The 112,081-nt window shown below is 70.8% G+C and carries 96 protein-coding genes, 5 tRNA genes and 8 pseudogenes (1 of these 109 cut by a window edge); 55 read left to right on the top strand and 54 right to left on the bottom strand.

What is annotated here, in order from left to right; all coding sequences use genetic code 11:
- From pheA to ABZS71_RS10470, 7 genes are all read right to left on the bottom strand, one after another.
- Positions 1 to 782: the 5' portion of a prephenate dehydratase gene (gene pheA / locus ABZS71_RS10500; protein WP_355849469.1), read on the bottom strand. Its footprint begins 154 nt before the window's first position; only the first 782 of its 936 coding nucleotides appear in the window; its start codon is at positions 780 to 782; the stop codon falls past the left edge of the window.
- A 107-nt stretch (positions 783 to 889) separates the two neighbouring features.
- Complete coding sequence (gene efeB, locus ABZS71_RS10495; protein WP_356208817.1) at positions 890 to 2,140, bottom strand: iron uptake transporter deferrochelatase/peroxidase subunit; 1,251 nt, start codon at positions 2,138 to 2,140, stop codon at positions 890 to 892.
- Positions 2,137 to 4,236 carry a copper resistance protein CopC gene (locus tag ABZS71_RS10490; RefSeq protein WP_356208815.1) on the bottom strand — a complete coding sequence of 700 codons (2,100 nt, stop codon included), beginning with the start codon at positions 4,234 to 4,236 and terminating at the stop codon, positions 2,137 to 2,139. Before ABZS71_RS10490 ends, efeB begins: the two co-directional genes overlap by 4 nt.
- Before the next feature lie 6 nt (positions 4,237 to 4,242).
- Positions 4,243 to 4,707: a copper chaperone PCu(A)C gene (locus tag ABZS71_RS10485; protein ID WP_355849460.1), complete on the bottom strand. Its 465-nt coding sequence runs from the start codon at positions 4,705 to 4,707 to the stop codon at positions 4,243 to 4,245.
- Entirely contained in the window at positions 4,704 to 5,372 is a 669-nt protein-coding gene (locus tag ABZS71_RS10480; protein ID WP_356208814.1) for an SCO family protein, read from the bottom strand. Before ABZS71_RS10480 ends, ABZS71_RS10485 begins: the two co-directional genes overlap by 4 nt.
- Positions 5,373 to 5,532: 160 nt before the next feature.
- Positions 5,533 to 6,285 (bottom strand): YcnI family protein, encoded by a 753-nt coding sequence (locus tag ABZS71_RS10475; RefSeq protein ID WP_356208812.1) that lies wholly within the window; start codon positions 6,283 to 6,285, stop codon positions 5,533 to 5,535.
- Between the two features lie 104 nt (positions 6,286 to 6,389).
- Positions 6,390 to 7,220 (bottom strand): hypothetical protein, encoded by an 831-nt coding sequence (locus tag ABZS71_RS10470; protein ID WP_356208811.1) that lies wholly within the window; start codon positions 7,218 to 7,220, stop codon positions 6,390 to 6,392.
- A gap of 202 nt (positions 7,221 to 7,422) precedes the next feature.
- On the opposite strand from ABZS71_RS10470, the gene ABZS71_RS10465 reads away from it, so the two are divergent.
- On the top strand, positions 7,423 to 7,929 hold the full coding sequence (locus ABZS71_RS10465) for an ATP-binding protein (RefSeq protein WP_356208810.1): 507 nt from the start codon (positions 7,423 to 7,425) through the stop codon (positions 7,927 to 7,929).
- On the opposite strand, the pseudogene ABZS71_RS10460 reads toward ABZS71_RS10465, so the two are convergent.
- Positions 7,929 to 8,174 (bottom strand): annotated as a pseudogene (locus ABZS71_RS10460) (winged helix-turn-helix domain-containing protein); the annotation flags it as partial. The gene ABZS71_RS10465 and the pseudogene ABZS71_RS10460 overlap by 1 nt on opposite strands.
- Positions 8,175 to 8,221: 47 nt before the next feature.
- Between ABZS71_RS10460 and ABZS71_RS10455 the strand changes: the two are divergent.
- Positions 8,222 to 8,691: pseudogene (locus ABZS71_RS10455) on the top strand (carboxymuconolactone decarboxylase family protein).
- Positions 8,692 to 8,756: 65 nt separating this feature from the next.
- Here the strand turns inward: ABZS71_RS10455 and ABZS71_RS10450 are convergent.
- Entirely contained in the window at positions 8,757 to 10,262 is a 1,506-nt protein-coding gene (locus tag ABZS71_RS10450) for an aminopeptidase P family protein (protein ID WP_356208808.1), read from the bottom strand.
- A gap of 84 nt (positions 10,263 to 10,346) precedes the next feature.
- On the bottom strand, positions 10,347 to 12,005 hold the full coding sequence (locus tag ABZS71_RS10445; RefSeq protein ID WP_356208806.1) for a PP2C family protein-serine/threonine phosphatase: 1,659 nt from the start codon (positions 12,003 to 12,005) through the stop codon (positions 10,347 to 10,349).
- A gap of 571 nt (positions 12,006 to 12,576) precedes the next feature.
- On the opposite strand from ABZS71_RS10445, the gene ABZS71_RS10440 reads away from it, so the two are divergent.
- The gene (locus ABZS71_RS10440) at positions 12,577 to 13,251 is read left to right on the top strand and encodes a bifunctional DNA primase/polymerase (protein WP_355849440.1); all 675 of its coding nucleotides are present in this window, start codon (positions 12,577 to 12,579) and stop codon (positions 13,249 to 13,251) included.
- Between the two features lie 419 nt (positions 13,252 to 13,670).
- Here ABZS71_RS10440 and ABZS71_RS10435 read toward each other — a convergent pair whose 3' ends face one another.
- The 3 genes from ABZS71_RS10435 to ABZS71_RS10425 form a co-directional block, all read right to left on the bottom strand.
- Entirely contained in the window at positions 13,671 to 14,639 is a 969-nt protein-coding gene (locus tag ABZS71_RS10435) for a DUF5926 family protein (protein WP_355849437.1), read from the bottom strand.
- A gap of 156 nt (positions 14,640 to 14,795) precedes the next feature.
- Positions 14,796 to 15,488 carry an ATP-binding protein gene (locus ABZS71_RS10430; RefSeq protein ID WP_356208859.1) on the bottom strand — a complete coding sequence of 231 codons (693 nt, stop codon included), beginning with the start codon at positions 15,486 to 15,488 and terminating at the stop codon, positions 14,796 to 14,798.
- 65 nt (positions 15,489 to 15,553) lie between these two features.
- Positions 15,554 to 16,387 (bottom strand): glycerophosphodiester phosphodiesterase, encoded by an 834-nt coding sequence (locus ABZS71_RS10425; RefSeq protein ID WP_355849434.1) that lies wholly within the window; start codon positions 16,385 to 16,387, stop codon positions 15,554 to 15,556.
- A 217-nt stretch (positions 16,388 to 16,604) separates the two neighbouring features.
- Here ABZS71_RS10425 and ABZS71_RS10420 point away from each other — a divergent pair, with 217 nt between their 5' ends.
- On the top strand, positions 16,605 to 18,173 hold the full coding sequence (locus tag ABZS71_RS10420) for a trypsin-like peptidase domain-containing protein (RefSeq protein WP_356208804.1): 1,569 nt from the start codon (positions 16,605 to 16,607) through the stop codon (positions 18,171 to 18,173).
- A gap of 39 nt (positions 18,174 to 18,212) precedes the next feature.
- Positions 18,213 to 18,299 (top strand) — tRNA-Ser (locus tag ABZS71_RS10415).
- Positions 18,300 to 18,467: 168 nt separating this feature from the next.
- On the opposite strand, the gene ABZS71_RS10410 is transcribed toward ABZS71_RS10415, so the two are convergent.
- Together ABZS71_RS10410 and ABZS71_RS10405 are read right to left on the bottom strand one after the other, a co-directional pair.
- Positions 18,468 to 19,118, bottom strand: coding sequence for a hypothetical protein (locus ABZS71_RS10410; RefSeq protein ID WP_356208802.1), 651 nt, complete (start codon positions 19,116 to 19,118; stop codon positions 18,468 to 18,470).
- A gap of 769 nt (positions 19,119 to 19,887) precedes the next feature.
- Positions 19,888 to 20,355, bottom strand: coding sequence for an ArsI/CadI family heavy metal resistance metalloenzyme (locus tag ABZS71_RS10405; RefSeq protein WP_356208800.1), 468 nt, complete (start codon positions 20,353 to 20,355; stop codon positions 19,888 to 19,890).
- A 78-nt stretch (positions 20,356 to 20,433) separates the two neighbouring features.
- Here ABZS71_RS10405 and ABZS71_RS10400 point away from each other — a divergent pair, with 78 nt between their 5' ends.
- The 3 genes and pseudogenes from ABZS71_RS10400 to ABZS71_RS10390 form a co-directional block, all read left to right on the top strand.
- Positions 20,434 to 20,847: a metalloregulator ArsR/SmtB family transcription factor gene (locus ABZS71_RS10400; RefSeq protein WP_356208799.1), complete on the top strand. Its 414-nt coding sequence runs from the start codon at positions 20,434 to 20,436 to the stop codon at positions 20,845 to 20,847.
- A gap of 8 nt (positions 20,848 to 20,855) precedes the next feature.
- A pseudogene (locus ABZS71_RS10395) lies at positions 20,856 to 21,112 on the top strand (arsenical-resistance protein); the annotation flags it as partial.
- Positions 21,108 to 21,254, top strand: a pseudogene (locus ABZS71_RS10390) (phosphotyrosine protein phosphatase); the annotation flags it as partial. The pseudogenes ABZS71_RS10395 and ABZS71_RS10390, both read left to right, overlap by 5 nt.
- Before the next feature lie 122 nt (positions 21,255 to 21,376).
- On the opposite strand, the gene ABZS71_RS10385 reads toward ABZS71_RS10390, so the two are convergent.
- The gene (locus ABZS71_RS10385) at positions 21,377 to 22,270 is read right to left on the bottom strand and encodes a bifunctional DNA primase/polymerase (protein ID WP_355849889.1); all 894 of its coding nucleotides are present in this window, start codon (positions 22,268 to 22,270) and stop codon (positions 21,377 to 21,379) included.
- Positions 22,271 to 23,003: 733 nt separating this feature from the next.
- On the opposite strand from ABZS71_RS10385, the pseudogene ABZS71_RS10380 reads away from it, so the two are divergent.
- The 6 genes and pseudogenes from ABZS71_RS10380 to ABZS71_RS10355 form a co-directional block, all read left to right on the top strand.
- Positions 23,004 to 23,450 (top strand): annotated as a pseudogene (locus tag ABZS71_RS10380) (hypothetical protein); the annotation flags it as partial.
- Between the two features lie 119 nt (positions 23,451 to 23,569).
- Entirely contained in the window at positions 23,570 to 24,421 is an 852-nt protein-coding gene (locus ABZS71_RS10375; RefSeq protein WP_356208797.1) for a DUF1906 domain-containing protein, read from the top strand.
- Positions 24,422 to 24,667: 246 nt separating this feature from the next.
- Positions 24,668 to 25,198: a SigE family RNA polymerase sigma factor gene (locus ABZS71_RS10370; protein ID WP_356208796.1), complete on the top strand. Its 531-nt coding sequence runs from the start codon at positions 24,668 to 24,670 to the stop codon at positions 25,196 to 25,198.
- Between the two features lie 115 nt (positions 25,199 to 25,313).
- The gene (locus tag ABZS71_RS10365) at positions 25,314 to 26,966 is read left to right on the top strand and encodes a long-chain fatty acid--CoA ligase (RefSeq protein WP_356208795.1); all 1,653 of its coding nucleotides are present in this window, start codon (positions 25,314 to 25,316) and stop codon (positions 26,964 to 26,966) included.
- Positions 26,967 to 28,036: 1,070 nt separating this feature from the next.
- On the top strand, positions 28,037 to 28,423 hold the full coding sequence (locus ABZS71_RS10360) for a peptidase inhibitor family I36 protein (RefSeq protein WP_356208794.1): 387 nt from the start codon (positions 28,037 to 28,039) through the stop codon (positions 28,421 to 28,423).
- Positions 28,424 to 28,550: 127 nt separating this feature from the next.
- Positions 28,551 to 28,877, top strand: a complete 327-nt coding sequence (locus ABZS71_RS10355; protein ID WP_356208793.1) for a hypothetical protein — start codon at positions 28,551 to 28,553, stop codon at positions 28,875 to 28,877.
- Here ABZS71_RS10355 and ABZS71_RS10350 read toward each other — a convergent pair.
- The 3 genes from ABZS71_RS10350 to ABZS71_RS10340 form a co-directional block, all read right to left on the bottom strand.
- Positions 28,874 to 29,122 carry a BlaI/MecI/CopY family transcriptional regulator gene (locus ABZS71_RS10350; protein ID WP_356208792.1) on the bottom strand — a complete coding sequence of 83 codons (249 nt, stop codon included), beginning with the start codon at positions 29,120 to 29,122 and terminating at the stop codon, positions 28,874 to 28,876. The genes ABZS71_RS10355 and ABZS71_RS10350 overlap by 4 nt on opposite strands.
- Positions 29,123 to 29,446: 324 nt before the next feature.
- Positions 29,447 to 33,949: a PAS domain-containing protein gene (locus ABZS71_RS10345; protein ID WP_356208790.1), complete on the bottom strand. Its 4,503-nt coding sequence runs from the start codon at positions 33,947 to 33,949 to the stop codon at positions 29,447 to 29,449.
- 213 nt (positions 33,950 to 34,162) lie between these two features.
- Positions 34,163 to 34,612 (bottom strand): SSI family serine proteinase inhibitor, encoded by a 450-nt coding sequence (locus tag ABZS71_RS10340; RefSeq protein WP_355849874.1) that lies wholly within the window; start codon positions 34,610 to 34,612, stop codon positions 34,163 to 34,165.
- 205 nt (positions 34,613 to 34,817) lie between these two features.
- Here ABZS71_RS10340 and ABZS71_RS10335 point away from each other — a divergent pair.
- Both ABZS71_RS10335 and ABZS71_RS10330 read left to right on the top strand, forming a co-directional pair.
- Positions 34,818 to 34,907, top strand: a tRNA-Ser gene (locus tag ABZS71_RS10335).
- A 339-nt stretch (positions 34,908 to 35,246) separates the two neighbouring features.
- Positions 35,247 to 35,319, top strand: a tRNA-Arg gene (locus tag ABZS71_RS10330).
- A 148-nt stretch (positions 35,320 to 35,467) separates the two neighbouring features.
- Here the strand turns inward: ABZS71_RS10330 and ABZS71_RS10325 are convergent.
- On the bottom strand, positions 35,468 to 36,010 hold the full coding sequence (locus ABZS71_RS10325) for a site-specific integrase (RefSeq protein ID WP_356208788.1): 543 nt from the start codon (positions 36,008 to 36,010) through the stop codon (positions 35,468 to 35,470).
- Between the two features lie 310 nt (positions 36,011 to 36,320).
- Here ABZS71_RS10325 and ABZS71_RS10320 point away from each other — a divergent pair, with 310 nt between their 5' ends.
- Entirely contained in the window at positions 36,321 to 36,725 is a 405-nt protein-coding gene (locus ABZS71_RS10320) for a hypothetical protein (protein WP_356208786.1), read from the top strand.
- A gap of 449 nt (positions 36,726 to 37,174) precedes the next feature.
- On the opposite strand, the gene ABZS71_RS10315 is transcribed toward ABZS71_RS10320, so the two are convergent.
- Entirely contained in the window at positions 37,175 to 38,341 is a 1,167-nt protein-coding gene (locus ABZS71_RS10315; RefSeq protein ID WP_356208784.1) for a helix-turn-helix transcriptional regulator, read from the bottom strand.
- An 836-nt stretch (positions 38,342 to 39,177) separates the two neighbouring features.
- Between ABZS71_RS10315 and ABZS71_RS10310 the strand changes: the two genes are divergently transcribed.
- The 4 genes from ABZS71_RS10310 (at position 39,178) to ABZS71_RS10295 (ending at position 42,904) form a co-directional block, all read left to right on the top strand.
- Positions 39,178 to 39,378: a hypothetical protein gene (locus ABZS71_RS10310; protein ID WP_356208782.1), complete on the top strand. Its 201-nt coding sequence runs from the start codon at positions 39,178 to 39,180 to the stop codon at positions 39,376 to 39,378.
- Positions 39,379 to 40,041: 663 nt separating this feature from the next.
- The gene (locus ABZS71_RS10305; protein ID WP_356208781.1) at positions 40,042 to 40,956 is read left to right on the top strand and encodes a radical SAM/SPASM domain-containing protein; all 915 of its coding nucleotides are present in this window, start codon (positions 40,042 to 40,044) and stop codon (positions 40,954 to 40,956) included.
- Positions 40,914 to 41,927 carry a methyltransferase domain-containing protein gene (locus ABZS71_RS10300; RefSeq protein WP_356208780.1) on the top strand — a complete coding sequence of 338 codons (1,014 nt, stop codon included), beginning with the start codon at positions 40,914 to 40,916 and terminating at the stop codon, positions 41,925 to 41,927. Before ABZS71_RS10305 ends, ABZS71_RS10300 begins: the two co-directional genes overlap by 43 nt.
- A gap of 903 nt (positions 41,928 to 42,830) precedes the next feature.
- A tRNA-Met gene (locus ABZS71_RS10295) sits at positions 42,831 to 42,904 on the top strand.
- A gap of 65 nt (positions 42,905 to 42,969) precedes the next feature.
- Here the strand turns inward: ABZS71_RS10295 and ABZS71_RS10290 are convergent.
- Complete coding sequence (locus ABZS71_RS10290; RefSeq protein WP_356208779.1) at positions 42,970 to 43,596, bottom strand: hypothetical protein; 627 nt, start codon at positions 43,594 to 43,596, stop codon at positions 42,970 to 42,972.
- Positions 43,597 to 43,777: 181 nt separating this feature from the next.
- Between ABZS71_RS10290 and ABZS71_RS10285 the strand changes: the two genes are divergently transcribed.
- On the top strand, positions 43,778 to 44,656 hold the full coding sequence (locus ABZS71_RS10285) for an amidohydrolase family protein (protein WP_355849865.1): 879 nt from the start codon (positions 43,778 to 43,780) through the stop codon (positions 44,654 to 44,656).
- Positions 44,657 to 44,703: 47 nt separating this feature from the next.
- Here the strand turns inward: ABZS71_RS10285 and ABZS71_RS10280 are convergent, their stop codons facing one another.
- Positions 44,704 to 45,582: an LLM class F420-dependent oxidoreductase gene (locus ABZS71_RS10280; RefSeq protein ID WP_356208777.1), complete on the bottom strand. Its 879-nt coding sequence runs from the start codon at positions 45,580 to 45,582 to the stop codon at positions 44,704 to 44,706.
- Positions 45,583 to 45,803: 221 nt separating this feature from the next.
- Between ABZS71_RS10280 and ABZS71_RS10275 the strand changes: the two genes are divergently transcribed.
- The 6 genes from ABZS71_RS10275 (at position 45,804) to ABZS71_RS10250 (ending at position 54,490) form a co-directional block, all read left to right on the top strand.
- Positions 45,804 to 46,541, top strand: coding sequence for a response regulator transcription factor (locus ABZS71_RS10275; protein WP_356208775.1), 738 nt, complete (start codon positions 45,804 to 45,806; stop codon positions 46,539 to 46,541).
- A 92-nt stretch (positions 46,542 to 46,633) separates the two neighbouring features.
- Entirely contained in the window at positions 46,634 to 48,370 is a 1,737-nt protein-coding gene (locus ABZS71_RS10270; protein WP_356208858.1) for a HAMP domain-containing sensor histidine kinase, read from the top strand.
- 26 nt (positions 48,371 to 48,396) lie between these two features.
- Positions 48,397 to 49,695 (top strand): bifunctional glycosyltransferase family 2/GtrA family protein, encoded by a 1,299-nt coding sequence (locus ABZS71_RS10265; RefSeq protein ID WP_356208773.1) that lies wholly within the window; start codon positions 48,397 to 48,399, stop codon positions 49,693 to 49,695.
- A 53-nt stretch (positions 49,696 to 49,748) separates the two neighbouring features.
- Positions 49,749 to 52,007: a glycosyltransferase family 39 protein gene (locus ABZS71_RS10260; protein ID WP_356208857.1), complete on the top strand. Its 2,259-nt coding sequence runs from the start codon at positions 49,749 to 49,751 to the stop codon at positions 52,005 to 52,007.
- An 84-nt stretch (positions 52,008 to 52,091) separates the two neighbouring features.
- Positions 52,092 to 53,618, top strand: a complete 1,527-nt coding sequence (locus ABZS71_RS10255) for an MFS transporter (protein ID WP_356208772.1) — start codon at positions 52,092 to 52,094, stop codon at positions 53,616 to 53,618.
- A 77-nt stretch (positions 53,619 to 53,695) separates the two neighbouring features.
- On the top strand, positions 53,696 to 54,490 hold the full coding sequence (locus tag ABZS71_RS10250; RefSeq protein ID WP_356208770.1) for a TetR/AcrR family transcriptional regulator: 795 nt from the start codon (positions 53,696 to 53,698) through the stop codon (positions 54,488 to 54,490).
- Between the two features lie 88 nt (positions 54,491 to 54,578).
- Here ABZS71_RS10250 and ABZS71_RS10245 read toward each other — a convergent pair whose 3' ends face one another.
- From ABZS71_RS10245 to ABZS71_RS10235, 3 genes are all read right to left on the bottom strand, one after another.
- Positions 54,579 to 55,448, bottom strand: a complete 870-nt coding sequence (locus tag ABZS71_RS10245) for a YceI family protein (protein WP_356208768.1) — start codon at positions 55,446 to 55,448, stop codon at positions 54,579 to 54,581.
- Between the two features lie 184 nt (positions 55,449 to 55,632).
- Positions 55,633 to 58,251 carry an MFS transporter gene (locus tag ABZS71_RS10240; protein ID WP_356208767.1) on the bottom strand — a complete coding sequence of 873 codons (2,619 nt, stop codon included), beginning with the start codon at positions 58,249 to 58,251 and terminating at the stop codon, positions 55,633 to 55,635.
- 11 nt (positions 58,252 to 58,262) lie between these two features.
- Positions 58,263 to 58,745, bottom strand: coding sequence for a MarR family transcriptional regulator (locus ABZS71_RS10235; protein WP_356208766.1), 483 nt, complete (start codon positions 58,743 to 58,745; stop codon positions 58,263 to 58,265).
- Between the two features lie 204 nt (positions 58,746 to 58,949).
- Here ABZS71_RS10235 and ABZS71_RS10230 point away from each other — a divergent pair, with 204 nt between their 5' ends.
- The gene (locus ABZS71_RS10230) at positions 58,950 to 59,150 is read left to right on the top strand and encodes a hypothetical protein (RefSeq protein WP_355849838.1); all 201 of its coding nucleotides are present in this window, start codon (positions 58,950 to 58,952) and stop codon (positions 59,148 to 59,150) included.
- A gap of 187 nt (positions 59,151 to 59,337) precedes the next feature.
- Positions 59,338 to 59,856 carry a hypothetical protein gene (locus ABZS71_RS10225; RefSeq protein ID WP_356208764.1) on the top strand — a complete coding sequence of 173 codons (519 nt, stop codon included), beginning with the start codon at positions 59,338 to 59,340 and terminating at the stop codon, positions 59,854 to 59,856.
- Positions 59,857 to 60,023: 167 nt separating this feature from the next.
- Here the strand turns inward: ABZS71_RS10225 and ABZS71_RS10220 are convergent, their stop codons facing one another.
- The 3 genes from ABZS71_RS10220 to ABZS71_RS10210 all read right to left on the bottom strand — a co-directional run bounded on the left by ABZS71_RS10220 (position 60,024) and on the right by ABZS71_RS10210 (position 62,267).
- Entirely contained in the window at positions 60,024 to 60,854 is an 831-nt protein-coding gene (locus tag ABZS71_RS10220; protein WP_355849833.1) for an RNA polymerase sigma factor SigF, read from the bottom strand.
- A gap of 188 nt (positions 60,855 to 61,042) precedes the next feature.
- The gene (locus ABZS71_RS10215; protein WP_355849830.1) at positions 61,043 to 61,876 is read right to left on the bottom strand and encodes an RNA polymerase sigma factor SigF; all 834 of its coding nucleotides are present in this window, start codon (positions 61,874 to 61,876) and stop codon (positions 61,043 to 61,045) included.
- A 226-nt stretch (positions 61,877 to 62,102) separates the two neighbouring features.
- Positions 62,103 to 62,267 (bottom strand): hypothetical protein, encoded by a 165-nt coding sequence (locus ABZS71_RS10210; RefSeq protein WP_356208763.1) that lies wholly within the window; start codon positions 62,265 to 62,267, stop codon positions 62,103 to 62,105.
- A gap of 174 nt (positions 62,268 to 62,441) precedes the next feature.
- Here ABZS71_RS10210 and ABZS71_RS10205 point away from each other — a divergent pair, with 174 nt between their 5' ends.
- Positions 62,442 to 63,467, top strand: a complete 1,026-nt coding sequence (locus tag ABZS71_RS10205) for a 6-phosphofructokinase (RefSeq protein WP_355849827.1) — start codon at positions 62,442 to 62,444, stop codon at positions 63,465 to 63,467.
- 22 nt (positions 63,468 to 63,489) lie between these two features.
- On the opposite strand, the gene ABZS71_RS10200 is transcribed toward ABZS71_RS10205, so the two are convergent.
- The gene (locus ABZS71_RS10200; RefSeq protein ID WP_356208761.1) at positions 63,490 to 64,371 is read right to left on the bottom strand and encodes a universal stress protein; all 882 of its coding nucleotides are present in this window, start codon (positions 64,369 to 64,371) and stop codon (positions 63,490 to 63,492) included.
- A gap of 317 nt (positions 64,372 to 64,688) precedes the next feature.
- Between ABZS71_RS10200 and ABZS71_RS10195 the strand changes: the two genes are divergently transcribed.
- The 5 genes from ABZS71_RS10195 (at position 64,689) to ABZS71_RS10175 (ending at position 68,282) form a co-directional block, all read left to right on the top strand.
- The gene (locus tag ABZS71_RS10195; RefSeq protein ID WP_356208759.1) at positions 64,689 to 66,065 is read left to right on the top strand and encodes a DUF6777 domain-containing protein; all 1,377 of its coding nucleotides are present in this window, start codon (positions 64,689 to 64,691) and stop codon (positions 66,063 to 66,065) included.
- A gap of 85 nt (positions 66,066 to 66,150) precedes the next feature.
- A complete protein-coding gene (locus tag ABZS71_RS10190) occupies positions 66,151 to 66,708 on the top strand; it encodes an ion channel (RefSeq protein ID WP_356208757.1) in 558 nt (185 codons plus the stop codon).
- A gap of 282 nt (positions 66,709 to 66,990) precedes the next feature.
- Positions 66,991 to 67,458: a helix-turn-helix transcriptional regulator gene (locus ABZS71_RS10185; protein ID WP_355849815.1), complete on the top strand. Its 468-nt coding sequence runs from the start codon at positions 66,991 to 66,993 to the stop codon at positions 67,456 to 67,458.
- Positions 67,459 to 67,515: 57 nt separating this feature from the next.
- Entirely contained in the window at positions 67,516 to 67,935 is a 420-nt protein-coding gene (locus tag ABZS71_RS10180) for a hypothetical protein (RefSeq protein WP_356208755.1), read from the top strand.
- 77 nt (positions 67,936 to 68,012) lie between these two features.
- Entirely contained in the window at positions 68,013 to 68,282 is a 270-nt protein-coding gene (locus tag ABZS71_RS10175; RefSeq protein ID WP_356208754.1) for a hypothetical protein, read from the top strand.
- 227 nt (positions 68,283 to 68,509) lie between these two features.
- Here ABZS71_RS10175 and ABZS71_RS10170 read toward each other — a convergent pair.
- The 4 genes from ABZS71_RS10170 to ABZS71_RS10155 form a co-directional block, all read right to left on the bottom strand.
- Positions 68,510 to 68,596 (bottom strand) — tRNA-Ser (locus tag ABZS71_RS10170).
- Between the two features lie 48 nt (positions 68,597 to 68,644).
- Positions 68,645 to 69,145, bottom strand: coding sequence for a tRNA adenosine(34) deaminase TadA (tadA, locus tag ABZS71_RS10165; RefSeq protein WP_356208753.1), 501 nt, complete (start codon positions 69,143 to 69,145; stop codon positions 68,645 to 68,647).
- Positions 69,146 to 69,189: 44 nt separating this feature from the next.
- Positions 69,190 to 69,729: a hypothetical protein gene (locus tag ABZS71_RS10160; RefSeq protein ID WP_355849803.1), complete on the bottom strand. Its 540-nt coding sequence runs from the start codon at positions 69,727 to 69,729 to the stop codon at positions 69,190 to 69,192.
- A 171-nt stretch (positions 69,730 to 69,900) separates the two neighbouring features.
- On the bottom strand, positions 69,901 to 70,068 hold the full coding sequence (locus ABZS71_RS10155; protein ID WP_356208864.1) for a hypothetical protein: 168 nt from the start codon (positions 70,066 to 70,068) through the stop codon (positions 69,901 to 69,903).
- A 174-nt stretch (positions 70,069 to 70,242) separates the two neighbouring features.
- Here ABZS71_RS10155 and upp point away from each other — a divergent pair, with 174 nt between their 5' ends.
- Positions 70,243 to 70,878: a uracil phosphoribosyltransferase gene (upp, locus tag ABZS71_RS10150; protein WP_355849797.1), complete on the top strand. Its 636-nt coding sequence runs from the start codon at positions 70,243 to 70,245 to the stop codon at positions 70,876 to 70,878.
- 103 nt (positions 70,879 to 70,981) lie between these two features.
- Here the strand turns inward: upp and ABZS71_RS10145 are convergent, their stop codons facing one another.
- Both ABZS71_RS10145 and ABZS71_RS10140 read right to left on the bottom strand, forming a co-directional pair.
- On the bottom strand, positions 70,982 to 71,644 hold the full coding sequence (locus tag ABZS71_RS10145) for a LytR C-terminal domain-containing protein (protein WP_356208751.1): 663 nt from the start codon (positions 71,642 to 71,644) through the stop codon (positions 70,982 to 70,984).
- A gap of 114 nt (positions 71,645 to 71,758) precedes the next feature.
- On the bottom strand, positions 71,759 to 72,055 hold the full coding sequence (locus ABZS71_RS10140) for a type II toxin-antitoxin system VapB family antitoxin (RefSeq protein ID WP_202275276.1): 297 nt from the start codon (positions 72,053 to 72,055) through the stop codon (positions 71,759 to 71,761).
- 398 nt (positions 72,056 to 72,453) lie between these two features.
- Here ABZS71_RS10140 and ABZS71_RS10135 point away from each other — a divergent pair, with 398 nt between their 5' ends.
- Positions 72,454 to 73,950: an SDR family oxidoreductase gene (locus ABZS71_RS10135; RefSeq protein WP_356208750.1), complete on the top strand. Its 1,497-nt coding sequence runs from the start codon at positions 72,454 to 72,456 to the stop codon at positions 73,948 to 73,950.
- A gap of 26 nt (positions 73,951 to 73,976) precedes the next feature.
- On the opposite strand, the gene ABZS71_RS10130 is transcribed toward ABZS71_RS10135, so the two are convergent.
- From ABZS71_RS10130 to ABZS71_RS10120, 3 genes are read right to left on the bottom strand one after another with little or no spacing between them, the layout of a single operon-like run.
- On the bottom strand, positions 73,977 to 75,224 hold the full coding sequence (locus tag ABZS71_RS10130; protein ID WP_356208748.1) for a cytochrome P450: 1,248 nt from the start codon (positions 75,222 to 75,224) through the stop codon (positions 73,977 to 73,979).
- A gap of 29 nt (positions 75,225 to 75,253) precedes the next feature.
- Entirely contained in the window at positions 75,254 to 76,651 is a 1,398-nt protein-coding gene (locus tag ABZS71_RS10125; RefSeq protein ID WP_355849784.1) for an FAD-dependent oxidoreductase, read from the bottom strand.
- Positions 76,641 to 76,850: a ferredoxin gene (locus ABZS71_RS10120; RefSeq protein ID WP_356208747.1), complete on the bottom strand. Its 210-nt coding sequence runs from the start codon at positions 76,848 to 76,850 to the stop codon at positions 76,641 to 76,643. The genes ABZS71_RS10125 and ABZS71_RS10120 overlap by 11 nt, the downstream gene beginning before the upstream one ends.
- 259 nt (positions 76,851 to 77,109) lie before the next feature.
- Between ABZS71_RS10120 and ABZS71_RS10115 the strand changes: the two genes are divergently transcribed.
- Positions 77,110 to 77,526 carry a BlaI/MecI/CopY family transcriptional regulator gene (locus ABZS71_RS10115; RefSeq protein ID WP_355849778.1) on the top strand — a complete coding sequence of 139 codons (417 nt, stop codon included), beginning with the start codon at positions 77,110 to 77,112 and terminating at the stop codon, positions 77,524 to 77,526.
- A gap of 3 nt (positions 77,527 to 77,529) precedes the next feature.
- Positions 77,530 to 77,733: pseudogene (locus tag ABZS71_RS10110) on the top strand (M56 family peptidase); the annotation flags it as partial.
- A gap of 5 nt (positions 77,734 to 77,738) precedes the next feature.
- Here ABZS71_RS10110 and ABZS71_RS10105 read toward each other — a convergent pair.
- The 3 genes from ABZS71_RS10105 to ABZS71_RS10095 all read right to left on the bottom strand — a co-directional run bounded on the left by ABZS71_RS10105 (position 77,739) and on the right by ABZS71_RS10095 (position 79,722).
- The gene (locus ABZS71_RS10105; RefSeq protein WP_355849775.1) at positions 77,739 to 78,194 is read right to left on the bottom strand and encodes a TerB family tellurite resistance protein; all 456 of its coding nucleotides are present in this window, start codon (positions 78,192 to 78,194) and stop codon (positions 77,739 to 77,741) included.
- 122 nt (positions 78,195 to 78,316) lie between these two features.
- On the bottom strand, positions 78,317 to 79,237 hold the full coding sequence (locus ABZS71_RS10100; RefSeq protein ID WP_356208745.1) for a M56 family metallopeptidase: 921 nt from the start codon (positions 79,235 to 79,237) through the stop codon (positions 78,317 to 78,319).
- Between the two features lie 26 nt (positions 79,238 to 79,263).
- Positions 79,264 to 79,722 (bottom strand): BlaI/MecI/CopY family transcriptional regulator, encoded by a 459-nt coding sequence (locus ABZS71_RS10095; RefSeq protein WP_356208743.1) that lies wholly within the window; start codon positions 79,720 to 79,722, stop codon positions 79,264 to 79,266.
- 299 nt (positions 79,723 to 80,021) lie between these two features.
- On the opposite strand from ABZS71_RS10095, the gene ABZS71_RS10090 reads away from it, so the two are divergent.
- From ABZS71_RS10090 to ABZS71_RS10075, 4 genes are all read left to right on the top strand, one after another.
- Positions 80,022 to 82,298 (top strand): family 2 encapsulin nanocompartment cargo protein terpene cyclase, encoded by a 2,277-nt coding sequence (locus ABZS71_RS10090; protein WP_356208742.1) that lies wholly within the window; start codon positions 80,022 to 80,024, stop codon positions 82,296 to 82,298.
- Between the two features lie 132 nt (positions 82,299 to 82,430).
- Complete coding sequence (locus ABZS71_RS10085; protein ID WP_355849763.1) at positions 82,431 to 82,889, top strand: SRPBCC family protein; 459 nt, start codon at positions 82,431 to 82,433, stop codon at positions 82,887 to 82,889.
- Positions 82,890 to 83,098: 209 nt separating this feature from the next.
- Positions 83,099 to 83,869 carry an IclR family transcriptional regulator gene (locus ABZS71_RS10080; RefSeq protein WP_355849760.1) on the top strand — a complete coding sequence of 257 codons (771 nt, stop codon included), beginning with the start codon at positions 83,099 to 83,101 and terminating at the stop codon, positions 83,867 to 83,869.
- A 133-nt stretch (positions 83,870 to 84,002) separates the two neighbouring features.
- Positions 84,003 to 85,118, top strand: a complete 1,116-nt coding sequence (locus ABZS71_RS10075; protein ID WP_356208740.1) for a PP2C family protein-serine/threonine phosphatase — start codon at positions 84,003 to 84,005, stop codon at positions 85,116 to 85,118.
- A gap of 364 nt (positions 85,119 to 85,482) precedes the next feature.
- Here the strand turns inward: ABZS71_RS10075 and gdhA are convergent, their stop codons facing one another.
- On the bottom strand, positions 85,483 to 86,826 hold the full coding sequence (gene gdhA, locus ABZS71_RS10070; protein WP_356208738.1) for an NADP-specific glutamate dehydrogenase: 1,344 nt from the start codon (positions 86,824 to 86,826) through the stop codon (positions 85,483 to 85,485).
- A gap of 230 nt (positions 86,827 to 87,056) precedes the next feature.
- Here gdhA and ABZS71_RS10065 point away from each other — a divergent pair, with 230 nt between their 5' ends.
- Positions 87,057 to 87,731: a hypothetical protein gene (locus ABZS71_RS10065; RefSeq protein ID WP_356208736.1), complete on the top strand. Its 675-nt coding sequence runs from the start codon at positions 87,057 to 87,059 to the stop codon at positions 87,729 to 87,731.
- On the opposite strand, the gene ABZS71_RS10060 is transcribed toward ABZS71_RS10065, so the two are convergent.
- The gene (locus ABZS71_RS10060; RefSeq protein ID WP_356208856.1) at positions 87,652 to 89,034 is read right to left on the bottom strand and encodes a hypothetical protein; all 1,383 of its coding nucleotides are present in this window, start codon (positions 89,032 to 89,034) and stop codon (positions 87,652 to 87,654) included. The genes ABZS71_RS10065 and ABZS71_RS10060 overlap by 80 nt on opposite strands.
- Before the next feature lie 123 nt (positions 89,035 to 89,157).
- Between ABZS71_RS10060 and ABZS71_RS10055 the strand changes: the two genes are divergently transcribed.
- From ABZS71_RS10055 to ABZS71_RS10040, 4 genes are all read left to right on the top strand, one after another.
- Positions 89,158 to 91,293, top strand: coding sequence for a hypothetical protein (locus tag ABZS71_RS10055; RefSeq protein ID WP_356208735.1), 2,136 nt, complete (start codon positions 89,158 to 89,160; stop codon positions 91,291 to 91,293).
- Positions 91,290 to 93,614 carry a benzoate transporter gene (locus ABZS71_RS10050; RefSeq protein ID WP_356208733.1) on the top strand — a complete coding sequence of 775 codons (2,325 nt, stop codon included), beginning with the start codon at positions 91,290 to 91,292 and terminating at the stop codon, positions 93,612 to 93,614. The genes ABZS71_RS10055 and ABZS71_RS10050 overlap by 4 nt, the downstream gene beginning before the upstream one ends.
- Positions 93,615 to 93,978: 364 nt before the next feature.
- Positions 93,979 to 94,671, top strand: a complete 693-nt coding sequence (locus ABZS71_RS10045; protein WP_356208854.1) for an RES domain-containing protein — start codon at positions 93,979 to 93,981, stop codon at positions 94,669 to 94,671.
- Between the two features lie 631 nt (positions 94,672 to 95,302).
- Positions 95,303 to 95,686 carry an XRE family transcriptional regulator gene (locus ABZS71_RS10040; RefSeq protein ID WP_355849736.1) on the top strand — a complete coding sequence of 128 codons (384 nt, stop codon included), beginning with the start codon at positions 95,303 to 95,305 and terminating at the stop codon, positions 95,684 to 95,686.
- Positions 95,687 to 95,829: 143 nt separating this feature from the next.
- On the opposite strand, the gene ABZS71_RS10035 is transcribed toward ABZS71_RS10040, so the two are convergent.
- From ABZS71_RS10035 to ABZS71_RS10000, 8 genes are all read right to left on the bottom strand, one after another.
- Positions 95,830 to 96,282, bottom strand: a complete 453-nt coding sequence (locus tag ABZS71_RS10035; RefSeq protein ID WP_356208732.1) for a hypothetical protein — start codon at positions 96,280 to 96,282, stop codon at positions 95,830 to 95,832.
- 46 nt (positions 96,283 to 96,328) lie between these two features.
- Entirely contained in the window at positions 96,329 to 96,673 is a 345-nt protein-coding gene (locus ABZS71_RS10030; protein ID WP_356208731.1) for a MerR family transcriptional regulator, read from the bottom strand.
- Between the two features lie 218 nt (positions 96,674 to 96,891).
- Positions 96,892 to 97,200, bottom strand: a complete 309-nt coding sequence (locus tag ABZS71_RS10025; RefSeq protein ID WP_356208730.1) for an SCO5918 family protein — start codon at positions 97,198 to 97,200, stop codon at positions 96,892 to 96,894.
- 153 nt (positions 97,201 to 97,353) lie between these two features.
- Entirely contained in the window at positions 97,354 to 97,629 is a 276-nt protein-coding gene (locus ABZS71_RS10020) for a CBS domain-containing protein (protein WP_356208729.1), read from the bottom strand.
- A 61-nt stretch (positions 97,630 to 97,690) separates the two neighbouring features.
- Positions 97,691 to 99,211: a DEAD/DEAH box helicase gene (locus tag ABZS71_RS10015; RefSeq protein WP_356208728.1), complete on the bottom strand. Its 1,521-nt coding sequence runs from the start codon at positions 99,209 to 99,211 to the stop codon at positions 97,691 to 97,693.
- Between the two features lie 377 nt (positions 99,212 to 99,588).
- Positions 99,589 to 99,792: a cold-shock protein gene (locus ABZS71_RS10010; RefSeq protein WP_023586116.1), complete on the bottom strand. Its 204-nt coding sequence runs from the start codon at positions 99,790 to 99,792 to the stop codon at positions 99,589 to 99,591.
- Between the two features lie 705 nt (positions 99,793 to 100,497).
- The gene (locus tag ABZS71_RS10005) at positions 100,498 to 102,813 is read right to left on the bottom strand and encodes a helicase C-terminal domain-containing protein (RefSeq protein ID WP_356208727.1); all 2,316 of its coding nucleotides are present in this window, start codon (positions 102,811 to 102,813) and stop codon (positions 100,498 to 100,500) included.
- Positions 102,814 to 103,285: 472 nt separating this feature from the next.
- A complete protein-coding gene (locus tag ABZS71_RS10000) occupies positions 103,286 to 104,530 on the bottom strand; it encodes a plasmid pRiA4b ORF-3 family protein (RefSeq protein ID WP_356208725.1) in 1,245 nt (414 codons plus the stop codon).
- A gap of 112 nt (positions 104,531 to 104,642) precedes the next feature.
- Here ABZS71_RS10000 and ABZS71_RS09995 point away from each other — a divergent pair, with 112 nt between their 5' ends.
- Together ABZS71_RS09995 and ABZS71_RS09990 are read left to right on the top strand one after the other, a co-directional pair.
- Positions 104,643 to 105,365: a hypothetical protein gene (locus tag ABZS71_RS09995; protein ID WP_356208724.1), complete on the top strand. Its 723-nt coding sequence runs from the start codon at positions 104,643 to 104,645 to the stop codon at positions 105,363 to 105,365.
- Positions 105,366 to 105,413: 48 nt separating this feature from the next.
- Positions 105,414 to 106,880, top strand: coding sequence for a helicase-associated domain-containing protein (locus ABZS71_RS09990; protein ID WP_356208723.1), 1,467 nt, complete (start codon positions 105,414 to 105,416; stop codon positions 106,878 to 106,880).
- A 598-nt stretch (positions 106,881 to 107,478) separates the two neighbouring features.
- Here ABZS71_RS09990 and ABZS71_RS09985 read toward each other — a convergent pair.
- Positions 107,479 to 108,282 (bottom strand): methyltransferase domain-containing protein, encoded by an 804-nt coding sequence (locus tag ABZS71_RS09985; protein WP_356208721.1) that lies wholly within the window; start codon positions 108,280 to 108,282, stop codon positions 107,479 to 107,481.
- Positions 108,283 to 108,611: 329 nt separating this feature from the next.
- Between ABZS71_RS09985 and ABZS71_RS09980 the strand changes: the two genes are divergently transcribed.
- The gene (locus ABZS71_RS09980) at positions 108,612 to 109,085 is read left to right on the top strand and encodes a carboxymuconolactone decarboxylase family protein (protein ID WP_355849705.1); all 474 of its coding nucleotides are present in this window, start codon (positions 108,612 to 108,614) and stop codon (positions 109,083 to 109,085) included.
- 208 nt (positions 109,086 to 109,293) lie between these two features.
- On the opposite strand, the gene ABZS71_RS09975 is transcribed toward ABZS71_RS09980, so the two are convergent.
- Complete coding sequence (locus tag ABZS71_RS09975; RefSeq protein ID WP_356208720.1) at positions 109,294 to 109,812, bottom strand: proline dehydrogenase; 519 nt, start codon at positions 109,810 to 109,812, stop codon at positions 109,294 to 109,296.
- Positions 109,813 to 110,026: 214 nt separating this feature from the next.
- Between ABZS71_RS09975 and ABZS71_RS09970 the strand changes: the two are divergent.
- The 3 genes and pseudogenes from ABZS71_RS09970 to ABZS71_RS09960 form a co-directional block, all read left to right on the top strand.
- Positions 110,027 to 110,183, top strand: a pseudogene (locus ABZS71_RS09970) (conjugal transfer protein TraS); the annotation flags it as partial.
- Positions 110,183 to 110,293 (top strand): annotated as a pseudogene (locus ABZS71_RS09965) (SpdD protein); the annotation flags it as partial. The pseudogenes ABZS71_RS09970 and ABZS71_RS09965, both read left to right, overlap by 1 nt.
- A gap of 310 nt (positions 110,294 to 110,603) precedes the next feature.
- Complete coding sequence (locus ABZS71_RS09960; RefSeq protein ID WP_356208719.1) at positions 110,604 to 111,704, top strand: tyrosine-type recombinase/integrase; 1,101 nt, start codon at positions 110,604 to 110,606, stop codon at positions 111,702 to 111,704.
- Positions 111,705 to 112,081 lie beyond the last annotated feature (377 nt).

Genomic DNA, 112,081 nt, shown 5'->3' with positions numbered 1-112,081 from the left:
AGCCCCATCAGGGCCGAGCCCACCCGCCGGTCCGTGATGTGCCCCTCGCAGTCGACCGAGAAGCAGTAACGGCCGATGCCCTCGCCGGTCGGGCGCGACTCGATCCGCACCAGGTTGACCCCGCGCGCCGCGAACTCCTGTAGCAGTTCGAGCAGCGCGCCCGGGTGGTCGTCACCCAGCCAGATCACCACGGACGTCTTGTCCACGCCCGTCCGCGCGGCGGGCCGCGCCGGGCGGCCGGCCAGGACGAAGCGGGTCATCGCGTTCTGCGCGTCGTGGATGTCGGTGACCAGCGGCTCCAGACCGTACTTCGGCGCCGCGAACTCGCCCGCGAACGCCGCGTCGTACCGGCCCTCCTGCACCAGCCGCGCCCCGTCCGCGTTCGAGGCGGCGGACTCCCACTGCGCGTCCGGCAGATTGCCCGCGAGCCAGTTGCGGACCTGCGGCTGCGCGACCGGATGCCCGGTCACCGTCTTGACGTCCGCGAGCGAGGTGCCCGGCCGGACGAGCAGCGCGAAGCTGATCGAGAGCAGCACCTCGCGGTAGATCATCAGCGGCTCGCCGGTGGCGAGCTCGTCGAGAGTCGCGGTGACGCCGCCCTCGACCGAGTTCTCGATGGGCACCAGGGCGGCCGCCGCCGCGCTGGTCCGCACGGCGTCCAGCGCCGCCGGCACGGAGACCATGGGGACCAGTTCGCGCGTGGCGGCCTCCGGCATGGTCCGCAGCGCGGCCTCGGTGAAGGTGCCCTCGGGGCCGAGGTAGGCATAGCGACTGGCCGACATCACGGTGGCTCCCTGCGATCAGACGAGAACCGCCACGATACCCAGCGACCGCTGGGCACGCGGACCACTGACCGAACGCCCGCGGCCGCGGCGACTCATCCTTGCCGTCATCCCTCCAAGAGTGCCTGACCGACGTACTCTCCCGGAGCACAGCCGCCGGGCACCGCGAACAGCGCGCTCGCCTCGTGCCGCAGGAACCGCGAGAGATCGTCGCCCAGGTCCAGCTTGCGCTGCACCGGGACGAACCCCTTCATCGGATCCGCCTGCCAGGCGATGAACAGCAGTCCGGCGTCCGGCGCCCCGTCGTCGCGGAAGCCGTCGTGGTACGAGAAGGGCCGCCGCAGCATCGCCGCGCCCTGGTTCGATGCGGGCGCCGCGACCCTGACATGCGCGGCGCCGCCGATGGCCAGCGCCCCGTCCTTGTTCACCTTGTCGAGCCGGACCGGGGTGGTCTCCGTGCCGCCGGACAGCGGGGCGCCGTCCGACTTACGGCGCCCGATCACCTTCTCCTGGCGCTCCAGGGAGAGGTGGTCCCAGGAGTCCAGCAGCATCCGGATCCGCCGTACTACGGCGTACGAGCCGCCCGCCATCCACGCGGGCTGCCCAGTGGCGGGCCGGTCCGGAACGAAGATCCGCCGCTCGAAGTCCTCGTCCGCCGGTTTGGGGTTGTTGGTGCCGTCGAGCTGGCCCATCAGATTGCGGGTCGTCATGGGGCGGTCGGTGGCGCCCGGCGTGCGGTTGAAGCCGTTCATCTGCCAGCGCAGCCGGACCGTGCCACCGGTCTCGCGCTGCAGCGCGCGCAGCGCGTGGAAGGCGACGAGCGCGTCATTGGCCCCGATCTGGATCCACAGATCGCCGTTGCTGCGCTTGGCGTCGAGCGCGTCCGAGGAGAAGTCGGGAAGCGGAGCCAGCGCCTCCGGCAGCTGGTCCGCCAGCCCCGCCTTGCCGAAGAAGGTCCGGCCGAAGCCGAAGGTGACGGTGAGGGACGAGGGGCCCGCGTCGAGCGCGATACCCGTGTCGTCCGGCGGGGCCTCGCCCGCCGTCAGCTGCTGGGCCGTCCGCGACCAGCGGCGCAGCAGCGCGGCGGCCGCCTTACGGTCCGCACCGGGCGCCAGATCGAAGGCGACGAGATGGCAGTGGGCCTGCGGGGGCGTGGTGATGCCCGCCTGGCGCTTGCCGTGGAAGGGCACGGCGGTCGCGCCGACGGCGGTGAGGGGCTTCGGCTGCTCCCGTGCCGCCTCGGCGGCGTAGGCCCCGGCGGCCCCGCCGGCGACGAGCCCGGCCGCGCCCGCGGCGCCCGCCGAGCCCAGCAGCCGGCGCCGGGAGATCCACGAAGAGGGGTCCTGCTCTGACGTCATTGAGCGACTTTCACGTTCCTGGTCTCCGTCACCTGGTCGATGTCGGAGGTGCGTACGGTCAGGGAGAGCTGCCAGGTGCCGGCCATGGGGAGCTGGACGGTCTTGGCGCCCCAGTGCCCGGTCGAGAGGCGCTCGAGGGGGATCCGGAGCGGGCCGATGGCCTTCTCCTTGAGGGTCAGGGACACCTTGAGCTCGGCCACGTCCACGGGGCGGTCGGCCCGGTCGGTGAGGAAGACGTGGAGCGCGTTGTCCCCGGGCAGGGCCGGGTCGATCATGACCACGGCGTTGCCGCGGCCGCTCTTGCTGCCGGTGTCGTACGGGATCTCCACGCTCACCGGGTCGACGTTCAGCACGCCGGGGTTCGTGGCCGCCGCGGCGGACTGCTTGGTCTCGGCCCGGCCGGGCTGGGTCCCGCTCAGCACGGTGGCCACCGCGAGCAGTACGACGGCCACGACGGTCTCGGCGATCACCGAGCGGCGCAGTCCGCTGCGCTCGGGGTCGCCGTCGCGCCGCCGCTGGGTGGCGGTCTTGTCCTTGGCGGCCTGTTGACGGGCGAGCTGGGCGGTGCGTACGGGGTCCTCGGCCGGGGAGCCGGCACCCGACTCGGCACCGCCCTCGGTAGCTCCTCCGGTAGCGCCTTCGGCGTCGGATCCGCCACCGGATGCGGCCTCGGCCGTGGCAGCCGCGCCCGTACGGACCGGCTGCGCGGCCTTCACCGCCGCCTTGCCCTCCGCCTTGCCCTCCGCCTTGCCCTCCGCCTTGGCCTCGGACTCGGCCTCCGCCTCGCTCTTTGCCGTCGCCGTGCCGTCCGTAAGGCGGCCGGTCCAGCGGCGCGAGACGGCGGCGATCCCGACGAGCACCGCCACCAGACCCACCTTGACCAGCAGCCATCGCCCGTACTCGGTGTCGGTCAAGGCGCCCCAGGAGCCGACCTGCCGCCAGGACTGGTACAGCCCGGTGACGGCCAGGGCGACGACCGAGCCGAAGGCCAGCCGCGAGAAGCGGCGCACCGCCGCCCGCTCGATCGGCTCGCCCGCGCGGAGCGTCACCGCGAGCGAGGCCAGTCCGCCCAGCCACACCCCGACCGCGATCAGATGGATCACGTCCACCGGCATGGCCAGCTGCCGCTGGATGCCGACCGAGGCGTGCTCGGCCATCGCCCACGTCGCGGCGAGTCCCACGGCCACGACCGTGCCTCCGAAGCCGAGCCCGAAGGCGAGGTCCCGACGGCGCCGCGCGTCGGTCTCCGGATCCTCGGAGCGGCGGGTGTACGAGCCGAAGAGGACGGCCAGGAAGGCCGCCGCCGCGCCGAGCAGCACCAGCCGGGACAACAGTGCCGCGCCCGGCTTGGTGGACAGCACATCACCCAGCCTGCCGAGGTCGGCGATCCCGCCGAGTCCCTCGCCGTCGGTGTACGGGCCGCGCAGCAGCAACAGCATCAGGGTGGCGGCGAAGACCGTCACCCAGCCGCCGACGGCGATCTTGCGCACCGGGCGCGAGGACCGGCAGACCCCGGCGAACACACAGCCCCCGACCAGCGCCGCGAACCCGGCGTAGGCGGCGTACCGGCCGATCCCGTACAGCGTTCCGACCGCCGTGTTCGAATCCCCGCCCGACGACACCTTGACCGTGGTCTTGGACGGGGCGCCGATGGAGAAGGTGAACGCGCCGCTCACCGGGTGACTGTCCTCCGAGACCGCTTTCCACGCCACCGTGAACGTGCCGTCCGGCAGCCCGGAGTGCAGTCCCACGGCGGCGGTCGACGCCTTGCCGCCCGCATGGCCGGTCTTCCCGGTGTCCACGCGCTTGCCCTTGGGGTCGAGGACGCGCACCGAGTCCTTGGAGAGCAGTACGCCCTCCGAGAAGTTCAGCGTGACCTCCGTGGGCGCGGTCTTCACCACCGAACCGTCACCCGGGTCGGTCGAGGTGAGCGCGGCGTGCGCGGAGGCGGAGCTCGCGCCCACGCTGAGCGCGCACAGGAGGACGGCCAGCAGGGTGCCGCAGATCGCCGACAGCCGCCGTGCGGTCGCGGGGTGCCTGGCGGTCCTGGCGGTCCTGGCGGTCCTGGCGGAGGACAGTGAGGTCAGCGAGGGCATCGGGCGTCAGTCCTTGGGGCGGTATGTCGTCGGCTCGACCGGGACTTTGATCACGATGGGGTCGGACGTGGCGAAGTGAAGGGTGAAGCTGACCTTCTCACCGACCTTCGGCCTGTGGGTCAGATTTGTCAGCATCAGATGATCTCCACCGCTGGTCAGCTTCAGCAAGCCGTCGGACGGCACATCCAGCGAGCTCACCTGCTTCATCCGGCCGCCCGTCGTGCTGTGCAGGGTGACGTCGGAGGCGAGCGGGGTGGTGATGGACGTCAGCCTGTCGGCGCCGCCCCCGGTGTTCCGTACGGTCAGGAAGCCCGCCGCCATGTCGGTCATCGGGGGCTGCGGGAGGTACGCGCCGCTGACGGACAGCTTGGGGCTGCCGCCGCCGTCGCCCGAGCAGGCGGCGAGCCCGGCGGACAGGCCGAGGGCGAGCGCCACGGCGGCCGTCTTACGGACGATCGGACCGGCCGTCACGGGTTCTCGCCCTTGATGATCTTCGGCAGGTCCTTGGCGTACTGGTCGGCCGTGGCATCGGTCGTGTAGATCCAGTGGCCCTTGTCGTCCTTGGGCGAGTAGCCGACCACCTCGGCGCCGTGGCTGACGGTGACGCTGCCGTCCTTCTCCTTCTTCGGCTTCTCGACGTAGATGCCCAGCGGCCGCGCGGCGGCCTGGACGGTGTCGAAGTCACCGGTGAGGCCGACGAAGTCCGTGCCGCCCTGGGCGTTCAGCCAGGACCGGATCCGCCCCGGGGTGTCGCGGGCGGGGTCGGTGGTGACGAAGACGACCCGCAGCCTGTCCCGTTCGGCCTTGGAGAGCTTCTTCTCGGCGATGCCCAGGTTGCTCATGGTCAGCGGGCAGACGTCCGGGCAGTGGGTGTACCCGAAGAAGAGCAGGGTGGGCCGGTCCTTGGTCTCCTTGAGCAGGTCGTACTTCTTGCCCTCGGTGTCGGTGAGGACGAGGTCCGGCTTGGCCTTGGCCGTGCCCTTGTCGAGGACGATCGCCTGCCCCGACTTCTGGCCGCCCTTGACCTCGGCGGCGGCCTTGTCGGCCTTGTCGCCGCCGCCGTCGGAGCCGCCGCAGGCGCCGAGGGTGAGCGCGGCGGTGGCGACGAGCGCGGCGGCCAGGATTTTGGTGCGCATGGAGCTGTTCTCCAAAGAGAGGTGTGAATCGGTGGTGCGTGGGGGCGGCGGGCGCATGGCCCCCGCCGCCCCGGCGGATCACACGGCCGGGTCAAGGACCCGGGGTCATCCCGAAGGCAACCGGACGGGCGCCCCGAAGGGCACGCGTACGGTCACGCGGTCACGCGGAGCGGCGGCGGCTCGCGACCACGCCGAAGGCGACACCGGCGGCGCCGATGACGATGCCCGCGATGCCCAGCACCCGGGCGGTGGTGTCGCTGCTGTCGCCGTCGTCGTCCGCCCCGGCGGCCGTCTCGGAGTTGCCGGACGTGGCGTTCTTGGCGTTCTTGCCCTTGTCGTCGGCCGCGGGCGCGCCGTGTCCGTCCGAGCCCGCGGCCGGGGCGACGAGCTTGAGCACGGGCGCCGGGTTCTCGGGCTCGGCCGCGCCCTCCTTGGGCTCCTCGATCCAGCGCACGACCTCCTTGTTGTCGTACGTCTGGAGCGCCTTGAAGACGAGCTGGTCCGCGTTCTCGGGCAGCTGGCCGACCGACAGCGGGAACTGCTGGAAGGTGCCCGGCTCGATCTTGCCGCCCGTCCAGGTGACCTTGCTGACCGCCTCGTTGATCTTCTCGCCGTCCATCTCGATGGGCTTGGCGAGCTTGGTCTTGGTGACCTTGACGTCCCAGCCCGGCACCGGCTGTGGCATCACCGAGGCGAGCGGATGGTCGGTCGGGACGGTGACCTCGAGCTTGACGGTCGAAGCCTTGTCGCGCTCGTTGGGCACCTTGAAGTTGATGGTGCTGTAGCCACCCTTCTCGGCCTGGCCGGGCTGCACGCTGACGTGCGCGAAGGCGGGTCCGGCGGCGAGCAGCACCAGGCCGCCCGCGGTGAGACCTGCGAGGACCGGGAGACGACGAAGACGCATGGCGTTCATGTGAACACTCCGGGTATGCGAGTACGGGATGATCAGAGGGGTGGGCGCGCGTGCGGCGACGTCGCGGCCGCCCTCCGGTCCCGCTGGAGGAGCGTCGCGTCCGGTCAGGCCGCGAGGTCGTAGCGCGGCGGACCCCGCCTGATCACGCTGTGCTGAAGCGCGAGGGCCGTCGTTCCGCCCTCGTCCCGCTCGGCCGTGCGCGGACGGCACGGCCCGCCCGAGGTCGCCGCGGCCAGACCGGCCGACAGCGTCCGTACGAGCCCCATGGCGGTGCGCAGCGCCCGTACGAGCGCGGCCTCCGTGACCCCGCGCGCCCCGTCCACCGACAGCCGTACCGCCCGCCACACGGCCACCTCGCCGCGCCGCAGGAGCCAGCCGACGGTGAGCGCGGCCAGCAGATGGCCCAGGGCCATCGGCAGCGACGGCAGCAGGCCCACAAGCCCCGGCGCGTGCTCCGGCGCACGCGCGGCGGGTGACGGCACGGTGTGCATGGAGTGCATGGACCCCACGGCCGACGGATCCAGCCCCGCGCGGGCGAGGATCCGGTGCGCCGTCGCGGCGTCGGGCCGGCCGGGGCCCGTGGTGCACAGCAGCTTCGCGGCCAGCCCGATGACGCGGCCGTGGGCGGCGTCGGCCCGCTGGGCGGCGTCCAGGGCGGCGCTCGCCTGCTGCTGGCCGAGCCCGAAGAGCGTGTGCAGCGCGAGCTGGCCACCTGCCAGGACGGCCGCGATCCCGGGCAGCGACCGCTCCCGTCCGGCCAGCGGCAGCGCCACCGTGAACACGGCCGCGCACCCCACGCCCACCGTCCACAGCGGTACGGTCGCGCAGGAGGCCAGCACATGCCCCGCCGCGGACAGCACGACACAGACCGCGGTGAACACCGCGGCCCGCAGCATTCGCAGATCGGCGCCGGCACGGGCGACAGGGGAAGCCATGGCCGCGCCATCATCCCACTGGATGGACGCGTTCCCTACGGCGGGTAGGGCGTACCGGCGCACACCGGGACAGGCCCCATACACCGGTGCGCCCATCGCGCGCGTCCGCCGAATGAGCGGAGTCACGTCAATCGCACGCTTACGGACCATGGACCCAGGCAATACGTAACGGTATGTCGAGCCGCGGCCGGGAGGCTGGAGCATGAGCATCTGGTGGTCACTCCATTTGCCCCGCGAGGCGGCGAGCGTTGCGCTCGCACGACGACTGCTCCTCGGCACCATGGAGACGGCCGGAGTCGATCCGGAGATCTCCTACGACCTGTCGGTCGCCCTCTCCGAGGCGTGTGCGAACGCGGTGGAGCACGGCGGCGGCGACGGCACGGGCGGGGACTACAGAGTCACGGCCTTCATCGACGGCGACACCTGCCGTATCGAGGTCACCGACTCGGGCCCCGGCTTCGCCCACCGCAGCAGTACCGTCCGCCGCGAATCCCGCACACGTGGCGAGCGGCGCCCGCCGGGCGCGCCGAGGCAGCAGCACCCGCACGGTCCGGCTCCCGCCCAGGCGGAGCACGGGCGGGGGCTTTTTCTCATCGAGGCCCTCACCGACCATGTCCGCTACCGCGACCGGCCGGGTCGCGGCGGGGTGGTGGTGAGTTTCGACAAGATCCTCAAATGGCGCGAGGGCGCCCTGCTCAAGGCGTCGTAGCGGGCGGTGAGCCAGCCCTCGGCGACGAGCTCCGCGTACGCGTCGGCGACCGTATTACGGGCGATGCCGAGGTCGGCGGCCAGCGAGCGGTAGGGCGGCAGCCGGGTGCCGGGGGCGAGCCGTCCGGCGCGGATGGCATTGCCCTGCGCGGTCATCAGGGCGGCCCGGCGGCCGCCCGCGCGGGACAGCTCCAGATGGAGGTCACTGCCGAGGATCTCCGCCGGATTGACCCATGATTCCGCCACGGAAATGCACCATACAGCCGGTCGCATCGGGGCCTGGATTCGTGGCCATGACGACAACGACAGCGACACAGCGGCAGACCGGACGAGTCGACTTCGCGAAGGCCGCCCCCAAGGCGTTCAAGGCCGTGATCGGCCCGGACGCGGCCGCGCGCGAGGGGCTGGACCCGGCCCTCGTCGAGCTGGTGCAGATCCGCTCGTCCAGCTCAACAACTGCGCGTACTGCCTCCATATGCACACCACCGACGCCCATAAGGCGGGCGAGAGCAAGGAGCGGATCGCTCTGGTGGGCGTCTGGGGGGAGGCCGGCGAGGCGGGGTTCTACACCGAGAAGGAGCAGGCCGCCCTCGCGCTCACCGAGGCCGTCACCCTGCTGCCGGGCGGTGTCCCCGACGAGGTGTACGAGCGGGCCGCCCGCCACTTCGAGGACCAGGAGCTGGCCCGGCTCGCCCTCATCTTCACGATCAACTCCTGGAACCGGATCGCCGTGACCACCCGCAAGGTGCCGGGGCAGCGGTGACAGCGCGAAGGGGAGCGGCGCGCCGCCGCTCCCCTTGAAGCCGCCTCAGGCGGTGAGCCGCCGCGTCACGCGGTGAGCCGGGCCATCCACGCCTCGACGTCGTCGGCGGTCCGCGGCAGCCCCGCCGACAGATTGCGGTTGCCGTCCTCCGTCACCAGGATGTCGTCCTCGATCCGGACGCCGATGCCCCGGTACTCCTCGGGCACGGTCAGATCGTCGGCCTGGAAGTAGAGGCCGGGCTCGACGGTGAGGCACATGCCGGGCTCCAGAGTGCCCTCCACATAGGTCTCGGTCCGGGCCACGGCGCAGTCGTGCACATCCAGGCCGAGCATGTGGCCGGTGCCGTGCAGCGTCCAGCGGCGCTGGAGGCCGAGCTCCAGGACGCGCTCGACCGGGCCCTCGACCAGACCCCATTCGACGAGCTTGGTGGCGAGGACGCGCTGGGCGGCGTCGTGGAAGTCGCGGTACTTCGCACCCGGCTTGACCGCCGCGATGCCCGCCTCCTGCGCCTCGTACACCGCCTCGTAGATCGTGCGCTGGATGGGGCTGAAGGTGCCGTTCACCGGCAGCGTGCGGGTGACGTCGGCGGTGTAGAGGGTGGTGGTCTCCACGCCCGCGTCCAGCAGCAGCAGATCGCCGGAGCGGACCGGGCCGTCGTTGCGCACCCAGTGGAGGGTGGTGGCATGCGGACCGGAGGCGCAGATGGAGCCGTAGCCGACATCGTTGCCCTCGACCCGGGCCCGCAGGAAGAACGTTCCCTCGATGTAGCGCTCGGAGGTGGCCTCCGCCTTGTCCAGCACCTTGACGACGTCCTCGAAGCCGCGGACGGTCGAGTCGACGGCCGCCTGCAGCTGCCCGATCTCGAAGGCGTCCTTGACCAGGCGCTGCTCGCTCAGGAAGACCCGCAGCTCCTCGTCGCGCTCGCCGGTGACCTTGTCGGTCAGGGCCGCCTCCAGCGCGGCGTCATGGCCGCGCACGATACGGACCGGGCCGGTCGCGGCCTTCAGCTCGTCGGCCAGCTTGCGCACGTCCCTGGCGGGCAGGCCCAGCAGCCGCTCCGCCTCGCTGAGGCTGTGCCGGCGGCCGACCCACAGCTCGCCATGGCTGCCGTCCAGCCAGAACTCGCCGTTCTCACGGTTGGAGCGCGGCAGGAGGTACAGCGTCGCCGTATGGCCGTCGCCGCCCGGGGCCGGCTCCAGCACCAGGACGCCGTTCTCGGTCTGGTCGCCGGTCAGGTACGCGTACTCGGTCGAGGCGCGGAACCTGTACTCGGTGTCGTTGGAGCGGGTGCGGAGATTGCCCGCGGGAATGACCAGGCGCTCGCCGGGGAAGCGCGCGGAGAGCGCGGCGCGGCGGCGGGCGGCGTGCGCGGCCTGTGCGATCGGCTCCAGGTCGTGCAGCTCGGTGTCGGCCCAGCCGGACTGCATGTTGTCGGCGAGCTCGGCGGAAACGTCCGGGTAGAGGCCGTTCTTCCGCTGCTTGATGGGCTGCTCCTCCGCCTCCGGGGTCTCCAGGGCGTCAGGAGTGGGCTCCTCGGTCACGTCATCCTCCTCGAACTGGACCTCTCCCATGGTAGGTGCGGGGATACGGCGGCCGGGAGAGTGTGAGGCACTCGTCGATCACGGTTCGAGCGGGCCTCGTGCGGGGCGCGGACATCAGTCGAAGCGGGCGACGAGCAGGACGAGGTCCTCGGTGCCGTCCTCCGCGTCCTGGCCGCCCGGTCCGCCCGGTCCGCCCGGTCCGTCGGGGAGGACCGTACGGAGCACATGGTCCGCGAAGCCGTCCGGATCGCGGCGTACGGCCCTGGGGGCGTTCGCCGCGGCCGCGTGCAACCGGGCGAAGGCCCGGTCCATCGGCTCCCCCGTCCGGTGGAGCAGCCCGTCGCTGTAGAAGAGGAGCGTTTCCCCGGAGCCGGGCTCGACCTCGACGCTGGGCGCCTCCCAGCAGGAGAGCATGCCCAGCGGCGCGGACAAGGTGGTCTCCACGAACTCGGTGCGCCGCTCGCCGGTGATCAGCGGCGGGCAGTGCCCGGCCCCGGCCAGCACCACCCTGCGCGGCCCCGGCTCGCAGTAGGCGAAGAGGGCGGTGGCGGAGCGGGCGGGCTCGGTGAGCCGCAGCAGCAGTTCGAGATCGGAGAGGACGGCGACCGGATCCTCGCCCTCCATCACCGCGTACGCACGCAGGGAGGCCCGCAGCCGCCCCATCGCGACGACGGCACTCGGCCCGGAACCTGTGACTCCGCCGACCGAGAGCCCAAGCGCGCCGTCGGGCAGCGGCAGCGCGTCGTACCAGTCCCCGCCGCCGTGCGGGCCGGGGTGGTGGCGGACGGCGAGACGCACCCCGGGGACCCGGGGCAGCCGCGTGGGCAGCAGCTCCTCCTGAATGGTCGCGACCGTCGTACGGGCGCGGGAGAGCTCGATGAGCCGGGCGATATGCGCGGCGGCGTAGCGGCAGTAGAGGCCCACGAGGTGGCGCTGGCGCTCCGCGGGCTCGGCGGGCTCGTCGTAGAGCCAGGCGGCCCCGCCGAGCCGCCCGGCGGCGCGGGTGGCGCCCGCGGCGGCGACCGTGCCCGGGTGGTCCGAGGCCGGGGCGGTGGCGCTTACGGCGCCGCTCGCCATGCCGCTCGCGCAGCTGCTCGCGGAGCCGTGCACCGGCCCGTTTCCGGCGCCGGGGACCGTAGTACGGCCGTTCGCGCCCGCCGGGGAGCCGGTCCCGGCCGCTCCCGGGTCGGAGGCGGGGGAGGGCACGGAGACGAGCCCGGGGACGGCGAAGGGACCGGGACCGGCGGGGAACGGGTCCAGCGACACGGCGTAGCTCGCGGAGAAGCCGAGCCGGGCGGCCACCTCGCGGTGGCGGGGGTCGAGATCGGCCTCGCTCGCGATATCGGGGTGGGTGACATCGGCGCGCCGCTCGCCGTCCGGCTCGGGCAGCCCGTCGAGCAGATGACCGGCGGAGGCGGAGCCGCGCGGGATGGTCTCGATCTGGCCGAGGTCGGCGCGGCCGAGGCCGAGGCCGACGGTGGTCACCGGCCCGAGCCCGTCGACCGGTTCGAGCGCCACGAGCCCGCGCTGGGCGCCCACCAGCGCGGCACCCGCGCGCAGGAGTTCATGCAGCGCGTCGTCGAGCGTATGGGTGTGGACCAGTCGCTCGGTGAGCTCATGAAGGGTGGTGAGGTCCGACACCCAGCCGGCGAGGTGGTCCTGAACCCCGGCGTTCGGCGTGGTCAGGGGCGGGGTAACGGGGTCGGCAGTTTGCGTGGGCGCCGGGAGGGAAGAATCGATTCCAGCCACTTTCGGCGGATGGGGCGAGCTCATGGCCCGCTGCCTTCACCCGCTGCGTCCGGCTTGCTCAATAGCATCGCAAACCCCCTGTCGTGCTGCGCCGCTACTGTGCCGCTACTGTCTCCAGATGTACACGCACCGGAGAGGCGATGTCCAGCATTGGCCCGGTGGGTTTGTTGGTGTCCGTGGGGAATTGAACTTGGCCGAAAAAAAGTCGTTAGGCTGTCAATTTAAGGTCGACTGACGTCATTCGACAGCGCGTCGTCAACACTGCGGCGGGTACACATCGGAGAGGGGCGGGGCAGTTCGGATCTCCCCGGAACCCCGCGGGCGGTCCAGGCGTCATAGACGACAACGGCCGCGCCCATCCCCGAGTGGCGGGGATACGCACCACCCAGGACGGCAAGCGCCATGCGCGCGCCACCCCTCGCCACGTTCCACGCTCGGCCTACGGCGTGATGCGCTGCCTTGTACGCGCAGTGACTCGTGATCCACGTGCTGTGACAGGCCGAACGATGCCGGACAGCGCCACGTATTGCCTTGCGAAGTGCCATGTAGTGCGACGGATACAGCCCTCGGCGTTAACGGAAAGGAACGAGCGCTCATGCGCGAGATCCTCGGAAGGCGACGCAAGTTCTCGCTGCGGCGTGGCGCGCGGTCGCCGCTGCTCCGCGCGGCGCTCACCTGCGCCACCGAGTGGCAGTGGCCCGTACTCCCGGGCGTTGGCCTCCAGCCCGGTGGCGGACGGACACGGGTGTGCGGCTGCCCCGACCCGGACTGCGCGGTGCCCGGCGGTCACCCCTTCGACCCCGTTCTCCTCGCCGCCACCACCGACCCGCACATGGTGCGCTGGTGGTGGACGAACCGCCCCACGGCGCCCCTCCTCCTCGCCACCGGCGGCCCCGCCCCCTGCGCCGTGAGCCTGCCCGCGGTCGCCGCGGCGCGGGCGCTGGCCGCCTTCGACCGGTCGGGGGTGCGGCTCGGCCCGGTGGTCGCCACCCCCACCCGCTGGTCGCTGCTGGTGGCCCCGTACTCCCTCGAAGAGCTGGGCGAGCTGCTGCACCGCCAGGACTGGGTGCCCAGCTCGCTGCGGTTCCACGGCGAGGGCGGCTATCTGGTGCTTCCGCCGTCGCAGACGGGTCTCGGGCGGGTGCGCTGGGAGCGCGCGCCGCTGCGCCGCGGCGGACGGCCGTGGCTGCCCCAGGTGGCCACGGTGGTGGACGCTCTGGTCGAGGCCAGCAGCAGCGCGCCCGACGGGGGCAGCCGGCTCGCCTACTGACGGCGGGCCTTCACCGACGCGCATCGCGATACGAACATACGGACGCGGCGGGGCTCACGGCTCCGCCGCGTCGCTGTCGTCTCCGCCTGATGCCGTGGGTTCCCGGGCGCTCGATGGCGCGGGGTCCAACTCCTGTGGCGCCGACGCCGGTTGGTCCTCACGGGACCGGTCCGCTCAGCGCCGTCCGCCCCTCGTCCGGCCGCTGCCGGCCCCTCGTGGGGTGCCCGGCCCCGGACATGGAAGCACCCGGTCGCTGGCGACGGGGGATGCACCAGCGACCGGGCTTTTAGAACCGTAACAAGAGATCGGCGGTAAGCAAATTCGATCGCGGATTTCCGGACGCGTACTTGCTGGCCGTAACAGTGGGTTGTGAGCAGCGTCACGCCCGCCGGCGGCCTCCGCCGACCCCGTCGTCGAGGTCAGCTGAGCGTCACCTGACGGTTGGTGAGACCACTGCGGGCGCGCCGCTGCTCGGCCGTCAGCGGGGCGTCGGAGGCGAGCGCCTCGGCGAGCCGCTCGGCGAGGGCCGCGGCCGGCTTCTCGGTGTCCTCCGCGCCCATCCCGCGGGGCAGGTCCCACACGGGCACCGTGAGCCCGTGGGCCCGGAAGGAGCCCACCAGCCGGGTGTTTTCGCCGAGTGAGGAGGCACCCGCCGCATGCAGCCGGGCAAGCGCGTCGAGCAGCTTCTCCTCCGGGTGGGACATCACCCAGCGCAGGTGGTTCTTCTCCGGCGTCTCGCACCAGTAGGCGGCGTCCACACCCGAGAGCCGGGCGGTCGGGATCGCGGCCGCGTTGGCCCGTTCCAGGGACGCGGCGACCTCCCCGGTCGCACTCGCGGCGTCCTCGAGCCAGAACTCGAACCCCTCGTGCAGGGTCGGCGTGAAAGCGCCCTTCGGGTCGAGCAGATCCTGCAGCCGCGGACCGTCGCCGGGGGCCCGCTGGGCGGCCACCGGGGTGCCCGGCTCGGCGGTCAGCGCACGGCGCAGGGTGTCGGCCAGGTCGCGGCTGAGGTCGCCGGAGGCCGTGTCGTTCTGCAGACCGATCAGCACCGCGCCGTTGTCGCGGCGCAGCGCGGGCCACGCCATGGGCAGTACGGTCGCCAGGGTGACCGAGGGAACCCCCTCGGGCAGCCCCTCGGCGAGGGTCAGCTCGACGGTCGCGGCGGGCACCAGCTCGCGCAGCGCCACCCAGTCGCATTCGCCGGGGAGCCCTTCGAAGGGGCGCTGCACCAGCTCGGTGACGGCGTGCGCGGCTTCTCGGCCGTGACAGGCTTTGTAGCGACGGCCCGAACCGCAGGGGCAGGGCTCGCGCGCACCCACCACAGGGATGTCGCCGGTGGCGACCTGTGGACCTGCGGCCTTGGTCTGGGGGCGGCGCTTCTTGGCCATGGTGAGGCTGTCTCCCGATCGTGCGGCTCAGGGCTTGCTCGTACGCCCGTGACGGTGCGCGTACGGCCGCGGCGGTGCTCGTACGGCTCGTACGCTGGTTACGGGCGCGAGCCTAGCCCTTTGGCCGAACCTCGTCGGCTACGTGGGCCGCGTCGGCTACGCGAGCTCGTCCAGATCGGCGAAGTCCAGCTCGCGGTCGAAATCGGGATCGATGTTCGTGTCGAGGTTCGGACGCAGCTCCGCGGGCAATTCCGCGCCAAGCTCGGGTCCCAGCTCGGGTCCGAGGTCGGAGCCGAGCTCGGGTCCGAGATCAGAGGAAATCGTGACACGCCGGGAGAAACCGTCATCGACCGGAAGAAGGGCCCATACGGTGACCTCACCGGTACCGTCCCGTACGCCCCACTCCTCGGCCAGGGACATGATGATGTTCAATCCGCGACCGCCGCGGGCGGTGACCGAAGGATTGGCCGGAAGAGGCCTTGTGGGGCCACCGCCATCCGTGACTTCAACCGTCAGCCGGTCGTTCTCATCGACGCGCCAGGCCGCGCGGACCGTGCCGCCACCGTGGTCGGAGCGCCATGGGCGGCCATGTCGCCATGCGTTGCTCAGTAGTTCTGAAAGGATCAATACAGCGTCGTCTATGACCGAATCCGATACCCCAGCCCTGCCCAAATCGCCGCGCATCCAATGTCGTGCCGCGCGGACGCCCGCAGGACCATGGGGTACGGCCATGGTCGACGACGTCGGCACCTGCCGTGCCACCACCAACGCCACCCCCGAGACCTCCTTAGCCCCACGCCACGGGATGGATGCCCCAACGGGCTGGAACGGAAACCGGCCAAGTGGCATCGTGTGACGCACTCGTCACGATCGAATACGTACCGAACGCGCCGGTGCACGCCTTGTAATGCCCACTATGTGCGTCCTAGTTGCGACAGCACCTGTTTGGGGCGATTGGTGATCAGTGCGTCGACCCCGAGCCGTACGCACAGCTCGACGTCCCCCGGTTCGTCAACGGTCCACACGTGCACTCGGTGCCCCTCGCGGTGCAGCCGCGCCACGTACTCGGGGTGGTTCCGTACGATCCGGATGCTCGGGCCCGCGATCCGTACGCCCGTCGGCAGCTGCCCCTCCCGGTGGCGCGGCAGCATGAACTGCATCAGATAGACGGTGGGGATGGCGGGCGCCCCGAGCCGGATGCGGTGCAGCGAACGCGCCGAGAAGCTCATCACGCGTACGGGCGACGGCTCGCCGGGCGCCGGCGTGTCGAGCCCGTAGCGGCGCAACAGCGTGAGCAGCCGGTCCTCCACCTGACCTGCCCACCGGGTGGGGTGCTTGGTTTCGATCGCCAGTTCGACGCGGCGCCCGGCGTCCGCGACGAGGCCCAGAAGCCGTTCGAGAGTGAGGACGGACGTGCTGTCCCGGCTGTTGCGGTCCGGCTCCTCCTCGTCGGCGGCCTGGCCCTTCCAGGAGCCGAAGTCGAGGGCGGCGAGATCGGACAGCTCGAGCGCGGAGACCGCACCCCGGCCGTTGGAGGTGCGGTTGACGCGGCGGTCGTGGACGCAGACGAGATGGCCGTCGGCGGTGAGCCGGACATCACATTCCAGGGCGTCGGCGCCGTCCTCGATCGCCTTGCGGTACGCGGCCAGGGTGTGCTCCGGAGCGTCCTCGGAGGCCCCGCGGTGGGCGACGACGGAGACGGTGTGCGGACCGGGGCGGATGTCCCGGGCAGGGCGCGCATAGGTCACCGCGTTATGGTGCCACCGCCCGGCATGAGCCGGTGGACGCGGCCCCGCCGATCGTTACGCGGAATGGCGGTAGGGCGAATTGTCCGGGATAAAGGGTGGTAGTCCACGGGGCCGCCGCTCCTTACGGCCGTCTGACGCGCCGTGGGAAAAGCTGACGACGGTAATACGTACGCGTGGGCCGTCATGGAAAAACTGTCGTGCACCTGAGGAGACAGCTGTGAGCACCGAGAACGAGGGCGCTGCCGTTCCGCCTGCGGCCGGGCCGCATCCGGCCCCTCCGGCGCCGCACCCGAACCCATCGGTGCCGCCCGCGCCGGACTTCGAGCCCACCGCGGGCGCGAAGCCGGGCGCATCGGATGCCCCCGGCGCGCCGATAGGCGCGGCCCCGGACGGATCGGCGGGGGCCACAGGCCCCGCGCCCTCGTCCGCGCCCCCGGCCCCGTCGGCGCCCCCGCCCGCGTCACCGGCCGCCGCACCGGCCGCCTCGGCGTCGGCCGGCGCGGGCGACGGGTCCGGCGCGCAGGACCCCGCCTCCGGCGCGCCCGCCGGGCAGTCCGGGGCGTGGTGGTCCGCCGGCGGCGGACAGCCGCAGGACGGCTCGGGCGGCGGACCGGGCGGACCGTGGGGGACCGCTCCCGTGCCGCCGCCCGGGGCGCCCGAGCGCAAGCCCCGCGGGCTCGTCGCCGCCGTGCTGGCCGCCGTGCTCGTCGCGGGCGCCATCGGCGGCGGCGTCGGCTTCTGGGCCGCCGACCGCGAGGACAACCCGGGCGACACCACCACCGTCTCCGCCTACGGCAACCCGAAGACGGAGAGCCGCGCGCCCGGCTCCGTATCGAACATCGCGGGCAAGACGCTGCCCAGCGTCGTCACCATCGATGCCCAGGGCAGCAACGGCCAGGGCGGCACCGGCACCGGCTTCGTCTACGACAAGCAGGGCCACATCCTCACCAACAACCACGTCGTCGCCTCCGCCGCCGAGAACGGCAAACTCACCGCCACCTTCTCCAACGGCAAGCGGTACACCGCCGAGGTCGTCGGCCGTGCCCAGGGCTACGACGTCGCCGTGATCAAGCTGAAGAACGCCGCGGGCGCCAAGCTCAGCCCGCTCCCGCTCGGCAACTCCGACAGGGTCGCGGTCGGCGACGCCACGGTCGCCATCGGCGCCCCCTTCGGCCTGTCCGGCACCGTCACCACCGGCATCGTGAGCGCCAAGAACCGCCCGGTCGCCTCCAGCGACGGCGGCGGTGGCAACGCCTCGTACATGAGCGCCCTGCAGACCGACGCCTCAATCAACCCGGGCAACTCCGGTGGCCCGCTGCTGAACGCGGACGGCGGCGTCATCGGCATCAACTCCGCCATCCAGTCGGCCGGAAACGGCAGCGGCCTCGGCGAGTCCCAGCAGTCCGGCAGCATCGGCCTCGGCTTCGCCATCCCGATCAACCAGGCGAGGAACGTCGCCGAGCAGCTGATCAAGACCGGCCGGCCGGTCTACCCGGTGATCGAGGCCACAGTCAACATGAAGGACACCGGCGCGGGCGCCACCATCGCCTCCAACGGCGCCGGCGGCAGCCCCGCGGTCGTCCCCGGCGGCCCCGCCGCCAAGGCGGGCCTCAAGTCCGGTGATGTGATCACCAAGCTCGACGACACGGTGATCGACAGCGGCCCGACCCTCATCAGCGAGATCTGGACCCACAAGCCGGGCGACAAGGTCGCCCTCACCTATAAGCGTGACGGCAAACAGTCGAAGGTCGACCTCACCCTGGGGCAGCGCAAGGGTGACAGTTGACGCGCTAGGCTGATCCCCGCGCCGCCGAGGGTGGCGCGGGGAGGCTTGCCCGAGCGGCCTAAGGGAACGGTCTTGAAAACCGTCGTGGCAGCGATGTCACCGTGGGTTCAAATCCCACAGCCTCCGCAGTGTTACGGCCCCTGACCAGGTAAGACGGTCGGGGGCCGTTGTCTTCCACGCTGTCCGTGGGTGCCCGTTGTTCCCCGGGGTTCCCCGCTCGATCGGGCACGGCTGGGGCACGGGCTCCCGGTGAGCGGAGCAACTTCCCCTGAGGTTGGAGCACTCCCTCACATGTCAGGGGCGCGGGTGCGAGCCTGTGATCACCGGTGGTTGGGAGCCGAATCTGTCGTCGATGTCTGGGATCCAGAAGCAGATCTCCAACGTCTTCAGGCGGTCCCAGTGCCGCACACGGCGCCCTTGTCTGATTGCGGCAGTCAGGTTTACGAGTAGCAGTGCCGCACAGCCTCCTGCCAGTACACGATCGGGTCCCACGACGAGCTCGATCACCGAGACGACGAGCGCGAACACCAGGGCGAGGGCCGAGTTCCGCAGCATCAACGCGAGGCCTTGCAGCCGAGTGATCTCACCCGCTGCCTCCTTGTTGTGGAGTTCCACCGCAGCCAACAGCAGAGACGCATCAGTGCGCACGAAGGGTCGGTCCCGGGCCTCGGGCACTCTGACCACGAATTCAAGACGAGCGTTCTCGATACTCCAGTTCCAACGCGGTGCCACCTTGTCCAGGAGGGCACTCAGAGGATAGGCGAGATGCCCCAACAGGTAACTGGCAACAGCGACTCCGACCACCTGTAGCACTGACGGTGCCGAGGCCAGACTTGTGAGATCGATCATGTTCAAGCGGGCGAGCACGTAAATGATCAAGGACAGATGCAGTGCTCCGGGTATCCCATAGGTGAACAGATCGAAGATGCCCACAGCTAAGGTCACGATGCTCCCCCTGATTCGCCAAGGCCCCTGACTCTAGTGAGTAGAGGCCAGGCATGGTTCTGATGAGTCGAGAGCTTCCCTGCCTGGCCATATGCCGAAGCGCCGCGTGCGGCTCCGTGTCACAGGCGCGGCCCACCCCGACCCACCACCTACCCCAGCTTCCATCCCGTCTGCCGTCGGCCCACACACCGTGGAGCGGGCGTGGTTCCTGGCGTCCAGGTGGAGCGCGCCACTGTACGAACGACCTGGACGCCAGGGGCCGCGTCTGCTCGGCTTCGCCTGGGTCGATGGCGGACGGGATGGAAGCTCCCCGCGCACGCCACTACTCGGCCGGCACTCGCGAACGGCGCCCCGTCCATCTCGGAGCCTGAGCGCCCCCGCCGGAGGCTCAACCGGCGACGACCTGTGTCCTCGTGATGCAGGGACCAGGGCTGTATGAAGCGGCCGAGCGCCAGCATTCCGACTGGTGGCTGTGGAGCGGGTGGCTTTGGTTGATCGCCTACTACGGGACGGTGACCTATCTATTCAGTCCTTATTTCTGTGTGGTTGGTACGTCGGCGTTGGTCGTCAAACGTCGGCCGTGGCCGGTCAATGCGAACATTCGAGCGCGTGTTTATGGATGGAATTCCCTGATGTGCTCAGGAGGCCGGTGGCCGAAGTGGATCCCATGACGCGTCCCAGGCGGGATCGGAGGTAACCCCATCTAAGCCCGTGCTCCGATGTGACCCGTACCCCGCCGGAGCGGGATGAGGGGCAATCCCGCAGCCCTTCACCGGGCCCCGTCCGCGCGCATCCCCCGTAGCGCCGGGCGGGTGTCCGCGCAGCAGACGCCGGAGTCGGTGTCGAGGGCGGGGCTCTGGCCCATCTGGCCGGCGTCCGCCTTGATGGTGTAGACCTCCCAGGACTCCTTGCCGGGGCCGTGGACCCAGACCTTGTCCTGGAGCGCGTAGCAGCAGGAGGTGTCGTTCTCCTCGAAGGTGGCCAGGCCCGCGTCCTTGAGGCGGGTGGCGGCAGCGGTGACCTGGCCGGTGGAGGTGACCTCGACGCCGAGGTGGTCCAGACGGGTGTCCTGGCCGGGGTCGCCCTCGATCAGAACGAGCTTGAGCGGCGGCTCGCTGATGGCGAAGTTGGCGTAGCCGGGGCGGCGCTTGGCGGGTTCGACGCCGAAGAGCTTGGAGTAGAACTCGATGGATCCTTCGAGGTCGGCGACGTTGAGGGCGAGCTGAACACGGGACATGGGGTCTCCCCGGCCGTTTGTATCGATGTCTGTCGATTCAACCTTGCGCTCTGGATCGAAGAACGTCAACATAGAAGCATGTCGAAACAAGAGCTTGATGTGCTGGGGCAAGGCGGTGCCGACGGCTGCTGCCCGGGATTGCTGGCCGCTCCGCTGGACCAGGACCAGGCCGGGGAGCTGGCGAAGGTGTTCAAGGCCCTGGGAGATCCGATCCGGCTGCGCCTGCTGTCGATGATCGCGTCCCGGGCCGGGGGTGAGGTGTGCGTATGCGACCTGACCCCCGCCTTCGATCTGTCGCAGCCGACGATCTCCCACCACCTCAAGCTGCTGCGCCAGGCCGGGCTGATCGACTGCGAACGCCGCGGGACGTGGGTGTACTACTGGCTGCTGCCGGAGATGACCGACCGGCTCGCCGGAATCCTCACCCGCCCCGCGGGCCGGCCCCTCCCCGCCCGGAACGAGAACACCGAGGCCGCTGGAGTCACCTCGTGACCGCCGACATGCCCGCGACCGGGCCGGTGGTGGCCCGGCTGTCGTTCCTGGACCGGTTCCTGGTGGCGTGGATTCTTGTGGCGATGGCGTCGGACTCGGCCGGGGGCGGCTCGTCCCCGGCCTCGGGAACGCACTGGCGAAGGTGACGGTCCCCGGGGTCTCGCTGCCGATCGCGCTCGGTCTGCTCGTGATGATGTACCCGGTGCTGGCCAAGGTCCGCTACGACCGCCTGGACACCGTCACCCGCGACCGGCGCCTGCTGCTTCACGATGGGCTGCGGCGACGCCTGCCCCGTCTTTCCCGGCAAGACGTACCTCGACTGGAAGCTCGACGACCCGGCCGGACAGGGAGTGGCCGCGGTGCGGCCGATCCGCGACGAGATCCGCTCCCGCGTCCAGGCCCCCTGATCGACGAACTCACCGCGGGGCCCCCGCCTGACCGCCTCCACCAGCACCCCGTGGTGCACGGCTCGCTGTCCGTGTACCTCTTGATCGCGCCGCCTCAGGCGCCCCGCCGCGCCTCACCCCCATCAGCTGCGCTCACCAGGCGAGCACGCGCCCGGGGGCCGCAGGCGGCGGGCTGCGCTGCGGGCCGCCGAGGCGACCGTGGCGCGGGCCTCGCGCGCGGGCAGGCCCGTATGGAGCGCTGCCTCGACCAGGGCCGGGGCCAGCTCGGCGCCCGCGCCCGTCTCGTACGCGCGGCAGGCGGCCCAGAACAGCCGGACGTTGCGCTGCCCCTCCCGCGAGTCGCGCACGAACCGTACGAGCGCGGCGGCGTGCTGTTCCGATGGCGGCGAGCCGGGCTGGTACGGCCGGGGCGGGGCCGGGCGCGGGGGCCGGAGCAGCCGCAGTAGTACGGGCGGGACGGGGGCGGGGCTCCAGGCGGGGGAGCCGGGTGCGAGCCGGTAGCCGCCGTGTGTGGTGGACGAGCCGGGGCCGACCAGGTAGCCGCCGACCCCGCGGATGTCGATACCCGGGGCGAGGCGGCCGGCGGAGTTGGGGACGGAGAGGCGGGGCGGGCCGCACAGCCACAGATGCCGGCCTCCGCCGGGGGTGAGCACGGTGACGGTGCGGGGGATGGCGAAGGCGTGCTCGCGGGCCAGCCGGGCGAGCGCGGCGGCGCCGTCCGTTCCGTTCTTGAGGTCGAGGTCGACGCCGATGAGGTGGTACGGGGCGCATCCGCAGGCGATGCCGTAGCCGGTGGCCCAAGGGGCGGCGGCGAACAGCGCGCGGACCGCCTCCGGGTCCGCGGTCGCGTCATGGACGCCATGGCCGATCCGGCCGCATGCGCCGCGGCACGGCAGGGGGTCGGGGTCGTGGTGGTGAGGGGAGCGCACGGCGGGCAGCTTCGCGCGGGACAGTGGGATCACGCGGAAGCCGTGCGCCGCGGCGGCGAGAGCGTGGGCGAGTGCGAGGGTCGCCATGTCGCCCATTTTCGGACAAGTGTTCGGTAATGGGAAGGGGGTCGGGGAAGCAGCTGGGGATGGCCGAAAGCGTGCGGAACCGGTTCTCCCTCGGCCGCGCCCGGCGGTCGGGGGTGGCTTACGGGCGCGGCCGGGGGAGCGGGGGCGCGTGGGGCGTTTGAAATGGGTTCATCATGCTTGCGTGGTAATTGGGGCGGCCTCGACGCATCGCCCGCGGCCCGGTGGGCAACTCTGCTTCGGCGATTACTTCCCGAGCGTCGGAGGGCCTGACATGGCAGACAGTCGGACCGGCTTTTGTCCCGCGTACACCGCGCCCCTTGCGTTCGGAGCGCGGCGCGGTTCCGGACCCGTGACGCGACCGCACGGCGGCAGATCACCGCCGGCCCCGGGGGTGGGTGCCAGAGGGGCCGCGCAGGGCAGGGCAGTGTTCGGGACGAGATGGGTGAGCTGCGGTGATTCATTGAGCGAAACGGACGGGTGAGGTCGTACGGTCGCGCGGTGGCACATCGATGCCGCCGCGCGATCGTGCTTGACAGCGTCAATTTACCTGACGGGTAGTCAGGAAAGCTTTTCCGTGCGGTCACGCGACGCCGTCGACGCCGTCAAGCCGAGGGGAGTCCGCTGCCCATGCACCCCGCCCCCACACCCCGCCGCCGGCGGCAGCCGCGCGCCCCGCTCGCGGGAACCGAATGCGCCGCCGAGGTGTACAGGATGTGTCAGGAGATTGTGGGGGATGCGGAGCCGATCCGCGGCGGGGGAAGCGATGACGCACGATGAGCCGTACGGACTGCTGAGGGCGTACGAGGGGCGGGCGGCCGCGAGCGGCGGCGAGGGCAGGGACCCGGTCAACGAGGCCATGATCAGGCACTGGTGCGAGGCTATGGGGGACACCAACCCCGCCTATCCGGTCGCCAGGCCGCAGCGGCCGCAGATACTCCTGCTCGCAGTCCGTATGGCCATCGGCGCCACCGAGTTCTCCAAGGACTCCGGCCGCAGCGAGCTGAAGCTGGCCGTCGAGGCCGTCCAGGCGGCCCTGGACGACGCGGGGCTCAGCCCGGCCGATGTGGACGGGCTGGTCACCTTCACCATGGACACCAGCCCCGAGATCACCGTGGCCCAGGCGTGCGGCATCGGCGAGCTGACCTTCTTCTCGCGGGTCCACTACGGCGGGGGCGCCGCGCGGGCCCTGGTCACCGCGGGCACCGGGGTACCGACATCCGGGCTTCTGCTCGGCGCAGACGGCTGAACCGCGCGCGTGTCTGCGGCGTCGGCCCTCCGGTGTCCACTTTGACTCCTCATATGAAACGAAGAAGGAAGAGCAGATGGAAGATCACGGGCTGGACCGCCGGCCTAATCGCGGTGCTGACCACCTCGATCGCCGGCGCCGCCCCCGCCTCCTCGGCGGAGATCCTGCCCGACCCCCGGCCACTGGGCGCCAAGGTCTTCAAGGGCTGGGCCTTCGACACCTGCCACGCACCGTCCCTCACCACCCTGAGTGCGTGGAAGAACTCCCGCTACCGCGCCGTCGGCGTCTATTACGCCGGCCGTGGCCGGGCCTGTCCGAGCCAGCCCAACCTCAGCGTCTCCTGGATGCGCGGCGTCAAGGCCATGGGGTGGCATGTGCTGCCCATCTACGTCGGATCCCAGTCCCCCTGCGTCCGCAACACCAACAAGAAGCACGTCCCCGTCGGCAGCGCGCCCTTTTCGCAGGGGCGCAAGGAGGGGAAGGACGCGGTGAACCGCGCCAAGGCGCTGGCCATGAAGAAGCGCAGCGCGCTCTACCTCGATATGGAGGCGTACGACCTCAAGCGCACGGCCTGCGCCGCCACCACTCTCTCCTTCATCCGCGGTTGGAACCGCGAGGTGCGCTCCCACGGCTTCTTCCCCGGTTTCTACAGCAGCGCCGAATCCGGGGTGCGCCATGTGGAGCAGGCCCGGAAGGCCGGGCTCCATGACCTCCCCTCCGTGATGTGGTTCGCGCGCTGGAAGAAGAAGGCCACGCTGTACGGGGAGCCGGTCCTGCCCAAGAGCGCCTGGCATCCGCACCGCCGCATCCATCAGTACGTGGGCAATGTGGATGTGACGCACGGCGGCCGGAAGCTGCGGATCGACCGCAACAAGGTGGACGCACCGGTCGCGATCATCAGCTGAGCCACCGGCCCGGACCCCGGCGCAGGCCACCACAGCGGGCGCCGTCGCGGACCCCGGCGCGGGCACCGGCCCGGACCCAGTCTCGGACCCCGGCGCGGGCACCGGCCTCCGGTACAACCCTGACGGACTACCCGCCCTCTCCCCCCGCAGGAGGTGATGCCGGCCCTACCCCTACAACCTGAGGTTGATCCGCCTTCGGCACCTTCGGCCGATCCGCGGTGACGGCCCCGCTCCTAGCGTTGAGCCATGACCACGACCGTGTGCACAGGCGCATCCGCCGCCGCGTTCCCGTCGTTCACAACGTACGTACGGGCGCGGGGACCGGTGCTGCTGCGCACCGCCCGCTCGCTGACCTCCAACGCCTGTGACGCGGAGGACCTGCTGCAGACCGCGCTGACGAAGACGTACATCGCGTGGGAGCGCATCGAGGACCACAACGCGCTGGACGGCTATGTGCGGCGTGCGCTGGTGAACACCCGGACCTCGCAGTGGCGTAAGCGCGAGGTCGACGAGTTCGCCTTCGAGGAGCTGCCCGAGCCGGATCCGGTCCCCACGCCGGACCCCGCCGAGCGGCAGGTTCTCCGCGACACCATGTGGCGCGCGGTGCTGCGGCTGCCGGACCGTCAGCGGGCCATGGTCGTCCTCAGGTACTACGAGGACCTGAGCGAGGCCCAGACGGCGGAGGTGCTCGGAGTGTCCGTCGGCACGGTCAAGAGCGCGGTTTCGCGCGCCCTCGGCAAGCTCCGAGAGGACCCGGAGCTCAGCCGCGCGACCTGACAGGTACGCGGCGGGTCGTGGGACCGCTGCCGGGGAGGGTAGTGACATACCGAGCGGTCGGCTGCAGAATCAGCGGCATCTCTACCCACGCGTAACCGGAACCCTGGAGGCCCCGGTGCTCAGCACGATGCAGGATGTACCGCTCACCGTGACCCGCATCCTTGTACACGGTGCGCTTGTCCACGGAACGTCCCGCGTGACCACCTGGACCGGTGACGGTGAGCCACAGCGCCGTACCTTCCACGAGGTGGGCGTGCGGTCGATCCAGCTGGCGAACGCGCTGCGGGATGAGCTCGGCGTCGAGCCGGGACAGGCCGTGGGCACGCTGCTGTGGAACAACGGCGAGCATCTGGAGGCGTATCTCGCGGTGCCCTCCATGGGCGCCGTGCTGCACACGCTCAACCTCCGGCTGCCCGCCGAGCAGCTCATCTGGATCGTGAACCACGCCGCCGACCGCGTGATCATCGTGAATGGCTCACTGCTGCCAATGCTCGCGCCGCTCCTCCCCGGTCTCGGCTCCGTGGAGCACATTGTGGTCGCGGGGCCCGGCGACCGTTCCGTCCTGGAGGGATGCCGGGCCCGGGTCCACGACTACGAGGAGCTGATCGAGGGCCGCGCGCAGCGCTACGCCTGGCCGGTCATCGACGAGCGCCAGGCCGCCGCGCTCTGCTACACCTCGGGGACGACCGGGGACCCCAAGGGCGTGGCCTATAGCCACCGATCCATCTATCTGCACTCGATGCAGGTCAACAGCACCGAGTCATTCGCGATGTCCGGGCGGGACACCCTGCTGCCCGTGGTGCCCATGTTCCACGCGAATGCCTGGGGGACTCCGCACGCCGCCTTTATGGTGGGTGCCTCGATGCTGATGCCCGACCGCTTTCTGCAGCCCGAGCCGCTGGCCGCGATGATCGAGAGCGAGCGCCCGACCATCGCCGCCGCCGTTCCCACCATCTGGCAGGGGCTGCTGGCCGAGCTCGACGCGAAGCCACGCGATGTGGCCTCCCTGCGCAATGTCTACATCGGCGGCGCGGCCTGTCCGCCCGCCCTGATGAAGGCGTTCGAGGAGCGCCATGGCATCCGCGTCGTGCACGCATGGGGCATGACGGAGACCTCGCCGCTCGGCTCCATGGCCCATCCGCCCGGCGGTCTCTCGGCGGAGGAGGCATGGCCCTACCGGATATCCCAGGGCCGCTTCCCCGCCTCCGTGGAGGCCCGGCTGACCTCGCCCGGCGGTGAGCGCGTGCCCTGGGACGGGAAGACGCCGGGCGAGCTGGAGGTGCGCGGGCCATGGATCGCGGGCGCGTTCTACGGAGGGGTGGACGGCGAGCCGTTCCGCCCCGGGGACAAGTTCGCCGAGGATGGCTGGCTGAAGACCGGTGACGTCGGCACGATCACGCCCGACGGCTATCTGACGCTGACCGACCGGGCGAAGGACGTCATCAAGTCGGGCGGTGAGTGGATCTCGTCCGTCGAGCTGGAGAACCAGCTGATGGGCCATCCGGAGGTCGCGGAGGCGGCGGTGGTGGCGGTGCCGGACGAGAAGTGGGGCGAGCGGCCGCTCGCGACGGTGGTGCTGAAGGAGGGCGCCACGGTCGGCTACAAGGAGCTCCAGGCGTTCCTCGCCGAGCGGGTCGCGCGCTGGCAGCTGCCGGAGCACTGGACGCTGATCGCGGCGGTGCCGAAGACGAGCGTGGGGAAGTTCGACAAGAAGGTGATCCGCAAGCAGTACGCGGACGGGGAGCTGGATGTGACCACCCTCGGCTGAAGAACGGCCGGGTGGGGCGCGAACGGGGGCGCGGGCCGGTTGGCCCGCGCCCCTTCGTACCAGCGGAACCGACGGAACTCGCTCTTCGGCGGGCCCCGCCGTCAGCGCCGCACGAGCACACCCGACACCCAGTGACCGTCCGGCTGGATGGTCCGGCCGCGTCTCCCGGGTGCCCGGACCGCCCGGTGGAGCACGCCGTTGACGGTCATCCGCCGTCAGCAGGAGCGGTGAGCTGCGCCCCACCAGCGCACCACCAGCGACGTCCCGCCGGGCCGCCGGGCCGCCGGGCGGGCCAGGGATCTCATTGCACCGGTTGCCCGGGACGTGGTTGGCTCGGGTGCCCGCCTGCCGCCGGAGAGACCGTGACCAGGCCCGCCCCCGCGATGCCCCCGTGGACAGCGCTGACCGATGCCGCGGGTGGCGGCGTGCTCGACGGCGGTGTTCTTGTAGCCGGCGTCAGTGAAGGCTTTGGAGATGCTGGGCTGGTGTGTGGCGAGGTGATCCAGGAGGCCGGATGCCGCCGCGGAAGTCCTGGACGCCGGCGGCGGTGACCCGCGGGGACGAGGATGGAGCGGGCGGTGTGGTACTTCGTCGCGGTCTTCCCGCCGCGGATGCGGCACGGGCTGCCCGCCGGGGGCTTCACATTTCGGACAGTTGTCTTGTTCTACCGCAATTGCGGATTGATTGGGCGTCAGGTCCACCCATAGTCTGTCGGAACTGTCTCGCAGAACGCCGGACGCGCGGCTTACTCCAGGAATGGAGTCAACGATCGGTTTTAAGCCGCAGCAGTGGCTCGACTGGTACAACAATCGGTGACTTCATAGTGAGGTAGGCCACATCCCGCCCGTCGAGCTACGAAGCCAACCGCTATCGAGTAGTCACATAAACACAGCTCGTAGCACCTGACTGAGAAGTCCACCGGGCCCGTGACGGTCCACACGTAGAGTATCCGGGGCATGTGGCACCCTACCAACGCTCATATCCCTGCGGTAAATTGAAATACCGTCACCACTAACCGACATCTGTAGTCGGTATCGTGGGGAATCAGCCGAACGAGGGGAAAACCAAGGATGTTACGCAGGCACACAAGAAATGTCCGCCTCGCCACGGCCGCAGCAGGGTTCGCCGCTGCTGCGGGCATGGGAATCGTCAACGCTCCATCGGCCGCGGCATCACCCGAGCAGTGTCAGGTTGGATACTTCTGTGTCTGGCAGAACAGCAGCTACACCGGCCGGTTCTACGCAGCGCCGAGCAGTGTGCCCAACATCGGTGATTTCATGAACGATAGGACGACGTCGTACTGGAATCGCACCACGTCCTGGATCACTTTGTACAGCGACTCGAACTACCGGGGCTGCATGACTGCGGTGCCGGCCGGGGGGTCGGCCGCGGCCATCGCCCCGAATCTGAACGACAGGGTGACCTCCTTCACGATCTCCCCTCGCCCCACCTGCTAGCCCGAACCGGAACGCCGGCCAAGGGCTTTCGGGCGCGAGTGACCGGAACCGCTCAGAGTTCGTGAAGTGACGGACGGAGATTCCAATTTACTCCGCCGATATCGCCCTGGCATCGCGATGTCCACAAATGGACGCGGTTGCCTGCGTACTCGCCGCGGCTTTTCTGGGCGCCCGCGCCGAGCTGAGTGTCGTGGCCGCCGGTCTGGGTCTGGGAGCCGTGGCCGCCTACGGGGTGGCAAGGACGCGGGCCGCACTGCCGTGCGCGGCCATCGCCTGGCTGGGAGCCGGGGGCCTCGCGGGCACCCTGAGCTGGGGCCTGGGGGAGGAGTATCCGTTCGGCTACGCGCTGGCGGCCTTCCAACTCCTCGTCGGCACCGTGTTGCTGCCCGGGCACCTGCGGCGCTCGGCCCACCGGGCCGCCGCGGGCGCCCGGGCGGGCCGCAGCGGACGCTAGACCTCCGCCGGAACCTTCTCGGCCGCCGTCTCGGGAGCCTCCTCGGCAACGCCACCGGCAGCATCGTCCGCAGCGGCCGTGGCGGCCGTGTCGGCGAACGCGGTGTACATCGCCGACCCCTGCTGGTGTGACTTCTCGACGGCGTTCTTCTTGACGAGGGTCTCCAGGTTGTTGCGCACGGTCTGAACCGACGTCGCCCGGTCGGGATGGTCCTGCGCGAGCTGGTCGGTGACCTCACGGGCCACGCGCGGCTCGCCGGGGGGCTTGAGGAGGATGGCCAGGATGAGCTCGTGCAGCGGCGGGCCCGCCTTCTCCTTGGGCGCGGGCGTCTCCGCCGGGACCTCCGCGGTGGTGGCGGTCTCCGCCGGAGCCTTCTCGGCCGTCGCCTTCTTCGTGGTGGTTTTCTTCGCGGCCGCCTTCTACGCGGTGGTCTTGCCCGCCGTGGTCTTCTTCGCGGCCGCCTTCTTCGCGGGCTGCTTGGACTGCGCCGCCTTCACCGGCTTGTCCTGCCGTGGCTGGGGAACGGTCTGGAGCGCATCGGCAACGGCTCTGGGGGCGCGCGGACGGCGTCAGTTGGTGCCGATCTTCGCCAGCAGATCCACGATCCGCGCCTGCACCTCCGCGCTCGTCGAGCGCTCCGCGAGGAACAGCACCGTCTCGCCCGAGCTCAGCCGCGACAGCTGCGCCGGATCGATATCGGCGGAGGTGTAGACGACCAGCGGGGTCCGGTTGAGCAGCCCGTTGCCGCGCAGCCAGTCGACGATCCCGGTCCGGCGGCGGCGTACCTGCATCAGGTCCATCACCACCAGATTCGGCCGCATCTGCGCCGCGAACGCCACCGCGTCCGCGTCCGTCGCACCGCAGGCCACCTGCATGCCGCGCCGCTCCAGCGTCGCCGTCAGCGCCGCCGCGATCGGCTCGTGCTCCTCGATCAGCAGGACGCGCGGCGGATGCTGCTCGCTGTCGCGAGGGGCGAGCGCCTTCAGGAGTACGGCCGGGTCGGCGCCGTACGCCGCCTCCCGCGTCGCCTGGCCGAGCCCCGCCGTCACCAGCACCGGCACCTCGGCGGCGACCGCGGCCATACGCAGTGACTGCAGCGCGGTCCGGGTGATCGGGCCGGTCAGCGGGTCGACGAAGAGCGCCGCCGGATACGCGGCGATCTGCGCGTCCACCTCCTCACGGGAGTTCACGATCACCGGGCGGTAGCCGCGGTCGCTCAGCGCCTGCTGCGTCGACATGTCCGGCGCGGGCCATACGAGGAGGCGGCGCGGGTTGTCCAGCGGCTCCGGCGGCAGTTCGTCGTCCGGCGGCGGAGTGCGGTCGTCCACGATCTCGATGGCCCCGTTGGGACCGTCCAGCGGCTCCGGGCCCTCGGCGCCCTCGTCCGGCGCGCCGATCGCGAAGGCGCGGCCCGAGCTCTGCGGCGAGGCCGCCGGCCGCTGCGGCTGCGGCCCCGGTCCGGCCTGGGGACGCGACTGCGCGCCGGGTTGCGCTCCGGCTTGCCCACCGACGTGTGCGCCGACGTGCGGAGGCGTCCGGCCGCCGGCCGGCTCCAGCTCGGCCGAGGTGCCCTGGTCCGCCCTGTCGGAGCGGGCGGCCAGCTTGCGCCGTCGGCCGGAACCGGTGGTGTTGGTGCCGCCGGAGGGCGTCTGCGGCTGGCCCTGCTGGGGCCGGCCCGCCGGCTGCTGTCCCGGCGGGAGCTGACCCGGCCGGCCCTGTCCCTGCTGGCGGTCGCTGACCTGCTGGGCGAACGGCACGCCCTGACCCAGCGTCCGCACGCTGATCGCGCGCCCCTGAGTGGTGTCCGCGCTCGGCGGGGCCTCGGCGGGCAGCGGCTGTGGACGGGACTGGGCGGGCGCACCCGGCCACTGGCCCGGCGGCTGACCCGGCGGTTGCCCACTTGCCGTCGCGGGCGGCGCGCCCTGGCCGGTCGCGGCCTCCGGCTGCTCCTCGGAGAGCGGCCGCCGGGCCCGGCGGCGTCCGGTGGGCTGCTGCTCCTCGGGGGTGCGGGCGGCGGGCAGCGCGGGCATGGGGGACCCGCCCGGACCGGCGGCCACGCCGGGGCCCTGGCCCTGCGGCTGGCCCTGGCCCTGGCCTTGGCCCTGGCCCTGGCTCTGGCCGGGTTCGGCCGGCCAGCCTCCGGGCCGTGCGGCGCCGTTGGGCGGTACGGGTTCGCCTCGTACGGCCAGACCGGCGCCCGCGCCCTGCTGCGGCTGGGGGGTGGCGCTCCGCGGGTCGCGGGCGCCGTGCTGCGCGGGGACGAGCCCGGCCGGGCCGAGCTCGGGCGGCAGCGCGCCGGGCTGCGGCGGCCGGTCGGCCGCGGCGGGCGGCAGCGCGAAGGGGGACCGGCCCGCGCCGGGCTCCCCCGCCGACTGCGGCTGCCGCTGGGACTGGGGTTGCGGTTGGGGTTGTGGTTGCGACTGAGCCTGGGGCTGGGCCTGGTCGGGCATCGGCCGGTTCGGCGCCTCGGCCAGCGCGCGCCGCGCCCGGCGGCGTCCGGCGGGCTGTGCGCCCTGGTCCGGCTGGCAGCCGTTGGTGTCCGGCGAGGGCTGCCCCCAGGTGGCCTGCTGCTCCGGCATCCGGGCGGCGGGCAGCGCGGGCATGGCCGACTCGCCCGGCCGGGGCCCCGGCACGGCGGCCGGCTGCGGCCCCGGCCGGGCGACATCGGCCGCCGCCGGGGGCAGGGCGAGGGCGGACCGGCCGCCTCCGCCCTGCGGGTTGGCACCGTTGCCCTGGGGACCGCCCTGCTCCTGCGCCGGGGCGCCGCGCCGGGCGCGCCGCCCGCCCGGGGGCTGCTGCTGGGCGGCCATGCCCTGCGGCGGTACAACGCCCATGGCAGGCGTGCCGGCCGGCTGCGGACCGGCCGCTTCCGGTGCATCGCCGGGGCGGGCGTGACGATGGGCGCCGGTCGTGCCGCCCTCGGTGTCGGTGTTCGTGGCCGCCGACGGATCCTCGTCGGGGTGGGGCCGGGCCCGGCGGCGCCCGGTCGGCCGTGGTTCGTTCTGCGCGCCCGGGCTCTGCTGCTGTACGGGCGGGTCCTCGCCGACGGCCGCGGGCAGTTCGGCGGCCACGCCGCCCTGCTGGGCGGCTGCCGTACGGGGGTCGACTGTGTGCGGATCGGGTGTGCGCGGATCGGGTGTGCGCGGCTCGGCCCCTTGGGCACCGCCGCCCCGCGTGCCGCCTTGTGTGCCGTCCGGCCCGGCGGCGCCGCCGCTCGTACCGCCCGCGACGCCGCTGGTGTCGCCTCCCGCGGTGTCGGACGCCGCCCCGTGCCGCGCGCGGCGTCCGGTCGTCGTCTGGCCGGCCCCGTTGCCCGCCGCGGTGTCCGGGCCCGTGCCGGTGGACCCGGCCGTGCCCTGGCCCTGCGTACCGTCGCCACGCTCCGACGGCGTCGGCGCACCGCCCTTCGCACGCTCCTGGTCCGCGGCGGCCGCCGAGATCGGCACCTCCAGAACATAGGCGTGCCCGCCCATGCCCGGCATCTCATGCGTCTGCAGCACGCCCCCGTGCCGGCGCACGATCCCGCGCACGATCGGCTCGTGCACCGGGTCGCCGCCCGCGTACGGCCCGCGCACCTCGATCCGTACGACATCGCCGCGCTGCGCCGCAGCGACGACGATCGTCGAGTCGCCCGACGCAGTACCCGCGCTCGAGGCGGCCTTGCCGGTGGAGTCGACCCCCGCCACGTCCGCGATCAGATGGGCGAGCGCCTGGGCCAGCCGCTCCGCGTCCACTTCGGCATCGATCGGCGGCGCGTGCACGGCGAACTGCGCGCGCCCGGGGCCGATCAGCTCGACCGCGCCCTCGACCCCCGCCGAGACGACCTCGTCCATCGAGACCTTGCGCCGGGCCAGTACCTCGCCGTCCGAGTCGAGCCGCTGATAGCTCAGGACGTTGTCGACGAGCGTGGTCATCCGGGTGTAGCCGGCGGCGAGATGGTGCAGGATCTGGTTGGCCTCGGGCCACAGCTGCCCGGCCGGGTCGTCGGCGAGCACGCCGAGCTCGCCGCGCAGCTCCAGCAACGGCCCGCGCAGCGACTGGTCGAGCACGGCGAGCAGCTGGGTGTTCCGGCCGGTGACGGAGTCCAGCCGCTCGGTGTACCGCGCGCGCTCCTCGGCCAGCTGGGTCCGCAGCTCCTCCAGCGCCTTCGTGTGCTGGGCGGTGAGCTCCTCCAGCTCCTCGGCGTGCTGGGTGGTGAGGCTCTCCACCTCCTCGGCGTGCTGGGTGGTGAGGCCCTCGACCTCCTCGGCGTGCTTGGCCACCAGAGTCTGCTCGGGGCGCCGGTCGGTGAAGGTCATGACGGCGCCGACGAGTTGGTCGCCGTCCCGTACGGGCGCGGTCGTCAGATCGACCGGGACCTGGCTCTCGTCCTTCGCCCACAGCACCTGACCGCGCACCCGGTGCTTGCGGCCGGAGCGCAGGGTGTCGGCGAGCGGGGACTCCTCGTACGGGAAGGGGGAACCGTCCGGGCGCGAGTGGTGTACTAGAGAGTGAAGCTCCTGACCGCCCAGGTCACTGGCCCGGTAGCCGAGAATCTGCGCGGCGGACGGGTTGACGAGGACCACCTTGCCCTCGGTGTCCACGCCGACCACGCCCTCCGCCGCCGCGCGCAGGATCATCTCGGTCTGGCGCTGCTGGCGGGCGAGTTCGGCCTCGGTGTCGAGCATCCCGGTCAGGTCTCGCACGATGAGCATCAGCAGCTCATCGCCGGTGTAGCTGTACTGATCGGCGTAGGGGGCCGGCCCGTCCTCCAGATTCGCGCTGGTCACCTCGACGGGGAACTGCGCCCCGTCGGTGCGCCGGGCCATCATCCGGGTCGGCTTGGTGCCGTCTGTCTGCGCCGTTTCCCGGGGGCGCCGCATCGACCCGGGAATGCGATTGGGATCGAAGGAGGGGAGGAGATCGAGCAGACCACGACCGACAAGGGCGGTCCCCGGCGTCTCGAAGGACTCCAGCGCGATGTGGTTGGCGTTGACGACCGTGCCGTTGCAGTTGACGAGCAACAGCGCGTCCGGCAGGGCGTCGAGTATAGCTGCGAGGCGAGCAGCGCCTCGGGATGGCCTGCTGCTCACGACGACGCTTCCTCCCTGACTACCGCACCTTGCTGACACTCGCGGTCATTCTGCCGCCCCGTCTGCGGAGTGTCTCTAGGGGAGTCTACGGGCACCGGGGGCGGGCGCGACGATAGATGAGAGGGAGGTCGCAGCACGACGTACGCGTCTCGGCGCACGCCCGGACAAACCTCCCCGGCCTCTCCTCCTCCCAGCCCTGGGCCAATCCCCAGGTCAGCTCCCAGGGGTGCGCAAAACGATGGAGAACCGATTCCACCGGGCGATTTCACACCCGTTGGTGCGGCTGAAGCGGGCGTTGACGGGCCGCCCCGCCCAGTGGCCGCTCACCTGCGCCGTGGCCGGCCCGCCGTACTGCCCCGTGCACATCGCGCCGGGCGGCACGGGCGCGAACGGATCCCGCCCCCACTCGGTCACCGAGTCCAGCTGCCCACACGCCGCCCGCGCCCGGGGGTGCGTACCGCCGGTCGGGTGGCAGGCCAGGACGTACGTCGCGGCGTCATCGGGCTCGCCCGTCTCACTCACGGTGACGAGAAGCCGGTCGGCGCTCTCCCCGTCCACCGGCAGGGGCAGCGGCAGCGGCGTGCCCCAGGCGGGGATCAGCGCGGCGACGGAGGCGGCGGCCGTCAGGGCGGCGGTGACGGCGATACGGTGCAGCAGGGGCATTGGGGGTACTCCTGTCGTGATCATTCCGGGGCGCGCTGCCCCTGCCCCGTCTAACGTGCCGCCGCCGCCCGCGTTGCGCCGCCATAAGGGCTTTGCGATGGCGCCCGCCCGCCGAGTACCGTAGGCCGCGATTGGTGACATCCCGCAGGGCTGTGACATCATCTGCACACGCCACATCGCGCTCGCGTGAGCGGCTCGGTGTGCTGGAGGCTTCGCCTAGTCTGGTCTATGGCGCCGCACTGCTAATGCGGTTTGGGGTAACCCCCCATCCCGGGTTCAAATCCCGGAGCCTCCGCTTCTCCAGAAGCCCCGGCCGAGATCGGCCGGGGCTTCTGTGTATCCCCGAGGCTCCGCCCGCACCTGTCGTCACTCAAGGTGACCAATGGATCGTCTTCTGTCGCAGCCGATCAGGTGATCATGCTGCGCGAGCTGGAGCGGTGCCTTCCGCCTCGGCGGCCCCTGCCCTTCTCCTGGGCTCCTCCGAGCGCATCACGCCGCCGGGGCCGGCGGACCCTCCAAAGGGGAGTTTTCCCAGCTCAGCAGGGGTGCGGCAAACGGATTTCACCTGACGGCGCAGGTCATGTAATGTTGTCCCCGCAACGCCGACCGGCAAGAAAAACCGCCGGGAAGCCAAGCGCTCGTAGCTTAACGGATAGAGCACTTGACTACGGATCAAGAGGTTGCAGGTTCGAATCCTGCCGAGCGCGCAGCAGCTCAGAGGCCCCTTCCGATCATCGGAAGGGGCCTCTTGCGTGTGCGTTGACATCCAAACTGACATCAGCCGCTGGGCGGACAGAATCAGGCGGGGACCGGGGTGCCGCTCGGGCCGTATCATCATCATCGTCACCGCTGATGTCACGCAGGGCATCGCCGACCCGGTCGAAGGCAGAGCGCTGAGAGTCGAGCCGGACGAAGGTGTAGATGTCCATCGTCACGTGGATCGTGTCCGAGCACTTCCATGATCATCCGGGCGTCGGCCCCCTTCTCATGTAGCAGAGACGCACAGGTGTGCCGGAGATCGTGGAAGCGGACGCGCCGGACCCCTGCCTTGTCGCACAGGAGGGTGAAGGACCGGTTCAGGTTGCGCGGCTCGATGGGCGTCCCGTTCTTCGTGGTGAAGACAAGATCACTGCCGCCTTCCTTCCACCTGTCCCCTGCCGCCAGCCGGTCTCCCTGCTGCTGGGCCCGGCGAGCCCGGAGCGCTGTCACGCACTCGTCGGGCAGTGCCACCCGCCGGGCCGACCGCTGAGTCTTCGGGGCGGAGATCAGCAGTTCCCCGCCAACGCGCTGGAGCGTCTGGCGGATGGTGACCGAGCCGTCCGACAGGTCCACGTCCTTCCACCGGAGGCCGAGGACTTCCCCGCGCCGCAGGCCGACCCGTACGGCCAGCTCGTACACCGCCCAGAGCCGGTTGCCACGCGGCAGCGGTCCGTCAGTGCAGTCAGCAACTCAAACCGCCTCGCTGAGCCACCCCCGCCCGAGGAGCGGACGCGCCGACGCAGCAGCACGACCAGCTCCACGCGCCCAACTGGCCCGCTAGGGGCGTGTTTCGGAAATGGATCTCGGGGCAGCACGGCGTTCTGGGGCGAGCGTGTCCGCCTCGCAAGATCGGCAGCGGTCGGTGGGCAGGTGCTGGTAGTAGTCGGCCATGGCAGGAGATCTGTGGACGCCGGTGGTTTCGATGGTCGGTGTGGCTGTGGGAGGGGCGTTGACGTATCTGACCCAGCGCACGACGCAGCGGGCGGCCGACCGGGCTGAGGAACAACGACGGGCTGCGGCGCTGGCGGAGGAGCGACGTGCCGAGCAAATCAGGACCGTGCTGGAATTCATCCGGTTCGCCCTGGAGGCCGAGGGTGTGGCTCATGCACGACCATCCCAGTGGGAGGTCAGCGATGAGTGGTACCGGACGGCCAGGCCAGCGATGGACGGTCTGCGCATAGCCGAGAACGGCGTCGAACTGCTATGCGCGCCCGGCCTTCACGCACCGACGACCGCTTACGCCCGCGCCTTGAATCAGGCGGTCTGGCAGGAGGGTGACGGGACGAGCCTGGCCGAGCGCCTGGAGCCGTTCAAGGCGGAGTTCCTCGCCGTCGCACGCCGCAGCCTGAGCTGACATCGCAGGTCACAGCACTCGCTGATCGCGGTTACCAGCACGGTCGCTTCGTGGCGCACAGCCAGCTTGTCGTTAGCCGAAAACCGCGGTGCCGCCATCAGACGGGCCCGGGGTCGGTGGCTGGTGGCGGTCGGCCTCCGAGTCTTGAGGCACCTCCCCGGTCCGGGTCCCTCATCGGGCAAGGCCAGGGGGCCACTCGTGCTCATTGCGGGCAGGTCCAAAGACTGCCCGAGTTGCCAACGAGCGTACGGCCCCCTGACCATGCCCGACCCCAGACCGGGCAGGCCACCGCCCCAACACTCTCCGGCCGGCCGCGTGCAAAAGGTGCACCACCCAGCACCGCGCCATCATGCAAAGAGCCCCCACCGCTCCGAGGTATGAAGCAGCGGGAACTCGCCATCGCAAGATTCAGCCCAAACCGAGCGGACAACCGCCCGACGACGGGCCGGTCATAGCCTGATCCCGGCTTTCTTGGCAATCTTGTTGAGCTTCGGGTTGCTTCGTTTGTGGAGATGGGTCAGAACACGGCCGAGTTCCTGGCTCGTCGGGTGGACTTTGGCCATCTGGGGGGCCACTTCCCAGGCATCGACCAACGAGTCGAGCGCTCCATCCCGATCTTTGAGGGCTAGCTTTGCTCTCGATACATTCATGTGAGTCGGGCCGATTCGGGTTGGTGGCAGCGAAGTGCCCTCCCTGAACAGATCGGCAGCCGTTGCCACCGCGTCCTGATACTGCTCCGTGTCGGTCTCAGTCGCGATCACGTGGGTGGCCGTGTTATCCGGGCCAAAGAGCATCCCACGCACGTTCAGGTCCGTTCCGACGAATTCGGCAGCCTGCCACGCAGCCTCGATATGGCGCTGAGCTGTCGTCACGTCCCTCAGTCGCCCGGCGAGAGTCATTCCCCTGAGATGGAGAATTCCCAGGCCGATATGGCGGTCCCGGCCCGTCAGAGTCGTCTCAGCCATGACCACCGCACGGTCAATGACGGCCAATCCTCCGCCGAAGTCTCCGCCGTTGAGGAACGTACCGGCCTCATCACGCGCGGCAATGGCGAGGGATAGAGCGTCGGCTCGTTCCGAGGCTTGCTTTTGCCTTGCTACGGCCAGTTCCGCCAATGTCATCCAGCGGTGCCGTGCAGCCAGCCAATAGACGGTGCTATAGACATCGGCCACCCTGCCCCAGTCTTGCGGCTGGCCGGTCGCATGAGCGGAGTCCTGCACTCGTGACAGAACCTCAGGGAGTTTGTGGGTCACAAGCGTGAGGTCTGCGGCATCTCGCAGTTGAAGTAGCTCAGCCACCTCATGTTCTAGAGCCGCTTGCTCGGCTGGCGGGCCCTGAGGAAGGTCGAAACGTCGAATGGCTGCGCGAAGCGAATTAAGGCTGTCCTCGTCCCCGGGCTGGACGGGAGCGGGTTTGAGAAGTTCGTCCAGCGTGATGTTGAACGCAGTAGCGAGGGCAGCGCCCATCACCTGGCTGAGGGCACGTTCGCCACGCTCGATCTTGCCAAGCTGTGACTTGGACATGCCAGCTCGCCGCGCCAGGTGGTCCTGGCCCCAACCTCGCTCCTTGCGAAGACGCGCGACATTCGCGCCCGGGCTAACGGTCTCTGTCTCCATGAGCTGCGCTCTTCCCGCTGAGAGTGCTTTGTTCGCCAGTCTCTCAGGGCCGACTACCCGCAGCCCGGCGCTTGTGCACTTCTTGGGCACTTTCGACTCACCGATCCGTCGTTGACTGACTACTGAGAGCGAGACAGCCCGACGGCACCTGCACCCGCCGGGGTCATGGTCAACGCTGAGGGGAGCGCCAACGTGAGGAAGAGGATCGCTCGACCGGCGAAACGGCTGCCGCGGACGTTATTGGACCTGGTTGGCGGACAGCCAGGACGGCACAGCGCCGCCTACCTCGCTACCGGCGCCCCACGCATAGGGCCCCTGCCTGCACCGACACCCGTCATCCCCGAGGGGCTGGGGCAACCGGCCGCGACTGGGCCTCCCTTGGTTCGGATGCCACCTCAGGCAGGCCGCATCGCTACGTGGCGCGGGAGATCTGTTTCATACATCGATCAGCCGACTCTCGAACTTCTCCGTGTTCCCGCTCACCTGCGGGTTCCGATCTTCTGGGACACCGATCCAGCGCCTCCGTACGTCCCGCCCTTCTCCCTTCAACAGCGGGAGCCAAGGCGATGAGGGGCCGTCCAGCGGGACGCGGGCAGCGAGCGCTGAAGGCATCGTCCGGCCGACGGCTGCTCCAACTGGCGGAGACCATCAGGAAGGGAGCCGAGCGTGAGCGCGCTCGTGTTGATCGGCGGCAGCAGTCGAAGGGGCGTGTTCGTACGACGCGACGACGGCCCCGGGAGGCGCCACCCCTTGCAGTTCCCACCGTGCCGGTGCTGGGAGCGCACGGGTGTGCCGTGCCCGGAGGCGCAGCAGCGCCAGGACCAATTGGGGCTGCGATGACGTCCAGCGCCGCGCCGGACGAGACACCGGAGACCACGGGCCAGTCGGGCCAGTCGGACCAGTCGGACCAGTCGGCCGACCAGGCGGAGCGTGCGTTGCCCTCGCTGGATGAGCTGGAGTCCATGGCTGACACGCTCAGCAAGGGCATTCAGGCCCACCTGGCCGACCTCAGACGGCACGGGAAGCCGCCTGGGTGACCGCCGCGCCGTCATCGAGACGGCCGCCCAGGTCCGAGCCGACATGGGTCGATGGCCAGGGCCGCCGCTGGTACTGCGGCTACTGCGTGGGATGGGCGACCGTCCGGTGCCCCGACTGTGCCGGGTTCGCCGGAGGGTGCCGAACCTGCGTCGACACAGGCAAGGTCGCCTGCATCGTCTGCTCCGGGGGTCGCTGGCCCAAGTGGATCCCGTGAACCGCAGACCTCTGACAAGCCCCGCCCGGCAGTGGCGCTTGCAACCCATCTGACCGGGCGGTTCCACACCAATCGCGACGAGGAGCAGGAAGTACATGAGTAGGGCCCGGCACACGATCCAGGCAGCCAAGACGGCCAAGGACACCCGCGGTTCCAGCGATCCGGCTGCCCGCCAGGGCCACCTGGCCGACCGACACGTCAGGCAGACCACACATGTCTGTGACGACAACTGCGAAGACCCCTGTCGGCACGACGTCGGCTGAACCCAAGATCCCTCGCTTCGTGTGAGCCCACTTCACCGGAGCGAGGCGAGGGGCCTCTCGCGTAGCCCCTCGCGAGCCCCGCCCGTGCGTCGTTCCCCCGTAGCGCCGGGCGGGGCTTCCGCCCCATCGGAGACCGATCCAGAGCGTGTCCGCAATCGCAACCCCAACAAGGGAGTGACAGCAACATGACCGCCATCGATGACCGTCCGGTTCCGGCACTCGCAGGGCTCATCAATCTTCTGGAGCTGGAGATCACGGGCGGTTGCCAGCTCACGTGCACCCACTGCCTCGCGGAGTCCAGCCCGCAGGGCACACACGGCACCATGACCCTCGACAACTGGCGGACGGTCATCAACGACGCCGCCGCACTGGACATCGCGACGATCCAGCTGATCGGCGGGGAGCCGACGCTGTACCCGCACTGGACCGAACTCGTGGACCTCGCCCTGCGTCTGGGGCGCAAGGTGGAGGTCTACAGCAACCTCTTCCACGTCCGGCCGCAGTGGTGGGATGTGTTCACCCGTGAGGGCGTCTCGCTGGGCACCAGTTACTACAGCGACCGTCCCGAGGAACACGACGAGATCACCCAGCGGAAGGGCGGCTACCACCGGACCCGCGCCAACATCGCCGAGGCCGTACGCCGAGGCATCCCCCTGCGCGCCGGAATCGTGCACGTCAACGAGGGACAGCGCGTGGCAGAGGCGCGGGCCGAACTGGTCTCCCTCGGCGTCAAGCGGATCGGTACCGACCGCGTGCGCGCTGTCGGACGCGCGGCGACCACCATCCCCAGCGTCACCGAGTTGTGCGGCCGGTGCGGGGATGGCCGGGCGGCGGTGCTGCCGGATGGCAGTCTTTCCCTGTGCGTGCTCTCGCGGTTCATGCCGTGCGCGAACGTCCGGGAGAAGCGGCTCGCGGAGATCTTCAGCAGCCCCGAGTGGAAGGCGGCCGTGGACAGCATCCCCAGGCCCCGCCTGGGCGCGTGCGGGCCGGACGACTCCGACGCGTGCGACCCCTCCAACAACGCGTGCGAGCCCACCGACGACCAGGGAGTCGAGACATGGACTGGGAACAACACGCCACCCAGCTCGCCGACCAGGTGACCGACCCCGTTTCACGCTGGCGCGAACCCATCGCAAGCGTCCCCCGGCATGAGCTGGTACCTCGCTGGTGGGAGCACGACGGCGAAGGGAGGTGGATCCTCCGCGACGGCGCCTCCGTGCCCGGGGCGTGGATGCGTACGGCGTACAGCGATATGTCCCTGATCACCCGCGTGGGCGCACTCCACGCCGACCACGCAGAGCCGAGCGATCGTACGGAGGGGCGGCCGACGTCATCGGCGACCCACCCGGGACTCGTCGTCCGGATGCTGCGCCACGGACGGCTCACCGACGGCATGGACCTGCTGGACATCGGCACCGGCGCCGGGGGCCTCGCCGCCTACGCGAGCAGGCGATTCGGCGACCACAACGTGACGAGCGTCGACATTGACCAGTACCTCTGCGACGCCGCACGGGCCCGCCTGGCCGCCATGGGGCTCCATCCCATGATCTACACCCAAGACGCCACGAGCGACCTCCCAGGGGCCTACGACCGGATCATTGCCACGGTCTCAGTCCGGCCCCTGCCCGCATCGTGGCTCAGCGCACTTCGCACCGGGGGACGCCTGGTCACCACCATCGCGAATACCTCGCTGATCCTCACCGCGTGGAAGACGGAGGACGGTGGCGCGGTCGGACAGCTCGAACGCGACTGGGCCGGATTCATGCCCTCGCGCCACGGCCCCGACTACGAACCGGGCCTGACCAAGCTGCTCGCCACGGCACGCGACCACGACGGAGAGGAGGTTTCCATAGGCCGGTATCCGGTGGTGGACGTAGAAAATGCGTGGGAGCTGCGATCCATGCTGGAGATCACCGTTCCCGGTGTTGAGCTGGACTACGAACGGCACGGACCCTGGTGCACCGCGTACCTCGTCCACGCTGACGGATCATGGGCACGCGCATCGGCCGAACGGACGGACCCGCCCACCGTGCACCAGGGCGGCCCGCGTCGTCTCTGGGATGAGCTGTAGCGCATCCGTAACCGGCAGAGTGCGGAGGGCGGGCTTTCGCTGTACGGCAGCCGGGTGAAGATCACACCCGACGGCGTCTGCCACCTGTCGAGAGGGCGGTGGGCGGCAAAGATCGACTAGCCCGGACCCGAGCCTGGAGATTGTGGACCACTGGTGGACCACGCCTCGTGTATCGGCCAGGCAGAGGGGCCGTTCGTGCAGGTCAGGGATGGAGCCGTCACCCTGGCTACAGCCCTCTTGAAAGTCGTTTTCGCGGCGCGCGATCAGTCCCGTGTGGATCTTCTATGGCGAAGGATGACGGCAACGCTGACGGCAACGACGGCGCATGGCATCCGCCAACGGTCCGCCGCGAGCACCGGGCCGGACCGCCGCCGAGGCCCGCGCCAGCACCCTGCCCGAACCTACGGATCAAGAGGTTGCAGGGTCGAAACCTGCCGAGCGCGCACCAGGACAGATGCCCCTTCCGATCATCGGAAGGGGCATCTGGCGTATGTGATGACATCAGCGCTGACGGTAACCGCCGTTGCGGTTTTGCCGGCGGCCTTGACGCCCTTGTCCCCGGCCTGGTCGCCCTGGTCCGTCCCCTTGCTCGCCGAGGCCGACGGCTGCTGGTTCTTGGCGGGTGACTCGCTGCTGCCGCCGTCCTGGGCGAGGTCCTCGTTGCAGGCGGTGGCGGAGAGGGCGATGCCGGCCGCGCAAAGGAGGCGGCGGCGGTGCGTGTGCGGCGCGTGTGGCCGGTACGGCCGGTACGGCCGGTGCTGCGGTTCATCATGGCCGTGACAAACGGCTGGGGCGGCGGGGAAGATCCACTCGCAGCGGGGCTGGGACCGTGCCGTTGCAAAGTAAGACAACGGATCATGGGTTTCCCTGAGCGAGCAGAATGCCGTAAGGTTACAAACACGACGCGGGGTGGAGCAGCTCGGTAGCTCGCTGGGCTCATAACCCAGAGGTCGCAGGTTCAAATCCTGTCCCCGCTACTCAGGTATCGAGGGCCCGGCACTTCTTCAGTGCCGGGCCCTCGGTCGTTTCCGCGGCACCGCGATCAGCGTGCCGCCTTCCAGCGCACCGGCCGCTTCGTATCGTCGCCTGTGCTGTACGTCACCACGGACGGCCGCTCGCCCTTGGGCACCAGGAACACCTTGCACAGGGTGGCGCTCGCGCCGGCGGCGAAGTCGTCCGGGTCCTTGCCCCGGCACGGCTTCACCCCGTCGTCGGCGGTGATGAGGGGCTGGGCGTCCACGCCGCTGGTGTCCTCGAGTCCGGTGGGGGTGTTGAGGAAGGGGTAGTGGAGGGAGCTGTCACCGGTGTTCTCGAAGGTCATGGTGACGTAGTACGGATGCGTGGTGCGTGCGTCGGAGTGCGAGCCCGCCTGCGTCAGCTCGGCCCGCGTGCCTTTTCGTATGCTCACCGCCGTCACCCGCAGGGTGCCCCGCAGATGGTCCGAGCCGCGCTTGTAGGTGATCGACGTGGCCTCGCCGAGCGGGAGCGTCTTGCCGCCGTCGCTGTCGGCGGCGCCGCCGCCGGCCCGGTCGGCACGGTCCGCCTGGACCGCGGGCTGTCGCCGGGCGGACGCGGTGTCGTCGTCCTCGCAGCCGGAGGTGAGGAGGGCGATGCCGAGCACGCAGACGAGAGCGGTCCCGGCTCGGGCGCGGATCGGTCTGCTGTGCACGGGCGTCCCCTGGTGGTGGTCGATGCCGGCGGCGTGGGCAGGCCGGGAAGCATGGAGTGATCTTGCTACCGCAGATCATCATGGGCGCGACAAAAGACCTGGTCCCGGCTGTGATCAACTCGCAGCGATGCTGAGACGAGGCTGTAGCAATGCGGGGCGTCGGGGTCTTACGGTGACCCGTATGAGTGATCCCGCCGCGATATCGGTACAGCGGTTCTGGCAGGGGCTTGGGCTGCCCGGACTGATCGATGTGCATACCCACTTCATGCCTCAGCGCGTACTGGACAAGGTCTGGGCGTACTTCGACGCGGTCGAGCCGCTTGTCGGCATCCCCTGGCACATCACCTACCGCGAGGAGGAGGACGAACGGCTCGCCGTACTTCGGGGGTTCGGGGTACGGGCCTTCACCGCGATGATCTATCCGCACAAGCCGGACATGGCGGCGTGGCTGAACGACTGGGGGGCCGGCTTCGCGGCCCGTACGCCCGACTGTCTGCACACGGCGACCTTCTTCCCGGAGCCGGGCGCGGAGCGGTATGTGCGCACGGCGCTGGAGGGCGGGGCGCGGGTGTTCAAGGCTCATGTGCAGGTGGGGGCGTACGACCCGGGCGACGCGCTGCTCGATCCGGTGTGGGGGCTGCTCGCCGAGAGCGGCACGCCGGTCGTCATCCACTGCGGTTCGGGGCCCGCGCCCGGCAAGCACACCGGGCCGGAGCCGGTGGCGCGGGTGCTGGCCCGTCATCCCCGGCTACGGCTGATCATCGCCCATATGGGGATGCCGGAGTACACGGACTTCCTGGAGCTGGCGGAGCGGTACCCGGAAGTGCACCTGGATACGACGATGGCCTTCACCGACTTCACCGAGCAGAACTGGCCGTTTCCACGGGCCGAGTGGGGGCGGTTGGCGGCTGTGGGGGACCGGGTGCTGTTCGGGAGCGACTTTCCCAATATCCCGTACGGGTACGGGCACGCGCTGGAGGCGCTGACGCGGGTGGGCCAGGACGAGGAGTGGCTGCGCGGGGTCTGTTACGGGAACGCGGCGCGCCTGTTCGGTCTGTGAGCGTACGGACCCCCGGGCGCGCGGCCCGGGGGTCCGTAGGGCGGAAGTCAGTTCCCGTGCAACGGAAGGGCCGGGGCCAGGGCGCGCCACTCCGCCCGGGGGATGGCGCCCCGGGGGTCCGCCGTCACCACCTGGACCGCCAAGTGGTCCGCGCCCGCGGCCAGGAAGGTGTCGACGCGGCGGCGGATCGCCTCCTCGTCGCCCAAGGCGAAGACGGACGAGATGAGGTGGTCACTGCCGCCGTTCGCGAAGTCCTTCTCCTCGAAGCCCAACCGGAGCAGATTGTTGGTGTAGTTGGGCAATGCGAGGTAAAAGGACAGATAGTGGCGGGCCGTGGCACGGGCGCGGTCGAGGTCCGTGTCGAGGACGACCTTGAGCTCGGGGGCGAGGACGGCCTCGTCGCCGAGGATCTCCCGCGCGGAGGCGGTGAATTCGGGCGTGACGAGATACGGATGCGCCCCGGCCGCACGGTCGCGGGCCAGCTTCAGCATCTTCGGGCCGAGGGCGGCCAGCACCCGGCGGGACGCGGGGACCGGGGTGGGGGCGGAGTCCAGCGCGGTGAGGTAGTCCTGCATCGCCGAATAGGGCCGTGCGTACCGGTCGACGAGCTTGCTGTGGCTCACCCCGAGGCCCAGCACGAAGCGGCCGTCGTGGACCGCGTCGATGGCGGCGAACCGCTCGGCCACATAGGTCGCCTCATGGTCCCAGATGCTGAGGATGCCGGTCGCGACGCCGATCCGGGAGGTCGCGTCCAGCAGGAAGCCGGCCTCGTCCGGTGCGGGGCTGCCGCCGAGCCAGATGGCGCCGTACCCGAGCGCGTCGAGTTCGGCCGCCGCCTCCCTGACCTCCGCGTGTCTCGCGGGATCGGTCGAGCGGAGCGCCGCGGTCCAGATGCCGATCGTGCCTAGTGCGGAATGAGAAGCCATACGATGGTAACCGGTGGATCTTTTCGTTTATTCCCTTGTCGGTGGGCGTATTCCCTCGCCGGCGGCCGTACTGCCTTGCCGGTGGCCGTACTGCCTGCGGTGGCCGTATTTCCTCGCCGAGCCCGTCCCGTGACACCCCCTTCACTCCCCGCACAGGATTCTCAGGCTATTCACAGGTAGCCGAAAGGGAGCTCTCAGACCGCGGCCGGAAGGTGAGCAGCATGATGGCGACCTCGCCCCATGGGCGTACCGAGCTGCTGCGGCCCGACGGGAGCCCCGTCCGGGTGCTGGTGGTGGACGATGAGTCGGCGCTCGCCGACCTTCTGTCGATGGCACTGCGCTACGAGGGCTGGGAGGTGCGCACCGCGGGAGACGGCGCCGAGGCGATACGGACGACCCGCGAGCTGCGGCCGGACGCCGTCGTCCTGGACATCATGCTGCCCGATATGGACGGGCTCACGGTGCTCGGGCGGCTGCGCCGCGAGCTGCCGGACGTACCGGTGCTGTTCCTGACCGCGCGGGACGCGGTCGAGGACCGGATCGCCGGGCTGACGGCGGGCGGCGACGACTACGTCACCAAGCCCTTCAGCTTGGAGGAGGTCGTCGCCCGGCTGCGCGGACTGCTGCGCAGGTCGGGGGCGGCGGCCGCGCGCAGCGAATCGGTGCTGGCCGTCGGGGATCTGGTGCTGGACGAGGACAGCCATGAGGTGTCGCGCGCGGGCCAGGAGATCCACCTCACCGCGACCGAGTTCGAGCTGCTGCGCTATCTGATGCGCAACCCGCGCCGGGTGCTCAGCAAGGCGCAGATTCTCGACCGGGTGTGGAGTTACGACTTCGGCGGCCAGGCCAACGTCGTGGAGCTCTATATCTCGTATCTGCGGCGCAAGATCGACGCGGGGCGCAGCCCGATGATCCACACCCGGCGTGGCGCCGGGTATCTGATCAAGCCCGGGGAGTAGCCACCGTGGCGCACCCGGCCCCGCCGAACCCGTCGTCCCAGGGGCGCGCGCATGCCCGGCGCGCTCAGTGCGCCACGCGCCGCCCCTGGTCGCTGCGCACCCGTCTGGTCGTCTCGGCGGTGGCGCTGATCGCGGTGGTGTGCTCGGTGATCGGCACGGTCACGACCATCGCCCTGCAGTCGTATCTCCAGGGCCAGGTGGACAGCGACCTGCGCTCGTCCGTCGGGCGCTTCCTGAGCAAGCCGGACGGGGAGAGCCGGCGGCGCACCGACGTTCTCTTCGTCGCGTCGCCCGGCCAGCCCATCGGCACGGTCGGGGCGCGCTACGGGCAGGACGGCTCCATCACCAGGTCGGGCAAGAGCAACGACTCGCCCATGACGTCGGACCTGGACCCCGAGGACCGGGTGGACCCCCTGACCAACGGGCAGCTGAAGACGCTCGCGGCCGTCCCGCGGGACCGTCAGGTGCATACCGTCGGCCTGCCCGGCCTCGGCAGCTACCGCGTCGTCACCCAGTGGGACCGGGTGGAGGGCGGGATCATCCTCGCCTCCCCGCTCAGCCAGACCCAGCGGACCGTCAACGCCCTGATCCTGGTCGAGGTCTGTGTGGCAGCCGCCGGACTGGTCGCCGCCGGGATCGCCGGTGCCGCGATGGTCGGCATCTCGCTGCGCCCGCTGCGCCGGGTGGCCGCGACCGCGACCCGGGTCGCCGAACTCCCCCTGCACAGCGGTGAGGTGGCGCTGCGTGAGCGGGTTCCGCCGTCCGAGGCCGATCCGCGCACCGAGGTCGGCCAGGTCGGGGCGGCGCTCAACCGGATGCTCGGCCATGTGGAGTCGGCGCTCGCGGCCCGTCAGGAGAGCGAGACGCGGGTGCGGCAGTTCGTCGCCGACGCCAGCCATGAGCTGCGGACGCCGCTCGCCTCGATCCGCGGTTACGCCGAGCTGACCCGGCGTGGCCGCGAGGAGATCGGGCCGGACACCCGGCATGCCCTCGGCCGGGTCGAGTCCGAGGCCGGCCGGATGACCGGTCTTGTCGAGGACTTGCTGCTGCTGGCCCGGCTCGACGCGGGCCGGCCCCTGGAGTGCGCGGAAGTGGATCTCTCACCGCTCGTCGTCGACGCGGTCAGCGATGCGCGGGCGGTCGGCTCCGACCACGAGTGGCGGCTGGAGCTGCCCGATGAACCCGCGCTCGTATACGGCGACGACGCCCGGCTGCGCCAGGTGCTCGTCAACCTCCTCGCCAACGCCCGTACGCACACCCCGGCCGGAACGATCGTCACGGCGCGCGTGCTGTGGGGCGGGCCGCAGGCGTCGCCGTACCCCACGCCGTATCCGGCGCCCCACGGGTTCTCCTACGGCCCGGCGGCGTACGGCCCGGCGCCAGGGTCCGCGTCGGCTTCCGCCTCCGCCTCCGCCTCCGGTTGCGGTTCCGGTTCCGGCTCCGGCTCCGGTTCCCGTTCCGCGGCCTCGCCCTACGCGGCGCCGTACGGATCGCCGTACGTCATGGCGTACGGCGCCCGCACCGGCTCCTTCGGACCCCCGCAGCCGCCCTCGTACCTCTCGCTGGAGATCGAGGACGACGGACCGGGCATCCCGCCCGATCTGCTGCCGCATGTCTTCGAACGGTTCGCGCGCGGTGACGCCTCGCGTTCCCGCGCCGCTGGCAGCACCGGACTGGGCCTTGCCATCGTGCACGCGGTCGTGGCCGCGCACGACGGCAAGGTGACGGTGGACAGCGTTCCGGGGCGCACCGTCTTCGGCGTTCATCTGCCTGTTCACCGGTCCGTAACGCACTCACAGGCAGGCCACAGGCTGACCACACAGCGGTGACAGCGCCGCTCGCGAGTGTCGGCCTCATGCGAACCGACACCCCTCTCGAGGCGCCGCCCGAGACATCCCTGCAGACCTTGGCCGCGCGCCGGCATGTCGCGGTCGACCGCGGCCGTCCGGTGCTCGACGTCGTGGTTCCCGTCCACAACGAGGAGGCGGACCTCGAGCGGTGCGTGCGACGGCTGCACGACCATCTGGCCCGTACGTTCCCCTACCGGTTCCGGATCACCATCGCGGACAACGCCAGTACGGACCGCACGCCCGACGTCGCGGCCTCTCTCGACGACGCGCTCGAGGAGGTGACGGCGGTCCGGCTGGAGCAGAAGGGCCGCGGCCGGGCGCTGCGCACCGTGTGGTCGCTGTCCGAGGCGCCCGTGCTCGCCTATATGGACGTCGATCTGTCCACCGATCTCAACGCGCTGCTGCCGCTGGTGGCGCCGCTGATCTCCGGTCACTCGGACCTGGCGATCGGGTCGCGGCTGGCGCGCAGCTCGCGCGTGGTGCGCGGCCCCAAGCGGGAGTTCATCTCGCGCGCGTACAACCTGATTCTGCGCTCCAGTCTGGCCACCCGCTTCTCCGACGCCCAGTGCGGCTTCAAGGCGATCCGTAAGGATGTCGCCGAGCGGCTGCTGCCGCTGGTCGAGGACACCGGGTGGTTCTTCGATACCGAGATGCTGGTGCTGGCCGAGCGGGCGGGCCTGCGCATCCACGAGGTGCCGGTGGACTGGGTCGACGACCCGAACAGCACGGTGCACATCGTGCTGACGGCTACCGATGACCTCAAGGGCGTCTGGCGGGTGGGGCGCGCGCTGGCGACCGGTGCGCTGCCGCTGGACCGGGTGCGCCGCCCGTTCGGGGACGATCCGCGCGACCGCGAGCTGAGCGGAGTGCCGGGCGGGCTGGCCCGTCAGCTCGTCGGGTTCTGTGTGGTCGGCGCGCTGAGCACGCTCGTCTATCTGCTGCTCTACACGCTCTTCCGGCTCGGTACGGGTCCGCAGGTGGCCAACGCGCCGGCGCTGCTGCTGTCGGCGCTCGGCAACACCGCGGCCAACCGGAGGCTCACCTTCGGCGTACGTGGACGGGACCGCGCGGTGCGCCACCAGGCGCAGGGCCTGGTCGTCTTCGGCATCGGCCTCGCGCTGACCAGCGGCTCCCTGGCCGCCCTCGACACCGCCCCCGGCACCCCCTCGCACGGCACCGAACTGGCCGTGCTGATCGCGGCGAACCTCGCCGCGACCGTTCTGCGCTTCCTGCTCTTCCGGGCCTGGGTCTTCCCGTCGGACAGCGGGGCCACCACCGACGACAATCCGAGGAACACCCGATGACCACCTACGACCACGGCACCCGGGAAGCCGGACCGCCGCCCCCGACGCCCCCCATGCCCCCGGCCGCGCACCACGCGGTGGGGCCGCGGGCCCCCAGTGGCTCGCGGCCGGCGCGGGCGTGGCGGGGCCGGCCGGAGGACCCGCGCTGGGCGCGCCCCGCGCTGTGGGCGCTGCTGGCCGTGACCACGGTGCTCTATCTGTGGAGCCTGGGCGCGTCCGGCTACGCCAACCAGTTCTACTCGGCCGCGGTGCAGGCGGGCAGCGAGAGCTGGAAGGCGTTCTTCTTCGGCTCCTCCGACGCCGCCAACTCCATCACCGTCGACAAGCCCCCGGCCGCGCTGTGGCCGATGACGCTGTCGGTGCGGCTCTTCGGCCTCTCCTCGTGGGCGGTCCTCGTCCCCGAGGCGCTGATGGGTGTGGCGACGGTCGGGGTGCTGTACGCGGCCGTACGGCGCAGGTTCAGCGCGGCCGCCGGGCTTATCGCGGGCGCGGTGCTCGCGGTCACCCCGGTCGCGGCGCTGATGTTCCGCTTCAACAACCCCGACGCGCTGCTGTGTCTGCTGATGGTCTCGGCGGTCTACTGCGTGCTGCGCGCGCTGGAGGACTCGCGGACCACGTGGCTGGTATCGGCCGGCGTCTGCTTCGGCCTCGGCTTTCTCACCAAGACGCTGCAGGCGTGGCTGATCCTGCCGCCGCTCGCGATCATGTACGCGGTGTGCGCCCCGGGCAAGCTCGGCAAGCGGATCGGCCAACTGCTGCTCGCGGGGCTCGCGATGGTGGTCTCCGGCGGTTGGTGGGTCGCGATCGTCGAGCTGTGGCCGGCGTCCTCGCGGCCGTACATCGGCGGCTCGCAGAACAACAGCTTCCTGGAGCTGACCTTCGGCTACAACGGTCTCGGCCGGATCAACGGCAATGAGACCGGCAGCGTCGGCGGCGGCGGTCCGCGTGGCGGTGGCGGTGGCGGGGGCATGTGGGGCGAGACCGGTATCGGCCGGCTCTTCAGCTCCGACATGGGCGGTCAGATCGCCTGGCTGCTGCCCGCGGCGTTCATCCTGCTGGCGGCCGGGATCTGGCTGACCTGGAAGGCCAAGCGGACGGATCCCCAGCGCGCGGCGTTCCTGGTGTGGGGCGGGGCGCTGCTGATGACCTTCGTGACCTTCAGCTTTATGTCCGGGATCTTCCACCAGTACTACAACATCGCCCTCGCCCCGTATATCGCGGCGATCGCGGGCATGGGCACGGCGCTGCTGTGGGAGCGGCGGTCGAGCGTGGTGGCCGCCTCGGTGGTGCTCGCCGTCACGGTGGCGACCACGGCCATCTGGTCGTACGTGCTGCTGGGCCGGTCGGCGGACTGGCATCCGTGGCTGCGCTGGGCGGTGCTGATCGCCGGGCTCGCGGCGGCGGTCGGGTTGCTGCCGGCGGCGCGGCTGGGCCGGACGCCGGCCCTGGGCGTGGCGGGGCTCGGCCTCGCGGCGGCGTTGGCCGGGCCGGTCGCGTACTCGCTCAACACGGTCGACACCCCGCACGGCGGCTCGATCGTGACGGCCGGTCCCGTGGTCTCGGGCGGTATGGGCGGACCCGGCGGTGGCGGCCGTCCCGGCGGCGGCCGGATGGGCGGCCCGCCGGGGATGCAGAACGGACAGCAGGGCCGGCAGGGCCAGGGCAATCAGCAGGGCATGCCGGACGGCGGTACGGGCGGCGGCCAGCCAGGCGGTCAGCAGGGCGGCCAGAACGGCGCCTTCCCCGGCGGCGCCTTCCCGGGCGGCGGCCAATCCCAGCGGAACGGCAACGCCCAGGGCCAGAAGAGCAACGGCAACGGCAACGGCGCCCAGGCCCAGGGCACTCCGCAGGGCATGATGCCCGGCGGTATGGGCGAAGGCGGTCGGCGTGGCAGGGACGGCGGCGGTATGGGCGGGCTGCTGGGCGGCCGGCAGGTCAACGCCACGGTGAAGGCGAAGCTGGAGAAGAACTCCGGCGACTACACCTGGGTCGCGGCGGCGATCGGCTCGCAGAACGCCGCGAGCTATCAGCTCGCCACCGAGAGGCCCGTGATGGCCATCGGCGGCTTCAACGGCAGTGACCCGTCCCCGACGCTCGCCCAGTTCAAGGAGTATGTGAAGCAGGGCAAGATCCACTACTTCCTCTCCTCGGGCACTGGCATGGGCGGCGGTCCCGGCGGCGGCAGCAAGGGCACGTCCTCCAAGATCACCTCTTGGATCGAGGCGAACCACAAGAAGGTCACCGTGGGCAACACCACTCTCTACGACCTCACACAGAAGGCGGAGGCGTCCTCGAAGGCGTCGAAGGGGTAATTCCCTGTACGTCGTAAAACAATGCTTGTACGGTGTATGGCGAACGCGTAGCCATACGCCGTACAAGCGTCCCTGGAGACCTCCATGCCGGCCTCGACCGCCGATACCGCTCCCGCCGCCCCGCCCGATCGGCCGGTGGGCGGCCACCCCCAGCGCTGGCTGATCCTCGCCGTCATCTGCCTGGCTCAGCTCACCGTGTTGCTCGACAACACGATCCTCAATGTCGCGGTCCCCTCCCTCTCCCGGGAGATGGACACGCGCACCGCCGACATCCAGTGGATGATCAACGCCTATTCGCTGGTCCAGTCCGGACTCCTGCTCACCGCGGGCAGCGCCGCCGACCGCTACGGGCGTAAGAAGATGCTGGTCGCCGGGCTCGCCCTGTTCGGCGTGGGATCGTTCACCGCGTCGATGGCGCAAGGGCCCGGTCAGCTGATCGCCGCCCGCGCGGGCATGGGGATCGGCGGGGCGCTGCTGATGACCACGACGCTCGCCGTGGTGGTGCAGGTCTTCGACGAGGCCGAGCGGACCCGGGCCATCGGGCTGTGGGGTGCGGTCAGCTCCCTCGGCTTCGCAGCCGGTCCGCTGATCGGCGGATCGCTGCTGGAGCACTTCTGGTGGGGGTCGATCTTCCTGATCAATATCCCCGTCGCGCTGGTCGGCCTCGCCGCCGTCGTCTGGCTGGTGCCGGAGTCCAGGAATCCGACGGGTGACCGACCCGATCTGCTCGGTGCGCTGCTCTCCACTGTCGGCATGACCGGAATCGTCTTCGCGATCATCTCCGGGCCCGAGCACGGCTGGAGCTCGACCCGCGTCCTGCTGTCGGCCTTCGTCGGCGTCGTCGTGCTGACCGGCTTCGCGCTGTGGGAGCGTCATATCCCGTACCCGATGCTGGATATGCACTTCTTCCGCAACCGCCGGTTCGTGGGCGCGGTCGCGGGTGGCATCCTCGTGGCCTTCGGCATGGGCGGCTCGCTCTTCCTCCTCACCCAGCATCTGCAGTTCGTGCTCGGCTATGACGCGTTGGGCGCGGGGCTGCGCACCGCGCCGCTCGCGCTGGTGATCGTCGTGCTCAATCTCTCCGGTGTCGGCGCGCGGCTGCTTCCGAAGCTCGGCCCTCCGCTGACGATCGTCACCGGGATGGGGCTGCTCGCGGCCGGTCTCGCCGCCATCGCGACGCTCGGTGCGCACAGCTATGGCGGGATGCTGATCGGGCTGGTGGTGATGGGGATGGGGATCGCCTTCGCCATGCCCGCGATGGCGACCGCCATCATGTCGGCCATCCCCCCGGATAAGGCGGGCGTGGGCGCGGGGGTCAACGGCACCCTCACCGAATTCGGCAACGGGCTCGGTGTCGCCGTACTCGGCGCGGTGCTGAACTCGCGGTTCGCCTCGCTGCTGCCCTCGGCCGCCGCCGGGGCGGGCTCGCTTCCGGCCGCCGTCGCCGCGGCCCGTACCCCCGAGGACCGGGCGGCCGTGGCGGACGCCTTCGCCTCGGGCGTCGAAACAAGCCAGCTGGTCGGCGCGGTGGCCGTACTGGCGGGCGGGGTGCTGGCCGCGCTGCTGCTCAGCCGGGCCGAACGATCTTCAAAGACGGCCCCGGCGGCATAGCATCGGACATGTATGACCCGCTGCGTACTGTGTCCCCAGGTACGTGGCGTCAGCGCATCGGAGAAAGAGAGCGCGCCATGGCAACCGGCAGCCGTGTCATCCGTCCGCGGTCCAGTGTCTGGCTCTCCGAGCGCAAGGCCCCCAAGCGCAAGGCCGATCAGCAGCCGGTCGGGCTCGACCATGTGAAGATCGTCGCGGCGACGGTCCGGCTGCTGGACGCCGAGGGCCTCTCGGGGTTCTCGATGCGGCGGCTCGCGGCGGAGCTCGGGGTCACCGCCATGTCGGTCTACTGGTACGTGGAGACCAAGGACCATCTGCTCGAACTCGCCCTCGATGCCGCCATGGGGGAGATCGCGCTGCCCAGGGAGGCCGTCGGGCCGGTCGAGGGCCATGAGCATCCGGGGGACGAGCCACGGGACTGGCGCGAGCAGCTGCGCCAACTCGCCTCCGAATACCGGCAGGCACTGGTCCGACACCCCTGGCTGCCCGCCCTGCTGGGCGAGTACCTCAATATCGGGCCCAACTCGATGGCGTTCTCCAATGCCGCCCAGGGGGTGATGCGCAACAGCGGTCTGCCGATGGACAAGCTGCCCAGCGCGCTCTCCCTCGTCTACCAGTTCGTCTATGGCTTCAGCACCATCGAAGGCCGCTTCGCCGCGCGCTGCCGGGCGGCGGGCGTCACCCAGGACGAGATGTTCAACGACGTGATGAGCATGGTCGACGACCGGCCGGAGTTCGAGGACTCACGGCAGATCATGGAGGCCCGCGGCGGCGACACGGTCGAGGAGATGCGCGACCGGGACTTCACCTTCGCGCTGGACTGCGCGATCGCCGGGATCGAGGCCCTGCGGGACGCTGCCCGGGAGGGCTGAGCCGGGGCGCCCGCGTCCCCGCGTCACCGGGCGAGGACCGTCAGGCCCGCCCCTCAGACCCCTCAGGGCCTGAGGCTCCTCCAGGCCCTCAGCCCGCGGGAATCTCCTCGCCCTGCACCGCCTGACCCCCTTGAATTGCTTGAATGGCCAGCTCCACGCGCAGCGTGGTGCCGATCGCCGCGATACCGGCCGCGACCACCTGGTTGTAGTGCATCGCGAAGTCCTCCCGGCGCAGCTCCGCGGTGGCCCGGAAGGCCGCCCGCACCCCGCCCCACGGGTCGGGGCCGGTGCCCAGATAGGTCAGATCCAGATCCACATCCCGGACGACGCCGTGCATCGACAGCTCCCCGTGCACCGTCCACCGGTCCGCGCCGGCCGCGCTCAGATGCGAGCTCTGGTAGCTCAGCACCGGGTACTGCTCGATGTTGAGGAAGTCGGGCGACTTCAGATGGCCGTCCCGCATGCCGTTTCCGGTGTCGATGCTGGCCGCCTGGATCACCGCCTCGACCCTCGACTTCTCGATGTCCTCGGCGATCTCGATCCGCCCGCCGAACTCCGTGAACCGGCCGTACACGCTGGAGATCCCCAGATGCTGCGCGACCGCGGCCACCGTCGAATGCGCCGGGTCGAGCGTCCACACCCCGGGCGGGGGCAGCTCCACACCGCCCTGCCGGGCCAGCACCAGTGTGCCCAGCTCGGCGCGCCCGGAGGCCGTGACGATCGCCGTCGACGCGACGGGCGCATAGCCGACCGCGGTGGCGATGACCGTGTACGGACCGGCCGGCAGCGGCTCCTCGGTCCGCACGGAACCGTCCTCGGCGGCCTGCGCGCGCAGCACCTGGGCGCCCGTCATATCCGTGACGGTCAGCACCGCGTGCTGGACCGCCCATCCGTCGCGGGTGCGGATCCGGGCCCGCAGCCCCGCTCCCCCGCCTGCTCCTGCTCCTGTGGTCGTCATGCCGCCTCTCGCTCCCGCTCCCGTGTTGCTTGGCCTTCCGCGCCGGACCCGGCGGCGGTGTGAGGCCGTCCCCTGCCTTGAATACACCGCCGCCGGGCCCGGGGTTCCAGTCCGGCGGGATTCCGCCGTCCCGGTCCGGGCCGGGGCGCGTCTCCGCTCGTCGCGCGCCCCGGCCCGGAGTCCGTCAGTCGCCCGGGTGGGCGAGCTCGACGTCGTGGCCGTCGACTCCGTGCCCGGAGACCGTCAGCGCGCCCGCGACCGGCGGGTAGCCGCTCGCGATGACCGTGTACTCGCCCGCGTCCAGGTCGGTGAAGGCGTACGCCCCGTCCTCCCCGGTGGTGGCGGTGGCGACCACGTTCCCGGCCGCGTCCACGAGGGTGACCCGCGCGTCCGGCAGCGGCCGCCGGCCGGCGCCCGCCCGTACCGTGCCCTGCACCTGGGCGCCCGCCCGCAGCGCTATCTCGAGCCGGGTCAGGCCCTGGGCGCCGACCTCGACGGGCAGCGCGGCGGGCCGGAAGCCGGGTGCGTTGACCGCGACCGTGAAGGTCCCGGCGATCAGTTCCTCGAAGCTGAAGTCGCCCTTCTCCCCGGTCTTCCCGGTGGCCAGGACCTCGCCCCGCACATCGGTGACCACGACCATCGCCGCGTCGACCGGCTCGCCGTCGGCGGCGCCGCGCACGGTGCCGACCAGACCGCTGGTGGCCGACAGGACGATGTCGAAGCCGAGCGGCTCGTCACCGACCACGATGGTGGACGCCTGCGGCTGGTGGCCGTCGGCTGCCGCGATCAGGACGTACGAGCCGGAGCCCGGCGCGTCCAGGGCGTACGAGCCGTCGGGGTGCGCCACCGAACGGCCCAGCTGGCGCCCGGCGAGCGAGATCAGCGTCACCGCGGCGCGGGGGACGGCGCCGCCGTCTCCGTTCCGCACGAAGCCGTGCACACCCTGCCGGTGCGGAAGGTCCGGGCCGTCGCCACCTGCGGAGGCGAACGCCGCCAGACGCTGCGGGGCGGTGGCCGCGGCGGTGCCGTCGGCGTCCGGCTCGTGCACATCGGCGGCCGGAGCGCCCACCAACGCGGGCTCGAGGTCCGTGACCTGGCCGGTGGCGGCCGAGGACTCCACCGTGTCCGCCGGGGCGGACGCGGCCTCGGTGGGCGCGCCGTTCGCGGCGGCCTGCTGGGTGCCGGAGTTGGTCTTCAGCGCGACCTCCTTGATGAACAGGGTGATCAGGAAGGCGAGCAGCGCGGCCGGCGCGGCGTACAGGAAGACGTCCGCGACACCGTGCCCGTAGGCGCTCTCCACGATCGTGCGGAACGGCGCGGGGAGCTTGTCCAGGTCGGGGATGCCACCGCCGCCGGTGCCGCCGTGGCCCAGCGCGGCGCCCTTGGGGCCGAGCTCGGCCACGCCCTCCTTGACGTAGTGGGTGACCCGGTTGCCGAGCACCGCGCCGAGCGCCGAGACGCCGACCGCACCGCCCAGGGACCGGAAGAAGGTGACGACGGCGCTGGCCGCGCCGAGGTCCTGCGGGGCGACCTGGTTCTGGGTGGCGAGCACCAGGTTCTGCATCATCATGCCGATGCCCAGGCCCATGAGCGCCATATAGACGGCCAGGTGCCAGTACGGGGTGTCGTACCGCATGGTGCTGAGCAGTCCGAGCCCCGCGGTCAGCAGCGCACCGCCGCTGACCAGCCACATCTTCCAGCGGCCGGTCTTGGTGATGATCTGGCCGGAGACCGTCGAGGAGATGAACAGGCCGCCGATCATCGGGATGGTCATGATGCCGGACATCGTCGGCGACTTGCCGCGCGCCAGCTGGAAGTACTGGCTGAAGAAGACGGTCCCGGCGAACATCGCGACACCGACGAAGAGTGATGCCAGCGAGGCCAGAGTGATCGTCTTGTTGCGGAACAGCCGCAGCGGGATGATCGGCTCGCTCGCCTTGGACTCGATCAGGAGGAAGAGCAAGACGAGGACGATCGAGCCGCCGACCATCGCAGAGGTCTGCCACGAGATCCAGTCGTACTTGTCGCCGGCGAAGGTCACCCAGATCAGCAGCAGCGAGACGGCGGCGCTGACGAAGAAGGCGCCCGCCCAGTCGACCTTGACGTCCCGCTTCACGACCGGGAGCTTCAGGGTCTTCTGCAGCACGATCAGCGCGATGATGGCGAACGGCACGCCGACGTAGAAGCACCAGCGCCAGCCCAGCCAGTCGGTGTCGGTGATCACACCGCCGATCAGCGGGCCGCCGACGGTCGCGACGGCGAAGGTCGCGCCGAGGTAGCCGCTGTAACGGCCGCGCTCACGCGGCGAGATCATCGCGGCCATGACGATCTGGGCGAGGGCGGACAGACCGCCGACGCCGACGCCCTGGACGACGCGGCAGGCGATCAGCATGCCGGCGTTCTGAGACAGGCCGGCGACGACCGAGCCCGAGACGTAGATCAGCAGGGCGACCTGGACCAGCAGCTTCTTGCTGAAGAGATCGGAGAGCTTGCCCCACAGCGGGGTGGCGGCCGTCATGGACAGCAGGGCGGCGGTGACGACCCAGGTGTACGAGGACTGGCTGCCATGGAGGTCGGCGATGATCTCGGGGAGCGCGTTCGAGACGATCGTCGACGACAGGATCGCGACGAACATCCCGAGCAGCAGCCCGGAGAGCGCCTCCATGATCTGCCGGTGGGTCATCGGCGCCGAGGAGTCGGCGCCTTGGCCGTGGTGGCCCTGGTGTCCTCCTCCGCCGTGCTTGGCGTGGGCGGGGTGCCCCGCGGGTCCCCGCACACCGCCGTCCGGTGTGGTCGTTGCCATGAAGTTCCTTATCATTGCGAAGGTGTACGGGTGGTGCTCTCCACCTGGTGCGGCAGAGCCCGGGAACGGGTGTCCCCGAAGCCGGCCCGCAGCCGGGCGAGAAGTTCATTGAGACGGTCGACGTCCTCGTCGGACCAGTCGCTCAGACAGTTCGCGAGCGCGTTTGTATAGCGCTCGGACACCTGCCTGAGCAGCTTTTCTCCACTGGGGTTGATGCTCAGCAGCCGCGAGCGCCGGTCGAGTGGATCGGCCTTGCGGTCCACCCAGCCGCGCTCGGCGACATGGGCCACATGGCGGCTGGTCACCGACATATCGATGTCGAGCAGCTCGGCGAGTTTGCTCATGCGCATCTCGCCATAGCGGTCCAGGAGCATCAGCACGATGGCGGCGCCGGCGGGGCAGTCGGTCGGCAGGACCCGGCCCAGGCCGCGCTTGACGGTGCCGATGGCGCTGAGCTGCCGGGCCAGCTCCTCATAGTGGCTCTGGGTGGCCACGGCACCTCCCAGGGGGGGCGATCAGTTGCTTAGGGCAACCATAGAAGAAGTTAGTTGCTACAGGCAAATGAAAGGGTGATCTGGGCGGCAAATTGCCGTTAAAGACTCGTCCTCTTGTCGGTCAAGCGAGATCGGGAGAGACGTGAGGGACTGCATGGACCCGGGGGTGTCCCGGATTCCGCTTGTTCGCTAGGGTCGTGGGCCATGGCGAACAACCCCCAGAACCCCAACGGCGGTCACGACCCGGCCGGCTCCACTCAGATGTTCCGCGCCTTCGTCGACGAGGGCGTACAGCAGCCGCAGCCGGCTGCCCCGTCGAGCGGCGGTTCGCGCCTCGGCGTGATCGTCGGTGTGATCGCGGCGGTCGTCATCGTCGCCGCGGTGGCCTGGCTGGCGCTGGGCTGAGCCTGAGCCCGCAGGTCCCGGCCTGAGCCGAAGGGTCCGGGGGGTCGGGCCCTTACGGCTTCCAGATGACCGAGACGTCCCGCGTCTGGATGTGCATGCCCAGCGGTAGCCGCCAGTACTTCCTTCGACTCCAACGTCGCCCAGTCGATGCCGAGCGCGTCGATGACATGCGTCCCCGAAGGTGACGGTGCCTGAGGTGACGGGCGCGTCACCGGTGTTGCGGAACTCCACGGTCACCTTCTCGCACCAGCGTTCACCGGCCGCCGCGCGCTCGGGGTCGCCGACCTCCAGTACGGCCGGTCCGGTGGGCGTCGTGGGTGTTGTGGGCGCGGAGGGCGGGGGAGGCGTGGAGCCGGAGGGCGTGGACCCGTCGGTCTCGTCGTCGTCCGTACTGCGGCCGGGGGCGCCGGAGCCGCTCCGGCCGCCGCCCGGGACCGTGCTGCCCGTCCCGTCCGCCCTGCTGGTGCCGCCCGTGGCGGTCGTGCCCTCCGTAGTACGGCCGCCGGCGCGTGCCGAGGCCGAGGGCTCGCGCGATGCCCCTCCGTCCCGGGCGGTGGAAGGCCGGCGGCCGGCCGTGCCGGCCTTGCCCTGCTCGTCGCTACGCTCGCCGTCCTGGTCCAGCGGCACCAGATCCACGCCGTCCGTCGGCGGGACGGCCTTCGCCGTCCGCCCGTCGTCGGGTCCGGCCGCCCCGGCCGCGACATAGCCGTCACCGCCCCCGCCGCAGCCGCTGAGCAGCGCCCCCAGGCACAGCAAGACCGCCGAGGAGGCGATTGCCGTGCCCCGGCGGCCCGTTGTCCGGCTCCCCGCCTGTCGCATCGGGCCAATGTGGCTGAACGGCCCGTCAGCTGTACAGGGAGCCGGTGTGGTGGATCAGTCGGCGATGAGCCCCTCGCGCAGCTGGGCCAGCGTCCGGGTCAGCAGCCGGGAGACATGCATCTGGGAGATCCCGACCTCCTCGCCGATTTGCGACTGCGTCATATTGGCGAAGAAGCGGAGCATGATGATCTGGCGCTCGCGCGGCGGCAGTTTGGCGAGCAGCGGCTTGAGCGACTCGCGGTACTCCACGCCCTCCAGTGCGCTGTCCTCGTACCCGAGCCGGTCCGCGAGCGACCCCTCGCCGCCGTCGTCCTCGGGGGACGGCGAGTCCAGCGAGCTGGCGGTGTAGGCGTTGCCCACCGCGAGCCCGTCGACCACGTCCTCCTCGGAGACGCCGAGTGCCGTGGCGAGTTCGGGGACGGTCGGGGAGCGGTCGAGCTTCTGGGACAGCTCGTCACTGGTCTTCGTCAGCGCCAGCCGCAGCTCCTGCAGCCGCCGCGGCACCCGTACCGACCAGCTGGTGTCACGGAAGAACCGCTTGATCTCGCCCACGACGGTCGGCATCGCGAACGTCGGGAACTCGACGCCCCGTTCGCAGTCGAAGCGGTCGATCGCCTTGATCAGGCCGATGGTGCCGACCTGGACGATGTCCTCCATCGGCTCGTTCCGGCTGCGGAAGCGGGCCGCCGCGTAGCGGACGAGCGGGAGGTTCAGCTCGATGAGGGTGTCACGTACATAGCTGCTCTCCACGCTGTCCTTGTCGAGCGCGGCGAGCCGCAGGAACAGGGAGCGGGAGAGGGTGCGGGTGTCGATGGCGTCGCAGTCGTCAGGCACGTGCGGTGCGTCGTTGGTGAGCACCTTCGAGCTGCCCAGTTCTACGGACATGCCACCCCCTTGAGGTCGCGGACGGATCTCAGCTGCGCGCTTCACGTCCAACGCAGCCTCCCCCTGAATACCGGAGGTGGAGCCACGGCAAACGCGGTTCCTGCAGAATGTCACATGTCGGCAACACGCTGTAGCGCCAAGTCGACATTACTGCCCCGAGGCGGCGGGGCGGGGGTCCCTCGTCAGAATTAGGACTCGATCCGGTTTGCGGATCTCAGTCTGGCGAAGCTCCGGGACAGCAGCCGGGAGACATGCATCTGCGAGACGCCGAGCTCGGCGCTGATCTGGGATTGGGTCAGATTGCTGTAGTAACGGAGCAAAAGGATGCGCTGCTCACGTTCGGGCAGTTGTACGAGCAGGTGGCGCACCAGATCGCGGTGCTCGACTCCGGCCAGCGCCGGGTCCTCGTAGCCGAGCCGGTCGACCAGCCCCGGCAGCCCGTCGCCCTCCTGGGCGGCCTCCAGGGAAGTGGCGTGATAGGAGCGCCCGGCCTCGATGCAGGCCAGCACCTCGTCCTCGCTGAGCTTCAGCCGCTCGGCGATCTCGGCCGTTGTGGGGGACCGTCCGTGCAGCACCGTCAGATCCTCGGTCGCGCCGTTGACCTGCACCCATAGCTCATGCAGCCGGCGCGGCACATGCACGGTGCGGACGTTGTCGCGGAAGTAGCGCTTGATCTCGCCGACGACGGTCGGCATCGCGAAGGTCGGGAACTGTACGCCGCGCTCCGGGTCGAACCGGTCGATCGCGTTGATCAGGCCGATCGTGCCGACCTGGATCACGTCCTCCATCGGCTCGTTGCGGCTGCGGAAGCGGGCCGCGGCGTACCGGACCAGCGGCAGATTGGCCTCGATCAGCGCGGCGCGCACCCGTGCGTGCTCGGGGGTGCCGGGGACGAGGTCGGACAGCTCGGCGAAGAGCACCTGGGTGAGCGCTCTGGCGTCAGCCCCGCGGCTTCTGCCGCTCTCGCTGCCGCCATCGTCCTGGGGCGGGGTTTTGGGCGCGGTACGGGCCGACACGGTCACGCCACCCCTTCACGATGTACTTACCAGGCAAAGCGGTCATAGCATCACAAGACATGTGCACTGTGTGCAAGCACCGCTTTACTACGTGTTGGTAGTGAAATTGCCGCATAGAGGCCCGAATGTGACCGTGAAGCCGCCCATGAGGGCCCAAAAGGACTCGGAGGGGGTAGTCGGCGATCACCCAGGTGGCCAACGGCCGGCGACCGGGGGAACGGGCGTGCGGGAGCTACTTGATCAGCTCACCCATGAACTCGCCGACGCTCTTGGCGGCGTCCGATATGCCCTCGAAACCTATCTGGACGAGATCGGCCGCCCGCGCCGGGGTTTTGATGATCGTGTACAGCACGAAGACGATGAGCATATAGAGCGCGATTTTCTTCGCCTGTGCCATCCCGTACTGCCCTTTCAGCGGTCCCCTGTGCAGTCGCGTGAGTCTATCCACACCACTGGAACATCAGTCGTACCAGTCTGATCGTCTGACCTGCACCCCCGTGAACCGGGATTTTCCGAGGTGGGCGTCACCGTGCGAATGGGTGGATTCTGGAGATGACTGGAGGGAGCGGAGATGCGTATCGGTGTGCTGACCGGCGGCGGCGACTGCCCCGGGCTCAACGCGGCGATCCGCGCCATCGTCCGTAAGGGCGTCGAGGTGTACGGCTTCGACTTCGTCGGCATACGGGACGGCTGGCGCGGGGCGCTCGACGGCAGCATCGTGCCCCTGGACGTCCCGGCCGTACGCGGCATCCTCCCGCGCGGCGGCACCATCCTCGGCTCCTCCCGTACCAACCCGCTGGCCAGCGAGGACGGGGTGAGCCGGGTGCGGCAGACCCTCGCCGACCATGACGTGGACGCGCTCATCGCGATCGGCGGCGAGGACACGCTCGGGGTCGCCGCCGTACTCGCGGACCAGGGCATCAACATGGTCGGCGTGCCCAAGACCATCGACAACGACGTCGCGGGCACCGACTACACCTTCGGCTTCGACACCGCCGTCAATATCGCCACCGAGGCGATCGACCGTCTGCACACCACCGCCGAGTCCCACACCCGCACCCTGGTGGTCGAGGTGATGGGGCGGCACGCCGGCTGGATCGCCCTCCACTCGGGCATCGCGGGCGGTGCGAACGTCATCCTCATCCCCGAGCAGCCCTTCGACATCGGCCAGGTCTGCGGCTGGGTGGAGGACCGTTTCAAGATCAGGTACGCGCCGATCGTGGTGGTGGCGGAGGGGGCCGTCCCGAAGGCGGGACAGATGGTGGTCAAGGACTCGGCGCTCGACGAGTTCGGCCATGTGCGGCTGTCCGGCATCGGGGAGTGGCTGGCCCAGGAGATCGCCGACCACACCGGCAAGGAGGCCCGTACGACGGTCCTCGGGCATATCCAGCGCGGCGGGACGCCGAGCGCCTTCGATCGCTGGCTGGCCACGCGCTTCGGGCTGCGCGCGGTCGACACGGTCAAGGCGCGGGAGTTCGGCACGATGGTGGCCCTGCGCGGCACGGACATCGTGCGGATCCCGCTCGCGGAGGTGGCGGGGGACACCAAGACCGTCGATCCCTCGCTCTACGCCGAGTTCGGCGTGTTCTTCGGCTGACCTCGGGCTGTATCGGCTGGGCTCACGGCGCGACATGCGGTACGACCGCCACGGGGCAGCGGGCGTGGTGCAGTACGGCGTGGGCGACCGGCCCCAGCTGCCGCTCGGCCGGACGGGGGCTCGTACGGCGCCCCACGACCAGCAGCCGGGCCCGCTCCGAGGACGTCACCAGGGCCTGCGCCGGGTTGAGCAGGACCGCATCGGGCAGCACGGAGACCTCCGGATGTCTCTCCCGCCAGCCGCGCAGCGCGTCGGCGACCGCCTGGCTCTCCTGGTCCTCCCACGTCGCCCGCTCCTCCTCCAGGATGGTCAGCATCCAGGCGGACCGGGACGCCGGGGGCAGCGCCCACGCGTGGACGACCCGCAGCACGGCGTCCCGCTCACGGGCGGCGCGGAAGGCGAAGTCGGTCGTCTCGTCCACCGGGACGTGGGCGTTGAAGCCCAACTGCACCTCACCCGTATCGTCGCCCTCCGCCACGCCCTGCCGCTCCGCCCCGGGAACCATCACCACCGGGCAGTCCGCGGCCGACGTCACCCGCAGCGCCACGCACCCCACCGCCAGCCCGTCGAAGCCGCCCCAGCCGCGCGCCCCGACGACCAGCAGCCCGGCGCTCGCCGCGGCGGTGAGCAGCGCCTCGTCCGGTTCGGCGTCGGTGTGCTCGCCGCTGACGTCGAGGTCCGGGTGGCGGTCCGCGAACTCGGAGACGGTCCGCTGGAGCATCTGCTCGCCCACCTGCTGCCAGGCGTCCACCCCGGGCACGGGCGAGATCCTCCATGGCATCGGCGGAAAGGCGTGCACCAGCCGCAGCGCGGCCCCGCGGGCCACCGCCTCCCGCGCGGCCCACTCGGCCGCCGCGAGGCTGGGCCGCGATCCGTCGACCCCCGCTACGACCGGGCCGCTCATCGGCTCCTCCTCGGCTGCTCACCGTGCCTCCGCGCTCGCTGTGCCGTCCGCGAGCGCATGTGCGTACGTCCGTTTAGTCTAGATAAGAGCAGAACTTCCGCGCGGTCGGAGCGGACCTGCGGAGCAGACCGCGAGGGGCAGCAGCCGCCCCCGATCCGGGACACCGGACCGGGGGCGGTTCTGCGCGCGGCGGCCGGGGCGGGGGCCCGCCGGCCGCCAACTCCCCCGAAGGTGGGAGGAGATGTCAAGGTTTCGGGGGATGTGTGGGCCTCAGGGGTGAGCGCAGGATGGGGGCGAGGGTAGGGAAGGAGAGGTAAATGCGTTCGATCTCTTGGCACCTCACCTCGCGTCGTTCAGCTCTTGCCGTCGGATTCATCGGATTCGTCGTCTTCGTGGCCGCCGTGGTGGTCCTTGGGATGATCTCCTTCTCCGAAAAGGCATCCGGGAAGGCCGCCAGGAAGGGCTCGGTGGTCGAATACCGCCGGGAGCCGGTCGGAAGGACCTCGGTACCGGCGTTCACCGGCTCCGTCGGCCATGATCAGAAACGTCTGGTGTCGCCCTCCAACGGAGGCCGCGCCTTCCTGGGCAACACCCCCGGGCTCTACGCCGGGACCCCGAACCGCCGGCCCTGCGACCGTCAGGCGCTGATCCACGCCCTGCAGTCCGACTCGAAGAGGGGCGCCGCCTGGAGCCGGGTCCAGCACCTCCCGTCGGCCGACGCCATACCGGACTATGTCCACCGGCTCTCCGGCGTCGTCCTGCGCTCCGACACCTACGCGAAGACCTATGGCTACCGCGGTGGGGTGAAGCCGGTGTCCGCCGTCCTCCAGGCCGGTACGGCGGTCTTCGTCAATCAGCGCGGCGCGCCCGTCGTGAAGTGCGACTCCGGTAACCCCGTCAGGACGTCGGCCCCGCCGCGGAACGCCAAACCGACCTTCACCGGACCTGAGTGGAACGGCTTCTCCCGCGCGACGGTCACCGTCATCCAGCCGGCCCGGAAGGCCGTCAAGCGGATCGTCGTGGTGGGGGTCGCCAAGACCCAGCTCTTCAAGCGCGCGATCGGCGACGGAAACGGCGAGGGGGACGCGCGGGAGACGATCCTGGCGCGGGCCGACTACCCCGCCTATCTGGCGATGCCGGGCAAGCAGCACGCCCCGAAACTGCGCGAGGCGCCGAAGGTGCCCCGTACGCCGTCGGACCGGTTCACCCCGCTCGAGACCGAGCGCCCGTCCGGGACGCCTTCCGGCCAGTCGCAGTCGCAGCCCTCGGACCCGGGTCAGCAGCCCTCTGACCAGCCCTCGGACCCGAATCAGCAGCAGCAGCCGCAGCCGCAGCCGTCGGACCAGCCGTCCGATCCGAACGCGCAGCCCCAGCCGCAGCCCTCGGATCCGAACCAGCAGCAGCCGCCGGACCAGACCCAGCCGCCGGACCAGACCCAGCCGCCGGACCAGACCCAGCCGCCGGACCAGACCCAGCCGCCGAATCAGCCCCCGCCGAATCAGCCCCCGCCGAACCAGCCGCCCCCGCCGCCGCCTCCGCCCAACCAGCCTCCGCCGAATCAGCCTCCGCCCAACCAGCCCCCGCCGAACCAGCCCCCGCCGAACCAGCCCCCGCCGAACCAGCCCCCGCCGCAGCAGCCGCCGGACCAGAACCAGCAGCAGCCGCCCCAGCAGCCCCCGCCCTCCGGTCCCTGACCGGCGCCGCCGGCGGCGTCCGTTCGGCGCAACCCCCGGACGTCGGCCGCGCTCCCCGCCCCGCCCGGCGGCAGCATGGTGACCCATGGGCCTGCCCGCATTCCTGACCAGGACGATCAGGCTGTTCCTCGGCCGCGTGGACCGGCCGCTCCACCTCCAGGCGGCGGCCGTGGCCACGCTCGTTCTGGCTGTGGTCATGCTGCTCGGCTCGTACGCCGTCGTAGCGGCCGAACGCGACGCCCCCTCGGCGAACCTCACCAGCTACCCCCGGGCCCTGTGGTGGTCGGCCGAGACCGCCACCACGGTCGGCTACGGCGACTTCTACCCGGTGACGCTCCGGGGCCGGCTGATTGCCTGTCTGGTGATGTTCGTCGGGATCACCACCTACGGCGTGATCACCGCCGCCATCGCCGCCTGGTTCGTCGGCCGCGAAGAGAATCGCCGGCACCGTCTGGCCGAGGCGCTCCACGATCGTGTCGTGGGCGGCGAACGCCGCCTCTCCGCCGACGCCGAGGCGCTCCACGAACGTTTCGACCGTCTGGAGGACATGATCAGCGCGGTCGGTACCCCTCAGGGCGACGGCGATGACCTGACCCGCCGTAAAGGCCGCGCCCGCCCGGGAGACCAGAGCCGGGACCACTGACCCGGCCGCGGCGCAGGGCGCTGTTGCCCACCCCCGTGGGGCAGCGATGCCCGGCGCCCGCGGGACCGGGGCTCGGGACGGAACGGCGCACGAGATGTGCGGACCGCGGTTGTGATCCTGCACCGGACCTGAGGGCGTGTCAACTATCGTTGATCAGGCGTCATGGCTTTCGGGATTCTTTGGGAAGTAGCGTGTATATAGGGCGACTTGTTCGCAACGATCGTGCAGACCGAGGCCGCGGAGGGATCCCGGGCAGGGCCGGGTCGTTCTATGATCTGGCGTATGGCCGCCGACTCCCCACGCTCAGACGCGCCGGCTCGTCAGTCCGGCGAAGGTGAGGAGCTGGCGGAGTCCCTGGACTTCGCGGCGCGCTTCCGCCGGCTGATCTCGGTGATCTATCCGAAGGACCTCGGCCGCCCCTGGCGCGACTCCGAGATCGCCGAGGGGACCGGGCTGAGCGGGACCTACATCGGAAACCTCCGCAAGGGCTCCCAGAAGCCCAGCCTGGAGAACGCGGTGAAGATCGCGAAGTTCTTCGGCGTTCCGCTGGACTACTTCAGCGACTCCGCCACCGCCCAGGCCGTCGAGCGGGATCTGCAGACGATCGAGGCGCTGCGGGACGCCCGGGTGGAGCGCATCGCGATGCGGGCGGCCGGCCTGCCTCCCGCGATGCAGGACGCCGCCCTCACTGTCGTGGAACAGCTGCGCAGGGCGGTCGGCCTGCCCGACGGCGGCAACTCCGAGGCGTGACCGACTACCCAGTCCATGCCGTTGGGGCACTGGTGGCCGGCCGATGGGGAGCAGGACGTGCGGGATCTTGGACGGACCCGCCGCCGGATGCGCGCCATGGTCAGACAGCTGGACCTCCCCTCGATGACCACGGTGGAGGAGCTCAGCGCGGCGGTCGCCGACCGGGCCGGGCGCCCCATCCGGCTGGTTCCGCGGCAGATGCGGGTGGGCGAGCCGTCGGGCTTCGTCGAGCGCCGCGCGGAGACCGACGTGATCTACTTCGAGTGGGAGACCTCGGGGCTGCACCAGGCCCACATCATCTGCCATGAGCTCGCCCGTCTGCTGTGCGGCCATCTGGCCGAGCCCCCGCACGCGGACGAGGAGACGGCCCGGGTGGAACTGCCCACCATCGACGCCGATATGGTCCGGCTGATCCTCGGCAGCTCCCACTACGACGACGCGGCGGAAGCGGAGGCGGAGATCCTGGGGCCGAGCTGACGCGCATCCTCGTGCCGGCGCCCGGGGCAGGGACCACATCCCAACTGGCCCCCTCCTGGAGCACCGCAAGGGACAGCATGTCTGATACGCCCGAGGCACCGTTCACCATCGTCTACCTCACCATCAGCTCGGGCGCCTGGGCCGTCGCCGCTCTGAAGCTCCGGGCGTGGCGCCGGGATCCGTCCCGTGGCCTGCTGGTCGTCGCCCTGACCATCGCGGCGCCCTCGACCGCGTTCGTCGTGGCCGCGCCGGTGATGTACCGGCTCATCCACCGGTCTTGGGCCTCGGCCTGGCCACGCTGCTGGTCTATCTGGGCATCACGGGCTTCTCCGCGGGCGCCGTCGTAGCTCGAACCCCGCCCATCCCGGCCGGTACCTGCGTCCACAGGCCAAGCGGCGCCTGGCAGCACGGCTGTCCTGGGGGATGCCGTGCGCGGTGCTGGCGGCCGCCGACATGGCGCGGCCGAAGCCGCTGCCAACGGTCCAGACCCTGGTCGGGCCAACTGAGACCAGAAGTGAGACCAAAGATCACGAAGGGCCCCACCCGTGCGGGTGGGGCCCTTCGTTCTTCACAGCGGTAGCGGTGGGATTTGAACCCACGGAGGAGTTGCCCCCTCACACGCTTTCGAGGCGTGCTCCTTAGGCCGCTCGGACACGCTACCGAGGCAGAGCCTAGCGGACGGGTGGCCGGGATCCGAAATCGGTTCCGGTCAGGGGTTGCGGAAGAAGGCGGTGAGGGGGGCCGCGCATTCGGTGGGGAGGACGCCGGGGATGACCTCGGGGCGGTGGTTGAGGCGGCGGTCGCGGACGACGTCCCAGAGGGAGCCGACGGCGCCCGCCTTCTCGTCGACGGCGCCGTAGACCAGGCGGTCGACGCGGGACAGCACGATGGCGCCCGCGCACATGGTGCACGGCTCCAGGGTGACCACCAGGGTGCAGCCGGTCAGCCGCCAGCCGCCGAGGCGGCGGGCCGCGGCGCGCAGGGCGAGGACCTCGGCGTGGGCCGTGGGGTCGCCGTGGGCCTCGCGCTCGTTGCGGCCGCGGCCGAGTACCGAGCCGTCCGGGCCCAGCACGACGGCGCCGACCGGCACATCGCCTGTCTCCGGGGCCCGTACCGCCTCCTCCAGCGCCAGGCGCATCGGGGCGCGCCAGGGATCGCGCAGGGGGTCGGGGTCGGGGCCGGGCAGGAGGCCGGTCAGCGGATCGGTCATGACACCAGTGTGGGCGACGGGGTGGGGGTGGCCGCCGGGGGCGGTCAGCGCACCGCCTCCAGCCCCTCCATGCTGCAGCCCAGCATGTCGGCGATCGATTCGAGCGCGTCTCCGTCGAGGGCCTTCAGTTCCTTCTCGTCCATGCCGAGGTCGGCCAGGATGTCGCCGTCGCCGAGCGGGCCCACGGGGACCGGTGCGTCGGGGTCGGCGTCCTCGTCGTCCTGGTCGGGCTCGCCGTCCTCGGTGCCGTCCAGGTCGACGAGGCTGTCCAGGTCGTCGTCGGGGTCCCGGCCGAGCAGCTCGTCGGTGAGCATTGAGCCGTACGAGGTGCGGGCGGCCGCGGCCGCGTCCGATACGTAGATGTGCGGGTCGTCCTCGCCGTCCACGCGGACGACGCCGAACCACGCGTCTTCGTGCTCGATGAAGGCCAATACCGTGTCGTCGTCCTTGGAGGCCAAACGGGCGAGTTCGATCAGGTCCGTCAGGGTCTCCACGTCATCGAGCTCTGTGTCGCTCGCTTCCCACCCTTCTGCGGTGCGCGCGAGCAATGCGGCGAAGTACACCGTGACTCTCCCACTGGTCATAGGCGTGCCGGGGCGGGCGGGACAGTGCCCCGCCCCAATCGGAATCGTGGCAGAAACCGTCGCTTCGCGAGAGGTCTTCCGCGCTGCGTCGTGCACCAGTCCAAAGAGATGTGGCTCACTCGGACCGAAACGGACCGGCCCCAAGGTCCTCTCACGCGACCGGGCTGCGGCTTACCGGGAGAACGTCCGCATATGTATCGCCTGGCGGATCCGGGCCGCGCGGGCCCGCTGCGGGCGCACCCGGTCGCGTACCGCTCTGGCCTCGTTCAGCGCGCGCAGAAAGCGGTCGCGACGGCGCCGGCGGTCCGCGGCGCTCTCTTTCCCGGTGGCGTCTGCCATGGGCTGCATCACCCCTCGGGGCCGAGGTCTCGCCCGGGGAGGGTCCGGGCACTCCTGCCCACTTTCCCCCGAAACGGCGGTTTGATGCCACTGATCCCGCTACGGCGACGGACCGCCGACGAGAGGGGTTGCCGGCGGCAGCTGAGGTCACAGGGCTCGGTTAGTGTCGTTGCCATGCGGATCCACGTCGTCGACCACCCGCTGGTGGCGCACAAACTCACCACGCTGCGCGACAAGCGCACCGACTCCCCCACCTTCCGGCGGCTCGCCGACGAGCTGGTGACTCTGCTCGCGTACGAGGCCACGCGCGATGTGCGCACCGAGCAGGTCGACATCCACACCCCGGTGACGGCCACGACCGGGGTGCGGCTGTCGCATCCGCGCCCCCTGGTGGTGCCGATCCTGCGGGCGGGCCTCGGGATGCTGGACGGCATGGTGCGGCTGCTGCCCACCGCCGAGGTCGGCTTCCTCGGCATGATCCGCGACGAGGAGACGCTCCAGGCGTCCACGTACGCCACCCGGATGCCCGATGACCTCTCCGGCCGTCAGGTGTACGTCCTGGACCCGATGCTCGCGACCGGCGGGACGCTCGTCGCGGCGATCAAGGAGCTGATAGCGCGGGGCGCCGACGATGTCACCGCCCTGTGTCTGCTGGCGGCGCCCGAGGGCGTCGAGCTCATGGAGCGCGAGCTGGCGGGCGCGCCGGTGACGGTGGTCACCTCGTCCGTCGACGAGCGGCTCAATGAGCAGGGGTACATCGTTCCGGGGCTCGGCGACGCGGGCGACCGGATGTACGGGGCCGCGGGTTAGGCCCCGTAAGCCCCGTACGGCCGCCGCGCCACCGGTCGCGGCGCCACCGGTCGCGGCGCCACCGGTCGCGGCTGCGTCGGCCGCGGCGTCATGGGCCGTGGCGTCAGCGGCAGGCTGATCCGGAGGGCGCGGGCGAGGGCCTGGCCAGGGCGGCCAGCGCCTTGTCTGCGTCCTTCTGCTTCACCAGGTCCTTGAAGCCATTGCCGATGATCAGATCGACGTCCTTGCCCTTGCGCGCGTCGTTCTTGGTCTGAGCGCCCACGAGCTGGGTGCCGAGCACATTGAAGGCTCCTTGGGTGGCCGCCGGGGCGCCGAGCAGTATCCCGGGGGCCTTGACCTTCTTGTCGTACGCGGCGGGGGCGTTGCCCACCTCCCCGATCCTGAAGCCGCGCTTCTTCAGCTCGTCGGCGGTGTCCTTGGCGAGGCCGGAGCGCGGTGTCGCGTTGTAGACGTTGACGGTGATCTGGGCGGGCTTCGGCAGGGTCTTGGCCGGATGGTCGGTCTTCGGGTGCTCGTCGTGGCGCTTGTCGCCGCGCTTGCAGTCCTCGGTGCCGTGCGCCGTGCGGACCGTATCGCCGCTGCCGCTGCCGCCGGAGAAGACGTCGATGAGCTGAAGCGTTCCCCAGCCGACCAGGCCGAGCGCCACGACCGAGCCGAAGGCGGTGAACGCCAGCCGCCGGCGGCCGCGCGGCCGGCTCATACGCGGATAACGGTCACCCGTGATGCGGTATTTTCCGCCCATGCCGGGAGGGGTCAGCATGCTCATATGCGCAGAGTAGTGCGGCCTGGTGGCGATGCCTACTAAATGATCAATGGTTGGTGCTCAGGCCAACCCGAAAGGGCCAACGCGTGACGCCGGGCTGTACCCGGTGTGCGGCGGTCAGCTCAGTTCCAGGACGCGCGCGTGCAGCACCTGGCGCTGCTGGAGCGCGGCGCGCACCGCCCGGTGCAGCCCGTCCTCCAGATAGAGGTCGCCCTGCCATTTCACGACATGGGCGAAGAGGTCCCCGTAGAACGTCGAGTCCTCCGCGAGCAGCGTCTCCAGATCGAGCTGCTGCTTCGTCGTGACCAGTTGGTCAAGACGTACCGGGCGTGGGGCGACATCCGCCCACTGGCGGGTCGATTCCCGGCCGTGGTCGGGATAGGGCCGACCGTTTCCGATGCGCTTGAAGATCACACGGAAAGCCTACCGGGCAAGCGGCACCCGGCGCAGCCAAGGCGCGGGAGTGCCCCGCCGGGCCGTTACCACACCGGGAACAAAATAGGAAAAAACTCGCAAGAGGGGCTAGGCGCCCCAGGGGGGTCGGAGTAACGTGAATAACAGCCTGCGGGGCGAGCGAGGGAGCTCGACCGGAGAGACGTTCAAATACAGAGGACTCTGGTCCTCCAGAGAACATCTTCTAGATGGTTTGGCTGAGAGGCCTGAAGGTCGGGGAGACCGGAAGGCGACCTCCACTACCTGATACGGACAATGCCGCCGAAGGGAGCCCACCTCGTAGGTTTTTCGCTGCCCGGATCCGGACGCGGTCGCCGCGTCCGGTTGCGCTGCCCGTACGGGCGCCCAAGCATGGCTGCATGCGCTGTCTGGTCACCGGAGCCACCGGCTATATCGGCGGCAGGCTGGTGCCCGAGCTGCTGGCGGCGGGGCATCAGGTGCGCTGTGTGGCCCGCTCGCCCGGGAAGCTGCGCGATTACCCCTGGTCGGGCCGGGTGGAGATCGTCCGCGGCGATGTGACGGACGAGGAGTCGCTGGGCGCCGCGATGGAGGGCGTGGACGTCGCGTACTACCTGGTCCACGCGCTGGGCACCGGACCCGGCTTCGAGGAGACCGACCGCCGGGCCGCCCGGAACTTCGGCGAGCGGGCGCGCGCCGCCGGGGTACGGCGGATCGTCTATCTCGGCGGGCTGACCCCGGCCGGGGTGGATGAGCGCGAGCTGTCGCCGCATCTGCGTTCACGGGCCGAGGTGGGGCGGATCCTGCTGGACTCCGGGGTGCCGACCGCCGTCCTGCGGGCCGGGGTGATCATCGGCTCGGGTTCGGCGTCGTTCGAGATGCTGCGCTATCTCTCCGAGCGGCTGCCGCTCATGGTGACGCCGCGCTGGGTACGCACCCGCACCCAGCCGATCGCCGTCCGCGATGTGCTGCGCGCGCTCGTGGGCTGCGCCGGGCTGCCGGACGACGTGCACCGCGCCTTCGACATCGGCGGGCCCGACATTCTCACCTACCGGGACATGATGCGGCGGTACGCGGCCGTCGCCGGGCTGCGCCGACGGCTCATCGCGCCCGTGCCGGTGCTCTCGCCGAGGCTCTCCAGCCTGTGGGTCGGCCTGGTCACCCCGGTGCCGGGCTCCATCGCCCGCCCGCTGGTGGAGTCGCTGCGCCATGAAGTGGTGTGCGCCGAACGGGATCTCGCCCGCTCTGTGCCGGATCCGCCGGGCGGGCTGCTCGGCGTCGACCGGGCGCTGGAGCTGGCCCTGCGGCGTATCGGTGACGCGGACGTGGCCACCCGCTGGTCCTCCGCCGCCACCCCCGGCGCGCCCAGCGATCCGCTGCCGACCGACCCCGACTGGTCGGGCGGCAGCCTCTATACGGACCTCCGCGAGCGGACCGTGGCCGCCTCCCCGCGGGATGTATGGCGGGTGGTGGAGGGGATCGGCGGTGAGAACGGGTGGTACTCGCTGCCGCTCGCCTGGGCGCTGCGCGGCTGGATCGACACCCTGGTGGGCGGCGTCGGGCTGCGCCGGGGCCGCCGGGACGCGACCCGGCTGCGGGTCGGGGACAGCCTCGACTTCTGGCGGGTGGAGGAGGTCCTGCCGCCGCGTCTGCTGCGGCTGCGGGCCGAGATGCGGCTGCCGGGCCTCGCCTGGCTGGAGATGAGGGTCGACCGGGACGCGGAGGGCCGGACGGTGTACCGGCAGCGGGCGCTGTTCCATCCGCGCGGTCTCGCCGGGCAGCTCTACTGGTGGGGCGTCTCGCCCTTCCACGCCCTGGTGTTCGGGGGCATGGCCCGTAACATCGCCGCCAAGGCGGAGACGGACGGGGCCGGTACGGACGCGACCGCATCCGTATGACGTGTCCGGCCCGGCGCCCCGTGGCCTCAGCCGCCCGCCTTCCGCAGCCCGTCGAGCGCGATGTTCAGATGGCGCGGCCCGCGCAGCACCGCGTTGCGCCGGTACGTCGGCGGGTCCTCCAGCAGCCGCGGGTTGTCGAGCCGGCGGGCCAGTTCGGTCAGCGCGAGCTGCGCCTCCAGCCGGGCCAGCGGTGCGCCGAAGCAGTAGTGGATGCCGCTGCCGAAGCCGAGATGCTGGTTGTCCTTGCGCCGCGGATCGAACCGGTCGGGGTCCGGGAAGCGCTGCGGATCGCGGTTGCCGGAGGCCAGCATGAGCCAGACGGACGCGCCCTTGGGGATCGTCACGCCGGCGATGTCGATGTCCGCGAGCGGGGTGCGCTGGGGCAGCATCTGCACCGGCGGGTCGAACCGCAGCAGCTCCTCCACCATCGGGACCACCAGATGGGGGACCTCGCGCAGCCGGGCCAGCACATCGGGGTTGCGCAGCAGCGTCAGCATGCCATTGGTGATGAGGTTGACGGTGGTCTCGTGGCCCGCAACCAGGAGCAGCGAGGCGGTACTCAGCAGCTCCGCATGGGTCATCCGGCCCTCCGGGCCGCGCCCGGCGACCAGGGCGGAGAGCATGTCGTCGCCGGGCGCGCGGCGGCGCTCCTCGATCAGTTCGGACAGATACAGGCCCAGTTCGGTGCGGGCCTGCCGGGTGACGCGCTGCCGCTCGGCGGGGTCCTTCCCCGGGTCGGGGTCCAGGCTGATGGCCAGGATGTCGGCCCAGGTGTGGAAGCGCGGCTCGTCCTCCCGTGGCACCCCGAGCAGCCGGCAGATCACCGTCACGGGGAAGGGGTACGCGAAGTGGTCGACGAGGTCGATCCGGTCCCGGCCCTCGAAGCCGTCGATGAGCTCGGCGATGATCCGGGAGAGCTCGCCGCGCATGTCGTGGATCCGGCGGGGGGTGTGCGGGGGGCCGAAGGGGGACATCGCGAGCCCGCGCAGCCGGTCGTGCTCGGGCGGGTCGAGCCGCAGGAAGCTGGGCGGCAGACCCGGGTCCTCCTCCTCGGCGACGAGGTCGGCGGCCCGGGGGTCCAGATTGCGCGCGTCGGAGCTGATCCGCGGATCGTGCAGCAGGGCATGGACCTCCCAGTACGTACTGACGACATACGGGCCCTTCTCCTCGTGCAGCACGGGTGTCTTGCGCAGCTCGGCGTAGATGGGGTACGGGTCGGCGCGATAGGCGTAGTCGGTGATCTTCCACAGAAGCGAGCCTTGCGTCTGGGTCATGGCTCTCGTTCCTTCGATCAGGGGCTCGGTCAGGCCCGCGCGGGGGTGAAGGTCGTGATCCGCCGGTCGCTCGGCGAGTAGCCGCAGACCGTGACGGTCGCCCCATGGGTGGGCAGCGAGGGGTCCGGGAAGCCGGCCACGACCGGCTGCAGTCCCTCGGCCCGGCGGTCCACGGTGGTGTCGTGCGGCGGGAAGGGCGCCGCCGTTTCGATCAGCCGCTGGTAGTAGTCCAGCCATTTGGCCTGGTCGAAGGTGACGGCGGCGATGACCCGGTCCTGGTAGCCGTATACGGCGGCGAAGCGGCGCTCGGCGAGCGAGCCCTGGGCGATCAGGACCTCCTCGCCGAGGGACGGGACCCCGACCGACTTGATGTTGACCCTGAACTGGGCGGACCAGAAGGCGGGGACCCACAGATGCGGCCGGCGGTCGGCGCTCGCGCTGATCATGTTGTGCGCCGCGACCTCGGCCTGGGCGACGGCGTTGCCCCAGTGCTCCAGGGAGAGGAACTCATAGCCGAAGAGCGGATGCGGGGAGCGGGCGACGTCACCGGCCACGAAGATGTCATCGGTGACGATGCCGCATACGTCGAAGGCACGGCAGCCGGCGTCGCAGGCGATCCCCCGGGGGCCCGCGCCGAGCCCGGAGCCGGTCAGCCACTCCGTATTACGGGTGGCGCCGAGCGAGACCACCGCGATGTCGACGTCCACGGCGGTGCCGTCGGACAGATGGGCCCGCCGCAGCCGTCCGGCCGCGTCGCCCTCCAGCCCGGTGACCATGACGCCGCAGCGCAGATCCACGCCATGGGCACGCTGGAGTCCGGCGGCCACCGCGCCGAGCACGCCGCCGAGCGCGCCCACCAGGGGCGCCGGTCCGCGCTCGGCCACGGTGACCGCCAGCCCCTGCTCACGGCAGGCGGAGGCGATCTCCGAACCGGTGAAGCCCGCGCCGATGACCAGCACCCGGCGCGGCCCGGCCATGAGCCGCCGGTACAGCGCGGTCGCGTCCTGCCGGGTGCGGAGCACGAAGACCCCGTCCAGTTCGGCCTCCAGCGGATGCGGCCACGGCCGGGCGCGGACGCCGGTCGTGATCAGCAGCCGGTCGTACGCCACCTCGTCGCCGTCGGCCAGCCGCACCCGCTGGGCCGTCATGTCCAGTCCGGTGGCGGCCACACCGAGCCGCCAGTGCGCGTCCAGCGCACGGCGCCGGGGGAGCGCGGTGTGGTCCGCGGTGGCCTTGCCCAGCAGGACCTGCTTGGACAGCGGCGGCCGGTCGTACGGCTCGTACGGCTCATCGCCGATCAGCGTGAGCGACCCCGCGAACCCCTCCTCCCGCAGGGTCTCCGCCGCCCGCAGCCCCGCCAGCGAGGCGCCCACGATCACGATCCGCCCCTCGCGGCGCAGCGCCTCCAGGGAGCCGTTACCGGACACCGGAGACCTCGTCCCGCTCCACCAGGATGGCCTGCACCGGACATGCCGTCGCCGCGCGCGCCACGTTCTCCCGCTGGGTGTCGTCCGGGTGCGGGTGGTAGAGCAGCGCCTCCTCGCCGTGCAGGGTGAACACGTCGGGCGCGAGGAAGGCGCACTGCGCATACCCCTGGCATCGGTTGAGATCGACGACGAGCCTCATCAGGAGCCCTGCCCTTCGTGCCGGTCGGGCCGTCGGCGCCGTCCCGCCTCCCTGGGGCAGGCGGCCCCGGCAGCGGGTCGTCCCGGTCGTCCCCCTCGGTTCAGCATGGGCGAAGCGGTACGGACTCGCGCGTACAGCCTGGCCAAAGGGGTGGGCCGCGGGGCGCGCACGGGGTCCTGAGCGCTCTGTACGATGTAGCGCCGCGCGCCCGCCGGGTAAGCGCGCCCGGGTGCGGGCGGCGCGGCTGGAAGGAGACGGTGTGACGGACCAGGACCGGACCGGCGGGGCCGGCCGGCCCCGGCGCCCCCGTCGGCGCGGCCAGGGCGAACTCGAGGCACAGGTGCTCGCGGCGCTGCGGCAGGCGCCCGGACCGGTGACCGCCGCATGGGTGCAGGAGCGGATCGAGGGCGACCTCGCGTACACCACGGTCGTGACCATCCTGTCCCGGCTTCAGGCCAAGCAGGCCGTGACCCGTGAACGCGCGGGCCGGTCCTTCGTCTGGCGGGCGGCCTCCGACGAGGCGGGGCTCGCCGCGCTGCGCATGCGCCGGGTGCTGGACGGCCAGGTCGACCGAGAGGCGGTCCTCGCCAGCTTTGTGACCGGGCTGACCCAGGATGACGAGCGGCTGCTGCGCCACCTGCTGAACGACGCGGCGGAGGAGCCGGAGGACGACTGACCGATGGGTGTCTTCGTCTTCCTCCCGCTCGTCCTGCCGTTAACGGCGCTGCCGATCGCCCGGCCGGCCGAACAGCATCTCCATCCGCGCGGCGCCACCCGGCTGCTGTCGCTCGTCGGCGCCGTCCTCGCGGTGTGCTCCACGCTCTGCCTGGGGCTGCTGGTGGTCGTCGGCACCGCCCAACTGCCGGGCAACCCGCTGCCGGACAGGGCCTACAGGTCGAACTCGGCCGGGGGCAGGTCGAGGGCGTAGCACGCCTCGCGGACCAGGGCCTGCTCGGTCTTGTCGAAGTCGCCGTCGGCCCCGCCGATGACGATGCCGATCTGGATGACGGCGCGCGCCTCGGCCGGCTTCTTCTTGGCCTTGGCGACCTCCTGGAACACGCTGACCTTGCCGAACTCGAAGTCCGTCGTCAGCTTGTCGAGGTAGTCGGCGAAGCGCCGGTGCAGATCGTCGGCGGGGAAGTTCTGCAGCACCTCATTGGTGGCGATCAGCTGGGCGACGCGCTGCCGCTCGGCCGGCTCGATCGTGCCGTCCGCCGCCGCCACCAGCGCGCACATCGCCATGCTGGCGTCGCGAAACGCGCCGCTCTTCAAGTCGTTCTTCTTCGCGAGGAGCTGAGTCTGCATCGACTGGGCGGAATCCTTGATGCGGTCCCACAGGGCCATAACCACTCCGTTAGGGTCTCGTCACTACCTCTACAACACTGTAGAAGCTAGCAGGTTCCCGAAGAGCGGTGGTGGTAAAGGCGTTTCCGTCCCGGGTGCGCCGTGGCGAGGGGTGGCGGTGGTCAGCGGGGGCCGGATTCGCCCTGGGCGGTTTCGATGGTGCCGTGGAGGTCGGCCGCCGCGTCGAGAGCCGAGCCGGCGGAGACGCACAGGCACAGGAGGACCGCCGCGGCGGCCGGCCGGCGGGTCCGGGGTGCCGGGCGCCGGGTCGACGGATCGCCGTGGAGGAGGGCGGCCACCCGGCGGGGGACCGGGCCGGTGGCCGCCGCGGGGGCGATGCGCGGGCGGTGGGGGGCGGGCGCCGCCGCGCCCGCGAGGGCCGCGCGGCCGATCGCGCGGGCGGTGAGGCTCCGGTCGCCGACGGCCGTGGCGGCCGCCTCGTCCGCCCAGCGCTCCAGCGCGTACGCCAGCGGCGCGCGCAGCCCGCGCAGCAGCGGATGGCAGACGGCGGCCAGTTCGGCGGCGGCGAGGAAGAGGTGGTGGCGGCCCGTGAGATGGGCGCGTTCATGGGCGAACAGCGCCTCCCGCTCCGCGCCGTCCAACGCCCGCAGCATGCCCGCGGTCACCACGATCCGCCCCGGGCGGCCGGGGAGTGCGAAGGCCTCGGGCCGGGCGTCACCGAGCACCGTCAGATCGCCCGCCGAGCCGTGCGTCGCGGCCGCCGCCCGCCGCGCGGCGGCCAGTTCGCCCGCCTGGCTCCGTACGGTCCGTACGACGGCGACCGCGCACGCGGTGAGCAGCGCGCCCGCCGCCCAGGTCACGGGCGGGGAGGCCGCCGGGCCGTCGCCGACCAGCGGCAGGGTCAGATCGTCGAGCGCGGCCACCGGGCCCAGCCGCAGCGCTCCGGCCGCGCACAGCAGGGCGAGCGCCGCCGCGCTGCACCCGGCCAGCACGACGCCGCAGACCGCCAGCAGCCAGGCGGCCGGGCGGGGCTGGAGGACGCCCGCGAGTCGGCGGGCGGCGGGGACCACGAGCAGGGGCATCAGAAGAGGGGCCCAGACGGCATAGATCATCCGGCCGCCCCCGGGAGGCGGGGGCCGCCCGCGCCGCCGTTGCCGGCGTCGCTTTCGCTGTCGCCGTCGCCGCCGTCGAGGAGCGAGCGCAGCAGCCGCTCGTCGTCGTCGCTCAGCTCGGAGACGAAGCGGGCCAGGACCGTTTCGCGGTCCTCCTCCTTCTCCAGCTCCGAGCGCATCCGGCGGGCGGTGAGGCCCGGGGAGTCCTGGGTGGGGGTGTAGGCGTAGCCGCGGCCGGCGCGGGCGCGGGCGACGGCGCCCTTGTCGTGCAGCCGGGTGAGGATCGTGGTGACCGTAGTACGGGCGAGGGCGCCGCCGAGCGTGCGCTGGACGTCGGCCGGTGTCAAGGGCCCGTCGGCGGCCCACAGCGCCGCCAGAACGCTCGCTTCGAGCTCACCCGACGACCGTCGGCCCGCGCTCGCCCCGGGGTTCGGCCCGGCGTCCGGCTCCGCCATGGGGCACGCTCCCTCCGCCTGGTTCGTCTACGTGACTGTAGTCGTTCGCGTGGCGCGCCACCCGACACGCCCCGCGACCCATTATGAGAGCGGCCCTCCCGGGCCGATGCCCCGCCACCAGGACCGCGCGGGCCATGCCAAGCGGCGGGCGCGAGGTGACGGGGGCCGAAAAGGGGGTGTCGTTCATGTGACTAATGCGGCTGTCGGATAGCCGGGAAGGGCCCTGGGTAGGGCGGAGCCGACCAGCGCGTGTGTCGTACGGCACCCGCACCGTCGCACGGAGAGGTGCCGGCCCACCAGTGACACAGCCCTTTCAACTCCCCGACTTCTACATGCCGTATCCGGCGCGGCTGAACCCCCATGTCCAGGAGGCACGGGAGCACTCCGCCCAGTGGGCCCGCGAGATGGGAATGCTCGAGGGCTCGGGAATCTGGGAGGGGAAGGACCTCGACTCCCACGACTACGCCCTGCTGTGCGCGTACACCCACCCCGACTGCCCCGGCGCGGAGCTGTCGCTGGTCACGGACTGGTACGTGTGGGTGTTCTTCTTCGACGACCACTTCCTGGAGAAGTTCAAGCGCTCCCAGGACCGCGAGGGCGGCAAGGCCTATCTGGACCGGCTGCCCGCCTTCATGCCGATGGACCCCGCCGCCGAGGTCCCCGAGCCCACCAACCCGGTCGAGGCGGGCCTGAAGGACCTGTGGGCGCGTACGGTGCCGACGATGTCGCGGGACTGGAGGGCCCGGTTCCGCGAGTCCACCGAGAATCTGCTCAACGAGTCGCTCTGGGAGCTCTCCAACATCAACGCGGGCCGGATCCCCAACCCGGTCGAGTACATCGAGATGCGCCGTAAGGTCGGCGGCGCGCCGTGGTCGGCCGGGCTGGTCGAGCACGCGGTGGGCGCCGAGGTGCCGGCGCCGATCGCCGGGGCCCGGCCGATGCGGGTGGTGCGGGACGCCTTCTCGGACGGGGTGCATCTGCGCAACGACCTGTTCTCGTACCAGCGGGAGATCGAGGACGAGGGCGAGCTGAGCAATGGCGTCCTGGTCCTGGAGACCTTCCTGGGCTGCACCACCCAGCAGGCGGCGGACGCCGTCAATGAGCTGCTGACCTCACGGCTCCAGCAGTTCGAGAACACGACGCTCACCGAGCTCGGCCCGCTCTTCGCCGAGCACGGTCTGGACCCGGTGGCGTGCGCGGGCGTGCTGGCGTACGTCAAGGGGCTCCAGGACTGGCAGTCGGGCGGCCATGAGTGGCACATGCGCTCCAGCCGCTATATGAACGGCGCGGGCGAGGGCTCCGCGCCCGCGGCCCGGTCCCCCTTCGCCCCCTTCGCCCCTTTCGCGCTCACCGGCCTCGGCGTCTCGGCGGCGAACCTCCGGCCGACGACCGGCCGGGCCGAGGCGGCCAGGGCGCGCGGTTTCAGCCATGTCCCGTTCCGGAAGGTCGGGCCGTCCCGGCTGCCGGACTTCTTCATGCCCTTCACCCTCCGGCTCAACCCGCATCTGGAGAGCGCGCGCCGCAATCTGGTCGAGTGGTCGCACCGGATGGGCCTTCTCGAACCGCAGCCCGGCGTCCCCCACTCCTACGTCTGGGACGAGCACCGGCTCCTCGCCGCCGATCTCCCGCTGTGCGCGGCGGGCATCCACCCCGACGGCCCGGCCGACGAGCTCGATCTCGCGTCGGGCTGGCTGGCCTGGGGCACCTACGCGGACGACTACTACCCGGCGGTCTTCGGCCGCACCCGCGATCTGGCCGCCGCCAAGGCGTGCAACGCCCGGCTCGGGGCCTTCATGCCGCTCGACGCGGGCCCCGCCCCGGCCCCGGCGAACGCGCTGGAGCGCGGGCTCGCCGATCTGTGGCGCCGTACGGCGGGGCCGATGGACGACACCGCGCGGCGCACCTTCCGCACGGCCATCGAGGACATGATCGCCAGCTGGCTGTGGGAGCTGGCCAACCAGGCGCAGAACCGGATCCCCGACCCCGTCGACTACATCGAGATGCGCCGGCTGACCTTCGGCTCCGACCTGACGATGAGCCTGTGCCGGCTGGCCCGTGGGCAGCGGGTCCCGCCCGAGATCTACCGCAGTGGGCCGGTCCGTTCGCTGGAGAACGCCGCCGTCGACTACGCGACCCTGCTCAACGACGTCTTCTCGTACCAGAAGGAGATCGAGTTCGAGGGCGAGGTCCACAACGGCGTCCTCGTCGTCCAGAACTTCTTCGACTGCGACTACCCGAGCGGCCTCGCCATCGTCCATGACCTGATGACCTCCCGGATGCGGCAGTTCCAGCATGTCGCGGCGCATGAGTTCCCGGTCCTGTACGACGACTTCGATCTGGGGCCGGAGGCCCGGAGCGCCATGGACGGGTACGTACGGGAGTTGCAGAACTGGATGACCGGGATCATGAACTGGCACCGGGAGGTGGCCCGGTACAAGGAGGACGAGCTGCACTACGAACTCCAGCCCCCGGCCGGGGCCAAAGCCCCCGAGCGGCTGCCGCTCCAGTGGCTCGGCCCCACCGGGCTCGGGACCTCCGCCGCGCGGATTCCGCTGTCCGCCGGAGCGCGTCCGTAACGGCTGCGGCCGTATCGGCCGGCGTCCGTACGTCCGTAGCGGCTGCGTCCGTGCGGCCGCCTCCGCGACGTTTCGGGGACCCGATCCCGGAAACCCGGCCAGTGAACGCGACAACGTCGAAAGGAGTTACCGATGAGCACGGTGCGGGAGTCCGTCGAGGTTGCGGTTCCGCTGCACACGGCCTACAACCAGTGGACGCAGTTCACCGAGTTCCCACGGTTCATGGAAGGCGTGGACCAGGTCACCCAGGTGGACGACCGGCACAACCACTGGACCACCTCCATCGCCGGTGTGCACCGGGAGTTCGACACGGAGATCGTCGACCAGCTTCCCGACGAGCGCATCGCATGGCGTACGACCGGTGGCGGTGTCCAGCAGCAGGGCCTGGTGACCTTCAAACCGCTGGACCCCCACCACACCCGGGTGGAGCTGGCCATGGTCTTCCAGCCGAATGGCGTGGCGGAGAAGGCCGCGGACATGACCGGCATTCTCGACCACCGGGTGAAGGGCGACCTGCGGCGGTTCAAGGACTTCATCGAGCACCGCGGTGCGGAAGAGGGCGCCTGGCGCGGCCGGATCACCCCCGGCTGACCGGGCAGGGCGAGGCCGAGGGCGCCGCCGATGGCGGGTCGGCGCTCTCGGCGTGCGCGCAGGCCCTCGGCGTGCGGCCGGGGTTCTCGGCGTGCGGTCAGGGGCCTCGGCGTGCGGCCGGGGCCCTCGGCGTGCGGCGGCCGGCGTGCCGACCCGCCGCCCGGGGAAGCGTCTTGCCTGCCGTAGTGCGGCGGGCGCAAGCTGGTCATATGGGTGCTCAGGCGGGCCCTACGCTCATCACATCCGTGCAGCGAGCCTTCCGCTTGATGGAAGCCGTGGGCGCGCATGAGGGCGGTGCGCCGGCGAAACGACTGGCACGTGAGGTGGGGCTGCCGCTGGCCACCACGTACCACCTGCTGCGGACCCTGGTCCACGACGGCTATGTCAGCCGGCTGGCCGACGGCGGTTTCGTCGTCGGCGACCGGCTGCACACCCTGCAGGCCAGCAGCCGGGACCAGGCGCTGCTCAGCCGGGTCCGGCCCACCCTCGCCGCGCTGCGCGACCAACTGTCGGCCGCCGCCTACCTCACCTTCTACGAGGAGGGCGAGATCCGGGTCGCGGAGATCGTCGACGGCCCCCGGGCGCCCCGGGTCGACCTGTGGGTGGGGTTCGAGGACGCCGGGCACGCCACCGCGCTCGGCAAGTGCGTGCTGCGGGAGCTGGACGACGACGCCCGCGAGGAGTACCTCTCCCGCCATCCGCTGGCGGATCTCACCCCCCGCACCATCACCCGCCGCGCCGAGCTGCTGCGCCGGCTCGACGACACGTCCGCCACGCCCCTCGTCGCGGATCGGGAGGAATACGCCGTCGGCACGGTGTGCTTCGCGGTGCCGGTGTACAGCGGGGACCGGCTCGGTTCGCTCGGGATCTCGCTCCAGGCGGCCCAGCTCTCCCGGCTTGAGGACCCGCTCGATGTGCTCCAGGGGGCGCTGATCTCGACGGCGAGCCGCGTGACCAGGGGGCTTTCGCTCACTATCTGAAAACGTCGCCCTTGTGGCCTGCGGCAAATCCTTGCTTCTCTGGATGAAACGGACATTACGGCACCCGCCCGTCAGCCCGTCGGCCAGCCGGCCCGTCAGCGCCCCGAGCGGAGAGAGAGCAGCGAAGCAGGACATGATCCAGGCCCGAATCCCCCTGCGTGACCCGGACCAGCCCCAAGCCCCCGCGCGCTGCGCCGCCGCGGTGCCCGTACTGATCATCACTGTGGTGGCCGTCCTCGACCGCCTCACCCCCGTCGGGATGAGCTGGCTGCCGCTGCTCGCCGTCGGCCCCGCGCTGGCCGCCGCCACCTGCAGGCCGTGCGGCGTGCTGCGGATCGGCTTCATCGCCGTGGCGGTGGGCGCGGTGCTGGGTGTCCTGGGTGGCGCGCCGGTGCACGAGCAGGCGATCGTCCTGTCCGCGCTGGCCGCCGTGACCCTCGCGAGCTGTCTGGCCAGCCTGTTGCGCCAACGCCGCGAACGGGTGCTCGCGGCCGTCCGCTCGGTCGCCGAGGCCGCTCAGAACGCCCTGCTCCGGCCGGTCCCCGCCCGCGTCGGCCAGTTCCAGGTGGCGGTCCGCTACAGCGCCGCCGCGGCCGAGGCCCGGGTGGGCGGCGACCTCTACGCACTGGTGCCCACGCCGTACGGGATCCGGCTGATCGTCGGCGATGTGCGTGGCAAGGGGCTGCCCGCCGTCAGCACCGCCGCCCTCGTCCTCGGCGTCTTCCGCGAGGCCGCCTACGACGAACCGGATCTGCTCGATGTCGTCGGCAGGATCGAGCGCAGCCTGTCGCGGAATCTCGCCGCCGACGACTTCGTCACCGCCGTGGTCGCCGGATACCCCCGCTCCGGGCGGATGGAGCTCGTCAACTGCGGCCACGCCCCGCCGCTGCTGGTCAGCCCGTCGGGCGTCATCCCCGTCGAGCCGACCCGCCCGGCCCCGCCGCTGGGGCTCGCCTCCCTCGGCGGCGAGACGCCGACCCTCCAGGTGGTGCCGTTCGCCGACGGTGACCAGCTGCTCCTCTACACCGACGGGGTCATCGAGGCGCGCGACCAGGACCGGGAGTACTTCCCGCTGATGGAGCGGGTACCGCGGCACATCTGCGACGAACCCTCCCGTACGCTGGCGGCGCTCCACGACGAACTGCTGGCCCATGTGGGCGGTCGGCTCCACGACGACGCGGCGCTGCTGCTGCTCCGTAAGCCGGTCTCCAGCGGGGTGCCCGCGGCGGCCGAGGTACGGATGTCCTGAGCGGACTCCGTTGTCACACCGGCTCGTTCGCGCGGGTCACCCCCGTGGCACCCCTGACACCCCTGGGTCGCGGCGGAAGGTGACCCGATGGACGAGAACGAATCGGCCTGGCCGCGGCCGTGAACAGCCTGCTGGACGTACGGCTGGAGTACCGCACCGGGCGCGTGCTCTCGCGCTCCACCTCGGGCAATTGACGCATTCGGGCGCGCAGCAGCGCGTCGATCGCGCGCGAAATCTCCGTGCTCCCACCCCCCGGCATGCTGCGTGTTCCGTACCCTTGCGAACGGGTTCGGGAAACCACTACCTGTCTGGGGGCAAAGTACTGGTCCGGACGGGATCGTTCCTGGGTGAAATCGGATCGTTTCTAGACGACTCCCTGCGCGGCCATGGCCTCCGCGACCCGCAGGAAACCTGCGGCGTTCGCGCCGAGGGCGTAGTCGTCGGGGGAACCGTAGCGGTCGGCGGTGGTGCGGCACAGGGTGTGGACGTCGGTCATGACGGCGGCGAGGCGGGCTTCGGTCTGGGCGAAGGTCCAGCGGTCGCGGGCGGCGTTCTGCTGCATCTCCAGGGCCGAGGTGGCCACTCCGCCGGCGTTGGCGGCCTTGCCGGGGCCGAAGAGGACATCGGCTTCCCGGAGAATCTTGACGGCCTCGGGGGTGCAGGGCATGTTGGCGCCCTCGGCCACGGCCTGTACGCCGTTCTTGACGAGGGCGATCGCGCTCTGCTCGTCCAGCTCGTTCTGGGTGGCGCAGGGCAGGGCCACCTCGCAGGGCACGTCGAACAGTGAGCCGCGGGCGGAGAAGACGGCGCCCGGCCTGGCCTCGGCGTAGGCGGAGATCCGCTCGCGGCGGTCCTCCTTGACCTCCTTGAGCAGATCGAGGTCGATTCCCTTCTCGTCGACCACATAGCCGAAGGAGTCGGAGCACGCCACCACGCGGCCACCGAGCGCGTGGACCTTCTCGATGGCGTAGATCGCCACATTGCCGGAGCCGGAGATGGTCACCGTACGTCCGTCGAACCGCTTGCCCCGGGTGCGCAGCATCTCCTGGGTGAAGTGGACGGTGCCGTACCCCGTGGCCTCGGTGCGCGCGTACGAACCGCCCCAGCCGACCGGCTTGCCGGTCAGGACGCCGGCCTCGAAGCGGTTGGTCACCCGCTTGTACTGGCCGAAGAGATAGCCGATCTCGCGGGCGCCCACCCCGATGTCCCCGGCCGGTACGTCGGTGTGCTCGCCCAGATGCCGGTGGAGTTCGGTCATGAAGGACTGGCAGAAGCGCATGACCTCGGCGTCGGAGCGCCTCTTGGGGTCGAAGTCGGCGCCGCCCTTGCCACCGCCGATCGCGAGGCCCGTCAGCGCGTTCTTGAAGATCTGCTCGAAGCCGAGGAACTTCACGATGCCCAGGTTGACGCTGGGATGGAAGCGCAGGCCTCCCTTGTACGGACCCAGCGCGCTGTTGAACTCCACGCGGAAGCCGCGGTTCACCTGGACGACGCCGCGGTCGTCGACCCAGGGCACCCGGAAGATGATCTGCCGCTCCGGTTCGCACAGCCGCTCCACGATCCGGGCGTCGAGATACTCCGGATGCGCGGCGAGCACGGGCTCGAGGGCCGGCAGGACCTCGAGCGCCGCCTGATGGAACTCCGCCTCTCCGGGGTTACGGCGCACGAGCTGCGCGTACGCGTCCTCGATACGGGCGCTGACGTCCATGGTTGCCTTCCTGTCAGTTCAGTGAGCGCGACGTCCAGGATGTTGTTCCCGGCGGGATTCACCGTGGCAGCGCGCGTGGCTTCGGTGATCGAACCGATGCACGGGTGGGTCACCCCTCATATGCCCTGCCCTGCCCCCGGGTAGGCCGGTGCGTGTGCCTCCATGCGTTGCGGATCCCCGGCGTGCGTCGGGTTGTTGCGCTTGGTGCCGCGGAGGGGGAGTCGTCGTTCATGGAACCGCTGCGCGCGGACGACCCACGGCGAATCGGCCCGTACGACGCCGTCGCCCGGTTCGCCACGGAGGACGGCGGCCGGGTACCGGTGCCGGAGCGTCGTTTCCTCGCACGGTTGCCGGGCGGAAACCGTACGGTCGTGATCAGCATGCCGCTGCCCGGCGCGGACGTGGGGCGGTTCGCCTACGCGGCGAGCGGCGAGCGGGCGTACGACGGCGGGCACGTGGCCGCGGTCCAGTACGAAATGGTCCACGGAGAGCCGAACCTGTCGCAGGTGCCGGAGCCGGTACGCGCGCTCGTCGCCCCATGTCTCGCCGAGGACCCCGCTCATCGCCCCCTCCCGCAGCAGGTCGAGGCGGCCTTCGCCCCTCCGCCCGGCACCCGGCGCGGTGCCAAGGCCGTCTGGCGGCTGGGCGGGTTGGCCGCCGACATCAAGCGGCGCGACTCCGCGGCATGGCCGAGCGTGGCCGGTGACGGCCGCGAAGTGGCCCGCTGCGTCGTGGGCGCGGCCAACGACGGCGGCGGGGAACGTCTCGCCGGCGTCCTCGATTCAGCGATGCCCCTCCACGTCGCACGCGGGCGTGGGGGCAGGGTCAGCCCTCGTGGGTCAGGCCGTCCGGGCCTGCGAGGACGAGCTGGGTCAGCGGTGTGCCGTCGCCCGAGTCGAGGGTGACGCGGTACAGCCCGCTCGCGGGCACGGTGACGCGCGCCGCGAGGTCGTCCTCGTCGCCGTACAGGGCGGCGCGGGTCCTGAAGCCGGCCTCCGCCCCCACCTCCTCGACGGTGCACTCGAGCCCCGCTGGGCTGTCCGCGCCGTGCACGCGGAGCGTCCAGTCGGTATCGGGGGTGACGAAGTCCGGCACCTGCAGTCCCAGGCCCGCCGCGGCCTGGGTGGGGCCCAAGTGCTCGTCCTCCTCCAGAAACGAGGTGACCGCCTCCATCGCGGCCTCGCCCTTGGCGAGCGTGCCGTGCTGGAGGGCGAACGGCACGGTGGCGCGGGTCGGGGAGGCCGACTCCTTGTGCACCGTTCCGTCGCCCGCGACATCGAAGCGGCGCGGGGCGCCATCGGCGTCCCGCATCAACTCGCCGTCCCGGTGCTGCCGGTAGCAGTGCTCGAAGGGGACGACGATGCCGTCGCGAAGGGCCAGCGACTGCATCGTGCGCTGGCTGATGCCGACGACCGTACGGTGCCCGGGCAGGGTACGACCGCGCAGACGGTCATGGAACGCCTGCGACTCCAGCGCCAGGTCCTTGTCCCCGCCGAGGTCGGCGATGTCCACCGGGGTGAGCCGCCGGACGTTCATGCCCTCGTCCAGGCAGGGGTACGTCGGCAGCAGATCGTGCAGGCCCGGCATGGTCAAGGCCAGCCGCCTGAGCCTGCCGTGCGGAAGCGGAACCGGCGCCCCCTGGCCGGTGTTGAGAATCACGGTGGCGGCGACCGCGCCCTGGAAGGGTGTGCCGAGGGTGAGCACGCCCCTGGTGTCGCGCGCCAGGTCACCGTCCGGCCCGTTGCTGAGCGCGGCGAGCGTGAGCAGGCCGCCCATGGAGTGAGCGACGAAGACGAGCCGGCCCTCCCGCTCGTCGACACGGTGTGCGCGGGCCGCGGTGTGCGCGGGGTGCCCGCGCCATCGCTCCAGGTGTTCACGCGCCGCCTCGGCGAGGAAGCGGGCGTTCGTGGCGACAGGAAGCCGCCAGTCGTACGGGAACTCCAGGACCGCCTCCGGGGCGGCCACGCTCATGGTGACGGTCCGGACCAGCTTGGTGTAGGGCTCCACACCACGCAGGACGGGGCTCCAGGCAGGTGTCCGCAGCAGACGCCGGGCCCGGATGCGGCCCAGGCGGCCCTCACGTTCGTCGGGGGTGAGGTGCAGCGGGCTCAGTCCGCCGGGTGCCGTCCACGCCTTCAGCAGCCAACGGGGGTTCGACAAGCCCCAGACGACGGCGTCTCTCTCCGTGTCGTACAACTCGCTGCCCATGATGCCGGGTACCACGACAACGGCGTCCTGGGTCGTGTTCGGGGACACGCCGGGGAGGCGGTGGGGCCGTTCGGCTGCGGGATACGGCTGCGACAGCTCACTCATGAGGGAAGAATAGGGAGCATGCAGCGGCGGGCGAGTGGGCTTGTCAGGATCGGAGAGACACCGTCGGGGGATGAACAGGCCGCACAGCGCACCCTGCTGACCGTCGCCGTCCGCGCATATCCGGATGGGGACGAGGAGTTCACGGACGGCATCGACGAGCAGCTCTCGGTCGTCGCCGACTGGTGGTGCGGATCCGGAGCGACCGAGCCGTTCCTGAGGATGCCCCAGCCGGACTTGTGGGAACGCTATGACGTGGAGCGCTTTCTGCACGAGTCCAAGGTGCGCGAGACGCGGGGCCAGGCCTTGGTCCTCTTCGTCACCGGACACGGAAAACTGGGCGCCTCGGGTACGCACTTCCTGCAGCTGCCGAAGACGGAGCCCCGGCGTCAGCTGGCCACGGCCGTCCGTACCAGCGAGATCGCCGCCGCCGCCCTCGACTCCCACGCCGAGCATGTCCTGGTCATCATCAACACCTGCTACGCGGCAGGCATCGCCGACGAAATGGCCCGGCTCCACGAGGAGATCCGGCACAGCAGGCGGGCCGGGGGCAGCCTGGACGTCATCGTCACCTGCGCCCACGACCAGCCAGTCCATGTACGGCGCTTCCCCTCGGTGATGCGCCGGGTCCTCGATCGGCTGCGCACCAACGCGCAGATCACCACGCCCTGGCTGAGCGTGGCCCATCTGATGACGGAGTTCGAGAACGAACTGGGCACCGACACCGAGCGGCGCAAGCACCGGCTGCACCGCATCATCGACGGGGGCGGCCAGACCACGCCGACGCCCTGTTTGCCCAACCCCGGATACCGGCCCGTACGGGAACTGGTCGGGCCCGCGCGCCGCCAGGTCGCCACCCCCGCGGACGACATCGACGTCTGGCTCGACCGGGCCAGCGGACGCCCGCAGGAGTCGGACCCCGGCTGGTACTTCAGCGGCCGGGACCGCCTGAACCGCGACCTCACCGCCTTCCTCACCCGCCCCCGCGGAGTACTGCTGCTGACCGGAACCGCCGGAAGCGGCAAATCGGCCGTGCTGGGCCGGGCCGTGACGCTCAGCGACCCGCTGTTCCGCGCGAACCCCCGCTACAGCGACGCTCTGAAGTCGGCCCCGCCGGAGACCGTCCCGCCCGAGGCGTCCGTGTCCGTCGCCGTACTGGCCCGGCACCGCTCGGCCTCGGATGTGCTGCGGGAGCTGCTGCTCGGGCTCGAGATCGAACCGCACTCCCCGGGACCGACGGACGACCCTGTGGAACTCTGGGGCGTTCAGCTCGACTCGTGCCTGAAGGAGCCCGGTGAGACGCTGACCGTGGTCGTTGACGGCCTGGACGAAGCGCTCGAGCCCTTCCGGATCGTCCGGAGCGTCCTCGCCCCGCTGAACTCCCACTGCACTCCCCTGCCCGGGCAGCGCCGACCCGGGCAAGGCCAGCGGCATCTGCGACTGCTCATAGGAGTACGCAGCAGCCGCCCGCTCGTAGGAGTACGCAGCGGCCGCCCGCGCACCGGCCGCGCCGCCACGCAGTCGTGCACCGTGCGGGAGCCCGGACTGCTCGCCGCGCTGCGCGAGATCTTCCCCACGGCATCGGTCCTGCGCACGGACGCGCCGAGCAGCCGCGACGACATCGTCGACTACGTCCAAGCGCTCATCGGCCCGGACACCTCCGAGAGCGGCAACGCCCGTGCAGCCGCCGAGACCGTCGCCGACCGGGTGTGGCCCTCGTTCCTGGACGCCCGGCTGGCGGGCGAGCAGTTGAAGGCCGCGCCCGACCCGGGCGCCCTGGCCGGCAGCCCGCAGTGGCTCGATCTGCTGCAGGCGGGGACCAAGGGGCTGCTGCGGCGCGACCTCGTGCTGGTGGCCGACGAAGGGCTGCCGAAGGACGTGGCCCTGGCGCTCCTACGAGCCAGTGCCTTCGCGCTGGGCGCCGGCACCCCCTGGTCGAATGTGTGGCCGACGATGGCCGGTGCGCTGCTCGGCCGGCCGATCGAGGACCCCGACCGGATGATCGGCACCCTGCTGAAGAGCAGACTCTCCGGATACCTGGCCCACGACCACGAGGACGACCGTCTCGTATACCGGCCGGCCCACGAAGCACTGGCCGAGATCCTCAGGGACCCGCGGCAGGACCTGCTGGCAGACCTCCCGGGGGACGCCGTATGAGCGACGCCAAGGCGTGGGCCGCCGCGGACGACGCGCACCGGCTGATCGCGAAGGCGCTGGCCGGGCTGGTCGCCGAGGACCCGACCATCCCGCCCCACCCCTACCTCAGCCGACACCTGGCGGACCACGCCGCCCGGGGCAACGTCCTCGATGATGCCCATGTGCCGCTGGCCGTACTGCCCTGGGAGTCGAGCAAGAATGTGCGCACCCTGTTACGGCAGGCGGGCGCCGGGCAGCACCAGGACTGGCTGGAGGCCTGGGCCGTCATCGAGCCGTTCGTCCGCGACGCCGACCCGGACTCACGTCTGACGAGCCTGCACCTGGCCCACCACGCCGCGACCCGCCGCCGCACTCCCCTCGCCGGTCTGCCCGCGGCGAGACGAGGCCTGGCGGGTTCGCGCATCACTCCGCTGTGGAGCGACTGGACCGTGCCGGGCAACGTCCTGGCCGTCTCCGACATCCTCGTCGAGTCGCTGGCCCACACCACGACGTCCGACGGCCGGAACCTGCTGATCAGTGGTGACAGCCACGGGACGATCCGCATGTGGGAAACGCACGGCGTGCCCTTCGGGGTGCCCCTGCACACGTACGGCGGCGCCATCCAGCACCTGCTGCCCCTTCAGGCCGACCTGTTCGTGTCCGGCGGGACCGACGGAGCCGTCCGCGTCTGGGACACCCTCCGCGGCCGGCTGCTCGCCGAGCCGGTACGCCGCCCTCGCACCTGGGTCAGCGGCCTCACGCTCCACACACCGGCGGACGCGCCGCAGTGCATCCTCGTCGCCCACAGCGACGGCCGGCTGACCGCACTGGACACCGCCACCTTCCAGCCCGTCGACACCCCGCTGCCGGACCTGGACGCGGCACCGGCGATCCTGACGGGCATCGGCCTCGCCGAAACGGACGGCATGGCGCTGGCCATCGCGCAGGGGCGGCAGGTCTGCGTCTGGCGGCCTGGCCAGGACGTCGTCCGCACCGAGCAGCACCAGGACGAGGTGCGGGCCGTCGTGGACCTGCCGGTGCCCGGCCGGTACGCCACCTGCGACGACTCGGGGCACATCGGTTTCTGGGACGCGGCGACGGGCCGCCGGACGGCTGCGGCGACACCGTCGCCCGCCGGATCGGTCATCGCCCTCGCCGCTTTGCTGGTAGACGGAGAGCAAGCCGTGGTGTCCGCCGGCATCGACCACACCCTCCGGGTGTGGAACGCGGACACCGGCCACCCGATCGGCGGTGCTCTCGAAGGACACACGGCTCCTCCCCTGGCGCTGACCGAACTGCCGGGGGACTCGCAGGCGCTCGTCGTCTCCGCCGGCGCGGACAAGACCCTGCGCCGCTGGAAGCTCGCGGGCCACGGCAGCCGCCCCGCACGAGTCGTCCGACGTCCCGTCACCGCGGCCGCGCTGCCCAGCTGGGCGATTGCCGCCCCCTCCCTGCTCATCGCCGTGGCCGACGAGGCGGGGACCGCGCTGTGGAACGCGGAGACGGGACGTCACGTGCGCCTTCCAGCCGGTGAGAGCACGGTGACCGCCTTCGCCTGGGCCACCGTCTGCGGGGATCCCCTCCTGCTGACCGCGCACAGTGACGCCGGCATCCGGATCTGGTCCCTGGACGCGGGCAACGGCGGGGCTCCGGGAAGCCGCGGAAAGCTGGTGAACCACAGCATCCCCGTCCAGGCCATGGAGGCCTTCACGGACGGTGAACGGACCCTGCTGGCCACCGGCAGCGGAGACGGCTCCGTGCGCCTCTGGGACCTCGGCCGACAGCGCCAGCTGGCCCGCTGGGACGACCACATGCTGAGCGTCAGGGACATCGCCGTGCTCGACACGGAGGACGGAGCACTCGTCGTGTCGGCCGGCGCCGACGGAACCGTACGGTTGTGGGATCCCGCCACCGGGCCGTCCGGGAGGCCGCCGATCCACTGCGGCCAGCAGGGCGTCCACACCGTGGCGACGGTGCCGCCCCGCCATGGGGAGGCCGCGCTGATCGCGTCCGGCGGGGAGGACGGCACCGTCCGCCTCTGGGATGCCGCGACCCTGCGGGCGGCCGGCGACCGCTTCGACGCCGGCGACGGCCCCGTGACCGCGCTGGTGTCCTTCCGCACCCCGGCCGGCCGGCCCTGCCTCGCCGCCGCGGGCCCCAGCGGCACCATCCACGTGTGGGACGTCACCGCCCGGACGCACCTGCTGCGCATCGTGACCGGCAACCCGCTCAGCACCCTCGCGATCCGTCGGACGAGCGAACCGGACGCGGAGCATCCTGTCCTCCTGGCCGCCGGGACAGCAGGGGTCTGTGTCTTCGGCGTACATCTGGAGCGGTATTGAGATGACTGTGCGCTGTCCTCATGCCTCCGCGCCCCCCTCGCGCGCCCCCACGAGACAGCCGAAGCGGGCACCCTCAGGTGCCGGCTGGGCAAGAATGATCGCCCGCGTGTTCCGGCGGAATGCGGAACATTCCCCGAGCCCCGCGCACCGGGGCCTCTGGCAGTGCCGCGTGACAGCAACCAGCAGCCAAGCAACGAGGACCTATGAACCGCGCCTCTTCGGTGGTGACCGCCGCCCACTTACGCTTCTCCGTCGTACGGGACTCAGCCGTCCGAGACCTGACCACCGAACCCGCTGGGCCCGCGTCGGCGACCGCCTGGACCGGCCGCACCACGCCCGCCGACGCTTCGGGGGCGTGGGCCTGATGTGTTCCTCCGGCGAGTCTCCTGTCACCCTCGTCCCCGCCCCGCAGCGCGGCATGTGGCGCCTGGGCAAGAAGAAGAAGCCCGTGGAGTACAACCGGCTGGAGCCCGAAACCAGCCAGGGCTCCAGCGCCGGTCGCTTCAGTCTTGCCACCTACGGAATGCTCTACTGCGCCACTGATCCGGCCGGCTGCTACGCCGAAGCCCTGGCGCACTTCCGGGTCCATCCGGAACTGCGCAGACTCATCGGAAGCGACTGGGACAACCGGCCCAGCACCATGCGACTCGGCCACCTGGCCTCGGGCTGGCGGGAGGACCACATCCTCGTCAGGATCGTGCCGGCCAAGGACGCGCGATTCCTCGACGTCGACTCCGTGGCTACGCGAGCGGTTCTCACGAAGGAACTCCACAACGAGCTGGAGGCGTGGGAAGTGGGGAGCCCACTCACCGACGAGCACATCCACGGCCGTGACCGCAGGATCGCCCGCCAGATCGCCGCCTGGACCGTCGCCCAGCGCAACCAGGCCGGTCACCGACTGGCGCAGGGCATCGCCTACCGCTCCGGATACGGCGGGCGCCAGTGCTGGGCCGTCTTCGGCGATGTCGACCTCGAACAAGCGGAGCGCCGCCCCATCCGGCTGGAGGACGCCGCCCTGCGGGAGGTCGCGACGGAGTACGGCCTCAAGCTCTTCTGAGCTCCTCTGAAGCGGGGTCAGGGTCTCGCACGCTCGGGCGGTTCGGCCGCACAGCCGTCGCCCGATCGGGCGGTGCTCTGACACCCCATGGCCATGAATGGGTCACAGCGTCACCAACCGAGGCTCGCGAAACCCCTGGTCACGCCAGGGAGCCCACGATGCGAGGGGGGATTTCACGGGGGATTAAAGAGGGGAAAACGGTGGAGTGACCGGCCCGCTGGAGGGTAGACTGTCTTCAACACAGCTAAGGAGATGCGATGTTGACCAGTCGTCTGTTACCCATCGGTCCACCACTGCCGGCCGTCGTCACGATCGTTCCAGCGCCGCCGGCCCTGAGTCGCCACCATCTCCTCTGGCGTACCAGTGCGCCCAGCCGCAACACCGCTGGCGCGGAACGTCACGGACTGCCCGTCGCCTTGTCGCCCGGGAATCCGTGACCATCCACCACGTACGGCCTGCCTGAGCCGGACGTCCGCCCATCGTCGACCAGGCTCGAGTGAGCCGGCGGGGCGGTCCCGTGTCCCGGCCCACTCATTTCCCTGAGTCAGGTGCCTGAGGCAGGCAGCGCCGCCCACCACCCTCCGTCGAGGCACCCAGAGTGCCAGCCGGCCATGAGGAAGATGAGGAGACCATGGAGACCGTGCGAGAGCACGTCACCGAGACCACGGCCCACGCCGATACGGTGCAGAAGTCCATCGCCGACATCGCGCGCTTCCTGCAGGAAAACTTCGGCCAGCGGCTTACCGCGTTCATCGCGGGCATCGAAGACCCGAAGCAGGTCGGCAAGTGGTGCAGCGGTCAGAACAGCCCGCGCATCGACTCCGAGCTGCGCCTGCGAGCGGCCTACCAGGTGTTCCAGATGATCACGCTCGCCGAGAACTGCCACACGGCGCGCGCGTGGATGATCGGCATGAACCCGCAGCTTGAGGACGACTCGCCGGTTCAGGCCATCGCCGATGACCGCCACAAGGACGTCATGGCAGCGGCTCGCTCTTACATCAAGGGCGACCTCTAACTGCGCGACCAGCGCGGACAGCCACAGCGTCCGAGGCGGTAAAGATCGTTGGTCGCCGGCCCGTTACTGAGATTCCGGTCGTGATGTCGCATGCCGAAGCGGACACCGCAAAGAGGGCCTGAGCCGACGGCGGGGAGGGCGTCTTAGTCCGGCGGTGTCGGTTTCCCGGGAATCCGGGAAACCGTGAAGGTCCCGTCGAAGGATTCCTCGAAAAGGATGTCGTCATCGATGGCGTACACCCAAAACTCGGGTACCTTGTCCGAGATGTCAGGCAGAAGGGGCCACGTTACTTCGTGTGACATCTTTACGCTTGGCATTGCCAGGTTGCCCCGGAAGAACACCAGGCTTCTCTGGTCAGGGGACCACCGCCGCAGCGCATCCTCCAGATTTACGGTCTCCGAATCCGCTGAGAAGAGGATCAAATCATCCGGCACCTGGTCCCACGAGACGGCCCCACTGCCGGACCGGGGGAAGCGGCGCAGGCTGCCCTGCTCGTACCGGGTGTGCTCGTCCAGGTCGAGTAGTGTTACGCCAGGCCGCCCGACCCACGTCAGGGAACGTCCGCCGCCTTCCCCGGAGCGCACGAGTCGCACCATGGAACGCGGTAGAAAATCCGGCCTCGATCCGTAAATGTCCGCAGGGTCACGTGTTCCCTTTCAGGAGCCCCTTCAAGTCCGCGGCGCGGCGGTATTCGGCGTTGATGCGCTGTGCTTCCTCGAGCTGGTCCTCAAGGATGACGATGCGGCAGGCAGCCTCGACCGGGGTCCCTTGGTCGACGAGCTCGCGGGCGCGAGCGGCGATCCGCAGTTGGTAGCGGGAGTACCGCCGGTGCCCGCCCTCCGAGCGGAGCGGCGTGATCAGACGGGCCTCACCGATGGCTCGGAGGAAGCCGGGGGTGGCGCCGAGCATCTCGGCAGCCCGCCCCATCGTGTACGCGGGGTAGTCGTCGTCGTCCAGACGACCGCTGAGCGGAGTATCTGCTGTCATTTCACCTCGTTGTGCGACGCGCCGAGGGGCCCTGGTGCCGTACGGCACCAGGGCCCCGAAGGAAATTCAACACCATCTGCCGGCCCTACTGCCGCGCCGACCTTGTGTTTCCGCTACCCGGCCCGGGCGAAGGGCGGGAGTGCGGAGGGCCCTGCCGACGCGCGTCGGCAGGGCCCTCGTCGCTGTTCTGGTGTGTCGGCTTCCGCCCGTCCTCGTGGCTACTGGGGTGCGGGGCTGCCGAGCAGTGCCGACGCGGTCTGGAACGGGCTGAGGACCCGCGCGGGTGCGGCCTCGGGAAGGGCGCTGCATGTGAAGCCGAGGCGGGCCATGGCTCGGATGACTTCGCCGCTGGTGAAGTCGCGGCGGTCCTGCCGGGTGATGACTTCGCCTACTTGCTTGACGGGGTAGTGGCGGCGACCGATGATCACCGACTCACCCGTGATGGGATCGGGCTTGACACCCTTCATCGAGGCCAGCACCCCGCTCTTGGACAGGTCGAACGGGAAACGGGCGATGACACAGCGCATGATGCCTCACAGGTAGAGGAAGAACGGGCTGATCGGGGTGAGGCGGATCAGCGGGAGAAGGCGAGAACGCCCAGGGCGCAGCCATGCCCCTCGGCGACTGCGGAGCGCTGAGCTGCCCGTACCGCATCGCGTGTTCCGCTCCGACCACCGTGGTCACGGGCGAGGCGAACGTTCGCCGGCGTCTACGACATCCCGAAGACGGATCCGATCCGTGTATGAGGGGCTGTCGCGGACGACGGCGAGCTGGGCCCGGGTCACAAGGCCCGTGCACTGGTCGTCCTTGTCACAGAGGAGCAGATGCCCGACATGGGCACCGGCCATGACGGATGAGGCCAACTCGACGGTCATGTCGTCACAGACCTGCGGTGCGGACGTGTCCATGGCGGCGAACACGGTCGTGGGGGCGGGATCCGCCGGGCGCGACTGCATCTGAACCAGTGTCAAAAGATGCCTCCTGCAGAGATGGGTGAGCCTCCTGATCGCGAAGGTTCTAGGCCGCCGCGTTGAAGGAGGACTGCCGCTGCCCGGTGCCGCGCGTCGCCTGGCCGGTGCGCCGGTCCTGGGAGTTGCGTCCGCGGCGTTCCCGGGACGAAGAAGATGTGCCGCGTCGGGGCCGTTCCACGACCGGAACGGTGATGGTGACCGGGATTCCCGAGGGGGCCTGGGCTCCTGTGATACGGCTCAACTCCTCGTCGCCCGCACGCACGTGGGTGGCCTGGGGGGTGATGCCGGCGGCAGCCATCAGTCGGCTCATGCCGCGGCGCTGGTGGGGTGTCACCAGGGTGACGACGCTCCCGGACTCGCCGGCGCGGGCCGTGCGGCCGCCGCGGTGCAGGTAGTCCTTGTGGTCGCTGGGCGGATCCACGTTGACGACCAGGTCGAGGTTGTCGACATGGATCCCGCGCGCTGCGACATTGGTCGCCACCAATACCGTCACATGCCCGGTCTTGAACTGGGCCAGGGTCCGCGTGCGCTGTGGCTGGGACTTGCCACCGTGCAGTGCGGCGGCGCGGACGCCGCTGTTCAGCAGGTGGCCGGTGAGCTGGTCGACGGCGTGCTTGGTGTCCAGGAACATGATCACCCGGCCCTCTCGCGCCGCGATCTCGGTGGTCGTCCGATGCTTGTCCGCGCCGTGCACGTGAAGTACGTGGTGCTCCATCGTGGTGACCGCACCCGCGGACGGGTCGACGGAGTGGACCACCGGGTCGGTCAGGTATCGGCGGACCAGGAGGTCGACGTTGCTGTCCAGGGTGGCCGAGAACAGCATCCGCTGCCCCTCGGGACGCACTTGATCGAGCAGCGCGGTGACCTGGGGCATGAAGCCCATGTCGGCCATCTGGTCGGCCTCGTCGAGGACGGTGATGCCGACCTGGTTCAGGCGGCAGTCGCCACGGTCGATGAGGTCCTTGAGCCGGCCGGGCGTCGCGACCACGACCTCCGCCCCGGTACGCAGCACACTGGACTGCTTGCCGATCGGCATCCCGCCGACCACCGTGGCCAGCCGCAGCTTCACCGAGCGGGCGTATGGAGCGAGCGCGTCGGCGACCTGTTGGGCCAGCTCGCGGGTGGGTACGAGGACCAGGCACAGCGGCTGCCGGGGCTCGGCTCGCTGACCGGCTGTACGGGCCAGCAGCGCGAGGCCGAACGCGAGGGTCTTGCCGGAACCGGTGCGCCCGCGGCCGAGTACGTCACGACCGGCGAGGGAGTTCGGCAGGGCCGCCGCCTGGATCGGGAACGGTACGGTCACGCCTTCGGCGACGAGCGCGGCCAGCAACTGCGCCGGCATGTCGAGATCGGCGAACGCCTCGACGGCGGGGAGCGCGGGGTTGATCGTCGCCGGCAGTGCGAACTCGCCTTGTGGCGCGGACTGTCGACGTCCGTGACCTTGCGGACGGCTCGGCGCACCGGAGCGGCTGGAGGCCGCAACTCCGGACCGACTGCCGCCCGTTCCTGAGCCGGAACGTGCGGTGCGAGTGCGGGCGAAGCGATCGTTTGTGCGTGTGCGGTTCATGCGGAACCTTCCTTGATGTGGCACGTATCAAGGAATTCCCGCAGTAAATGAGCAGCGCAGAGAATCGCAAGAACGAGCCAAAGATAATGCGGAACCGAATCGGATCGGCGGAACACGCTCACGGGGTGCGCCGCTGAAATGAGTGACGCAATCCTGGCGGTAAGGCCGGGTTTCCCATGTGGGAAGCTCTGGCGGATTTACATCAGGATCGTTGGGTGCGGCAGTCCCGTAGGGTAGGGGTGTGGACCCCTTGAATCATGTGAATCATGGCGCTGGTGAAATGGCCACGGCATGACGGAGAGTCTGCGCCTTGAAATGCAGCGAGCTGGGGCCCGCACCCCAAGGTGCGGGCCCCAGCTGCGAAGTAAGCGTCAGCGTCAGGCGGGAACGATGTTCTCGGCTGTCGGGCCCTTCTGGCCCTGCGCGATGTCGAACGTCACCTTCTGGCCTTCCAGTAGCTCGCGGAAGCCCTGGGCGGCGATGTTCGAGTAATGGGCGAAGACGTCGGCGCCGCCGCCGTCCTGCTCGATGAAGCCGAATCCCTTTTCCGCGTTGAACCACTTCACGGTGCCAGCAGCCATGTCAAATCTCCTTCGGGGCAGTGCTCGGAGTCCACACTGTGCGGACTCCGCGTCGTCGCGATGATTACCCCGCCGGAAAATAACCGGAGATACAAAAGCGCTCCACCGGTACATAAAACCGGTGAGGACACCTGAAGTCTTTGGGAACCACAACTGCAACTGAGATCGACAGTAGCACGGCGCGTCCGGCTGTGCGCGGTATGCAACCCCTGCTCTGTTTGTCGAGCAAGAAACCTTCATCGCGCGTCGCGTCGATTTCTCACTTCGTGGCCATAGATATCAGCTCGCCCGGACCACAACGTTTCTGCCAAAGAGCCGTACGGCGGGTTCCGAAGAGATCCCTTGGGAAGCCTGCACGACAACCGGCCCGGTCGCTGTCAGAAAACGTCATGCCGCTTGTGAGGGCATCCACCCGCGCTCCGCCCGGCGCGTCCTCTGCGGACGAAGACGCGGAAGATCTTCGCCCCGTCGGGGAACTGCCGTGCTCGGCCTGGCACCGCCCGCTTGGGCCCTGCGCGAGCAGGCGGCCGACCTGGCCGGCGCCGACCGACCCTCGCCGCCCGCCACTGCCTGCGGCCCATGCTCCGGACGGTGGCGCAGCAGGCCGGCGACATGCTCTGGGGCCGCCGAGGACCAACTGCGACGGAACCGGGGACGGAGAACGCCGCTGATCGGGGGCGGATGCAACCAGAACCGCAACCGAGGCTATGCGGGCATGACGCCCTGAACGCGGGAGAGGGTGAAGACGCGTTCGTCGTTTCGCAGGTGGCACCAGGCATGGAGGTAGGGCGGGTCAAGACCGAGCCGGCTGAGGGTGCGTACGGTGCGGCTGCCCGAGGTCGCGACGTAATCGATGGTGACCGCCTGGCCCTCGTTGATCGCATGGGCGAGCTGGCGGACATCGGCGAGGGAGAGCCGGTGCGCGTACCCGGCGATGATTTCCTCGGTGTCACTGTCGAAGGGGACTCCGTTGTACGGGTCGGGCTCCGGGGCGGTCGGCGGGGCTGCCCGCAATCGGGCGGCCAGTGCCCTGAGATCGACCGCTGCCGGGGCCCGCACGTCGCGGCGGGAGCCCGAGTTCAGAGGGCGGGGCTCGCCACCGGGCGGGCGTGGGGTCGGGACCAGGGCGGTGGCGCGGCGGCGCTGGGTCTGTTCGATGCGCACGGTCCCGTCGGCGGTCTCGGCGACGGGCGCGTAGCCCTCGGCGCGGAGCGCGGCGAGGGTCTTGTCGAGCGGGCTGCGGCTCACCAGCACTGTCGGTGCCAGTTGCCGCAGGCCGAGCTTGGCGAGTTTGCGATGGGCGGTGAGCTCGGCAAGCAGGCCGGGCTCCTCTCCGTGGATCACACAGGCCGCGGGGGCGATGCGCACGCGGCCATGGCCGCGCGCGGTGTCCGTGATCAGGTACGACAGCGGCTGTGGCAGGGGCCCGATGGCGATGGCGGCCAGGTCGGCCGTGATGTCGTCGGGGGCGCGGCCGGCGTCCAGGGCACGGCGGATGGTGCCCGCGCTGAACCGCCACACCGATGCCGTGCCGCTGGTTTCCCGGTCGGCGACGGAATCCAGGAGCGTGGTGAGCCGCGCGGCCGGTGTGCCGGTGACGACGGCGGTGAGGTCGGCGCCGATGCGGGCTGTCCCGGTGGCCTCCGGCAGCAGCCGCCGACAGGCGGCGGTCAGCTGTTCCACGTCGTTGGCCGGCAGGGCGCCACCGATGGCCGACAGGGCGCCGCGAGCGAGCGCACCGAGCAGTTCCGTTTCACGGATCACGGTGGCGAACGGTGTCTCGTCCTGAGGCAGTTGGTGGGCGAGCGGGCGGTACCAGGCGACCAACGGACCCAGGTCCGGGGCGCTCTTCACGCCCCGCCCCGCTGGGAACTGTGCGGCGGCGGTGAGCAGCCCGTGCCGGGCCTGTACGCAGCCGTCGCAGGGCGGTGTCCCAGCGAGCGCGGGCAGCGCCTTTCCGTCCTCGTCGCGGGCCTGGGACGGGGTGAGCGGAAGCGTCCGCCATGCCTGAAGCAGCACCGGGAGCCGCTCCGCGGGTTCCCGCTCCGCCCAGGCGTCGTATGCCTCGGTCGCCGCGACGTGGTCGCCGTCCCGGGCCAGCAGCCCTGCCGCGTACGCCGTCTCCAGGGTGATGCGGACCACGGCGTCGTCACACTGTGCCGTCTTGCCGATCCGGCCCAGCTCACGTGCTCCGACCCCGCCGGACTTCAGCCGGGCCGGCGGAGAGGTCGCGCAAGCCGCCAGGACGGAGGCGGCTTGGGCGGCGAACGCCGTCGCAGCGGCTGCCGCCTCCCGATCCACCTCCGCCGTGCTGACGGACACCGACGGCGCGACCGGTGAGACGGGCTCGAACGGGGCGTGCCAGTCGGGCCCGCGCAGCGCGAGTGCCACCTCAGCGGGCATACGGGCGGGGCCGTACCCGTGACGGTGCCAAACCAGCAGTCCCCGCTCCAGCGCCCATCGCGCACCCGGTTCGGGACCGGCTTCCGGAGTCCCGAACATGATGAGCCCCGGCCATCGTGGCGCGGAACTCGCCCGGCGCTCAAGCAGCTTCCGGGTGGCCGCGGGCGCCTGCGCGACCGCGGCGGCGATCCGTTCCGGATCACTGTGACGATCCACCAGGGCCGCCAGCCGCTGCTGCTTGGTAGCGGGCGGCTTGACGCCCAGCGCCACCAGCATGCCGCGCAGCTCGTCGGAGGCCATGCCCGCCAGCAACTCCGCCAGCGGCGCGTCCAGCCCCAGCGGCGAGTCCCACGCCTGCCGCAACGGTGCCGCCATGCGGAGCATCCCGGTGCCGTCCGGCCAGACCAGCGCGTGATCGGCCAGTACCGCCAACGCCGCGTCCAGCCCGCGAGCGCCCTGCCCGTCCGCGGCTCTCAGCAGGCCGGCCAGGGCAGTGCGCGACGCGGGCGCCCCCAACGCCGCCAGCGCCTCGGCTACCTGCAGGTAGGGCAGCGCAAGCCGGGGGAGGGCCAGTGCCACCGACCCCGGGCGCTGAAGGCGGTCCGCCAACTCGCCCACCGATCGCGGCTCCGGAAGGGACACGGCATCCGAACGCGCCGCGAGCACCCGCTCCAGACGTGGGTTGTCGAGACTGCGCAGCCACGCTGCCAGTGTCGATCCGCTGGACTTACTGATGGGGGCACCTCGCCACGTATGAACGACATTGTCTCCGGGCTGAGACCGGCCCGGCACCGGACTCAAGAATGGCGGATCCAAGGGACCGATTGCATCACCCGGCAGCAGGTTTCCGCCTGCCGCTCGGACGCCGTGGCGAGTGTTCGACGCGGTCGCAGACGATGCCCACTGGACGATCCGTGTCGCGCCCGGCGAGGCCGTTCGGCGTGGGCAGATCCCCAAGGGGTACGTCTTCGCGCAGCCGACCGGCCGCCCGCTCATCCCCGAGACCGATTACCACCAGTGGGAGCAACTGGGTGGACCAGTCGGTAGCACCTAGGGCTGTGAACGGTGGCGTGGCTGGACGGCTCGTCTTTCATCGTGCCGTGAGGCGCAGCAGCCGCGCGTTGGCCTCGTCCGGCGCGAAACGGCCAGGGGCGAATTCCGTGGCGGACCGAAGTCCGAGCCACACCAGCATGGCGTGGTGTTCCTCATGCGCCGGGTCGGCGAGGATCACTTTGAGGTCGCTGTAGCCGGGGGCGCCGCCGCAGTCCTCGGGCGGGCACGCCCCGGCACCGTCCACACAGTGCGGATAGTGAGTCCCGGCCGAGGCTGTGTGGAACTGCTCCACGGTGATGAGGTGCTCCCAGGAGTCCCCGAAGTCGTACGTGTACACGAACTGGCCGCCCGGCTTGAGCAGGGCGGCCAGTGTGGCGGTGCGCTCGTCGCGGAAGCCGAGTGCGCCGTCGGGACGGCCGTACTGGACGCCATCGATGGTGTACGCGTGCATGTGGCAGTTCTGCCAGCCCATCGCGTCCTGAATCACGGAGTGAAGCTGGACCAGACGGATCGCGGCGGGCACCAGCAGCTGCCGCCAAACCCGGGGGTCGTCCACGTCGGCGAGCTCGACGAGGATCCGCAACACCGCGTCGCCGGGCTTGGGCTCGCCGCGCATCCGGGCCGTCTCGGTGCGGCCGTCCGCCGTCAACTCGGCGCTGTCCTCCGTGAGATGGACAGCGCCCAGCGAGGCGAGGGCCTTCAGGACCCGTTGGATGTCGTGGTCGTTGGCGGTGCGCAGATGCCCCAGACGGTCGGGGGACAGGTCGTCGAGCACGTTCAGCGGGCTGACCGCCTGCCACACCACCTCGTACAGGTCACTGAGCGGCACTGGGGTCGTGGCCGCGTACAGCCGCTGTAGCAACGTCCGCAGGCCCCGGTCGTACTCGTGCGTGAACAGGGATTCCAGCCAGCCGGAGACCGTCACGGCCGGGCCGATGTGCGGTAGCGCGGCGAACAGCGCGCCACGCAGCTCGTCGGGGCGGTCCAGCAGCTTGGCGTTCTTCTTCACCGGCAGCAGGCGCCCGCCCGCGGTCCGCAGCAGTCGTGCCGCCTTCGCCCACTCGACCAACAGCGTGAGGTGGTACAGCTCCTCGCTGGACTTCGTCTTGAACGTACGGTCCCCGATCACCGGGTCCATCCGGTCGCCGGTGTCCAGAACCTCCACCAGTGCTCGCGCGTTGGCAAGCGTCACACGGCCGGTCTGGGTCAGCTTGCGGCCCGTGCCGACCCAACCGACCAGCGCTCGCACCTGCTCAACGGTCCTGCCCACTGTCTCACCCATGCTGACCTGCCCGTTCCGGTTCGTGTCCCGTATCACCCGAACCCAGGGTGCCAGCACCGCCGGTGCACCTTGTGCTTCGCATGGGGCGACACGGAAGTGGCAGACTGTGACGGTGACAACGCGCGACGAGGAACTGCTGGCCCGGGTCCGGGAGATGAGGGAGCGCGGCAGCGCGCCGAAGCAGATCGCGAAGGCGCTGGGGCTGCGCCCGGCCCAGGCCACCGCGCTGGTGAGACGGGTCGCCGAGGCGGCGCAGGCGAACATCGCGCCGGATGAGCGGCCCGTGGTGGGGTGCTGGGTCAATGCGGGCTGGAGCGCGGGACTGGACATGGCCGGAGCCCCGGACTGGGCGGCGGCCGACCTCCTCGCCCAGGAACCGGACCCCGGCGCGGGCGGCTTCGCCCAGATTCTCCTGGCCCGCCAGGAACGTGCCAGCAGGGTGACCGTCACTGGGTTCCTGGTGGACGTGTACTGCCTGGGAGTCAAGAACGCCACCGACCCCGAGGTGATGGGGTCCGGATCCCTGACCACTTACGTACCGATGTACTACGCGGCCTTCGATCATCGGCCGCTGCCGATCGGTGTGGAGCAGGCGCAGACGATCGTGCACGATGCGGTCGCCTACGCCCGCGGTCTTGGCTTCGAGCCCGCGGGCGGCTTCTCCGACGCCGCAGTACACCTGGGTGCCCCGCCCGGCGACCGGCCCGTCATCGGCTTCGGGCGGGACGGCAAGCCGTTCTACTTCTCCGGCCCCTACGACAACCCGCGCAAGGTGGTCCAGATCCTCGAGCGCACCTGCGGTCCGGGCAACTACGACTTCATTGCCCATGTGTAGGAACGGGACGCGAGCGGCACGAAGCGGGAAACACGAGCAGTGATACCAGTGGAACGGCAACAGGAGCCCACCGGCACTCCACAGGTCCGGCACACCGAGCACGAGGCGCAGGCCAACCTGCTGACGGTGCTGCGCCTGTGCATGACGGAGAAGCTGCGGTGCAGCGAAAAGACCCGCCGCCCCAGCACCGCCACCGTCTCGGCGGTCGCCGAGGTCCTGGACGGCGGCGACTTCTATCCGCACGAGGCCATCGCCGCCTTCGCCTGGCCGATGCTGCTCCAGGCAGGCGGCCTCGCCCAGCTCACCGGCGGTCGGCTGGCGCCGACCACGCGCGGACGGGCCGCGCTGACCCGGCCACCGCACCTGACCCTTCGTCAGTTGTGGCAGCGCTGGCTGAGCAACAGCCTCCTGGACGAGTTCTCCCGCGTCGAGGAGATCAAGGGCCAGCGCTCGGCGAACGTCCTGACCGCAGCCAAACCACGCCGCAAGCTCGTCGGCCAAGCACTGGCCGGTCTCACCCCGGGAGAGTGGTCATCCATCGACGGCCTGTTCACAGACATGCGCGCGGCCGGTCTGGATCCAGTCGTCCACCGCAGTGAACGCGCCCTGTGGAAGCTGTACCTGGAGGATCCGCAATACGGCAGCCTCGGCTACGACGGCCACCACGGCTGGTCCCTCCTCCAGGGTCGGTACACCCTGGCGGTGCTCTTCGAGTACGCCGCCACGCTCGGCCTCATCGACATCGAGTACGTCCCCCCGGCGGGCGCCCGCGATGACTACCGGGACAACTGGGGTGGCGACTACCTCGACCAGCTCAGCCGCTACGACGGCCTGTCCGCACTCCACCTCAATCCCCTGGGCGCCTATGCCGTCGGCCTCACGGGCGACTACGCCCCGGCCCAGGTCCCCGCCTCGGCCGTCCCGACGGGCAGGATCACGGTCCTGGCGAATTTCGACATCGTCGCCCTCGACGGGCTGCCCTCCGCCGACACACTCCTCCTGGACGCCTTCTCCGACCGGAAAACCGACCGGGTCTGGACGCTCACCACCGCTTCTCTTCTGCACGCCCTCGACCGCGGGCATACCCTCGACGAGCTCCGTGGCTACCTGAACCAGGCCGCCTCGCACCCCGTGCCCCAGACGGTCACCACCCTGCTCGACGACACTGGCCGCCGCACCGGCCGACTCCGCGATACAGGGCCGGTCCATCTCATCGAGTGCGCGGACGAGGCACTGGCAGCCCTCATCATCAGCGACCGCCGCCTGCGCGTGCTGTGTACCCGAATCGGCGAGCGCCTTGCGGTCTCCCCCGACCGTCGTACCGCTGGAGGTGCCGTAGGGGCCCGTGTTGTCCGCTGTTCGCCGCTCTGTAGGGCACGGACGGGGCACGGGCCGGGTAGATGCCGGGGCCGGAGCGTTTTGGGGGCGCTGAGGTGGCGGCGAAGGTCCGCACGGCGTGCGGAGAGGAGTTCACACGTGCGGGCGCAAGCGTTCCGCTACCGGCATAGCCCGTGATCGGCGGATCGGGCGGGGCCGGGGTCACCGGGGTGAATCAGGGCCCATTCCCCAGCGGGGAGGCGGAGGGGTCTGCTGGCCGCCCTGGTCGGTTGCCGCTGCTGGCATGTGGCGTGGGCAGCGGCAACCGGCAGTCGCTGTCAGAGGCGGTTGACGTAGAGGCCTGGCGTCGATGGTGTGGTCGACGGCTCCGGGGGCGCCGGTGGTCACCTCGGCTGTGGCGGTCCGGGAGTTGGGTGCGCCGTCGGGGTCGGCGTCCGAGTCGACGTCCGGGGGGTGCGCCGAGGGCTTCCTTGGGCGACCACATGAGCTGGTTCGCGGGGTCGCGGGGCGGGCGGGGGCGGATGACGCTCAGGTCCGCGGTGGACTTGTCGAAACGGATCTTGTACTTGGTGTTCGGGCGGACGCCGTGTTCGGGGCCGAAGTAGTAGGCGCCGTCTGCGCCGGTGCGGACGGTTGCCGGCAGGGTGCCGGGGCTGAGCACTTCAGTTGGTGGGCAAGACAGCGGCCGTCCTTCCCCCTGCGGGGGTCGAACCCGTACTGGTGGCGACGGATCTTCGTGAGGGGCGAACAGAAGAGGCCGGCAATCGGGGGAGGGTTACGGGCGGCATCCCCACGCGGAGATCATCGGGGCGGTGGCCAGGTCGAGGCGTCCGGTGGCGACGTTCGCCAGGTGGCGGTCGATCTCCTCGTCGGTGGCGAGTCCTTCCGCCACGAGACGGCGGCGGATCTGTTGCACGGTCGCGGCCTCAAGGACGGCACATGCGGGGGAGGTGATCGGGAAGTACGCGTCGGCCTGAACGTCGTCCAGACCGGCCTCACGCAGCAGCCCGGGCAGGGTTCGCCCGTACGCGAGGTCCGCGCCGCGTGCTGCCATCAAGGTGCTGAAGCGGGATCGCAACCGGTTGGCGAGCTGCTGTTCGGGACCCGACTCGTCCGGACACAACAGCGGCTGCAACCCCGGGTCGGCGTCCTCCAGGAGCAGCCAGCCGCCGGGCCGCAGCGCCTGGACCATCTGGCGCAGCGCCTCGGTGCGGTCGGTGACGTGTACCAGGACCAGTCGGGCGTGGACGAGGTCGAAGCCGCCGGGCGGCGGCGGTTCTGTCGCCACGTCGTGGCGCAGCACCTCGATCACGCCACCGGCGATGTCCCGGGTCCAGGACACGTCGATGTCGGTGGCGATCACCGTTCCCGCGGGGCCGACTCGCTCGGCCAGCCCGAGGGGTACGGACGGACCACCGGCACCGACCTCCCAGCACCGCATGCCGGCAGCGATCCCGAGCTGGTCGACGTGCCGGAACGTCACCGGATCGAACAACTCGCTGAGGGCGTCGAACCGGATCCCTGCCTCCGATTGCCGGTTGTCCAGCAGGTAGCCGTGATCCGTGTCGTGCTCAGCCATGTGGCGATTCTGGCAGAGGGGCAGTCGGGCCCGGTCGCCGGGCTCTGGGCCCGCGGTCTCCTGGAAGAGCCTCTGGAGACCACCATCCCGGACCGTGCCGGATCGGGCTCGCCAGCTGAAGCGCTCGGCCCCACCGACTCAGACGCTCACCCGCCAACTGAAGCGCTCAGGGGCCAGGGGTGACCTCTCGGCAGTGGACGTGAACGTCGGCGTGGCGGTCCCTGCCGCGGTGCGGGAGGGGAGACGCAGGACACAGGCGTTCATGTCACATCCTGCCGAGCTGTTCCGTCGTAAGTGTGTAAGCACCGACAACGGCAGAGGAGATCGCCATGAGTGCCCGTTTGGACGCCTTCAGCAGCCCGACCGTAGGCAAGGTCTTCAAGCACATCATTGCGGCAGGCAAGGTGCTCGAGGACTCGACGCTGCCGGCCGCGACGCAGGAGCTGGTGAAGCTCCGCGCCAGTCAGATCAACGGGTGCGGTTTCTGCACCGACATGCACAGCAAGGACGCCGTCGCCGCCGGTGAGACCTCGGTACGTCTCAACCTGGTCGCGGCGTGGCGGGAGGCCACGGTCTTCACCGAGGCCGAGCGGGCCGCGCTGGAGCTGGCGGAGCAGGGCACCCGCATCGCGGATGCGGCCGGTGGGGTCACGGACGAGGCATGGGCGAACGCCGCCAAACACTACGACGAGGAGCAGTTGGCCGCCCTGGTGTGCGGGATCGCCCTCATCAACGCCTTCAACCGGGCGAACGTCATCATCCAGCAGCCCGCCGGCGACTACCGGCCCGGCCAGTTCGCATAGCCAGGAGTGCCTGGCCGGACTGCTGGTGCCCCCCGCGGCTGCAGCATCACACGCCCCGGGCGCCGCTCGCCGGGGCCCGGGGCGGTTCACGTCGTTGCGTGTGATGTGTCCGGCCAAGCCTTGCAGGTCGCAGACGTGCTGCTGCCTGCTGACCGCCAGAAACTTGAAGACACGTACCGGCTCGGCTGAGCACGGACGCTTGTTCGCGTCAGTCCGCGTTGCCGAGAGTGTCCCGGGCGGCTAGCCGGAAGTCTTTGACCGATTGGTAGAGGAGCTGTTCTCGCTCGGTGGCAAGTGCGCTGTCGGCTGCTTTCTGAGTGCTGTCACCTGCTCGGGCGTTGTTAACCATGCGCCGCATGACCTGGGAGAGGTTGCTGGATGCGTGCGTGACGTGCTCGGCTGCTTCTGTGACGGATGGCGGCCCTTCGAGAGTGACGACTTCGACAGCGCGGTGAACCTCGCGGGCCAGGGTGATGAAGCGCGTCACCTTCTCGTCGACATCGTGAAGGTTGGGCTCTTCCGGTTGCAGCGCGCTGAGGATGGCGTCCATGGCGATGTCGCGATCATGGAGTGCACTGAGGTACTTGGCGTAAGCATCGCGGCGATGCTGGCGGCGCCACTGGTCGTGTTGTGACCGTGCTTGCGCGCGCCCGTTCACGATTGCCGCACCCAGGGTGGCGGCGGAGCCGACGGCAGCGCCGAGCAGCGCGGCGAGTCCTGCATCCATGGTGGAAGTCTCACTGATCATGTACCAGCGCGTTCGGTGTTTGCCGGGAAGTAGCGGAGGGCCGATCACTGGCCGAGTGAGTGGAGCCGCAGGATGCTCCGTCGGGACTGCGCGCCAGGAAGTGAACGTCCTTGGCGCGCCTGCCGGTTCGATGGGCGCCGCGGATGTGAATGACGTGATAAGTCAACCTGGTAACCCTGGCTTCGAACTTGCGTCGACGGGGATGCGTGTCCGGCTTCGGCCGGCTCCCGGGCAGGAACCTGCCGACGTAGCTGCCTGCCTCGTGCGAGCGGTTGCGGCACGCCTGGGGTGTCCACACCGTGCATGTTCGCAGCATCAAACCGGGGGTGGTCGAACTACGGTTGGTCGGCTCGGCGTGGTGCTCACCGCGCGCCTGGCCACCCTCGCCGTCACGGCCGTTTCCGTCTCCATCGCGGCCTTGATGCTGCGCTCCCTGCTCAACAGCGCCCACAAGCGCTGACCGGCCTCCCGGGGCGGCCTCGATACCGCCAAGCATCCCGCCGCCCCGGCAGGCACGGACCCTCCCGACCAGACAGCCGAAAGGACAGCTCCATTACTACCGGACACGCTCCGCCCCCGGTGGCGGACCTGGGCGCCCTCGCCTCGCTCGGTAACATGCCCGCGCTCGTACGACAGCTGCGGGGCCTCGGCGGCTGCACCCGACCCGTACGCCTCGACGGACTCTCGGCAAGGACGGGAAGTGGCACGGCCGGGTGACGGTCGGCGTCCGTGCTGACGGCAAGCCCGACCGTCGGCATATCGAACGGAAGATGAAGGCCGAAGCCACCAAGGCTGTCCGTGAAATGGAGCGGGCGCGCGATGCCAAGAAGCTCCGGAAGCCGGGCAAGGGGTGGACGGTCCAGAGTTGGCTGGAGCACTGGGTCGAGAACATCGCCAAGCCGTACGTCTCCGAGAACACGTACGACGGGTACGAGGTCGACGTCCGCGTACACCTCGTGCCTGGCCTGGGTGCTCACCGACTGGAGCGCCTGGAGCCGGAGCACCTGGAGCGCTTCTACCGGAAGATGCAGCAGTCGGGCAGCTCGGCGGGGACGGCTCACCATGTTCACCGCACGATCCGCGTCGCCCTCGGTGAGGCCGTACGACGCGGGCACATCCCAACGAATGCGGCGGAGATCGCCAAGGCTCCTCGGCTCGAAGAGGAGGACATCGGGCCGTACAGCATTGAAGAGGTGCAGAGCCTCCTCCTGGAAGCCTCCAAGCTGCGCAACAGCGCTCGGTGGGTCGTCGCCCTGGCGCTCGGGCTCCGCCAAGGGGAAGCCCTCGGGCTGCACTGGGAAGACGTCGACCTTGACGCCGGCTACGTGCGGATTCGTAAGAACCGGCTCCGGCCGAAGTACCGCCATGGCTGCGATGGCACCCCCTGCGGCAGGAAGGCCGGCTACTGCCCCCGGCGCGAGCAGATCCGGCGCGAGCACAAGTCCACCAAGTCCCGCGCAGGTCGTCGCACGGTCGGTCTGCCCGATCTACTGATCAAGCTCCTTCGCCACCACCGAGAGGAGCAGGCGGCGGAGCGTATGGCAGCAGGTGCCGACTGGGAGGACAAGGGGTACGTATTCGCCTCGCCCATGGGCGGACCGCTGAGCCCGAACACCGACTACCACGTCTGGAAGAGGCTGCTTCGCGACGCGGGCGTACGGGACGGTCGGCTGCATGACGCACGTCACACGGCCGCGACCGTGCTGCTCCTCCTCGGAGTCCCTGACGTCGTGGTCGACTCGATCATGGGCTGGGAGCCCGGGGGAGCCGCGCGGATGCGGGCCCGGTACATGCACATCACCGGGCCCATGCTCCGGAAGGTCGCCCAACAGGTCGGGGACATGCTCTGGGAGCCGCCGAAGGCCAACTGAGACGGACAACGTCGAAGGGCCCCACCGCGAACGGTGGGGCCCTTCGACATCGTGCCCGGTGAGGCACTGGCGGAGGATACGAGATTCGAACTCGTGAGGGGTTGCCCCCAACACGCTTTCCAACTGTGGTGGTGGGGCGGTGGGCTGTGTACAGGGCCGTTCACCTGCGTTCTGGTCGTGTCAGGTCGCCGTCCGCCGGGCCCTGGAGCGGGACGACGAGGCTGTCACCGGCTGGGTGAAGGAGGTGTGGCCGTGCGCGGAAGGCTCGCGGCGGCCCGTGGAGCATGGCTCGTCTTCGAGTTGCGCCGTGAGGCGCTGTGATTCGTGTGGAGGTGAAAGACCTTCACCGCCGACCTGTCGTAGCAGGGAGGTGGAGC

The organism is Streptomyces sp. NPDC005393 (genome assembly GCF_040606675.1).
Lineage (GTDB): Bacteria > Actinomycetota > Actinomycetes > Streptomycetales > Streptomycetaceae > Streptomyces.
The sequence above is the reverse complement of the archived record's forward strand: the minus strand, read 5'-3'. Positions and strand labels throughout refer to the sequence as shown.

Bases quoted from the DNA above. Each gene is read 5' to 3' on its own strand.
- ABZS71_RS10475 (WP_356208812.1), bottom strand. From the start codon at position 6,285: ATGAACGCCATGCGTCTTCGTCGTCTCCCGGTCCTCGCAGGTCTCACC.
- ABZS71_RS10255 (WP_356208772.1), top strand. From the start codon at position 52,092: ATGCCGGCCTCGACCGCCGATACCGCTCCCGCCGCCCCGCCCGATCGG.
- ABZS71_RS10445 (WP_356208806.1), bottom strand. From the start codon at position 12,005: ATGAGCTCGCCCCATCCGCCGAAAGTGGCTGGAATCGATTCTTCCCTC.
- ABZS71_RS10030 (WP_356208731.1), bottom strand. From the start codon at position 96,673: ATGACAGCAGATACTCCGCTCAGCGGTCGTCTGGACGACGACGACTAC.
- ABZS71_RS10190 (WP_356208757.1), top strand. From the start codon at position 66,151: ATGGGCCTGCCCGCATTCCTGACCAGGACGATCAGGCTGTTCCTCGGC.
- ABZS71_RS10010 (WP_023586116.1), bottom strand. From the start codon at position 99,792: ATGGCTGCTGGCACCGTGAAGTGGTTCAACGCGGAAAAGGGATTCGGC.
- ABZS71_RS10210 (WP_356208763.1), bottom strand. From the start codon at position 62,267: ATGGCACAGGCGAAGAAAATCGCGCTCTATATGCTCATCGTCTTCGTG.
- ABZS71_RS10360 (WP_356208794.1), top strand. From the start codon at position 28,037: ATGTTACGCAGGCACACAAGAAATGTCCGCCTCGCCACGGCCGCAGCA.
- tadA (WP_356208753.1), bottom strand. From the start codon at position 69,145: ATGACCGATCCGCTGACCGGCCTCCTGCCCGGCCCCGACCCCGACCCC.
- ABZS71_RS10315 (WP_356208784.1), bottom strand. From the start codon at position 38,341: ATGGAGACAGAGACCGTTAGCCCGGGCGCGAATGTCGCGCGTCTTCGC.
- ABZS71_RS10355 (WP_356208793.1), top strand. From the start codon at position 28,551: ATGGACGCGGTTGCCTGCGTACTCGCCGCGGCTTTTCTGGGCGCCCGC.
- ABZS71_RS10245 (WP_356208768.1), bottom strand. From the start codon at position 55,448: ATGACGACCACAGGAGCAGGAGCAGGCGGGGGAGCGGGGCTGCGGGCC.
- ABZS71_RS10040 (WP_355849736.1), top strand. From the start codon at position 95,303: ATGGAGACCGTGCGAGAGCACGTCACCGAGACCACGGCCCACGCCGAT.
- ABZS71_RS10265 (WP_356208773.1), top strand. From the start codon at position 48,397: ATGCGAACCGACACCCCTCTCGAGGCGCCGCCCGAGACATCCCTGCAG.
- ABZS71_RS10015 (WP_356208728.1), bottom strand. From the start codon at position 99,211: ATGAACCGCACACGCACAAACGATCGCTTCGCCCGCACTCGCACCGCA.
- ABZS71_RS10195 (WP_356208759.1), top strand. From the start codon at position 64,689: ATGCGTTCGATCTCTTGGCACCTCACCTCGCGTCGTTCAGCTCTTGCC.
- ABZS71_RS10470 (WP_356208811.1), bottom strand. From the start codon at position 7,220: ATGGCTTCCCCTGTCGCCCGTGCCGGCGCCGATCTGCGAATGCTGCGG.
- ABZS71_RS09980 (WP_355849705.1), top strand. From the start codon at position 108,612: ATGAGTGCCCGTTTGGACGCCTTCAGCAGCCCGACCGTAGGCAAGGTC.
- ABZS71_RS10400 (WP_356208799.1), top strand. From the start codon at position 20,434: ATGTCGAAACAAGAGCTTGATGTGCTGGGGCAAGGCGGTGCCGACGGC.
- ABZS71_RS10435 (WP_355849437.1), bottom strand. From the start codon at position 14,639: ATGGCCAAGAAGCGCCGCCCCCAGACCAAGGCCGCAGGTCCACAGGTC.
- ABZS71_RS10120 (WP_356208747.1), bottom strand. From the start codon at position 76,850: ATGAGGCTCGTCGTCGATCTCAACCGATGCCAGGGGTATGCGCAGTGC.
- ABZS71_RS10050 (WP_356208733.1), top strand. From the start codon at position 91,290: ATGAGCGACGCCAAGGCGTGGGCCGCCGCGGACGACGCGCACCGGCTG.
- ABZS71_RS10080 (WP_355849760.1), top strand. From the start codon at position 83,099: ATGGGTGCTCAGGCGGGCCCTACGCTCATCACATCCGTGCAGCGAGCC.
- ABZS71_RS10185 (WP_355849815.1), top strand. From the start codon at position 66,991: ATGGCCGCCGACTCCCCACGCTCAGACGCGCCGGCTCGTCAGTCCGGC.
- ABZS71_RS10100 (WP_356208745.1), bottom strand. From the start codon at position 79,237: ATGCCCCTGCTCGTGGTCCCCGCCGCCCGCCGACTCGCGGGCGTCCTC.
- ABZS71_RS10055 (WP_356208735.1), top strand. From the start codon at position 89,158: ATGCAGCGGCGGGCGAGTGGGCTTGTCAGGATCGGAGAGACACCGTCG.
- ABZS71_RS10060 (WP_356208856.1), bottom strand. From the start codon at position 89,034: ATGGGCAGCGAGTTGTACGACACGGAGAGAGACGCCGTCGTCTGGGGC.
- ABZS71_RS10065 (WP_356208736.1), top strand. From the start codon at position 87,057: ATGGAACCGCTGCGCGCGGACGACCCACGGCGAATCGGCCCGTACGAC.
- ABZS71_RS10145 (WP_356208751.1), bottom strand. From the start codon at position 71,644: ATGAGCATGCTGACCCCTCCCGGCATGGGCGGAAAATACCGCATCACG.
- ABZS71_RS10230 (WP_355849838.1), top strand. From the start codon at position 58,950: ATGGCGAACAACCCCCAGAACCCCAACGGCGGTCACGACCCGGCCGGC.
- ABZS71_RS09975 (WP_356208720.1), bottom strand. From the start codon at position 109,812: ATGGATGCAGGACTCGCCGCGCTGCTCGGCGCTGCCGTCGGCTCCGCC.
- ABZS71_RS10340 (WP_355849874.1), bottom strand. From the start codon at position 34,612: ATGCCCCTGCTGCACCGTATCGCCGTCACCGCCGCCCTGACGGCCGCC.
- ABZS71_RS10370 (WP_356208796.1), top strand. From the start codon at position 24,668: ATGACCACGACCGTGTGCACAGGCGCATCCGCCGCCGCGTTCCCGTCG.
- ABZS71_RS10275 (WP_356208775.1), top strand. From the start codon at position 45,804: ATGATGGCGACCTCGCCCCATGGGCGTACCGAGCTGCTGCGGCCCGAC.
- ABZS71_RS10220 (WP_355849833.1), bottom strand. From the start codon at position 60,854: ATGTCCGTAGAACTGGGCAGCTCGAAGGTGCTCACCAACGACGCACCG.
- ABZS71_RS10155 (WP_356208864.1), bottom strand. From the start codon at position 70,068: ATGGCAGACGCCACCGGGAAAGAGAGCGCCGCGGACCGCCGGCGCCGT.
- ABZS71_RS10300 (WP_356208780.1), top strand. From the start codon at position 40,914: ATGGACTGGGAACAACACGCCACCCAGCTCGCCGACCAGGTGACCGAC.
- ABZS71_RS10205 (WP_355849827.1), top strand. From the start codon at position 62,442: ATGCGTATCGGTGTGCTGACCGGCGGCGGCGACTGCCCCGGGCTCAAC.
- ABZS71_RS10175 (WP_356208754.1), top strand. From the start codon at position 68,013: ATGTCTGATACGCCCGAGGCACCGTTCACCATCGTCTACCTCACCATC.
- ABZS71_RS10085 (WP_355849763.1), top strand. From the start codon at position 82,431: ATGAGCACGGTGCGGGAGTCCGTCGAGGTTGCGGTTCCGCTGCACACG.
- gdhA (WP_356208738.1), bottom strand. From the start codon at position 86,826: ATGGACGTCAGCGCCCGTATCGAGGACGCGTACGCGCAGCTCGTGCGC.
- ABZS71_RS10305 (WP_356208781.1), top strand. From the start codon at position 40,042: ATGACCGCCATCGATGACCGTCCGGTTCCGGCACTCGCAGGGCTCATC.
- upp (WP_355849797.1), top strand. From the start codon at position 70,243: ATGCGGATCCACGTCGTCGACCACCCGCTGGTGGCGCACAAACTCACC.
- ABZS71_RS10095 (WP_356208743.1), bottom strand. From the start codon at position 79,722: ATGGCGGAGCCGGACGCCGGGCCGAACCCCGGGGCGAGCGCGGGCCGA.
- ABZS71_RS10160 (WP_355849803.1), bottom strand. From the start codon at position 69,729: ATGACCAGTGGGAGAGTCACGGTGTACTTCGCCGCATTGCTCGCGCGC.
- ABZS71_RS10000 (WP_356208725.1), bottom strand. From the start codon at position 104,530: ATGGGTGAGACAGTGGGCAGGACCGTTGAGCAGGTGCGAGCGCTGGTC.
- ABZS71_RS10240 (WP_356208767.1), bottom strand. From the start codon at position 58,251: ATGGCAACGACCACACCGGACGGCGGTGTGCGGGGACCCGCGGGGCAC.
- ABZS71_RS10045 (WP_356208854.1), top strand. From the start codon at position 93,979: ATGTGTTCCTCCGGCGAGTCTCCTGTCACCCTCGTCCCCGCCCCGCAG.
- ABZS71_RS10285 (WP_355849865.1), top strand. From the start codon at position 43,778: ATGAGTGATCCCGCCGCGATATCGGTACAGCGGTTCTGGCAGGGGCTT.
- ABZS71_RS10075 (WP_356208740.1), top strand. From the start codon at position 84,003: ATGATCCAGGCCCGAATCCCCCTGCGTGACCCGGACCAGCCCCAAGCC.
- ABZS71_RS10025 (WP_356208730.1), bottom strand. From the start codon at position 97,200: ATGCGCTGTGTCATCGCCCGTTTCCCGTTCGACCTGTCCAAGAGCGGG.
- ABZS71_RS10035 (WP_356208732.1), bottom strand. From the start codon at position 96,282: ATGGTGCGACTCGTGCGCTCCGGGGAAGGCGGCGGACGTTCCCTGACG.
- ABZS71_RS10480 (WP_356208814.1), bottom strand. From the start codon at position 5,372: ATGCGCACCAAAATCCTGGCCGCCGCGCTCGTCGCCACCGCCGCGCTC.
- ABZS71_RS10385 (WP_355849889.1), bottom strand. From the start codon at position 22,270: ATGGCGACCCTCGCACTCGCCCACGCTCTCGCCGCCGCGGCGCACGGC.
- efeB (WP_356208817.1), bottom strand. From the start codon at position 2,140: ATGACGTCAGAGCAGGACCCCTCTTCGTGGATCTCCCGGCGCCGGCTG.
- ABZS71_RS10440 (WP_355849440.1), top strand. From the start codon at position 12,577: ATGCGCGAGATCCTCGGAAGGCGACGCAAGTTCTCGCTGCGGCGTGGC.
- ABZS71_RS10310 (WP_356208782.1), top strand. From the start codon at position 39,178: ATGACGTCCAGCGCCGCGCCGGACGAGACACCGGAGACCACGGGCCAG.
- ABZS71_RS10430 (WP_356208859.1), bottom strand. From the start codon at position 15,488: ATGCCACTTGGCCGGTTTCCGTTCCAGCCCGTTGGGGCATCCATCCCG.
- ABZS71_RS10405 (WP_356208800.1), bottom strand. From the start codon at position 20,355: ATGTCCCGTGTTCAGCTCGCCCTCAACGTCGCCGACCTCGAAGGATCC.
- ABZS71_RS10465 (WP_356208810.1), top strand. From the start codon at position 7,423: ATGAGCATCTGGTGGTCACTCCATTTGCCCCGCGAGGCGGCGAGCGTT.
- ABZS71_RS10105 (WP_355849775.1), bottom strand. From the start codon at position 78,194: ATGGCCCTGTGGGACCGCATCAAGGATTCCGCCCAGTCGATGCAGACT.
- ABZS71_RS10020 (WP_356208729.1), bottom strand. From the start codon at position 97,629: ATGCAGTCGCGCCCGGCGGATCCCGCCCCCACGACCGTGTTCGCCGCC.
- ABZS71_RS10250 (WP_356208770.1), top strand. From the start codon at position 53,696: ATGGCAACCGGCAGCCGTGTCATCCGTCCGCGGTCCAGTGTCTGGCTC.
- ABZS71_RS10130 (WP_356208748.1), bottom strand. From the start codon at position 75,224: ATGACCCAGACGCAAGGCTCGCTTCTGTGGAAGATCACCGACTACGCC.
- ABZS71_RS09985 (WP_356208721.1), bottom strand. From the start codon at position 108,282: ATGGCTGAGCACGACACGGATCACGGCTACCTGCTGGACAACCGGCAA.
- ABZS71_RS10200 (WP_356208761.1), bottom strand. From the start codon at position 64,371: ATGAGCGGCCCGGTCGTAGCGGGGGTCGACGGATCGCGGCCCAGCCTC.
- ABZS71_RS10490 (WP_356208815.1), bottom strand. From the start codon at position 4,236: ATGCCCTCGCTGACCTCACTGTCCTCCGCCAGGACCGCCAGGACCGCC.
- ABZS71_RS10280 (WP_356208777.1), bottom strand. From the start codon at position 45,582: ATGGCTTCTCATTCCGCACTAGGCACGATCGGCATCTGGACCGCGGCG.
- ABZS71_RS10260 (WP_356208857.1), top strand. From the start codon at position 49,749: ATGCCCCCGGCCGCGCACCACGCGGTGGGGCCGCGGGCCCCCAGTGGC.
- ABZS71_RS10375 (WP_356208797.1), top strand. From the start codon at position 23,570: ATGAAACGAAGAAGGAAGAGCAGATGGAAGATCACGGGCTGGACCGCC.
- ABZS71_RS10450 (WP_356208808.1), bottom strand. From the start codon at position 10,262: ATGGGAGAGGTCCAGTTCGAGGAGGATGACGTGACCGAGGAGCCCACT.
- ABZS71_RS10135 (WP_356208750.1), top strand. From the start codon at position 72,454: ATGCGCTGTCTGGTCACCGGAGCCACCGGCTATATCGGCGGCAGGCTG.
- ABZS71_RS09960 (WP_356208719.1), top strand. From the start codon at position 110,604: ATGAAGGCCGAAGCCACCAAGGCTGTCCGTGAAATGGAGCGGGCGCGC.